The following is a 115343-nucleotide window of genomic DNA, read 5'->3' as shown; positions in this document are numbered from 1 at the left end:
ACGCTGCTTTAAATTTTATTTAAGAAATTTTGAAAGTATTATACTTTCATGATTTCAGCTTCTTTTTTAGCTAATTCTTCTTCTAATTTCTTAGAGAATTTATCAGTTAAACCTTGAACACGAGTTTCATAATCTTTAACTAAATCTTCACCAACATCTTTTAAAGCTTTTAAAGCTTTATTAGCATCTTGACGTGCATTACGAATAGAAACTTTTGCATTTTCCATATCCGCTTTTGCCATTTTAACTAACTCTTTACGACGCTCTTCAGTTACTGGAGGAATACTAATAATAATAGAATCTCCATTGTTTGAAGGTGCGAAACCTAAATTACCGTTAATAATCGCTTTTTCAATCTCGTTAATTAAGTTTCTTTCCCATGGTTGGATGCTTAAAGTCATCGCGTCTGGAGTTGTTACATTAGCTACTTGGCTTAACGGAGTTAAACTTCCATAGTAATCAACACGAACAGAACTTAACATAGCAGGCGTAGCTTTACCAGCTCTTAATTTATCAAATGCAACACCTAAATGTTCCACAGTTCCTTGCATTTGCTCTTTTGCAGTTTCTAAAATTAGATCTAACTCTTCCATTTTGGATTTAATTATTTGTTACAAGAGTACCAACGTTCCCTTCTTCGATTAATGCTTTTAAGTTACCTTTAGTATTCATATCAAACACAATGATAGGTAAATTATTTTCTTCACTTAAAGTAAAGGCAGTCATGTCCATTACTTTTAAATTTTTATCGTAAACTTCTTGATAAGTTATTGTATTAAATTTCTCTGCAGTAGCATCTTTTTCTGGATCTGCAGTGTAAATACCATCTACACGAGTACCTTTTAAAATAACATCTGCATTAATTTCAATTGCACGTAAAACAGCCGCTGTATCTGTTGTAAAGTATGGATTACCTGTACCAGCACCAAAAATTACAACACGACCTTTTTCTAAATGACGAGTTGCTTTACGTTTGATAAATGGTTCAGCAATTTGCTCCATACGAATTGCAGTTTGTAAACGTGTAATTAAACCAGCGTCTTCCAAAGCACCTTGTAATGCCATACTGTTAATTACAGTTGCTAACATTCCCATATAATCACCTTGAACGCGATCCATACCCGATGCAACACCTTGTACACCTCTGAAAATATTACCACCACCAATTACGATTGCCACTTCACATCCTAAATCAATAACTTCTTTGATTTGATCCGCGTATTGTTTTAACATATTTGGGTCGATTCCGTATTGTAAATCTCCCATTAGTGCCTCTCCACTTAATTTAAGTAGTACTCTTTTGTATTTCATTATTTCAAAGGTTTTCTTTTGCAAATATAATTTATCTCTTACTATTCTACTAACGTTCGAATATATCTAATGCATTTTTTGTTGTAATTTCTGCGATTTCATTCGGTGTCAATTGATAAATATCAACTAACTTTTCAGAAATGTACTTTAAATAACTAGATTCATTACGTTTTCCACGGTACGGAATAGGTGCTAAATAAGGCGAATCTGTTTCTAATACAATGTGTTTGATATCAAAATCATTCAAAAATTTATCAATTTGTCCATTTTTGAAAGTAACGACACCTCCGATTCCTAATTTTAAATTAAAATCTATCGCGCGTTGAGCATCTTCTTTGGTTCCAGAGAAACAGTGAAAAATACCAAATAACTTATCGTCTTTCACATCTTCTAAAACTTCAAAAACTTCGTTAAAAGCATCACGACAGTGAATCACAATTGGCAAATCTTTTTCTTTTGCCCATTCAATTTGCGTTTTAAAAGCATCTTGTTGCTCTTTTAAAAACGCTTTTTCCCAATATAAATCAATCCCGATTTCGCCAATGGCTTTAAAATCTCTTTTATCAATCCATTCACGCACATGAGCCATTTCTGACTCTAATGTATCTGGATGAACCGAACATGGATGTAAGCCCATCATCGCAAACATTTCATTTGGATATTGTGCTTCTAAATTTAACATCTTTTCTGTGTACGATTGATCTATTGCTGGTAAATAAAATCGTTTTACACCATTTTCTTTCGCACGAGCAATAACTTCTGTAATATCGTCAGCAAATTGCTCAGAGTAAAGGTGTGTATGTGTATCAATTAACATGATTTAATCTTTGTACTTAAATATTGTTTTTCTTGCTCAAAATCGATTGAATTGCCTTTGTCTAATTCATTGATCATCTGTAAAGTTTTTGACAAAAACTTTTGATGACTTTCTGATTCTTCATAAAAAGGACGATGATTTAAAGCATTTTTAATTTTATTAATCTTCTGAATAATAGTTTGAGTAGATTCATCAAAATATTTTTCACCGAATTTCTCCCAAATGTATTCTATTGCTTGATTTGTTGGATGAATTAAATCTTCTTTGTAAAAACGATAATCTCTTAAATCATCCAAAACCAACTCATAAGAAGGAAAATATTCAACTTGCTCGTATTTTAAATCCAATTGATACAATGCGTCTATTAATCTGGCTTTACTTACATTGTTTTCAACCATTCCATCTTTTATATGACGAACAGGACTAACCGTCGTAATAATTTTAATGTTTGGATTAATTTTCGTGACTTGGAAAGCGATTAAATCTAAAGATTTAAAATTTTCTTCTGTGGTAAGTAAAACTTTTTTGAATTGTTTCGCATCAATTTTATGGCAATTCGCAACAATTTCTGATGTATCATTTCTTTCATAAACCCAAGAAGTTCCAAGTGTTATCATAAAAACATCACAATTATGAATTTGATTATGAACACGATCTACAGTTGAATTTAGATTTAGTAAAATTTCTTCACTTGAAAGTGCATTAAATGAAGAATGTACATCAAAACAGAAAAATTGTTCTCCATTTTGATGTACATCATCTATTGTAAAATATCTTTTTTGAATACTTCTTTCAATTAAATTTTGAATGGAATAAGCATTAAAAATTATTCCATACGGATTAATTAATCCATCAAATTTTAGTTCAACTAATCGATTTCCCATTTCATCAGAAAAACACGAACCTATTGTCAGTATTTTATGCTGATGATTAATCTTAAAAGTAGATTGTGGAAGCTGAAAAGTTGTTCTGAATTTCATTTGCTTACCCTTGACGGTCAATTAAAAGTTCGCTTAATTCTCGTAAATAAACCTTTTTATCGTCGGCAACATTAATCTTATCTAAAAATTGATGAGCTTTATTTGTGTATTCGCGTATTAAAGTTGAAAGCTTCTTATTTACATTTAGTTTTCTGAAAATTTTCTCCACCGCGTAAACTTTATCAATATTATCTGTATTCATATTATACCAGAATAATAATTCGTCACGCTCCTCTTTATTTGCAGCTTCTAATGCAGAAATGTAAAGAATCGTTTTCTTGTTTTCGTAGATATCGCCGGCATGTTTTTTACCTAAATGTTCTAAATTTCCGAAAACATCTAAATAATCATCTTTTAATTGATACGCAATTCCCAAATTAAGACCATATTGATAAATTAATTCAGCATCTTCATCGTTTGCTCCAGCAATTAAAGCACCTATTTGTAAAGACGCACCAACTAAAACACCAGTTTTGAAAGAAATCATTTTAATGTAATCTTCATAAGATACATTGGTTTGAGTTTCAAAATTTATGTCCCATTGTTGACCTTCGCATAATTCTTTTGCAGTTTTCGTAAATAATTTAGTCACCTTTTTAAATAATTCAGGTTCTAAATCTTCTAACATTTCATACGATTTAATCAATAATGCATCACCAGAAAGGATCGCAGTATTAACACCATATTGCTCGTGAACTGTAGTTTTACCACGACGTAAAGGAGCATCGTCCATAATATCGTCATGCATTAATGTAAAATTATGGAAAAACTCGACAGCTAAGGAAGGCTTAATAACTTGTTGTAAATCTCCATCAAATAAATCTGCACCTAATAAAACAATCACCGGACGAATACGTTTACCACCGATATTTAGGATATAATCCATTGGTTCGTACAATTCTTTTGGTGAATTGATTAAAGAATTTTCTTGTAATCCTTGTGCAACTAAATTGTGAAATTTATCTAATGAACTCATAGTTTAATTTGTGTAAAAATTAAGTTTTGGCAAATATAATTAAGAATGATTGATTTCTACTTTTTTTATCTTTTTTTTGATTAGGTTATAAAATTCATTTCCTATAACCATATAAACAACAAACTGAGCAATTAGTGCAAGGATAAAAAATATGTGGCCCTTCTCAAGAATTAGAAAAATACTATCTAAAGTTGGAATGCTCCATACATATGTTGTAACAATTATTAAAATTATACTATTGATATAGAATAGTAATTTTACATTTTTCTTATAAATACCGAAATGCACAAAGGTTGCAAAAAGATAAATATAACCTAAGATTTTAAAAAATTCATTCAGACTAAATTGAAGAGAAAATTCATTAAAATAATCTTTGAACGAAGAAAATAGATAGAATTGATTGTACAAAAAATCCAATTGAATTGAAACAAAGATTATTAGCAAATTAAGAATTATAACCAACGTAAATTGATCTTTAAACTCTTCAAAAAGCATTAAAAAATAATCAAATTTTGAAAATGATTTTCTCTTTTTCATTATTTAAACAATTCACTAATAATTTGATAAGACTTACGCTTCGCTTTTTGATTATAGATATTTGTATTCACAATAATTTCATCAACTTCTGTATTCTTTACAAAATCCGAGAATTGAGCATGCAACGTAGAACGAGAACCAATAAATGATAAAGCGGTCATCCCTTTTAATATATGTTTTTGATGATCTGTGCAATCTTGTAAATTCGTTTCTTCTGGTGGAACAATCGGTTGTCTACGATCTGAAATAATATTAAGGAAACTTTGATACATTGTCATCGATAAATAATGCGCTTCCTGATCTGAGTAAGCTGCAATGGCATTTACACAAACCATAATATAAGGTTTTGAAAGAAACTTAGAAGGTTTAAAATGACTTTTGTAAATTGCTATTGCATCATAAAATTGTTGTGGAGCAAAATGTCCCGCAAAAGCATAAGGCAAACCTAAATTAGCGGCCAAATAAGCGCTATCTGTACTTGAACCTAAAATATATAAATCAACATGAGCACCTTCGCCCGGAATAGCTCTGACTTTATTATTGCAATTATCTGTTGAAAAATATCGTTGAAGTTCTTTTATTTCTAATTCGAAATTATACTGATGAAAACCTTCCCCACGACGAAGGATTGAGGCTGTTAATTGATCCGTTCCTGGAGCACGCCCAAGACCTAAATCAATTCGATTTGGATATAAGGCATCTAAAGTTCCAAATTGTTCAGCAATATTTAAAGCCGTATGATTCGGTAACATTATTCCACCAGAACCAACACGAATCGTTGTCGTTCCACCTGCAACATATCCAATTAAAATAGATGTTGCAGAACTCGCAACATTTTCCATGTTATGATGTTCAGATAGCCAATACCTTGTATATCCTAAGTCTTCTGCAACTTTAGCACATTCTAACGTATGCTGAAAAGTTTCATTTAAAGAATCACCTTGTCTTATAACTGCTAAATCTAAAACTGAATATTTTATATTTTTAAGTTTCTCCATCCATCCTCATTTAAAGGACTAAATTAAGAAGTTTTTAGCTGGTAATAATAAAAAAATTCCCTTGTTGTGACAAGGGAATTCTAGGTTTAAGTTATTAGTTAGTAAATTAGAATTACTAAAAGTTAGTTTTAAGAATAGTTAGTTAGATTGTAATTAATAAATATTTAAACTATTTATAAGTGCTCATTAATTACTTCACAAATATATAATACAGTCAAAAAAAATAAATTATTTAAGGGGTGGACATTAGGGTGGACATCAAAAAAAACTGATTTTCAATTGTTTAAATGACTATTATTTGTAATTTAACACATTAATAAAAAATAATTTATTTACTGAATTTATAAAACTCAAAATATTGATTTTTATAAACTTAAGTTAAATTAATATAAAAAAATGCTAACAAAGTTTAAATATATATTTTACATTTTACTCTTCATATTATTATCATGTACGAAAGAGAATTACGAAGAAGAAAAGAAATATTATGAAAATATAATTTCTGATAACCAAAATATATCAGATTCAGTTCAGTTACGAGAAAATTTCACACTTTTAAAAAACAATTTCCATTTTAAAAATGTAGAAAAGGTTGATATAATTTATAAAGTATTATTAGCAAATCTAAATTCAAGATTAAATGATAATATCAATCCGACTTCAAATTTATTATTTGAAGATGCTCTAAAGTCATCAAAAAAGTTAAATGAAAATGATATAATTGCGTGGGTAAATACTCAATACGGATTTTACTACTACACTTACAGTGAATACACAAAAGCATTTCCGTATTTTATTGAATCTTCAAGAATTTTGGATGCCACTGAAGATCAAAATATTTTCCTGGCTAATGATATATTAAAAAGAAATGGGTTCTATTTTGGAGCTGTAAATGATAAACAAAAAGAGATAGATTATTTAAACAGAGCATTAAATAATACATCGAATACTTCTAAAGAATACGCCAATATTTTAAATGCAATTGGTCATCATTATTTAAATACAGGTAATCTTGAAAAAGCGAAAGATTATTTCCTTAAAACAATGATCTATTCGAAAAAAAATATTGATGAAATAAGATACGCAAAGTCATTAGGAGATTTAGCAAATATTTATAAAATTCAGAAAAAATATCCGGAAGCTATAAAATTCTTAAAGGAAGATATTAAAATTTCTAAAAGAAATAATGACGAGAGAAATACGATGTATGCTGAAATTTTACTTGGAAAAGTTTATATGGATCAAGAAAATTATAGCGATGCTTATGAAATTTTGTATCAAGCCCATGTATATGCTTCAAAAAAAGATTATTTAAAAAGCTACGAACTTGAAATTAATGAACTTTTACTTTTAATAGCGATAAAAAATAATGACACAAATAAGGAACTAGAGCTTAGGAGAGAATTAAGTAATTTAAAAGATGAATTATCCAATTATAATGGTATTGACGTGATTAGTACGATCAATTGGCAAGTGCAAAAAGAAAATATTAATTACAAATTAGAAGCTGAAATTGCGAAATCTGAAAAAGAATCTTTAGCGAATAAAACTTTACTTTTAATTTCAATAATATTAATACTTACAATATTATTTATCATTTTTAATTATAGAAAAAGATTAAAAAGACAAAGGTCAGAATACGAAAATACGGTTTTAAAACTTCAAGTTGAAAAACTAAAATCTGAGAAAAAATTAGGCCAAACACACAAAACTTTAAATTCTTACAAAACGTATTTATCAGAAAAAAATAATCAGATTGATGATTTAAAATATGAAATTAATAATATTAGAGATTCCAAAATTTCTTATTTAGAAGAGAAACAAGGGGAGCTGAATAAGTTATTAAACTCACATTTAATGACAGAAGAAAACTGGTTAGCTTTTAAACAAACTTTTATCAATGAAAAGTATGATTATTATGAATTTCTAATGGAAAATTATCCTAATTTGACAGATTCTAACCTTCGAATTATTTTTCTACAAAAATTAGGTTTAAGTAATTCAGAAACTGCTCAATTATTAGGTGTTACAATAGATGCAATAAAGAAAGCCAAACAAAGGTTACGAAAAAAATTTCCAGAATCTTATGATTATCTGTTTAAATATGAGGATTAAAAAAAACCAATCAAATGATTGGTTTTTCTTTTAATATTTAGAATGATAGAATTCATTTTCTAACTCTTCTTTGTTATGTTTGGCTAAAGCTTCGTTAGCACGAAGTTCTACTCTTCTTATTTTACCTGATATAGTTTTTGGCAATGTTTCCACAAATTGTATAATTCTTGGAATTTTATAGCGTGCCAAATTATCTTCACTAAATCTAAACAATTCTTCTGCTAATTCCTTTGAAGGTGTATAATCTTTACTAAGGATAACAAATGCTTTAACGGCAGCACTTCTAGTTGTATGTGGACTTGCAACTACGGCAGCTTCTACAATTGCATTATGTTCTAATAAAACACTTTCAACTTCAAAGGGTCCAACTCTAAAATCTGAAGCTTTTATTACATCATCATCACGTCCCACAAACCATACATATCCGTCTTCGTCTTTGTAAGCTTTATCTCCTGTATAATATAAACCGTGTTTAAAAACTTTTTTCATCTTATCTAACTGAATCAAATACGTTTTAAAAACACCATTAATTACATTTTCATCATATTTTATACAAATATTTCCTTCTTCATTTACAGAAACTTCATTCCCTTCATCATCAGCTATAACTACATGATAAAGAAATGTTGGTTTACCCATAGAACCATATTTTACATCATCATTAGGTAAATTTACGATTGATGCTGTTGTTTCTGTTTGTCCATATCCATCACGAATTGTAATTCCTGTCGCTTCTTTCCATACTTCAATAATTTCTGGATTTAAGGGTTCTCCTGCCGCAACACATTGTCTTAAATTAAAATTATATTGTGATAAATCTTCTAAGATAAGTGATCGTAAAGCTGTTGGCGGAGCACAAAATGTATTTACTTTATAATCTTCTAAAGCTTGTAATTGATCTTTTGCGACAAAACGATCTGAATGAAATCCTAAAATTGTCGCTCCCATATTCCATGGTGCAAAAAATGAACTCCAAAAGAATTTCGCCCAACCTGGTTGCGATATATTATAATGAACATCACCTTTTTTCATTCCAACCCAAGACGATGTTGTGAATGAGCCAAATGGGTAAGAATAATGCGTATGAACAACAACTTTTGGCATTCCCGTAGTTCCAGAAGTAAAAAAATAAAATAAATTATCATCCGCTTTTGTATTTGCTGCTTCCGCTGATGTATCTCCTACAAATACATCTTCAAGGGAAACCCATCCATCCCTTGTACCTTCAGAAATTATTTTGATTTTTATTTTATCTTCGAAATATGATTCTGCTTTATCAATTTTCTCAGCATTTGCTTGATCAGCTAATGCTACCTTTGGAAAAGCAGACTCAAAACGGAATTTTAAATCTCGTTCTTCTAATGTAACTGCTGCTGGTATAATTATTAATCCTCCTTTAATAGATGCTAAATAACTAATCCATGAGCATGGCAACAATGGAATTTGAGAAATCATTTTATCACCTTCCCCTACTCCATTTTTTCTTAAATAATTTAAAAATTGATTACTTAGATTTGATAATTCTTTAAATGTAAATTTCTCTTCTAAATTATTATACCTCCAAATTAATCCAATTTGATTACCTAATTGCTGAACATTATAAGGTTCAAAAACATCTCTAACCCAATTAAAATATTTAGGTTTAGAAAGTGGAATATTGTGCAGATCCTTATAATCCTCACTATCTATTTTGTCCCTAATAGTTGTAAATAATTGTAATTCTATCATTTATTTTGCGATTTTGAATAATAAATATAATAATTATTCTTTATCACAACATATTATAATAAAAAAAGATGGCTTTATTAATAAAGCCATCTTTAATAAATTTATATAATTAGAGATTAATCTCTATTACGTCCTCCACGGAAACCTCCTTCACGGCGTTCACCTCCACGAGATCCTCCATCACGAGAACCACGGAATCCTCCATCGCGAGATCCACCTTCACGGCGTTCACCTCCACGAGATCCTCCATCACGAGAACCACGGAATCCTCCATCGCGAGATCCACCTTCACGGCGTTCACCTCCACGAGATCCTCCATCACGAGATCCACGGAATCCTCCATCACGAGATCCTCCGCGACGATCACCATCACGAGATCCTCCACGACGATCACCACCACGGAAACCTCCGCCTCCACGACGATCACCTCCACGAGATCCTCCGTCACGACCTGGCTCTGGTTTAGAAATTTGAACATCTAAATCAACACCATCACGTTGAGAATTAGCAAATGATTCCATTACTAATGATTCGAATTGTGTATCAACTTCGAAGAAAGAGAAATTACGTAAGATTTCAATTTTTCCGATTTCGATGTTACGGTTACGTGTTTGTTCGTTAATTAAACCAATTAAGTTAGGAACACGTAAGTTTTGTTTTTGTCCAATGTTAATAAAGAAACGTGTGAAATCTCTTCCTCCACGACGACGATCTGTACGATCACCTCTTTCTCTATCATTAGAATCTGTATTGATGTCTTTAGAATCCTTGTAGTATTCTAAGAATGAATTAAATTCTACAGTAACGAAACGCTTTAATAAATCATCACGATCTAAATCTGCTAATTTTTCATTAACTGTTGCCATGTAAGGCTCAATTTGCTCTTCGTTTACTTCAATATTTTGGATTTTCTCCATTAAGTTGAATAAACGTTTTTCACAAATTTCTTGTCCTGAAGGAACATTTTTTTGCTCGATTTTAGAAGAGATAATTCTTTCTAATTCTTTAATCTTACGTCCTTCACGGTTGTTAGAGATAATGATAGAAATCCCTTTGTTACCAGCACGTCCTGTACGACCTGAACGGTGAACATAAACTTCTGGATCATCTGGTAAGTTGTAGTTAATTACGTGAGTTAATTCGTTTACGTCAATACCACGAGCAGCAACGTCAGTCGCAACTAAGATTTGGATATTTTGGTTACGGAATTTCTCCATTACGTGATCACGTTGAGATTGCGATAAATCTCCGTGTAATGCATCTGCATTATAACCATCTTGCATTAATTTGTCTGCAACTTCTTTCGCTTCGCGACGAGTTCTACAGAAAACAATACCGTAAATATTTGGGTAATAATCTGCTAAACGTTTTAAAGCTAAGTAACGATCTGAAGCACGAACTAAGAAAACTTGGTGTTCGATGTTTTTAGATGCTGTGTTAACTTTAGAAACTGCGATTTCAATCGGGTTGTGCATGTATTCTGATGCAATACGACGAACTTCGCTTGGCATTGTAGCAGAAAATAATAAAGTTTGTTTTTCTTCTGGTGTAGTCTCTAAAATAGAATCGATTTCATCACGGAATCCCATGTTTAACATTTCGTCAGCTTCATCTAAAACTGTCCATGTGATATCGTGAATTTTTAAAGCCTTACGTTTAATTAAATCCATTGTACGTCCAGGTGTACCAACAACGATTTGTGGATTATCTTTTAAACCTTTAATTTGTTTAGAGATATCAGCACCTCCATAAACTGCTTGGATACGTACCCCTTTCATGTTTGCAGAAAAAGATTCTAACTCTTTTGCAATTTGTAAACATAACTCACGAGTAGGACATAATACGATAGCTTGAACTGATTGAGATGAACTGTCTAAGTTGTTTAAGATTGGTAATCCAAACGCAGCAGTTTTTCCTGTACCTGTTTGTGCTAAAGCAATAACGTCTTGATCAGAAGTTAAAATTTGTGGAATTGCTTTTTCTTGAATTGGAGATGGAGTAACGAATCCCATCGCCTCAATTGCAGTTAAAATGTTTTCTTGAAGACCTAATTCTTTGAATGTAATCATGTTAGATAATTGACCGAGCATGAAAATTCATTTATGTTTTTCATATCTCGGTTTATTTTAATATTATATTATAACCAACAGATATGAAAGAATAAAATTAAATGGCTGAGCAGCCGAAAAATCCCTAAATGAATTCTTTTACATCCGTACTTTACCCTTATGTAAAGCTGTGCAAAGTTAAGGAATATATTTGAATTAAAAAACTATTTTCTATATTCCCTAACTTTATATGATTTCTGAGCAAAAATTAACAATCTGCAATATTTACTGCAACTGCTAAACCTCCTTCAGAAGTTTCTTTGTATTTATTATTCATATCCTTCGCTGTTTCCCACATTGTATTTACAACTTTATCTAATGGTACTTTTGCATTTAAAGGATCTGTATCAAGAGCAAGTTCAGCCGCATTAATCGCTTTAATAGCTCCCATTGTGTTACGTTCTATACAAGGAATTTGAACCAAACCACCAATCGGATCACACGTTAATCCTAAATGGTGTTCCATTGCAATTTCTGCTGCCATAGTAACCTGCGCAGGTGTTCCACCCATCAATTCACATAAAGCTGCTGCTGCCATTGCAGAAGATACTCCAATTTCTGCTTGACAACCTCCCATCGCTGCTGAGATTGTTGCTCCTTTTTTGAAAATTGAACCTATAACACCAGCAGTCGTTAGAAATTGTTTAATTTCCTTCTCACCTGCTTTGTGATTTTCAATTACTAAATAATACATCAAAACAGCAGGTATAACTCCTGAACTTCCGTTTGTAGGTGCTGTAACAACACGACCTAATGAAGCATTTACTTCATTAACGGCTAATGCAAAGCAAGAAACCCATTTAAGGATTTGGCGGAAATACACTTTTGTTTTACGAATAGTTTGTAACCATTCCTGTGGCGTTTCGTAAGGTAATGCACCTTTTAAATTTAGATGCATATCATAAGCACGACGTTTTACATTCAAACCTCCAGGTAAAATCCCTTCTGTATGGCAACCAATGTACATACATTCTAACATCGTGTTCCAAATGCGCATTAATTCACGATCAATTTCTTCTTCAGTTCTTAATGATTTTTCATTTTCAAACATGATTTCAGAAATAGATTTGTTTTGTTGATTACAAAACTCTAATAACTCATTTGAATTATTGAATAAGTATGGGAATGTTCCTTGGTCTGATGTAATATTATTATCATCTTCTTCCTTTGTAACAAAACCACCCCCAATTGAATAAAATACAGATTCTATAACTTGATCATCTGTAAATGCAGTAAATTTTAAACCATTTGCATGAAACGGTAAAAAATTTCTATTAAATACAATATCGGTTTCTGGATTGAAACTAATATCTATTTCATTTCCAAATTTTAATAAATTTGTTATTTTAATTTGATCTATAACATTAGATATATCCTCTACAGGAATATACTCAGGATCAGCGCCTGACAAGCCTAACATGACTGCAAAATCTGTTGCGTGACCTTTACCAGTTAATGATAATGAACCGTATAGGTCAACTTTTATTTTATTGACATTATTAAAAATATTTGCAGCTTTTATTTCTTTTATAAAACGTTCAGCAGCACGCCATGGACCTAAAGTATGTGAACTTGATGGGCCAATACCAATCTTTAGCATATCGAAAACCGAGATACACTCCATAATTCTGTTTGTTTTATATTTTTTCCTTTAACAAAGATAATTGGATTTTCAACATAGAAAATATCTAGGTAAAATTTTTAATTAAAATGAAAAAATAATTAAGAATTATTATTAAATAAAAAAAACACCTTTCGTTTGAAAGGTGTTTTTCTTTTGAAAATATATTTCTATTTAAATTTATGCCAATAAGGATAAATTACTGCTAAACCGTATCCAATGAATACGAATAACGCAAACAATGTATATAAGGTTCCGTCTGCCATAAATTCTGGCTGAACTGTTGCAGAAATAAATAAAGTTGCTACAACTAAGATTGGACCTATTTTTTTGAACGCATACGTTAAAAACAATCCAACCAATGCTAAAATTGATAAAACCAACGTTGTAATTGGATACCACTGAGGCATTTCTGGCGCATCTTCATTTAAAAACGAGCGGAATAAATAATCATTCGTTGAGTATAAAACATATCCACGATAAATTAAACTTCCTACTACAAATAACATGAAGTAAAACATTAATTTAAACCAAAGAGATTTCCCGTTACCTTCATGAATGGCGTGACTAGATTCTCTTGATTGGTTAATTAAATTACTTCTGTCAAAAATATCGTCTCTTTCGATTTCTTGATTTTGACTTTCTTTATGTGTCATATTTCTTACTGTTAGAAAAGGAAATCGTAACCTTTTAAACTTAATTTTTCATACTTCTCTTCATCGAAACGGTATAATTTAGACACTTTACGGTGAAGTTTTGGATCAGTTGTATTACCCGTTTCTATAATTAAGTTTGAATTGAAAATCTTTTTACGAAAATTTCGTTTATCTAATTCTCTATTCAAAGCTTTTTCATAAAGACTTTGTAATTGAGCGATCGTAAATTCTTCTGGTAAAAGGTTAAATCCTACTGGACGACGTTTTACTCTACGTTTAACACGTTCTTTAGCGTATTGAATAATTTCGTTATGATCAAATGCAAGATCAGGAACTCTGTCGTAAGGGAACCATTCACCACCTTGATTTTTAACTTTTTCCTCAATTTCTGGAGTTAATTTTACCAAAGCATAATAAGCAACATTTACAACACGCCCCATAGGATTACGGAAAACTTTTGTAAAAGCTTTTAACTGCTCGATATAAGTTTCGTGTTCGTTGTATGCAATTTTTTCTGTAAGTAATTCGTGAATTGCCTGATCGTTACTAACATCTGGTGCAATATACTTTCCTGGTAAAACTAAAGCACCTTTAAAAGGTTCACTAGCCTTTTTATACACTAAAACTTTAAGTTCATCACCGTCAAATCCAAATAAAACAAGACTTGAACAAAGTGCAACTTGAAAGAATATATCTTTTTCTTCTGCTGTCATTTGTGGATTAGGTTAAATACGATTCCTTAAAATTTTACTGAAAAATTGAATGCATCAATCTATTTTTGTCATTAAATGACTCTTCTAAAGAGATCATAGATTCTGTTCTTAAAACATCATCAATTTGATCAATTCTATAGATAACTTCTTTTGCATCACCAGTATCTTTTGCACGAATTTTACAAAAAATATTATATTTTCCTGAAACAACGTGAACAACTGTTACGTTAGGGATTTTGTATAACTCATCAATCACTCGTTGAGTTTTGCTTGTCTTCGTTAAAAGTAAACCAACATAAGCAACGAACTGGTATCCCATTTTATCATAATCAGTAATTAGTGTAGTTCCTTTAATAATACCTGCTTCTTCTAATTTTTTTACACGAACGTGAATAGTTCCTGCCGAAACATTCATTTTTTTCGCTATTTCTGTAAAAGGCATTCTTGTATTATCAATTAAATACATTAAAATCTTCTTATCAACTTCATCAATTACGTAATTCATTTTCCTTGTTTTTGCCTATTATTATTATTTTAACAAAAAATCAGTTTAATTTTTAGCAAAAATATAAATAATACTCACAAGGGACAAAATTATTTTTAATGATTTATTTAATATATTTAGATTTGTTGAATTGAAGTTCTAATTTATTAAGAACTAATCACTTTTGTTTGTTTGCGCGAGTTTATTGTCTAACCAACAATAAACTCTTTTTTTTTATCGCATTCTAACGAGTCCTCTTCCGGCCTTTTTAGGTTTTTCTTCGTTGAGATTAGATTCTTTGTTTTTAGAAACTGGATGTCCAGATAAAGAATCATTTAAAGAAACAGGTTTGTTCTCTTTTATAGTATCTTTTTTTACAGGAGTAACTTCTTCAGCATTTGCTTTAATGATAGCTTTAGCTTCTTTTTTCTGATGTTTTTCACCGATAAATTCTCTGAAATTATCAAACGAAGCATTGTACGTAATACCTGCACCATAACTTTGGTTCATCATCGAATTACCGGTGAATTGCTGAATCCCAAAAGTAGTTGGCTTTGTAAAAGCATTTAAAACTAAAGAACCATTATTAGCTTTTGAAACATCGTAAGTTAAGTCAAGATTACCATCAAAATTTTCTACATACTGATTTCTAACAGCCATCCCGTAAGCTCCACGAATACGTAATCGTTCGTTAATCTGATAACTTAAAGAATATCTTAACTTGTCATTAGTACCAGATTGCTGACTTCCACCAACGTATTCTAAATCGATATTTACTCCATTAATAATAGATGAAAGCATACCTGCAATAGTTGACAAACCAATATCGGCAGCCGTACTTGTAACTCCTGAAGTAATATCTAAAGCATCTCCAAACTTACCAGTAAGTAAGATATATGAGAATTGCATCATTTGCTCTTCTTGATTTGAACGAAACTTTGATTGCAACTGAGAATTAATATCTGATCCTGCATTTGGTAACGTAAGTCCGAAATCAATTTGTGGTTTAGCTAAAGTTTCTGTAATATCTATTGATAATTCAGTATCATAAATTTGCGAAAATCCAATTCCTAAATAATCCCCAACATTTGAAACACTACGTTCGTAAATTGCATGAATTTGAAGTGTAGCATCCATCGGATTTCCAGAAAACTGAACTGCAGAACCTTTTGCAACTTTAAAATCTTTTGGAATTAAAGGTATTTGACGGAATTCATAAATTCCGCTTTCAATATTATAAACTCCAGTTAAACTTAGACCCGTATTATTCATCAAGAATCTAAGATTTTCGGCTGTTCCACGAGCTGAAGCCTTATCGTTTGTAGCCGCATCAAATACTAAATTAACTTGCGCATTAGGATATGCATTAATCGACAAATCTATCGTCATACCTTTGATACGATTTTCAATTTTATCAGCAACTAAAACCGTTTGATCAGGAACGAAACGAACTAAATTACTTTCGCTTTCGATGGTTGTACTACCTGTATTAATCGTTAATTCGGAATTTCCTACAATTGTTGCATTACCGTAGATTCCTAATTGATCTACCGGCCCCATCATTAACACATCCCCTTGTGCAAATATTTTACCATAAAACAACTCATTATCCTTGATTGTTGTGTTCATGACCAATAGATTATCAGCGTCAAATTGTAAGTTTAAACCCCATTCGCTAATATTACGGAAAAGCAACGCACCATTGACAACACCAGTCGTATTAAATGCTGTATCTTTCACTTTTACATCATCTAACATGATAATACCTTGTCTATTACCTTCTTTGGAAACGAACAAACTATTTTCTCCTTCAAATAAATAATCCACACCAAGGAAATTCACTTTCATACCTAAATCCTTTGCAACTAAATCACCATTTAAATTTGGCAAAGTTAATGGACCATCGATATGAACATCTCCTGACATTTTTCCACGCATATTAGAGAAAACTGAACCTAAGAAACCTTCTAAGAAATCAACGTGAAAGTCATCTAAATTTGCATAAATATCAAGTTCAGGACCAGATGGTTTATTGATTATATCTCCGTTAGCTTTAACAGATTCAATATTTTCACGAAGTAAACTTAAATCAAAGTTGAAACGATTATCTTCTATATTATACCCCCCATTTAAAGATAAATCTCCAAGTAAAAAGTTATTCAATTCTAAACCTGAAACAGTAGTTTGTAAGGTCGGTTCTAATTTTTCTTTTGTGCGAACAACATTAACTTGACCATTAGCAATACCTTCTAATTCTAGTTTTCCTAAAAGTGCTTTAGGTATAATTTTATCTAAATGTAACTGGTTAAAGTTTGCATTAAAGTTGAAATTTTCTTTTTCATAGAAAACTCCTGTAATATCTAAATGCTGATCATCCGATTCTAAAACCAAATCCTGAACCATGAATGATTTTTTCACAGGATTTAAAATCATACGGTTTGACTGACGATCATTTTTCGGATTGATACTCCATTTTGTCGAATCAATCGTAATTGTTGACGGTGAAAAACCAAAAATGTAATATTCTCTTTTATCCGAAACGGTATGATAAAGATTTAAATTAAAATCAACTGGATTTAAATCACCAATCTTAAAATCAGTTTCAACTAATAATGTATCATTTTTAGGAATTGAACGAATGTCAATATCCTTAATCGTAATTCCACTAACTTTTAAACTATCTATTTTTGCGTTTAAATTATTTGTCTCTTCTAATGTATTCAGATTAACTTTTGACTGAAACAGTTCGATTCCAGCATAAGAAATCCCAGGCGTATCTAACTTAACATCTAGTTTATTTTGATCCGAATCAATAAAACCTTGAATACGTGTTTCAGGTTCAATTTTAATGGACTCATCAAAATAACTTAATAAATTTTGTTCAACGTAAACATCAAAATTAAATTGTTGACCTGGACTAACCTTTTTCTGTTTAAACGATGGAACTAACGGAACCAATGAATTATTAATCACATTAACAACTTCCGTTACCTTAAATTTCCCATCGATTGTGGCATTCATGTAATTTGGTACATTTAGATCCATAATTTTACGATTCCCATCAACGACAGAATTTAATGTAATATGATCGAAACTAATGGTGTCTTTTTTTGATCTGAAATAAACATTTCGTAAATCAATATTTCCACGTAAATCATTCAGGTTAGTTAACGAAAAATCTCCAGTAACGTCACCACGAACAACCGCTTTCATGTTTTTAGTTATACCTAAGAAATCAAGATTAATTTCTCTAATTTTTGAAGTAAAATCAAAATCATACGGTTTACCACTAAAGTTTATTCTACCATTTAATTGAGCGTTAAGATTTGGATCTTTAATATCAAAAAGACCGTTAAACGAGTTATTTTTTATCTCACCATCAACCGTAATATTATTGTAACGTTTCCCCATTAAATCTATGTAGCGTAAGCCACCATCAAGATCTAATTTCATTTTAGCAATGTCTGTTCCTGCTCCGTTAAATTTAAATTTACCACTTACATATCCTAAATCTTTTACATCTGCAATTTGCTGAATGTTTAGATTTTTAGCATCGATTGTACCAGAATACAACATCGATTTTGGATTTTTATAATTGATTAATTCCGCCTTAACATCTGCATCTCCCAAAGCCGTAATCGCGTAACCATCAATAGAAATCGTAGAAGGATTTAACATTAAATCTCCACGATAATTCATGTTTCCGAAACGTTGAATAAAAACTGGAATTTTTGTAGAAACAAAAGTCGGTAATAACGAAGTTAATTTTTGATAAGATGTATTCGCTTTAAGATTATTAGTTTTTATTTTCAGCAATGAACCATTCATCATATCAGTCAAATTCAAATGATTTGCACCAATATAATTATCGCCACCTTTCAGTTCAAAATTCTTAAAATTTAGATTATTTAAAGTTCCATCCACTTTACCATAAACCTCAACTGAATTATTTTTGTCAAATAAATTTGTAAAATATCGTATATCCTTGAAATTTATAACCGAACCACGATCAAAGAAAACATCCCAGAAAACTTTATTATTAAAATCTGACATGTCGGAAGGTTGTTTATAGCTCATTAATAAATGACCATGTAAAACAGATTCTGCTGTTCGCATGTTCAAATTATCAACACGAATTTCTTTATCCGAATAATGAACTTTTCCGGTAAAATTTTTCACGCTATACTTCTCTCCATTTCGTTCTGCTTCAAAACAAAAATTAGCTAATTCACCGGTAATATCACCTCCAACTAATTTAAAATCTAAAATATGCAACTGAAGATTATGAGATTTAAGCCAAACATTTCCTGAATTTTGATTGATGATAGAAACCTTACCATTTTTAATAAAAAAATCACCATCTAACTTAAAAATTCGTGTTGGATCTTTTGGTTTATCAGAACTAAAACCATTTACAAATTTGATAAAATTACTAACCGAATCACCTTTGTATGTGATAACCTGTATATTAGGCTCTACTAATTTAACCTCTTTAAGATTTATATAATCAGGGTTTGATATAATAGACCAAACACTTAATGAAGTTTGTAATTGACGTCCTGTGATAAAATCTAAATCACGATCATCTTTAATAGAAATATCATTTAAATATATTTTACCAAAAAAATCTATATCAACCGAATCAACATACATTCGAGTATTAAGAGATTTATTTAGTTTTTCCATTGCAAATTTTGCAACTTTTGATTGAACTGCAGGGACCTGAATCGCAATAGAAGCACACAATAAAAGTGTCAGTATGAATATGATACATACTAAAATTACTCTTCCTAATCTTCTGACTATTTTCAATGGTTTAATTTTACGATATTTGCAGTGTAAAAATAAGTATAAATTTTATTCTACAAGGGTTTATGAGCGATAAAAACTACATTTTAGCCATAGAATCTTCTTGCGATGATACAGGAGCAGCAGTCATACTAGATAACAAAATATTATCAAATGTTGTTGCAAGTCAAAAAGTGCACGAAGAATATGGTGGCGTAGTCCCAGAATTAGCATCCAGAGCACATCAACAAAATATAGTTCCTGTAGTGGATCAAGCCTTAAAACAGGCAAATATTTCTAAGGAAGATTTAAAAGCAATTTCTTACACCAGAGGTCCAGGATTAATGGGTTCTTTGTTAGTTGGAGGAAGTTTTGCAAAATCTTTTTCTCAAAGTTTAGACATTCCATTAATTGAAGTTAATCATATGCAAGGACATATTTTAGCTAATTTTATAGAGGATGCAAATGATGTAAAACCAACTTTTCCATTTTTATGTTTAACAGTTAGTGGTGGACACACACAGATTGTAAAAATTAACGATTATTTAGACATGGAAATTTTAGGTGAAACGATTGATGATGCTGCCGGCGAAGCTTTTGATAAAGCAGGTAAAATTTTAAATTTACCTTATCCAGCGGGTCCAATTATCGATAAAAAATCTAAAATTGGTGATCCAACAAAATTCAAATTTGCTAAACCTAAAATTGATGGTTTAAATTTTAGTTTTTCTGGATTTAAAACGTCTATTTTATACTTTATACAAAAAGAAGTAAAAGGAAATCCAAATTTTATTGAAGAAAATCTTGATGATTTATGTGCTTCAATTCAACGTTCGATTGTAGATATTTTAATGGCAAAAATCAAACAAGCTTCAGACGAAACTGGTATCAAACAAATTGCAATTGCTGGTGGAGTTTCTGCAAATTCAGAAATTAGAGCTCGTTTAAAAGAAGGTGAGGAAAAATTTGGTTGGAAAACTTTTATTCCAAAATTTGAATATACTACTGACAATGCAGCTATGATTGCGATTGTAGGACAATTAAAATTTGAACGTAACTTATTTACAGATCGTACAGCAAAATCTGTAGCTAAATACCATATTTAAGATGAAGTTATTTTTTGGAACATTTCAAGGTAATCATGCTTTTTTAAGTGAAGAAGAAAGCAATCATTTCGCAAAAGTTTTACGAGGAAATGAAGGCGATATTATACATGTAACTGATGGGAATGGAAATTTAGCAAAGTGTGAAGTTACACAAGTAACTAAAAAATCTGTTGAAGCCAATGTTATAGAATTACAAGAAAATTTCGAGCAAAAAAAATACTATCTTCATGTTGCCATCGCTCCTACTAAAACAATGGAACGTATTGAATTTTTCTTAGAAAAAGCAACCGAAATTGGTATAGATGAAATTACGTTTTTACAAACTTTTCATTCAGAGCGAAAAAACATTAAAATTGAACGTTTAGAAAAAATTGTACAATCAGCTACGAAACAATCGTTAAAGGCTTATTTACCTAAAATGAACGATTTAACTAAGTTTAATGATTTCATCAAGCAAGATTTTAAAGACTATAAAAAATGTATTGCTCATTGTGAGAATGATATTGAAAGAACTCCTTACAACCAAATTTTAAGTGAACAACCTGAAAAGGTTTTAATTATGATTGGACCTGAAGGAGATTTTTCTCGCGACGAAATTAAGACTGCTTACGAAAAAGGCTTTAATGGAATTTCATTAGGTTCGCAACGTTTCAGAACTGAAACTGCCGCATTACAAGCTGTTTTTGCAACAGATTGGGCATATAATCATAAATAAAAAAACCGGATTAATCATCCGGTTTTTTTTATCTTATTTGTGTGTCTTTAGAAACAATTTCACTTTTTATATTCTGTTAGAATTACTTAAATCTATTGACTTTTTCCCTAATAAATTCATTTACAACAACGCTTAATCTCTTAGATTGCATATCTTTAGAAAAACGTTTTGGTGGCGCAACACGTTCGGCACAATTCTCCATTCCACAGTTTTCGCATGTAACCGCAACTTCTTTTATAGGAATTTCTGGATCATTTAAAAACTTTACTTTTCTTTGCGCACTTTTATGCAACAATCCAATTGTAACGCTTCGTAAATAATCAGGATTAAAAGGATCTTTCGTCGCTGAAGAAACCACGTAATATTTTTGATTATTATTAAAAGGATAAATCGAAACTTGGGAAGAAATTACATGTTCAGGATCTTCTGGAGTTGAATTTTCTAATTTTTTTAAAACATTTAAAGACACCCAACGTCTACAATAATGCTCATCAGTTTCGTTAGCTTGTGGAGATTGTTGCTGATTTAGATGTAATTCTTTTGTTAACTTATATTTTCCTGTTCCTATCTTCGTTGTTAAACGTAAAAAGAATAAATCACGAATATTAAAATGTTTAGGCAATAAATTAGTCATGCGCTGATAAACCGTTTCTGGGGACTCGGTATAACTTCCGAAAAGACGTAAGAAATTCTTAATATCGTGCTTGTCTTCACCAAATAATTGAGTCATTTTGTATACTAATTCATCTTCAGGCAATAATAATGCTCCAGCAAAATAAGATGCATAAAAATTATTCAATAATTGATCAAAATTCTCGAAAGAAACCCACGAATATGTGTTTAAACGTTCTTTATAACCTAAATAATTATATCCTAACTCTTTTGCTAAAATGAATCTTTTTTGATCTAAATCTGAATCAATATTGATGTATAAATGCTTCTTTTCTTCTATATAAATCGATCGCAGCTTACCTAATTCAGGACGTTTGTGCGATTTAAAATCTTCATAAAAAACTTCGATTCCGTACTCTTCTTTCAAGATTTCCGTCATCAAATCGTCAGTAATCGTTTCACCTTCTTGGTAAGTAGAATATTGTTTCAAGAAATTTTTGGCGGCAATTTCTAATTCTGGGAAATAATTATCGTTCGCTTCTTGGAAAGATCGTAAGGATGCTAAATAAAAACTTTCTTTCGTTAAATTGTAATTGTTTCCAATTTCGATTAATGTGGAAATAAAAGCATTTACTTTCATCGGAGCATTGGAAATTATCTCAATTAAATCTCTTTCTTCAATCCCGAAAAGCTCTAAAGGTATCTCCTGCAAAAGATTAGATTGTAAGATTTCTGCTACTGGTGCTAAATTTTTATCTAACTTTAAAGAAACTAAATCGTCATAAGGCACATCAAAAGCTTCTGCTAATAAAATAATTTTATCCGTTTTTGGATATTTTTTGCCTTTTTCAATCTCGTTTAAATATGATTTTGAAAGCCCAGTTATTTTAGATAATTTAAACAGAGACAAGTCTTTAGCTGTTCTTATCTGTTTAATTTTTAATCCGAAAATAAGTTTTATATAATCTTCTTGCATTTTTTTATAAAAATATTTGGTGAATGTAAACGAATTTTCATAATTTAGCGAACGTTCGCTGATTGAATTAAATCTGCTTACAAACAAAATCAAAACTACACAAAAAAACACAATAAATGAGTTCAGTTATAAATGAATTTAATTTAGTTTTTGATTGAGAGATTGAATCATCTTAAAATCAAGTTGATTGAAATTATAATTTAGACTCATTGCTTTACACGAGAAGTTCAATTCAAGTTTACTTGAATTATTGACAAAGCGAAAGCTAAGTCATACGTTTTTTTGTAAATCGCACGAAACGTAAAAGACAATTTAAACAAACATGTTGTTGTTTTTTATTACATAAATAAAAAGCAAATCACAATATAAAGAGGAAATATCAGGCTCACTTCTTGACTTTGGTTTATATTTTTTCCATAATGCACACACGTTACTTTCCAATCAAAGTGGGCCTTATTTCTAACTTATATTATAATCATAACATTGTATTGAATCTTAAAAAGAGTTTCTTTTCAAGAACATAAACATGTTTTACAATCCAATGGTTTTAATGTTAAAACCGAATTAGATTTTGTACAAAACACAGTGAAAAAACGTTTATTCTACGAAAGCAAATGCTGGAAGTTTTAAAAATGTCAAAGTTTCACTTAATCATAATGCATACTTTTCAATTAAAAAGACCGAGCTGCAACTTCGGTCTTTTTTTATTCTTTAAAATCGGATTTTACAATTCTAATCTACTTTATTAATCTGAAATGTTTTCCCATTCATTTGGAATGTATCGTTAACTGATTTACCCAAAAAAACTTTTGCTAACGGCGTTTGATTTGATAAAACAAAAATCTTTTTATCGTCGAATTTTATTTCACCTAAACTACAACCGATAAGAAAATTTCCCATCGAAGTTTCGACATAAGATCCGTTTATAATAATCTTACTTTCCTTTACACCTAATTTCAAAAATTGATCTTGCTGAATTAACACTTCATTCAGTTGATTTTGAATTCGAGTAATTTCTTGTTGCATCATTTCCCTTGAAGTTTCGTACTTATCTCCCATACTACTTTTGGTATCGTTGTTTTGGGAACGTAAATCATCAATTAATGCGTTTAGATAATTAATTTTTTCATCAAATACATTTACAATTTTCTCGTATAATTCGTTTGTCATTTTTATTAAAAGTGTAAAAGCAAAAATACAAAAAGGTTCATGGTAAAAGGATGTTTAAACAATCTTATTGATAAAATCTAAATTTTGAATCCTATCTATTAAAAAATTACAACATAGAATACACAAAAACACTATATTTATTTGATTAAAACTTAAACCTAAATTTTATCAAACAATCCAATTTAAAATATATAATTACCACTATCATATTAATACTGAACATCAATTTACATGCTCAGGAACCATTTTTTTACCGTATAAATACAGCTGAAGGTTTAACAACTAATACTATATACGACATAAAGCAAGATAAAAAAGGATTTTTTTGGATTGCTAGTGAAAATGGTATGTTTAAATATGATGGAAACGTTCTTGAAAAAATTGATCAAATCCGAAAAAATGGTGTATTTAATATTCAATTAGATTCTTACAACAGAATTTGGTATCAAGATTTTAACGGAAAAATATATTACATCGAAAATAATGTGATTAAAACTTTACCCGAAACTACTTCCAAAGGTTTTATAGAATACATTATAAGTAACGATATTATTTATGTGATAGAACAAGATTTTATAAGTTATTTCTCGTTAAAGGATTTAAAAAAGAAATCAATTCTGAAAGAGCCAACAAATGGCGTTGTGGAAGTATTTGAATTTAATGGTCGATTTGGAATTATATTTAAAGAAGTTGTAAAACTTTTCGATAAGAATAATGTCAATATTATTAAGATTGATCCGCAGTTCAAAAAAAATATAGAAAACCCAATTACAACTACTTTAAAGGGTAAATTGTATTTATTTGATAAACATAATTCTAAAGTTTTTTACACGTTTGATGGTAAAAAATTAGTTCAACATAAAATTGATTTTCCTTTCGAATTTAAACAAAACATAACCAGTTTTGATAATGAAATTTGGTTAAGTACAACTTCTGGAATCGTTAAATATAATATCATTCGAAAGAATACGGAAGTTTATTTTCCTAAGAAAAATATCTCTCAAATTTTCAAGGATAAACACAATCATTATTGGATTTCTACTTTGAATGAAGGAATTCTGTTCGTTGAAAGTTTTAAAACCAAAGTATTTGATTTAAAGTCTATTCCTACACTTTTATCAAAAAATCGTGATAATTTAATCATTAGTACAGAAGACGAAAAAATATTTTCATCGGATAATGATCAGTACAAATTGATTCATAGTTTTACATCGAACCATGGTTTTTTAATGAACAAATTTGATGAAAGCGAAAATCGAATTTTAGCGACTTCATCAACTTTTAAATGGATTGATCCTGACGAAATTTATGAAAATTATATCGCTGTAAAAGACTTAACTAAAATCTCGAAAAATAATTATGCATTTGCAGGAAGTATTCGTTCGGGTTTAGTGACGAATGATCCAGAAATACATCGAAAGAATCAAGCGCAATACCCGAAAGCTGATGAGCTAATACAGAATGGATTATATTTTACTTACATTTTGTCAGAACTAAATTCGAGAAGTGTTTTATACCTTCCAAAATCCAACCTGTTGTATTTTGCCACGAATTACGGCTTAATAACAGTTAAAAACGACATTTATTCGGAAATTAAAGATTCCAATGGAAAATCAATATATCTTAAAGATTTATATGCTTTCCAAGATTTCATCATTGGATTAACTAATGATGATGTGATTGTTAAATTAAACGAAACAAATCAAATTTCTAATTTTGTTTTGCCTTCTTATATTAAAAATGCGACCGTTGAAAAAATTAAAGTTTTAGATAATCTGTTATTCATTTTCACATCAAATGCGGTTTATGAATACGATTTAATTCATAATTCGAGTTCGAAAATGATCAATTTGACTCCAACTTTCAAAGCAACAGATGTAGAAAGAATTGGATCGTACTTGTATTTTGCTACAACTTTAGGAATTTTAAAAAAGAATAAATACAATTTTACTTCGAACTTTCATCCTTGGTTAGATATTGATAAAATTATCATTAATTCTAAAGAAATTGATCTGCCGATTATTAAAGAATTACATCATAACGAAAATAATATAGACATTCATTTCAAGGTAATTAGTAAAACACCAAATGAGGTTTATAACATATATTACAAAATCAATAACTCTAATTGGATTAAGAAAGATCATAAATCAAGAATAATTAATCTTTCTTCGTTAGCACCAGGTAATTATAACGTTAAAATTTTAATTGAAGGAGATTATAAAAGTGTCATTTCAAAAGAAATTAATTTTACCATTGATAAACCTTTTTGGGTAAAATTTTGGTTTAATGCATTATTAATCAGTTCAATTATTGCTTTTATATTCTATTATACACGAATTAGAATCAAGAAAATTAAAGAAATTAATCAGTCAAATATTGATCAAATTAATTTAAAAAACGAACTGAATATTCAAAAATTAAAGTCAATTAAATCACAAATGAATCCGCATTTTTTCTTTAATGCGTTAAATACAATTCAGTCCTATATTTTAACAGAAGACAAAAAATTAGCTTTATTTTATTTATCAAAATTCTCAAAATTAACACGCAAAATTCTTAAACTAAGCGAAAAGGATTTTATTAGTTTGAAGGAAGAAATTGAAACAAATGAAATTTATTTAGATATTGAAAAAGCACGATTTGATGATAATTTTGAATATAAAATAGAAATTAAAAATGATGTAGAAACACACTTGTGGAAATTCCCATCACTTTTACTGCAACCAATTATTGAAAATGCTATAAAACATGGTCTTTTACATAAAAATGGAGATAAAAAAATTGAGATAATTATTGATCAAAACGAAACTCATTTAATCATTCATATAATTGATAATGGAGTTGGCCGAATTACAAGTGAAAAAATAAATAAATCAAGGCAAAACCACGAATCTTTTGCCACAAAAGCTATTGAAAACAGAGTAAATATTTTAAACCAATCTTATCATCTTGATTTAAGTATAACATATATTGATTTATACAATCAAAAGAACGAACCTTCTGGAACACAAGTTGATATAAAACTCTTAAAAATAACCTATGAAAGCGATAATAATTGATGATGAAAACCGAGCTAGAATTTCTTTAGAAATGATGCTGAAAGAATTTTGTCCTGAAGTGGAAATTATTTCATCTTGCGAGAATTTAAATGAAGGAATACAAGCTATAAATAAACAAAAACCGGATATTGTTTTTCTTGATATTGAAATGCCAAATTTTAGCGGTTTAGATATTGATAAATTCTTTGATATCAATAAAATTGATTTCTTTCTTGTGTTTACAACAGCGTATGAAGAATATGCCTTAAAAGCATTTAAATTAAACGCTTTTGATTATTTATTAAAGCCAATTAATCACGAAGATTTAATCAATACAGTTGAAAGGATTAAACTAAAACAAACCACACAAATAATTCCTCAAACCAACGCACCAATTGAAAAAATTGCTGTTCCTACGGCAAATAACTTGCTGTTTATAGAAACTAAAAACATCATTTATATTAAAGGAGAGGGCGCTTATTCTGACCTTATTTTAAAAGATAAAAAGAACATTTTGGTCAGTAAAAATTTAAAGAATTTTGAAGAAGTTTTAGGTTCAGATTCTCGCTTTATCAGAGTTCAAAAATCCTATATTGTCAATTTTGATTATATTGTTTCTGTAAGTAAAACAAACGGTGGAACGCTGCATTTAATTAATGACATACAAATACCAATTGCTACGGACAAAATCCAATCTATTTTAGATAAAATTATAATCCTTAAAAAATAAAAAAAGCCTCAACAAATGTTGAAGCTTTTCTTTTATAAATTTATTTAATTTTTAATTTCCACACGTATTCCTTCACTTTGCGCACTTAATTCTGGTGCATACATATTTTGCATTGAAGTAATACCGTTCGAAAAATTACCTGCATTATTTGCTTTTAAATCATATTCAAAAACATATGTTCCTTTGCGCATAAAATCGGCAAAGAAATTTGTAGAAGCATCTCTCGTGCTTTCATAATAACCAAATTCACCTTTCCATTTGTAACCAGATAAAACATTTACAGGTTCAAAACCACTCGCTCTCATATCTTTAATGTGAACAAATTCCATATTTCGATCAATTGAAATTTCTAAACGAACCGTCACAACATCACCTATTTTTATTGGAGTTTGAGATGTAATTTCTCGTAAAACTGGACCATTCGCAGAATTTGATTTTACATATAATTTTTTATTGAATTTGATTCCTGTTTCAGCAGATTTTATTTGATCTAAATCTTCAAAATATTGCCAATACATTGCTCCATAAGCTACACCTGGCGACGTTTTAGAAACCTCAACTTTACCTAATTCTGGTTTTATTTCGTCTGAATTCCAAATCGTTTTTACATAACCCGAACCTGCTTGTGAATTCTTTTCAATGTCGAAGTTTTCATTACCTATTTTAACATTTATTCCTTTTTCAGCATCTATCCACGATTTACCTGTATTCATTAATGCATAAACAGCTTTCGTTGTAGCTTTAGTCGAATTCCATTGGTTCGTTTGTTTATTTTTTATTAACCAAACTTTCATTTCTTCAACTGATTTTACGTCATTTAAAACCTCATCATACGCTTCAATCAACATTGCTTGTGTTTCCACAGGTGCGTTATACCAAAACCAACCTGGTTGATTATTTTTCCAATACATTCCCATTTCGTCCGAAAGAACTGCCGTTTCTCTTGTTGAAATTAGTACCTGTTTAGCAGCTGATTCCATTCCAAAACGTTTAAGAACCAATGCAGCAATTGCTTTTTGCTGTAATGATAAATCTAACTTTTTCTCATTCAGATTTTTTAACATCACATTTTTCATTTCTTCTAAATTTTTATCCATCGGAAATTGATCTAAGAAAAACGAACGAGCATATAAATAATGAATTCCGTCTGAATAAATAATATTCTTAAATGATTTTAAATCCTTTTTAAATTCGTTGTAGCGTTTCAAATTTTCTTGATCCATATACTGAATCGCATTTCCAACTAAATTAATTGGTTGAATACCCATCGAATTGAAATTCACATTCATTTTCTTCAAATTCCCAAATCCAGCAACAATATGAGTTGTAATATATTCATTAGGATTTCCACCTTCAAACCATGCAAAAGCACCATTTGCTTGTTGTTTAGCACTTAATTTTTCAAATGCCGATTTCATTTCGTTTTGCATTTGATTCATCTGAAATAAAGTCGCGATTTGTTTCATTTGCGTTTCTTCATTTTCAGCCGAACGAACCCAAGGTGTTTCTTCTAAAATGATATTTTTTAACTCTTCATTTACTTGAAGTTTTGATTTTAAATCACCTTTCGCATTCCATTGATCAAAAACTGCTTTAATTTTTGGATTCGAATTGATAATTTTTTCAGAAACCATATTTCCATACAGACGAGAGAAAACTTGTTCAGCACACTCATACGGATATTCTCGTAAATAAGGCAACGCGAAAATTGCATTCCAAATTGGGTTAACTGTCATTTCAAAAGTTAATTTAAAATGATCTAATGTTTCAGATTTATTTTGTTCTAAATTTTTAAAATTGAATGTTTTATTTTGATTTTCTTTGATATAAATCGGCATCGTTTCTGTAACCAACATACGATTCGTTAAAATCGGTAATGCAGATTCTTCACCATCAGAAAAATCTCCTGCAACTGCGACAACACGATAAACAACCGCTTGAATATTTTTAGGAACATCTAAAATCCAAGTTACTTGATCTGAATTTCCTTTGGCTACATTAAAATTCTGAGTTGGTTGATTTAGTTTGAATTTTGAATCTATTGGTTCATTTGTAAACGGATCAAACAACATTAATTTAGCCGAGCCATTTAAAACTTTATCTGATAAATTATTAATCTTAGTTGAAATTGCCACTTGATCTCCTTCTCTTAAAAAACGAGGAGCATTAGGTACAACCATTAATTCTTTTTGTGTTTTTACACGTTGTTCTAGATACCCAATTTTCAAATCTTTTGTATGCGCTAATGTCATAAATTTCCATTCCGTTAAAGATTCCGGAGCCGTAAATTCTATGATTACATTTCCATCTTTATCTGTCATTAAATTTGGATAGAAAAATGCAGTTTCATTTAAAACTTTACGCGCTTGAACTTGGTCTAACTTTGGTTCATCTACAACTGAAACTTCATTTAAAGTAATATCTTCTTTCTTTGCCTCAGCATAATCTTTTTGCCTTAAACTCTTCGCTTCAGGATAAACTTCAGCTTTATTCATAGCAACTCCAGCTGTGAGTACAGCGTCATGATAAACATTTTCTCTATTATAAGAAATATAGTTTCTGTTGAAACCAAAATTAAATACTTTAAAGTTTAATCCATGGGCATGATATAATCCACCAATTTCATTATCCCAAATACTATTAATCGAGTTAGAGAATGTAGAATTTATACCTGTATTCATTTGACTGAAATAGTTACTTACATAATTTGTTCGATAAATATTTGGATTAAAATTTAATGAATGCTTTACGAATTGGTCCAACGAAGCATCATACATAGCAGCTAAAACTTCAGACGAAAATTTGTCTTTTTGATCGCCAGTAATTTTAATTTGCCATTTTTCTAAAGAACCTGGAGTTAATTTATCACGAATAACAGAAGTTGTTATCTTTAAATCTTTCGATTCCATTGGGACAGCAACATCAACTTTATCAGTTTTAAAATCATTATTATTAACTACAAAATAACTTAAAGCAGTGCCTCCTAAATGCTCTTTAGAAACATTAAATTTTACTGTTTTAGCGTGTTTTAAATCTAAAACTCCTTCACGAATTGATTGATTATTTTCATTAATCGAATAAAATACAAATACATCTTTAATTGGAGATTGAAAAGTTATTTTCACTTCCTCTCCAACTTTATAACTCGATTTATCTGTACTTGCAGTGATCAAAGTATATTTATTTGGCTTTTTTGGATTAGCAATAAAAACGATTTGTTCATTTTCAACTTTATCGTTCCCATCCATTACAAAACCTTTGATTACATAGTAACCTTCCTCTAAATTTTTTAAATTATTAAAACTAACCTTAGACGAAATCGATGTATCGTAAGAGTGTTCAGCTATTTTTTCTCCGAGCTCCCAATTTTTAGGAATATCATTCGAAGCGTAAGAATAAGTTGGAAATAACTGATTGAATTGTTTTTCTGTATAGTAATTATAGCTCGTTTCCCAACTATTCGATTTTAAAACACGATCAGGCGATTTTAAACGATATACTTCAACTTTTCCTTTCCCTTCTTGCTTTACATCATTTACATTTTTAATCGAAATATTAAATGATTCTACATCTTTGATTGTAATTCGCTCATTCAAATCAAAAGAAAGAACTAGTCGCTTATCACCTACTTTTACATTTGATGTTGTTGATTGTGTTTCTCCATTAATATCTGTCACAGAAACCTCAATCGTATAGTTGTATAAACGATCAACATCTTTGCGCTGTTCTTTTGGTTTTGCAATAAAATTGAAATTGAATTTACCTTCAGCATCGGTTTTTATTTCGCCAAACGCCATTACTTCCTTGTAAGATCGTCCGTACGGAATACTTCTGTACCATGGCCAATAAGTAAATAATTCTTGACGTGTGATGTTATATTTAACAACTGCCTGATCGATAGAAGCTCCAGAAAATGCTTCTGCTTTTCCTGTTACTTCGATAAGATCATCTATTTTATAAATACCTTTTTGATCATCAACTTTAACTTCAAATTTTGGTCGCTTGTATTCTTCTACTCTAACCCATTGATTTCCTCTTATTGATTGGTCTGAGGAATAAACATAAATTTGAAAATTACCTGTTAAACCACTTGCCGGAATTTGGAAACTACCATTAAAAGAACCAAATTCGTTCGTTTGCCCTGTTGTTTTAGCGACTTCCTTCCCATTTACATCATTTAAAATGATCGTAATCGGTGTATTTGGAATAACTTCACTTTCTTTGTTAATGGTCTTATACAGAATTGATTTATAATAAATCGTTTGACTTGGTCGATAAATCGCACGATCTGTAAGAATTTTTGCAGTATTAACTGCTTGATCTCCTTTTATGTTATTACTGTTGTACAAGTAAAAATTGTAAATAAGATCATCGCCTTTAACCTTTACTTTTAAATTGTGATATTGATTATATCCATCAATTTTAACTCTTCCTAAATCATCTGTAATTATTTTATTTGGTTGATTTGATGAGTTATTCAAATTTACATATTCAATCTCTTGATTTTTTATAGGTTTTCCCGATTTTCTATCCAAGACATAAAACTTATTCTGAATAGAATTTATCATATAATTAGACGCTGACAGTAACATAAATTTTGTCTCATCCTTTTTATTGACATCAAATAATTTATCCGTAGAAATTAAAACAATATAATTTCCTGAAGCCAAAGGATTTAATTTATAAACCGAAGAGTGTGTTTGATAATCGTCAAAAGATTTAATATCAATTGTATATTCGTCTACAGGCGTTAAACCTTTTAGATATTTTTCTACATTTTTTAAAGTTGATGAATGATACGACTCAAGATGAATTGCATCTTTTTCATAAAAACTTGTTTTGTATTTATAAACTCGAACATAAAGTTGATCAACATTTTTATGAAAAATATTGACAGGAATATTTTCATTTGGAAGTAAATATTGCTCTGAATTAATTCTAAATTCTTTCGCTCTGATTTTATCGGCCTGTGCTAATACATATTTTGTTTGATCTGAATTTGGGTATAATTTTTTTAATTTTTGTTCAATCTCAAAAATCTTATTGTAACTACCTTTTTTTAGTTCGTCCTCGTGCATTAATCGCTCTACAATAGCAGAATAAATAACAGCACTATACCAAGCATCTTTTTCATAAATTGAAGCAAGTTGATTGATTTCTTTATTAAATTCCTCTTGAGTAATCGAGCTTTCTAATCTTACTAATTGCTCATGTTGATTATATAAGAAAGCGTTAAACTCGCCTTTCTGAATATTAAACTCAGCTAATTCTTGATTGTATTGATTGGCTTTTTTATCATTTTCATCAGAAATTGAAAAATTAAATCCATGATCTAAATACGAAATATACTCGTGCACAATTACATCATACAATGTAGGCGTTAAATCTCTTCCTTTCTCAAAAGAATTATTATCATCGATTAAAGGAGCCCAATTCGATAAGTTTTCTTGAATTAATTCTTTCTTTGGTTGAATTGCTTTTTGGTATAATTCTTCAATTCTTTTTTCAAACGCATTAAAATCCCAAAAACGAATATCTTCAGATGAAGCGTTCTCTAACGAAGTTCTACTATTTATTTTGTATTCGTTTTCCTGAAAATATAAAAAATACAATTTGGCCAAATACATTTGTACAACTGCATCTCTAATTTTTGATTTTCCGTTAATTTCCTTGGCAAATGTTTCAATCACAAAATTTACATCATCTGTATTTTCCATTGTAGCTATCTTAATTTTAGCTTCGTAAAATAATGCTTTGATGTAATTGGCATCGTCCTTTTGCGACTGTGCAAGAGATTTTATTTTAAGAACATTTGGTTCTAATGATTTGAATTGACCGTTGTTCATAGACTGGTCAACTTCTTTCCATAATTTATCTAATTGTTGGTTTTGGGCCATAGCAAAAAATGGGAATAATAGCGTTAAAAATATATAGTAGCTTCTCATAATCATGGATTTATATGCTAGATGCAAGTTAATTAAAAATGGTTGGTTATAAACATAAAAAAATCCGAATACTACTAAGTAACATTCGGATTTTTAAATATATAAAAGTAAATTTTATAAATCTTCTAAGTCAAGATCTTCATCGATTTGTAAGTCGTTTAATCCTGCATCTTCAGCAAAATCAATATCTTCATCACCTTCTAAATCGATAATATCAATTTCACGTTTAGGCGCTTTTAATGGCATAGACCCAAAACGGTAAACAGTTAAAGGATAATTTAAAACTGCTGGTTTATCTTCGATTGAAATTAATTCAGCAACAAAAGTCCACATTTCCATAAAATCGTAAACAAATTTGATACGATCTCCTTGTAATTTGAAAACCTCTTTAATGTAGAAATCTGCCATTGTTTCGTCAGTACCGTCATCAGACATGTCCTCTAATGGAATTTCTTTTAATTCTACACCATCTTCGTCAATTTCGTAAAAAGATGCTAACTCTTCACCTTGTAAACTAAAAGCACTAATAATACCTTTGTATAAAGTAAATAATGTTTGCTTTTCTTTAATTTCAATATCCCTGAAAACATCCTCCTTTGCATCAAGGAAAACACGAATTTTATATATCACTTTTTAACTATTTTTCAATTCCAAATTTAACTTTTTTCCTAAATCTACAACATAATTATATGCAGAATTATAATTATTTTCTACTTCACCTTCTAAGATAGCTTCTTTTATGGCGTTTTTAATTATTCCTACCTCTTTACAAGGCGTTAATCCAAACATTTCCATAATTTGCTCACCTGAAATTGGTGGTTGAAAATTACGAACACGATCACGTTCTTCGACGTCTTTTATCTTTTCTTCAACTAATTCAAAATTTTGTTTGAATCGTTTTTGTTTACGTTCGTTTTTCGTTGTAATATCTGCTTTACAAAGTTTGATTAAATCTTCAAAATCTTCTCCAGCGTCAAACAACAACCTTCTTAATGCAGAATCTGTAGCGTCTTCATCCACAACTGCAATTGGTCTTGAACTCATCATTACCAATTTCTGAACATATTTCATTTGTGGTCCTAATGGTAATTTTAGTCTTCTAAACAGTTTAACTACCATTTTTGAACCAACAAATTCGTGCGAATGGAATGTCCATCCAACTTTTTTATCGAATCTTTTAGTTACTGCTTTACCAATATCATGCAATAAAGCTGCCCAACGTAACCAAATGTTATCTGTATATAATGATATGTTATCTACCACTTCTAAGGTATGATAAAAATTATCTTTATGTCTTTGACCTTCAACTTCTTCAATTCCTTTTAAAGCAGTTAATTCAGGCAAAATATATTGTAATAAACCAGCTTTCTCTAATAAACTTAAACCGAAAGAAGGTTTATCAGTCATCATTATTTTTTGAAACTCGTCCATCACACGTTCAAAAGAAACAATTTCTAAACGAGATGCATTATCAATGATTGCTTGAAAAGATTTTTCTTCGATCACGAAATTTAATTGAGCCGCAAATCGAATTGCGCGCATCATACGTAATGGATCGTCAGAATATGTAATATTTGGATCTAATGGTGTACGAATAATTCCATTTCTTAAATCTTCTACTCCATTAAATGGATCAATTAAATCTCCAAATGTTTCTTTATTCATAGAAATAGCTAATGTATTGATGGTAAAATCACGACGTTTTTGGTCGTCTTCTAATGAACCATCTTCTACATGAGGCTTTCTACTATCTTCTGAATAACTTTCTTTTCTTGCACCAACAAATTCTAATTCTATATCATTATAACGAAACATTGCTGTTCCGAAACGTTTAAATACTGAAACTTGTGATGTATTACCTAAAGATTTTGATAATTCTTTGGCCAATAATATTCCATTACCAACCGTAACAAAATCAATATCCTTTTTTTGTTCCCTTCCTAATAAGTAATCGCGCACAAAACCACCTACAACATATGTTTCCTGATTTATTTGATCAGCAACTTCACATACGTTTTTAAATAATGGTAATGTTACAGCTTCTTGGATTTTCATTTTGCAAAAGTAAAAGATTTGACTAAAAAAACTACTCTCTTATTACTTTTACTTGATTATCTAACCCTAATTTTATTATGGTAGATGCAGTAAACTGAGGATCAAAGGTTTTGCATTCATTTAAAACGATATCAACTCCTTCTACAATTGCCGGATTCACTTCTGAAAATATTTTTGGCGAAGCTTCACCAGAAAGATTTGCTGAAGTAGAAACAATTGGCGCTTTTAATCGACCGATAATTTTTTTACATAACAAATCGTCTGTTAAACGAATTGCGATGGTATTATCTTCTGCAATTAAAGATTTAGGTAACCCTTTTGGGTTATCATATATTATTGTTATTGGTTTTTCATTAAAATCCATTAAATCCCAAGCTAATTCAGGAACCTCAACAATATCTTGTAACATTTTAGGAGAATCAACCAAAATGATTAATGACTTAGACGAAGGCCTATTTTTGATATCAAAAATCTTTTGAATTGCTTCTTCGTTTTTTGCACTACATCCAATACCTAAAATAGTATCAGTAGGATATAGCATTGTTTTTCCTTCGTTTAATTGTTCTACGATTTCGTGAATATTAGACATTGATTTTGATTTATTTGATGTGAATCTAATTTAATAGATATCTTTTTTGATTTGAGTGCAAATTTCAAAATTATATTCAAGTTTTATCTAAAACGTTATAATAATTTTCGATATTACAAGTAGTTCTTATTATAATAAACTATAAAAAAATTAAAGGTTTATTAAAAATATCATCATGAAACTTCTAAATGAAGTTTTAAGATTAGATTTCCTTTATTTTTTGCTTATGTTTTAGAGATAAAAACATTGGCATTCCTACTAACGTTGCTTTAAACAAAGGCCATTTTTTTGGACTAACTAAAGTTGAGAAAAAGTATTTAATACCGAAATAAATCAATAAAACTTTTGAAGCTAGCCAACCTTGATGCTTGTTTACGACATATATTAATGAAAGCTTTTGCTCTAATTTAATTGCTATGGATTTTTTTGTACTTAATCCATGGAAATGCTTGTATTGAATCGTTGGAATCAAAACTGTTTTTTTGCCAATAGCTTTTAGTCGGCGAGATAAATCTGTTTCTTCATAATACAAGAAAATATTTTGATCAAAGCCTCCGATTGTATCAAAATCTTCGCGGCGTAAAAACATAAACGAACCTGCAATAAAATCGGCTTCTATAGGTTTTGTGTAACTTTTTTTACGTTTTGGAAATCTTTTAGGATTTACAATTTCTAGAATTTTTCTGGTAAAAATTTCACGTTGCCAAGATGCAAAATGATCAATTGTAGGCACAAAATCTAATTGTTCATTCACTGATTGTGGAGAAACAACTCCAACATCAGGATTTTGATCTAAATATTGCTTTAAAACCGAAAAACAATCATCAATTAATTCAACATCATTATTTATAAAAGTAACATATTTACTTGGCGAAGTTTCGGCATATCCAATCATATTACCAGTCCCAAAGCCTGTGTTCAAATTACTACGAACTAATTTTAGATTCTCTAAATTTAGATTTTTGATTTCATTTTCTAAATTTAGATAATCATCTCTTTCAGAAGCATTATCAATAACTACAATTTCGTAATTAAGTAATGTTGTTTTTTCTATAATACTTTTTACGCAGGCAATTGTAGCGTTGCTTGTATTAAAATTTATCGTTACGATGCTTAAATCTAACATTAAATATATTGATTGATGCCTTTTTCGGCGAATTTTAATTTTTCGTTGATCGTTCGTAATTGTATTTTATCATTGCGATCCAAAAATGATTTACTTTGTTCGTGATGATAAATATGATACACAATTCCTGCAAATTTTAATCGCTTTGCTTCAATACCAGCATTATGCATGCGCAAAACTAATTCTGAATCCTCTCTTCCCCAGCCTGAAAATTCTTCATTATAGCCATTGACTTTTATAAAATCTTCTTTCCAAAAAGAAAAATTACAACCTCTCATTTTAGATGAATAATTTGGATGTTTTTTTTGATTTTTAGCTAAAAATGGAAGATGTAAAGTTCTACCACGTTTTTTGATTCCTTTCGAAAAAATATTAAAGTTGATATTTTTTGAAGTAAATAAATCTGATAATTTACTTTCTTTAATCGTTACACGAGAACCATACAGATAAACATTTTTTTCTACCAGCATTAAATGATCTGCCACAAAATTTGGATGCAAAATCACATCACCATCAATACTAATAATATAGTCTGAAGAAGCCTGAGCAATTGCTTTATTCATAATAATTGCCTTACGATTTCCATTATCTTCATGCCAAATATGCTTGATTGGTACAGGAAAATCCATTTTAATTGCATCAATCAATTTTTTGGTTTCCACTTTCGATCCATCATCGGCAATGAGAACCTCATCCGGTAAAGTCGTTTGGTTTGCTATACTTTTCAGAACCAGTTCTAAAGCTTCTGGCCAATTATAAGTCGATAAAACTAAGCTGGTATTAATCTTCATATCAACAAAAATAAACATATCTTTGGCATTGTAAAATAGAAAAAGAGATTAAAATTTATTCTCTTTGAAATTTGTAAAAAATGAGTCAAAAAATTGTAATAAATCCGAGCTATAATACAACTTCGCAAGAAATTAAACCTATTATTGATCAATATGATTCGATTACAGATTATGTAGCTAAAGGTGATCGTAATTCAATTAAAAAAATTACATTAAAAAACGATAAAATTGCGACAATTAAATCGTTTAAAATTCCAAATATCGTCAACAAATTTGTTTATCGTTTCTTTAGAGAATCTAAAGCGCAACGTTCTTACGAATATGCAAAAAAATTGATTGATTTAGGATTTCTTACACCATATCCAATAGCATATGTAGAAGAAAAAACGGCTTTACAATTTTTAAAAAGTTACTATTTATGCGAATTAGTATATGCTGATTTAACATATCGTGAAATGGTTCATGATTTTAATTGGCCAAATCGAACAGAGATCTTAAAACAATTTACTCATTTCACCTATCAATTACACGAAGCAGGGATTGAATTTTTAGATCATTCGCCAGGAAACACGCTGATAGAAAAAGTTTCTGAAAATAAATATAATTTTTATTTAGTTGATTTGAATCGAATGAATTTCCATGATTCGATGGATTTTGAAACTAGAATGAAGAATTTTTCGCGTTTAACACCTCATAAAGAAATGGTAGAAATTATGGCGACAGAATATGCGAAATTAATTAACAAACCTAGTGATGAAGTAATTGATGCCATGTGGAATGAAACAAAAGAATTTCAGTTTAAATTTCATCAAAAACAAGCTCGAAAAAAGAAATTAAAAGCAATGATTGGTAAAAAATAAAAAAAAGCACTTCGATTGAAGTGCTTTTTTTTATAATATCATATCAGAAAAAGGAATTATAACATTGTAACCTTTCTCTTTAAAATAAGTTTCCATTCCTTCTCGGTAAGTCACCAAAACAAAATCTCCGCCCCAAGCACCAAGACTTTTCACGCATCCTTCATAATCCTTAAAATACATTTCTTTTGGTTGTTGAAGTTGCATAAAAGCACCTAATTTATCTTGATAATCTGTTAAAATTAATTCAAAATCAGCTAATTCTTGAACGTTTGTTGCATCTAAAACTAATTGCGACAATTCATTAATTAAATCCCAATCTTTCAGTTTATTTTTATAATGATTTCCAACAACTGCCTGCGTATCTTGCTTTTGATTAAGATATACAAAAAACAATTGGTCTTTAAAATTCCAATTCAATTCCAATTCTTCCACATTAATTTGCGGATGATTCGAAAACAATATCGGCTTATTGTGATGTGCACAAGCAATATCGTATCCACTCGTGTTAAAAGTTAATTGATTTAATTCGAAAGGATTAATTTCAATCCATTGACTAATCAAATCAATTAAAGTCGAACTACTTCCTAATCCCCATTCTTGCGGATATTCTAACTTGGTTTCACAACTGAAACCTTGCTTTGAATTGAAAAAATCTGGATTTAATGATTTAGCTTGAATCAAAATATTTTGAAGAGATTTTGCTAATTTTTCATTAGAAGTAGCAATTATATCTAGCGAATCTAATTTAAATTGAACATCAAACCATAACGAATTATCAGCTTTATATGCACTCCAATTGATTTGATTTGAATATTCGGACGAATCTTTTACAAATAAACATTGCCCAAACTTAGTGGGCAATGCAAATGCTTTCGCTCCATCCATTACAATATATTCCCCGATAAGGAATAATTTTCCATTAGAACGGAATGTTTTCATCTTTTAGATTTGTGCTGAAGAAGTCGCAACATCACGACTAACTTTTTTTACTAAACCTTGTAGTGTATTACCTGGACCAACTTCGATAAACTCTGTTGCACCATCAGCAATCATATTTTGTACAGATTGTGTCCATTTTACTGGAGCTGTTAATTGTGCGATTAAATTCTTTTTAATTTCAGCCGGATCTGTAACTGCTGTTGTCGTTACATTTTGATAAACTGGACAAATAGGTGTATTAAAAGTTGTTTCTTCAATAGCTTTTGCTAATTCTTCTTCTGCTGGCTTCATTAAAGGCGAGTGAAAAGCTCCACCAACTGGTAAAACTAATGCACGTTTTGCACCTAATTCTTTTAATTTTTCGCAAGCAGCATTTACAGCCTCAATCTCTCCAGAAATCACTAATTGACCTGGACAGTTATAATTAGCCGCTACTACAACACCATCAATTTCTTCACAAGCTTTTTCTACGATTTCGTCTTCTAATCCTAAAATAGCAGCCATTGTTGATGGATTTGCTTCACATGCGTCTTGCATTGCTAATGCACGTTTGTAAACTAATTTTAATCCTGATTCAAAATCCAAAACTTCTGCAGCAACTAAAGCTGAAATTTCACCTAAAGAGTGTCCTGCAACCATTTCTGGTTTAAAATCCTCTAAAGTTTTAGCTAAAATAACTGAATGTAAAAATACAGCAGGTTGCGTAACTTTTGTTTGTTTTAAATCTTCAGCAGATCCTTCAAACATAATTTTAGTAATATCAAATCCTAAAACTTCGTTTGCTTTCTCAAATAATTCTTTTGCAATTGCTGAATTGTCATAAAGGTCCTTACCCATTCCTGTGAATTGAGCTCCTTGACCTGGAAAAACATAAGCTTTCATTATTGTGATTTATGCGTTTTTATTAATAAGTTGTGAAGCTTCAGCTTCGTAAATTTTATTCAAAAATACATATCTGTTTTTAACTGAATCAGCATGTAGTTTTGAAATAACATATCCTTCTTTTCCATCTAAAAATCCTAATCGTAGGATATAATGATTAAAGAATCTATAAGCTGGTTTGACTTGAAAATGAAAGAAATTTGGTTTCAAATTTTTCATCCTCAACTCTTGTGCTCTAAGTTTTGAATATGATGTTAATTTATTTCTATATTCTTCTGAAGATGAATAGGTATAATGATCTAATTTATTTCTCAGTTTTGAAACTACTCCATCACATTGAATTAGTTCATGCACTAATCTATTATTTTTGTATCTATTTTTAGATTTTTTAAAAACTCGAATAGCTTTATCATTCTGCATACCTGAATAATTCAAAACCTTATTCTTAAAATAAAATTTACGATAAACGTAGTATGCATCAGCAGAAGTGTTACTTTTTATAGTATTTAAAATTTCCTCTTTTAAACTTGCTGGAATATGTTCATCAGCATCAAAGAATGTAATCCATTCGTAAGAAGCTTGCTGAATCGCAAAGTTTTTTTGATCAGAAAAGTTTGTAAATTCTCTTTGAAATAATTTTACCTTCGGATAAGTTTTAGCAATTTCGATGGTACGATCTGTACTGTAAGAATCAACTAAAATAATCTCATCAGCATAATCAGCATCATCTAAGAAACGCTTAATATTTTTTTCCTCGTTGTAAGTAATCAGTAGTGCCGAGATCTTCTGCATTTAGATTGGTTTTGTTCATTTCGTATCTCAAATATATTATTTTAAAATACGATTAATTAATATTTAAACAGAAAAATAAACTATTTATTATATATGTTTTTTTAGGAATTGATCTAGCTTTGATGTAAACAACTCAAAATCAAATAAAGAGTAAAAAGAATTCACAACTTTTTTAATTTCACGATTACTTAAATCTTTAAACTTCTCTGGGAAATAATCCTTTAAATGTACACTTACATGATTAATTCCGTCTTCAAAAGTTGCCCAAACATTTTTATCAATCCAGGGCGAAAAAATAATAAATGATTTTTTCCCTACTGCTTTCGACATATTTATGGCGCCACCATCATTCCCTACAATAATATCACATTCATTTGCAATGGCAATAAAAGAACGTAAATCATCACCTAAAAGATCAAAATAAACCTTTGATTTTGTATGCTCAGATAATTGATTATAAACTTCTAATGCTTGATCTTTCTGATTTGGAAAATAATTGAATAAGATATTCACGTTGTAATTTTCTCCAATATGATTTACCAATTTTGCCATTTGGTTTAAAGGATAAGTTTTAGTTTCGTCTGATCCTAATAAACTTATCATTACAGTTTTGCGAGATGAGTCAACTTTATGTTTAATAAAAGTTTGTTTTGCTGCTTTAATCTCTTTCTCAGTCAGGTATAATTTTGGTTCTGTAGCTTCAGGATTTGTAATTCCAAAAGGTTCTAATAATGCTAAACGATGTTCGATAGATAAACCCAAATGTGTTTTCGCAACATTGTGTTTTTCTATATTATTAGTATAAAGAAATTCTCTTCCTGGTTTTTTATAAGAAATTTTAACTGGAGCTTTATTAATAAAAACGTTTACCCAACTTTGTAATTTAGAATATACATCTACAATCACGTCGTAATTATTTTTACTAACCTCGTTAGAAAACATTACTAATTTTAAAAATCCTTTTTGTTCCTTTTCATTAAATACAATAAGATTATCAATGTAAGGATTATTTTCTAAAACAGGTAACGTATTACTATTCACTAAATAATCAATCGTTGCATTTGGATAACTTTTCTTCAAGTTTTCGCAAAGCAAAGATGTGATTAAAACATCTCCAATCATTTTATGTTGGATAACTAAAATTCTTTTCATTTCGTAAGCTACATGAAAACCTTTTTTGATAAAAAGGCAAATACAAAAGTATCTATTTTATAGCTTATTTACAAGATTTAACTCTTTACTTAAATTCTATTTGATATCAATCAATAAGCAACAAAAAAGGAGTTGAAAACTCAACTCCTATAATTCTTATTTATAAAGAAATAGATTAAACAGCAACATTATGTTCGCGTAACGCGTCGTTTAATGAAGTTTTTAAATCTGTACTTTCTTTTCTTTTACCAATAATTAATGCACATGGAACTTGGTATTCTCCAGCAGCGAATTTTTTAGTGTAAGAACCTGGAATTACAACTGAACGCTCAGGAACGTAACCTTTGATTTCTACTGGCTCATCACCTGTAACATCGATAATTTTAGTAGAAGCAGTTAAAACTACATTTGCACCTAATACAGCTTCTTTACCTACTCTTACACCTTCTACAACAATAGAACGTGATCCTAAGAAAGCATTATCTTCGATAATTACTGGAGCAGCTTGTAATGGCTCTAATACTCCACCAATACCTACACCTCCTGATAAGTGTACATTTTTACCAATTTGCGCACAAGAACCTACAGTAGCCCAAGTATCAACCATTGTACCTTCGTCTACATAAGCCCCAATATTTACATAAGAAGGCATTAAAATAACACCCGAAGAAATATATGCACCATAACGAGCAACAGCATTAGGAACAACACGAATACCTTTTTCTGCGTAGTTACGTTTTAATTCCATTTTATCATGGTACTCGAAAATACCAGCTTCTAATGTTTCCATTTTTTGAATCGGGAAGTACATAACAACAGCTTTCTTCACCCATTCATTCACTTGCCATCCACCATCAACTGGCTCAGCACAACGTAATTGTCCGTTATCTATTAATTCAATTACTTCACGAATAGCTGCTTGTGTAGCATCTTCTTGTAATAACTCACGGTTATCCCAAGCTTTTTCGATTATTTCTCTTAAATTTTCCATTTCTTCAACTAATGAGGTACAAATATAAAATATATCTGCGTTTAAATAAACCTTTTTATAAATTTGCAGAATGGCAAGAATCGTAGCAATAGATTTTGGAGGCAAAAGAACAGGAGTAGCAGCGACAGATGAATTACAAATCATCGCCTCTCCTATCGACACAATCGAGACAAGTAAATTAATGGATTTCTTTGAAAAATATTTATTTACCGAAAATGTTTCTGATTTAGTAGTTGGACTTCCAATGCGTTTTTCAGGTGAAGTAAATGACATAGAAATTGAGATAAAAAAATTTATAGAAAAATTTTCAGCTAAATTTCCTACTATTAAAATTCATCGCGAAAACGAGATGTTCACATCCAAAATGGCTTCTAGAGCAATGTTTGAAGGAGGGCTTAAAAAGAAAAAAAGACAAGAGAAGGGAATGGTAGATAAAGTAAGTGCTGTAATAATTTTACAATCATTTTTATCTCATAAACTATAACAAAATTGTATCTTTGCCCATTATTTAATAAAAAATAAAATTAAATGGTATTACCAGTTGTAGCTTACGGAGATCCTGTACTTCGTAAAGTTTCACAAGATATAGATCAGGATTACAAAAACTTAAAAGAGTTAATCGACAATATGTTCGAGACAATGTACGACTCTAATGGTGTTGGAATTGCTGCTCCACAAATCGGTCGCGACATTCGTTTATTTATTGTAGATTGTAGTCCATTCGCTGATGACGAAGATTATGAAGATATTGAGAAGGAATTAGAATCTTTCAAAAAAGTTTTCATCAATCCTAAAAAAATCAGTGAATCTGAAGGTGATGAATGGAAATTCTCAGAAGGATGTTTAAGTATTCCACACATTCACGAAGAGGTTTCTAGACCAGCTTCTATCACATTAGAATATTACGACGAAAATTGGAATAAACATACCGAAACTTTTTCGGATATTCGCGCTCGAGTTATTCAACACGAATTTGATCATTTGGAAGGTAAACTTTTTATTGATTATATTTCGAGCTTCAAAAAGAAATTAATAAGTAATAAATTAAAAAACATAACAAAAGGGAACGTGAAAACATCTTACAAGATGAAATTCCCTATATAGTCCCTTAAACATAAATTAGAATATGGATTTATCAAGAGTTATCGCAATTTCAGGAAAACCAGGTTTATACCGTTTAGTTTCTCAAACTAGAAACGGTTTCGTAGTTGAAGATTTAGACAAAGGAAAAAAAGTTTCAATCGCTGCTAACTACAACGTAAGTTTATTAGACAATGTTGCTATTTACGGTGTAGCTCAAGAATACCCTTTAGCTGAAGTTTTCTTTAGAATTTATAAAAAAGAGAACGGTGGTGCTTCTATCGACCACAAATCATCTGGAACTGAATTACGTGCATATATGGAGCAAGTTTTACCAGAATATGACGATTCAAGAGTTTATGATTCTGATTTAAAAAAGTTATTCCAATGGTATAACATTTTACAATCTAAAGGATTATTAAACATTGATTTAGCTGCTGTAGAAGCTGCTATGGCTGCTCAACAAGCAGATGTAGAAGCTGCTCAAGCAGAAGAAGTTGTTGAAGAAAAACCTAAGAAAAAAGCAGCTCCTAAAAAAGCAAAAGCAACTGAAGCAGACGCTGAAGAAAAACCAGCTAAGAAAACTGCTGCTAAAAAAACTACAAAGAAAAAAACTGAAGAATAATCTTTTGATATGAATACACGTAAAAATCAATTAGAAGCCTTCAATCGTTTGTTGGATATAATGGATGAGTTACGTGAAAAGTGTCCTTGGGATCGTAAACAAACTAATGAAACGTTACGAACGTTAAGCATTGAGGAAATCTACGAACTATCGGACGCAATTATCGAAAATGATTCAGATGAAATAAAAAAAGAACTAGGTGATGTTTTTCTTCACCTAGTTTTTTATTCTAAAATAGCATCAGAAAAAGGTCAATTCGACGTTGCTGATGTACTGAATTCTATTTGTGATAAATTAATTCACAGACATCCTCATATTTATGGTAACACCGTCGCAGACACCGAAGAAAAAGTACTTCAAAATTGGGAAAAATTAAAACTGAAAGAAGGTAATCAATCTGTTCTTTCTGGTGTTCCCACTTCCCTACCAGCAATGGTCAAAGCCTATCGTATACAAGACAAAGTAAAAGGTGTTGGATTCGAATTTGAAAATGCTGAGCAAGTTTTCGAAAAAATCCAAGAAGAGATTATTGAATTTAAAAATGAAACAAATCCTACTGATCGTGAAATGGAATTTGGTGATATTTTGTTTTCATTAATTAATTATGGACGATTTGTTGGTATAAATTCTGAAGATGCTTTAGAAAGATCTAACAAGAAATTCATTTCAAGATTTCAAATTTTAGAAGAATTAGCTAAAGAAAAAGGGTTGATTTTAGGCGAAATGACACTTTCAGAATTAGAAGAACTTTGGAATTTAGCGAAAATTCGCTAGTGTAAAACAAACACTATAACTCAATATTCATCAACACTATAATACTGATTATTAATATGTTACAAACTATATAAATAGTTTTTATATACACCGATTAAAGAAAGTATAAGAAAACATTGCGCTCGCTAAAAAAACAGGCCTATATTTGCAATGGTTATAGCGGGCAATAGCTTGTAATAATGGAAGGAAGTTTGTTTACTATGTAAACAGTTTTCTCATTTTTTTGTGGTTTTGATGAAAAGGTGACTTATGTCGCCTTTTTATTTTTTTATCTACTTCATACTTTATTTTTTTCCTATACTATTTCGTAAATTTGCTGTTATGCAATTTCAAATTAATTCAGAATTTGATCCTACAGGAGATCAACCAAAAGCTATCGAACAATTAGCTAAAGGAATCTTAGACGGAGATAAATACCAAACACTTTTAGGTGTTACTGGTTCAGGTAAGACTTTTACTATTGCAAATGTAGTACAAGAGGTACAACGACCAACTCTTGTTTTGGCACACAACAAAACATTAGCTGCACAATTATTTATGGAGTTTAAAGAATTTTTCCCAAATAATGCAGTCGAATACTTCGTGTCATACTACGACTATTATCAGCCAGAAGCTTATATCCCTTCATCTGGTGTTTATATCGAAAAGGATTTATCTATTAACGAAGAAATTGAGAAACTTCGTTTAAGCACCACATCTTCCCTTTTATCAGGTCGAAGAGATATTCTTGTTGTTGCATCTGTTTCTTGTTTATACGGAATTGGAAATCCAGCTGAATTTCATAAAAATTTAATACAAGTTGAAACAGGACAAATCATTTCTCGAACTAAATTTCTTCATCAACTTGTTCAAGCATTATATTCAAGAACAGAAGGTGCTTTTCAGCGTGGAAATTTCAGAATTAAAGGAGATACCTTAGATATTTTTCCAGCTTATGCTGATGATGGAATTAGAGTTAGTTTTTTTGGTGATGAAATTGAAGAAATCACTATTTTTAATACAGAAACTGGAGAAACCACTTCTCGACTAGATAAAATCAATATTTATCCTGCCAATTTATTTGTTACTTCGAAAGATACTTTAAATGGCGCTATAAAAGATATTCAAATCGATTTAGGAAAACAAGAATCTTATTTTCATGATATTGGAAAATTTCTTGAAGCAAAACGTTTAAAAGAGCGTACCGAATTTGATTTAGAAATGATTAAAGAACTAGGTTATTGTTCTGGAATCGAAAATTATTCTCGTTATTTAGATGGTCGCGAACCAGGTACACGTCCTTTCTGTCTGTTAGATTATTTTCCTGAAGATTATTTAATGGTCATAGATGAATCTCACGTTACTGTTTCTCAGGTTCATGCCATGTATGGTGGCGATCGTTCTCGTAAAGAGAATTTAGTTGAATACGGTTTCCGTTTACCTGCAGCAATGGACAATCGACCATTAAAATTTGAAGAGTTTGAGGCATTACAGAACCAAGTGATACACGTTTCTGCTACACCTGCGAATTACGAACTTGAAAAATCTGAAGGTATCGTTGTTGAACAAGTCATTAGACCTACTGGATTATTAGACCCAATCATAGAAGTTCGTCCTACACAAAATCAAGTCGATGATTTGATGGAAGAAATTAATAAACGTGTAGAAGTTGATGAACGTGTTTTAGTTACGACGTTAACAAAACGTATGGCTGAAGAATTGACCAAATATTTAACTAAATATGGCGTTCGCTGTCGTTATATACATTCTGATGTAGATACATTAGAGCGTGTACAGATTATGGCTGATTTACGTGCTGGATTATTTGATGTTTTAGTTGGTGTTAATCTTCTTCGTGAAGGTTTAGATTTACCTGAAGTTTCTTTGGTCGCAATTTTAGATGCTGATAAAGAAGGTTTCTTACGAAGCAATCGCTCCCTTACGCAAACTGTTGGTCGTGCTGCGCGAAATATTAACGGATTAGCAATTATGTATGCCGATAAAATTACAGACAGTATGCGCCAAACGATTGATGAAACAGAACGTCGTCGTGAAATACAAATAAAATACAATGAAGATCACGGGAAAGTTCCTCAAGCTTTAAATAAAAAAATCACAAAACTAAGTTTAGCCGCAGCTGATTTTGAAAACAATCCATACGAACAAAAAACTTTGGTTGCAGTTGCAGCTGAAGAAAAAGTAAATTATTCGGAAGATGAAAAGGAAAAATTAATCGAAAAATTACAAAAAGAGATGGAAAATGCTGCAAAAAATCTTGATTTTATAAAAGCAGCTGAATTTCGAGATAAAATAAATGCATTAAAAGAATAATATTTTATTTTAGTGATTCTTTACAAATGAACAAAGCAATAATGAAAATTTTCAATTACATTATACTTATGTTTCCATTTTTACTTGGAAGTTGTAACGTATATATTTCTGATAACGATGTAATCGAAACCCAAAATTTAGGTACAATTGAAGTTTCTAATCTTGTAAATGAACCTAAACGTACATTAACAACAAAATTTAATACTCCAAGTGGATTTACTAGAGTTAATCCCACTACTCCATTTGCGGTTTATTTGAATCACATACCACTAAAAGGTCAAAACGGAACTGTTAAACTGTATGATGGAACTGATAAATTAAACCGTAATTCCTATGTAGGTGTATTAGATTTGCAACCGTTTACAAATAATGTACAATTTCATACCAATGCAATTTTTCGTTTAAGAGCAGAATTTTTGTATCATAATAAAAGATACGATGAAATTGATTTTAAAATCTCGAATAAATTATCTTATGTATCTTACTCGAAATATGCCAATGGAGACTTTTCTTATGCCAAGCTTTTAGAGTACATGGATAAATTTCTTACAGCCACTTCAACGAATAGTTTAAGTCATATAACATCACCTATAAAATTAAAAGATATAACTATTGGAGATGTTTTCATGCAAAAATCTTCAACAAAAAGTCATGCAGTTATAGTGATGGATATGGCAGTAAATAATAAAGGAGAAAAAATCATGTTATTAGCTCAAAGCTACTATCCAGGTCAAGACATACAAATTTTAGCTAATCCATCCGATGAAAATCTTTCTCCTTGGTACAAAGTAAAAGAAGGGAATCTTTTAACACCTGAATGGCGTTTTATTTCCTCTGATTTAGTTCGCTTTAATTAGAATTTATTGAATAAATCTATTTGAATTATTACATTTGTATAGAATAAAATATAAAACAAACACGGACATCCTACTGATAGGGAAAAATTAACAACATGCAAAGAGTTTATTTAGATAATGCAGCTACAACAGCAATTCATCCACAAGTAATTGAAGAGATGATAAAAGTGATGAAAAATTGCTATGGTAATCCTTCTTCTACACATATTTTTGGTAGAGAAGCTAAAGCATTATTAGAATTTGCGAGGAAAAAAATTGCTCAACAACTGAATGCTACACCTGCAGAAATTTACTTTACTTCTTGTGGTACTGAATCAAACAACACAATTATACGTTCTTGTGTAAACGATTTAGGTGTAACGCGAATCATTACAACTTACATGGAACACAAATGTGTAATGGAAAGTGTTAGTGACTTAGAAAATAGAGAAAAAGTTGAAGTTATTCGACTAAATATATTAAAAGACGGATCTATTGATTACGATCAATTTGAAGAATTAATCAAAGATCAATCTAAGAAAACATTAGTTTCGTTAATGCACGCTAACAACGAAATTGGAAATTTGTTAGACGTAAAAAGAATTTCTGCTTTAACTAAAGCTAACAATGCATTATTTCATACAGATACAGTTCAGACTGTAGGACATTACCCAATTGATGTTGAAGATTTAGGAATCGATTTCGCTTCATGTTCAGCACATAAAATTCATGGACCAAAAGGAGCTGGATTTTTATACGCACGTAAATCAACACACATCAAACCATTAATTGCTGGTGGTGGACAAGAAAGAGGTTTACGATCAGGAACTGAAAATGTATATGGAATTGTTGGTTTATCTAAAGCATTGGATATTTCTTTAGAAGAATTAGAAAATCATACAAAGCATATTAAAGAATTAAAAAAATATGCAATTGACGAATTAACTTCAAAAATTCCAGGTGTTGGATTTAATGGTTTAAGCAGTGATTTTGACAAAAGTTTATACACTGTTTTAAGTATCAAATTACCTTTCCATGACACTTTAATTGGTTTCGAATTAGAACTAGCTGGGATTGCAGTTTCTCAAGGTTCTGCTTGTAGTTCTGGCGCGGCTAAAGTTTCTAAAGTAATTGAAACTTTATATTCTGAAGAAGAAATTAATAAAATGACGCCGTTACGTGTTTCATTTAGTTACATGAATACTAAAGAAGATATTGATGCGTTAGTTTCGACTTTAGAAAAAATTGCAAGTAAACATTTAGCTATTAACGCTTAATCATATAAACCTCCTAATAAGGAGGTTTTTTTATGCTTTTTTTTATGACACCTACAATTCTCATTCGTTTCAAAAATTAATGTATTTAGATATATTTGCATCTTTAATATTATAATTTGGATCAAGCATCAACATTTAATAGTTTAGATATTTTAATCGCAATTGCTCTTGCATTTGGGATTATAAATGGGTTATTTAAAGGTTTTATTTCACAATTAATTGGATTATTTGGATTTTTTATTGCGATTTGGATCAGTTTTAAATTCTATCAACTTGTCAGCATTTTCGTAGGAAGTCAAAACATTGTTGCAGATGGTTTTGTATCTATTGTTTCTCTGATTTTAACCTTTGCAATTGCATTTTTCTCAATCAAATTATTATCATCTCTGACCGAAAAAACCGTTCAAATGATTGGACTTGGTTTCGTCAATCGAATAGCAGGAGCCACATTAGGTTTGATTATTTTATTACTTTTAGTGTCATCAGTTCTTTTCTACATAGATCCTATCTTGGAAATTGGTTTTAAAGAAACCAAAGAAAATAGTATTTTATATCCTTATTTGATTGATTCTGCTGAATTTGTAAAAAACTTATTGTACGAAACCAAAGATGCATTAAGAGAACAAGATCAAATTAAATCAGAAAATTATTTATAAAATATAATTTGTTTAAATTTAACACATGAATACATATACAGAGAGTCAAAGAATGTTTGATTCAACTTTCAACAAAATTATTATTTTATTAGTTGTCATATTATTAGGAAAAATTTTATACACTAATATTACAGAAGGTTTTCAAACTTCATCCATTTTGTCCTTTATATTATTACCACTTTGTATTATATTATTTGTTTTGTTTAAGGTTAAAACTAAAATCACAAAAGAAAGTATAAATGTCAAAATAGTTCCATTCAATTTAACAAATCAAACTATTTTATGGAGTGATACCAAAAAGGTTGAAGTTGTACAGTATTCTGCTATTAAAGAATATGGCGGTTGGGGATACCGAAGAAGTAAAACTGGTAAAGCAATTAATCCTTCAGGAAAATTCGGACTTAAAATTTATTTTAAAGATGGTACACACCTTTTAATCGGAACTAGACGACCAGACGAATTATCTGAATTTATTAAGAATATAAAGAAATAAAAATAAGGGCTCTTGATTGTAGCCCTTTTATATTGACAAAAATTTATATTTAAACATATTATAAAACGCCATAAATTGTCGCACAAAATACTTTCTTTTGTAAAACAATAGCAATTTTAAACACTATGACAACGATTTTAGTAGCAATAGTATTTTTTGTATTAGGAGGTGTAATCGCTCATTTATTTACTAAGAGCAAATTATCTTCTGAACAAATTTCTAATCAAATTCGATTTGAAGAATTAGAAAAATCAAACATAGCATTACGTTCTGAATTATCTGAAGCGAAAGACAATGCGAATGAATTACAGTTTGAGTGGTTCAAAGAAAAAGAACGTAATACTGAACTGAATACAAAATACCAAGAAGTTTTAAAATCTGCTGAAGAACAGAAAAATTTCCTTGCGGAAACAAATGAAAGATTAAAAGAACAATTTGAAGCTTTATCTTCTAAAGTTTTACAAAATAACAACCAACAATTCTTAGATTTAGCCAAAACAGCTTTAGATAATCACATCAACGAGTCTAAAAATGATTTAGAAAAAAGACAACAAGCAATAGATTCGATCGTAAAACCTTTGAGTGAAAGCTTATCTAAATTTGATGGTAAAATTCAAGAAATTGAAAAAGCTCGTGAAGGTGCTTATTCTGAAATTAAAGTATTCCTTGATGCCATGAAAGGAACAACAGATAAATTGCAAAAAGAAACAAACACGTTAGTTTCTGCTTTAAAAACTTCGCACACTCGTGGTAAATACGGTGAAATTGGGTTAAAACGTGTGGTTGAATTTGCTGGAATGTCTTCATTTTGTGATTTTGAAGAACAAACTTCTGTACAATCTGAAAATGGATTACTTCGTCCAGATTTAATTGTAAATCTTCCAGGCGGTAGAAAAGTTATTATTGATTCAAAAGTTCCTCTGAACCAATATATGCAAGCTTTTGAAACAGAAGATGAAGACTTAAGAAAACATCATTTAATCAATCATGCAAAAGCTGTAAGAGAACATTTGAAAAATTTAAGTTCAAAAGCTTATTGGAATCAATACAATGATGCACCGGATTATGTTGTGATGTATTTACAAATTGAAAGTTCATTCGGTTCTGCGTTAGAATTGGACCGAACTTTGATTGAAGATGCATTAAACAATAGAATTATTATAGCAACTCCTACTACATTAATTACAATGCTTAGAACGATTGCTTTTAGCTGGCAACAAATTCATGTCGCTGATAATATTTATCAAATGCGTGATGCCGGAATAGAATTATACAATCGTGTAAATGTACTAATACAGCATTTTTCAAGTGTAGGACACAATTTAAATCAAGCAACACAAAGTTATAATAAGGCAATTGGTTCATTAGAAAGTCGCTTCATTCCTCAAGTTAAAAAACTGAAAGAAATTGGCGGAACTTTAATGGAAAAAGAAATAAATGAAACTAAACCAATAGACACAATGATTCGTGCAATAAATCAGACAGATTATCAATAAACGTCCTATATTTGCACAATCTTTTATTAAGAATGAGAAATATTTTACTTTTTGTAACCACTATCTTTTGCTCTAATGTTTTTGGACAGATAGATTACGAAAATAACGCTGTGCAAGTTAAGCCTAATTGGGAGCTTAAGAAGATTTATCAATACGATTTTGCTGATCAGAATATATCTATTTCTGTCAATGATACGACAATGAATGTTATTAATTATTCACAAAAATCATTGAATGTTTTAGATAAAAACAATTTTGCGTATAAATTGGAATTGATTAATGGTAAAAATACTTCAAACGATCCAGATGAATTTTATAGAGATTTCATCAACAATTCGAGTGGAATAAAATATCAATTCACAACAAATCTTTCTGGCGAATTTTTAGAGTTACTGAATATTGATGATATTCGTAAAAGTTTCTTAAACGTAACGAAAGATTTAGGTAATATAAAAAGAAAATCAAAGGATTACAAGAATAATATTGCAGAATTAGAAAATATGATTAATTCTGATGGATACATTCCTTATGTTTTCGACCAAGAAATTCAAGTATTAAATTTTTTCAACGGATATTACCTTAAATTGGGTGAACAATATGTTGGAAAAACTGTGCAAGACAATATTTTTGGTTTCCCTATTTCATCTACAACTACAACTTATTTAAAAGAAATTGATAAAACGAATGAAACTTTTACAGTTGCTTCAGATCAAAATTTAAGTAAGGATGATTTTGAAAAACTTTGGGAAGAAATGGCTTATTATATGCTGAATGACAAGAATTTACAATTAAGCCAAGATCAAATAAAAAAGGAAATTAAAAAATATTCGGAAACTGTTGAACTTAAAGTTGGATACGTTTCTAAATATGATAAAAACGCTATTTTATTAGAATCTGACTATCGTTTTGTCATGAATATTGGCTCTAAAAAAACTATCAATCATTTAAATATTAAGCGTACGAATTAATTTTATTTTCTTTGATTAAAATCTCAATTACGATTAGTTTTTAATAATTTTCTTACTTTTGATTCAATATTACAGTTTCAAGTTAATGAAAAACATTTTTACATACTTATTTTTATTTTTTACTAGTGTTTTGTCTTTCGGTCAAATAATCGAAGGTGATTCTATTGTAAATCCGAAAATATTTTGGAATGTAAATGATGTAAAAAACTATATTTTCAAAACTAAAGAAACTAAAAAAACTGCCGAAACTTTTCAGCAAGAAGAAATATCTTACAATGTAAGAATTAATATTTTAGATGTTTTTGGTGACGAAACTACAGTTTTATGGACATATGAAAACGTAAAATTTGATTCAAATAATTTCGTTAATAATCCTTTATATTTAGTTGACAAAGTTACCATTAAGTACGTGATTGACGCGCAGGGTAGATTTTTACGTTTTGAAAATATTCCTCAAACTATTACTGATTATTTAGCTTCTGCTGAAGTGATTAAAAATGAATACTTCAATCAAACTGAAATACAATCTAAAATCCAAGATTTAATTAACATCTATTCAACTCCAGAAAATATTACGCGTATTTTCGAGAAAGATATTCGCCAATTCCATTTGTTTTTTGGTAAAGGAAAATTTGATACAAAAGGAAGTACGATTGAATTTAATTCGTACATGGATAATTTATTTAGCACATCTCCTACTCCAGCTAAAACTTCAATGAAATTGAATGAGATTGCTTACACAGGAACAAATTATACCATTAATGCTTTACAAATGGCAGATAAAGAATGGTTGGCTAATTCTTGGTTCAACTACCTAAAGCAATTATCAGAAGAGTTAGAAACTGAAAAACCAGATGATAGCCGTTTACAAGACGAAATTATTTACAATGTAAATACAACTTCTAGAATTAAAGACAACGGTTGGATTACATACAGTTCCGAAATAAAAACTGTCAACTTTCAGGATACAAACTACACACTTGTAAGGAGAATTGAAATGGATTAGTCCAATATCATTCAAAACCCTTATTTAATCATATTTATTAGCGATAATTTACTTCGGAAATCCGAATTAAATTTCTTAATTTTGCAGTCTATTTAAAAAAAATCATAACAATCATGCAATTGTCTGAACAAGAAATTATTCGTAGAGAAAAATTACAGCAATTAAGAGATTTAGGTATCGAGCCTTATCCTGCTGAAGAATTTGTAGTAACTTCTAATTCGAAAGAAATAAAGGAAAAATACGAAGAAGGTAAGATTGTAAAGCTTGCAGGTCGTATGATGAGCGTTCGTGTAATGGGTAAAGCATCTTTTGCTGAATTACAAGACACGGAAGGAAGAATCCAAATCTACGTTGCTCGTGAAGATATCTCTTCAACTGAGGAAGCTGTAGAATACAACACTGTTTTCAAAAAATTATTAGATATTGGTGATTTCATCGGTATTGAAGGTTATTTATTCAAAACTAAAGTTGGTGAAATTTCTGTACACGTTACAAAATTAACTGTTTTAGCTAAAACGTTACGTCCTTTACCTATCGTTAAAACTGACGACGAAGGTAAAGTTTATGATGCTTTTGTTGATCCAGAGTTACGTTACCGTATGCGTTATGTGGATTTAGTTGTTAATCCTCAAGTGAAAGAAATTTTCATCAAAAGAACTAAGTTATTTACTGCAATGCGTAACTTCTTCAACGACCGTGGTTACATGGAAGTTGAGACACCTGTATTACAGTCAATTCCTGGTGGAGCGTCTGCACGCCCATTCATCACGCATCATAATGCTTTAGATATTCCATTATATTTACGTATCGCGAACGAATTATACTTAAAAAGATTAATCGTTGGTGGTTTTGAAGGGGTTTATGAATTCTCTAAAAACTTCCGTAACGAAGGAATGGACCGTACGCATAATCCTGAATTTACAGCGATGGAAATTTATGTAGCTTACAAAGACTACAACTGGATGATGGATTTCACAGAGCAATTATTAGAGCACTGTGCAATTGCTGTAAACGGAACTTCTGAAGCTCAGTTTGGTGAACATAAAATTAACTTTAAAGCACCTTACAAACGTGTAACAATGCGTCAATCGATCATTGATTTCACTGGTTTTGATATCGAAGGTAAATCTGAAGCAGAATTATACGAAGCTGCTAAAGGAATGGGTATCGAAGTGGATGAAACTATGGGTAAAGGAAAGTTAATTGACGAAATTTTTGGTGAAAAATGTGAAGGAAATTACATCCAACCAACTTTCATTACTGATTATCCAAAAGAAATGTCTCCTTTAACTAAAGAACATCGTGATAATCCAAATTTAACTGAGCGTTTCGAGTTAATGGTTTGTGGAAAGGAAATTGCAAACTCTTATTCTGAGTTAAATGATCCAATTGACCAACGTGAGCGTTTTGAAGAACAATTAAAATTATCTGAAAAAGGTGATGATGAAGCAATGTTCATCGATCAAGATTTCTTACGTGCATTAGAATACGGAATGCCTCCAACAGGTGGTTTAGGTATTGGAATGGATCGTTTAATCATGTATTTAACAAATAATCCTTCAATTCAAGAAGTTTTATTCTTCCCACAAATGCGTCCAGAAAAGGCTGCTCCTTCTTACGAATTAACAGAAGAAGAAAATGCAATTATTGATTTATTAAAAGCTAATAATAATATTGAATTAGCTGACTTAAAAAACCAATCAGGTTTAAGTGGTAAGAAATGGGATAAATCAATGAAAAACTTAGGAAAATATAACTTAACTAAAGTAAATGTAAACGGTGATTCTAAAACTGTTGAATACTTAGGAGAGTAATTAAAATACAACCCTTTCATCTATTTAGATGATACTTTAGAAGCTATTTCTTTTCGAGAAATAGCTTCTTTTTTTATTAAAAAAAATCCAAAATTTTTAAAATTTTGGACTTTACTTTTATTTACTCAAAGATTTTTTAAATCTAACATTGTAAATACTAACTAAAATTAATCTACTTTATTATGATCTAAAACTTTATGATCAATTGCTATTGTATCAACTTCTATTATGGAATAACTTGCTTTAGCTTCCTTGTATTTACAACTAATAAGTAAAAAAAATACGAGGCAGACAAACAATTTTTTCATTTTAATAATTTATATTAAATCATAAATCAAATTATATACCAATAAACTTATTTAACTTGAACTTTTTTGTTAAAAGAATAAATTAAATAAAATAAGAATGGCAAAATAATGATACTACCTAATAATAATGCCCAACCCAATACTTGTATTGTTTTTACAGAGTAATTTGATTCTAATAAAGAATATGATGTTCCGTCTTTGAATGTTATCAAATTTGGAAAATGAGAATAGGATACAGCAAACAAAATCATCAAAACAATGCAACCTGCAATGACACGACTTAAAATGTCTTGATGTTGTTTTAATGAAAAATTTAATGCAATAATAGATAGTGTAGCTAATCCTACGGCTAAATACCCTCTCCAATCATAATATATCCATTGCGTTAATGGAATTTCTTTCCAAAAAGAAACTAAAAAAACTAATCCACCAGTAAGAAAAATTGCAATAGAATATCTTTTCGCTATATTTCTCAAAGCTTGTTTGTCGGCAAGATCATCAATAGAATGAATAGAAAATATGGAAGCTAAAAATCCACAAATAGAAACCGTAAAGATTCCGACCGAAATATTAAACCAAGTCAACCAAGAATATACGTAAGCCGAAAGGAAATCTGTAGCCTTATGATCAATAGATCCTGAAACCGTAGAAGCTGCAATAATGCCTAAAAATAATGGTGTAATTAAACTAGAAATCGTAAAAATAACAGCGTATAATTTGTGCCATTCATCTTTTATCACATCATAATTACGAAAAGTAAACGAAGTTCCTCGCGCTATAATACCAAGTAACATTATAACTAATGGAATATGTAAGAAATTAGATAAATCTGCATAAATCTTAGGAAATCCAACAAATAATATCACAATAGAAATAATTAACCACATGTGATTTGCTTCCCAAATTGGACCAATAGAATTATACATAATTCGCTGTGTTTTCTCTTTAAAATCTTTGGTCGAAAATAATTCAACAATACCTGCTCCAAAATCTGCTCCTCCAAATATGACATACATTCCTAATGCAGTCCATAAAAATGCGATAACAACATAAATCATGCTTAATGTTTTTCAGGATTATAATTAGGATCATTCGGATCGTATAATTTTGCAACCATTTGGATTTGTCTGTTCATCAAAAACGCTAAAATTATTGATAACGAAACAAATACTGCAGTAAATATGTAAAATGAATACTGTATTCCAGGCATTGGCGTAACTGCATCTACAGTTCGCATTATTCCGTAAATTATCCACGGTTGACGTCCAACTTCAGTTACAGTCCATCCCGCTTCTAAAGCAATGTATCCAAATGGAGTCGCAATCATAAAAATTTTATACATCCATCTGGTATTTAACCATTTTTTCTTGAAAAATTTTGAAAATAAATAAATCATTGCAATTAACATCATCAGCATGCCGAATGTAATCATTATCTGAAAAGCATAATGCGTAATTGCCACAGGAGGCCATTCATCTTTCGGAAATTCATTTAAACCTTTAACCGGAGTTTCAAAATCAGAATGTACCAAGAAACTTAATACGCCAGGAAGTTTAATTGCGTAATTTATCTGTTCATTTTCTTCATCAACAACTCCTCCTAAAACAAAAGGTGCACTTTTTTCCGTATGAAAATGTGCTTCCATGGCCGCAAGTTTTATCGGTTGTCTATCTGCAACATCTTTCGCAGAAATATCACCACTTAATGGCGCTAACATTGCCGCAATAACTGCAATCATTGCACTAATATTAAAAGCCTTTTGATGAAAAATAACGTTTTTACACTTCAGAATCAAATATGCATGTAACCCCGCAACAGCAAAACCAGTTGCACAAAATGCAGCTACTGTCATATGCAAAGCCTGTGAAAACCAAGCGTCATTAAACATCGCTTGTATAGGATCAATATTTAAATAATCTCCATTAACATATTCAAATCCCCTTGGCGAATTCATCCAAGCATTTGCAGCAACAACTAATATTCCTGATGAAAGTCCACTAATCCCAACAATTACACCACATATCCAATGAAACCATTTATTGAATCGGTTCCAACCGTAAAGAAAAAATCCTAAGGCAATGGCTTCTATAAAGAACGCGGTTCCTTCTAATGAAAAAGGCATTCCGAAAATTGGACCTGCATGTTCCATAAATTTAGGAAAAAGTAATCCTAATTCGAACGAAAGCATCGTCCCAGAAACTGCTCCGGTAGCAAATAAAATAGCAACGCCTTTGCTCCATGCTTTTGTAAGTCCTTTATAAATTTCCTTTTCAGTTTTTAAATATTTATAATGAGCTATTGCCATCATAAAAGGCATTACCATTCCGATACAGGAAAATACGATGTGAAATGCTAGTGATAATGCCATCTGACTTCTTGCTGCGATAAAATCATCCATTGGGAAAATGTTTTGTTTGTTATGTTTTGTTTGTTTAAATTCTTTAAAATTAGAAATTAAAAAAAGGCATTTCGATTGACGAAATACCTTTTTTTATGATATTAATTATTATTTACCAGTGGCTGGAATTAACCATTTAAATTCTGGAGCATCTTCTGGAATTACAATTCGTTGTGAAATTCTTTCCATACGGTCTGGGAATTTCATGATGTAATCACGTGCTTTTTCAGCTTCATCATTTAAACCTGTAACTTTATCTAGTTCCCAAATTGAAATTAATTTTCTCATGATGTCCACATAATCTTGTGCTGTATAAACACCAATACGTTGAGCAGCATCTGAAAATGGTTCAAATAAATTTCCTTTTTCTTGACCTGATTCACGTAAAAAGTGAGCTGGCATCACAATTTTAAGTTTAAACATGTATTGTACCGCTTTCATCATTTCTGATGGATCAACTTCAAAAATACGTCTAACAAATTCTGAATAAGCTAAATGGTGACGCATTTCATCTCCTGCGATAATTTTACACATACGAGATAATTTTTTTGCACCGTAATCTTTAGCAATTCTTGATACATTATTGTGAGAAATATAAGTTGCTAACTCTTGGAAACTCGTATAAACGAAGTTTCTGTAAGGATCGTGAGATGTACCAATATCAAAACCATCGTTAATTAAATGTTGTGTAGAAATTTCTACTTCACGCATATTAATACGACCTGATAAGTATAAAAATTTATTTAACACATCACCATGGCGATTTTCTTCACCTGTCCAATGTCTGATCCATTTTGCCCATCCATTTTCTAAATACTTCCCTTCTTCATCTACAATACCTTGCATTTGTAATAACCAAGATTCGTAAGTTGGTAAAGCTTCTTCTGTAATTGTGTCACCAATTAAAGTAACCCAAAAATCGTCTGGTAATTCTTTTGATATTTCTTGTAATTCTTTAATCTCGTCATAAAATGTATCTGACTGAGAATTTGGTAAAAAGTCTGTTGGTTGCCAAATTTTTTCAACTGGAACTAAAAATTTCTCCATGAAAGAATCAACATCCTTTTCAAGAAGCTGCATTACTTCCAATCTAACGTTGTGTATTGACATAATATTTTCTTAATAAATTATTTTAGATTTTACTACTTGTTCTGTTTTTTCGAAAAGTTCATCAAATTTGTAATCACTTACTTTAATTGGATCGTGATATTCAATTGTAACTTTCGAACCTAAATTTAAAGGAAATTTTCCCCATTTAGTAATTTGCCAAGTATTATTTATAGTTATCGGTACAACATAAGCACTTTTCGCATACTTTGTTAGCACCTTTAAACCACTTTCTTTAAACCCTCTCGGGGTACCATCTTTACTCCTTGTTCCCTCTGGGAAGATGATTGCTGAGTAATTATTTTCTTGGATGTAAATCGCTAATTTTTTAATTGCATCAATGGCTTGTTTACCATTTTTACGATCAATTAAAGCTGAACCTCCTTTTTGTAAATTATAAGAAACGCTTGGGATTCCTTTTCCTAATTCAATTTTAGAAATAAATTTTGGATTGAATTCAGATAAATCATACTCTAAAGGAGATACATCATACATACTTTGATGATTAGCTACAAATATAACCGGAACACCTTTAGGAATTTTTTCTTTTCCTGAATATTTATAAGTTGTAAATAAAACTTTTGTAGAAGCTACCAATAACCCATTCAATACTTTAACAGACTGATGATGTGCTTGATAACCACCTAAATTATACGCCAACCATTGCACTACATGCATAATAACTAGCGTTAAACCATACAAAAGATAAAAAATAATTGTAAATGGAATAGCAAGTAATTTTTTCAATGTTAAATTTTTTCCAAAGTTAATTAAAATAAAATCTTTACAAGGAATGATTAATAGAAGGATTTGCTAATTTTTATTCAAAATCAATAATTCTTCTTGATTTTCATTCAAAAATACAATTTGTTTATTCGTTCTATTTTTAATAAGTATGGTTTCTTTCAAAATTTGGTCTAAATCCATCCCTTGAACTTCACAAGTTTTTTGTGTTGATGTGATATTTGAAAATAAAATAGCAGGCTCAAAGCGATTATAATTTGCTGATACAACCTGACAACCATTAGATAATACAACTTTATTTAATTCTTCTTCAAAATAAACTTTCACATTCATGTTAGTTTCCTTCCACTTCCCTGCTAATAAAACTTTAGTGTCAGCTGTAGATGCTGTTTGTATAGGCAATTTTGATGTAGAACAACTTGTGATTAATGTAAATAAAATGATAATAAAACTAAAAAATTTCATTGTGGTTAATATTGTTAAATTTTAAACGAATGTAGGAATTCTATCTTTAAATATTATCACTTATTTTTGCAGAAATTCATTTACAATGGCAAATACAAGAAAAGCGGAAGTCTTTACAGATGCAAATGGTAATAAAAAAGTAAAATTAGAGCGTAAGCCTACTTTTTATAAAATTTATGATTTAATAAAAGAAGATTGGTTTGTAGAAGATGGATTATATGAGTTAGATTTTTTTGTAACGCCAAGTGTTGAAATTGAATTAGACAAACCAATTATTAATTACAAACAATTAAGCGAAAAAGGCCGAACAGCATTACAATAGAAACATCCTAATAAGGGTGTTTTTTTTATTTTTAATCTTTCCTTTATATAAAACTCATATTTTGATTCATATAGCTAAGCACTATAGTTTTAAATTTAAAACATTAACTTTAATAATATAAATAACTTTATTTATAAAGCCTTATTTTATACATCTATTAATCATTAATAATTACTTAAAAATAAAATATGAATTTTAAAAAAAATGAAGCTAAAGTCTTAATCAATGAAAAAGGTATCAAACAAATACAATTATGGGAATCTAACCCTGTCGAGCATATAAAAACATACAATTTATTAAAAAATCATTCTGATAAAATTCCAACTGGAATTTATCCAAGTTTTTTATTTACTAAAGAAGATATAGTTTCAATGGCTAATTTTGTAAAAATTGATGGTAATTATGATGTAAGTAAAGAAGGGAGACAATTATCTGAAAAAGGGTTGATTTTTTTCAATATAAAATAGTTTTACTTTCAAGATATTTCAAGAATATATCCAATATAAAACAAAAAACCCACACTTTTGCAAGTGTGGATTAATTAAAGATCAGTGATCCAGTCAGGATTCGAACCTGAGACCTACTGCTTAGAAGGCAGTTGCTCTATCCAGCTGAGCTACTGGACCGATCCAAAATTTTCTATTACTAGAAATTTTGTCGGGGTGGCAGGATTCGAACCTGCGACCTCCTGCTCCCAAAGCAGGCGCGATGACCGGGCTACGCTACACCCCGAGGTGTAATTCAAAATTCAAAAAAAGCGGAGAGACAGGGACTCGAACCCTGGCATCGGTTTCCCGATGACAGATTAGCAATCTGCTCCATTACCGCTCTGGCACCTCTCCTAAACTCTTTCGAATTATCTTATTATCTACTTTAGATTTGTGATCCAGTCAGGATTCGAACCTGAGACCTACTGCTTAGAAGGCAGTTGCTCTATCCAGCTGAGCTACTGGACCAATCCAAAATTCTATTGCTAAAATTCGTCGGGGTGGCAGGATTCGAACCTGCGACCTCCTGCTCCCAAAGCAGGCGCGATGACCGGGCTACGCTACACCCCGAATTTAAGGTAGTAATAAGATTATAATTTTAATGAACTACTGCGGAGAGACAGGGACTCGAACCCTGGCATCGGTTTCCCGATGACAGATTAGCAATCTGCTCCATTACCGCTCTGGCACCTCTCCTAACTTATCTACAAATAACATACATTACTTGTTCTAAGCGGTTGCAAATATAGAACGGGATTTCAGTTTACGCAAGTCTTTTTGAAAAAAAAATTAAAAAATTTGGCTTAATTTTGGTGCTACATTAGCTAAATTACAAGTAAAAGAATGAATGTTAAAGGATTAGTGTTTTTAGGAATTTTATCAATATTTTCACTTTCGAGCTGTTCAAGTTCAAAAAATATTCCTCAAAAGGTCATAACTAAAATTATTCGCGATACAATTATCGTAAATTCGAAGACAGACCAATACGAAATGACGCGTGCTGCTAAATTAGAAGATTACAAAATTAACGCGATAAACTACCCTGCTGTTGGGCAAGATGAACGTGTTCGCTTCTTAGTTTTGCATTATACTGCTTTAAACAACGAGAAATCGATGCAAGTTTTAACGCAACAAGAAGTAAGTTCGCATTATTTAATAAATGATTTAGATGATAATGATATCCATTTATTGGTCGATGAAACGAAAAGAGCGTGGCATGCTGGTGCAAGTAAATGGAAAAATTTAGATAATTTAAATTTCACTTCCATCGGGATAGAAATTGTAAATCTTGGTTATACTACCAATAATGGTCTTATGACACATTATCCTTATCCTGAATATCAATTTAAAAAAATTGGAAGTTTAACAAAGGATATCGTAAATCGCTATAATATTTCACCTGTTAATGTTATTGCACATTCCGATATTGCTCCAGGACGTAAACACGATCCAGGACCTTTATTTCCATGGAAAAGATTATATTACGAATATGGAGTTGGTGCATGGTATGATGAAGCAGATAAGCAAATGTTTATTTCTACCGCTCCGTTTATTTTTGACGGCGAAGTTGTGATAAAAGAGTTCCAAAAAGAATTAAAAAAATACGGTTATGATATAACCGAAACTGGAATTTGGGATGATAAAACAAAGAAAACAACACAAGCTTTTCAGTATCATTTTAATCCTACAAAATACGACGGAAACTTAGATGTTGAAACTTGGGCTATTATAAAAGCTTTAAACAAAAAATATAATCCGTAAATTTGAGCTCCTACTTTTAGGAGCTTTTTTTATACAAACAACACAACAACAAAAATGTCAAGTTACATTTACATTAAAAATTATTTTCTTGAAGAGTTACAAAACCTTGTTCAAGAATATTTTAACAATAATTACACGGAAGAATCTACATTAGAGGTTAATATTCTAATGAAAAATTCTCGAACGTATTTTGTTCAATTTAATGAAGAACTAGCTATTGAAGAATTGTTAGATTGGATTAATAATATTAATTTAAATAAACCATCAACCGAGCGTAAAACGATTATAGAGGGCTATCAAACTATTAATTCTGTTGATTATAAATTCTATTTTATAAATGATGACATTTTTGCAATTAACTCTAAAAATGAAACTTATAAAATTGAAGATTTAGAAGAATTAGTTCCTATAACAATCTCGAATTCTTTATTTTCGAAAACTGAAATTCCAACAAAAAACATACATTCTATGGCTACTATCAAATTCTTTGTGCCTAAGAAAAAATGGTGGAAAATTTGGTAAATAATTAAATAACTGCTGAATGAGAAAATATATACTACTTATTTTATTTGCGTTACAATCAAGTTTTATATTTGCACAAATACAATCCAATTCATTTAAAAATGATGAATTAAATTTGAAATTAGAATTATCTAATAATCACTTTTTTTATTTTCAGAATTTAAATGGATTAATCAAAGAATATGTTCGTGGAGAATGGAAAATTGATGGTAATAAATTAATCCTAACCGAATCGTCACATAGCGAAAAAGCAGAAAATAAACACAGTATTCGAAAAGCGCCGAAATTTGATTATACTACTGCAAAACGAGAAACTATTTATACGATTTCAGGGGATAATTTAATTTTTTTCTCACAAAAAACAGAACCCGTACAAGCCAAATTTGAGTATCAGCTATTTGGTAATTTTAAATCAGAAAAATAAATCAATATGAAATTAAAAAGCTTAACTCCAATTATTTGGACAAAAGATATACAATCTACTACAACTTTTTATAAAAAGTTAGGATTCAAAATCAACGAAGAAAACGAGGATTTAGTTTGGACATGCATGCAAAATGGCGATATTGAAATCAACATTGCTAATCCGGAAGCAAATCCTGATTTTAAACAACCTCAATTCACAGGAACATTATACTTTAATGTAGAAAATGCGGATGAAGCGTGGGAAGAATTAAAACACAACAAAGTGGTTTACGAAATCGAAACGTTTGATTGGGGAATGCGCGAGTTTGCAATCGAAGATAACAACGGATACATTTTACAATTCGGTGAAGCCATCGAATTTGATTACGGAGACGAAGATTAATCCAAGATTTAAAATTAAATTCATCGTATTCTTTCTTACATTTGGAGCGAATACGATTTTTTTATGCATAAGAATTACACAGCCGATCAACGTTTTGATAAAATAGATTTCACAACTTCTCCTCTATCTTTCGGGGATTATGAACAATGTCAATTTGTTCAATGCAATTTTAACGGAGTTGATTTAAATGATTTTAATTTTATCAACTGCGAATTTATAGAGTGTAATTTGAGCTTAGCGCAAATCAACGGAACCACGTTTCAAGATGTCAGTTTTACGAATTGTAAAATGATTGGTTTTAATTTGGAAACCAGTAATAAATTTGGATTAAAAATTAAGTTTAATAATTGTATTCTGAATGATTCTTCTTTTTATGAAGTTCAACTTTCTAAATCTCATTTCAAAGATTGTACATTAGAAAATGTAGATTTCGCTTACGCTGATTTATCGCAAACTTATTTTGAAAATTGTAACTTAATGAATGCAATTTTTGATCAAACTAATATAGAGAAAGCGAATCTAACCTCATCGTATAACATTTCTATTAATCCGACACAAAACAAAGTTAAAAACGCTAAATTTTCAAAAGAAAATTGCATTGGATTATTGGACAATTTCCAAATCAAAATCGAATAATTTTCTTGTTTATAAGTCTTTTCATTTTAACGCTTTCTAGGTTTTAAAAAACAATTTTAAAAACTTAAATTGCCCGTCTATCCTCTATTTTAGCTCGTTTTAGTTAAGATTTTAATTATTAATCATTTATATGTTAGACGGTTCAAAAATTTCATCCATTTTACAACGTTCACCCAGCGTGGATTTGCTAAAAATGCGAAATAGAGAATTGATTTTGGTCTTTTTGGCTGATCAATTCGCAGAGAAACATCGCATTTTATCTTCAGAGATTATACATTCTCGTTTAACGGATTATTTGGAATATCGTCAAGTAGAAAATGACGAAGAAACAGACATTCAGGTTTTTGATTCGTACGAATTAAAAGCTAAAAAATACATTACCGATTGGACCAATCGTGGCTTTTTATCCAACTTTCAGACCGAAAATGGAGAAGTTTTTTACGAACTTTCTTCTCACACGAGTAAAACATTGGATTGGATCAACAGTTTAGACAAAGACGAATATGTCGGAACGGAATCGAAATTCAAAACCATTGTTACTCAATTGAAAGAATTAGTCGAATATTCGAACGATAACAAAGAACAACGTTTGGCAATTTTGGAAGAACGTAAAAAAGAAATTGAACACGAAATGACTCATTTACGTTTAGGTGAATCTTTAAAAGTGTACGAAGATTTTGAAATTATTCCACGAGTTAATCAAATTACCCAAGCGGCAAAGGAATTACTTTCTGACTTTAAGGAAGTAGAAGATAATTTCAAAACCATAACGAAAGAAATTTACCAACGTCATAACGAAGGAACCTTATCTAAATCAGAGATTTTAGATTTTACTTTTAATTCGTTGGATAGCTTAAAAGAAAGTCCACAAGGAAAAAGCTTTTATGCGTTCTGGAATTTCTTGTTGAATCCTTCGCTTCAAACCGAATGGGATAAATTAACGCAAGAATTGTACGCTACCCTATCGCAAAAAGAAATTGAGATTCAAGATGCTTATCTAAAAAATATGAAAAAGCATCTGCACGCGGCTGGGCAAAAAGTGTACAAAGCCAACGATAAAATGGCGGATAAACTGAGTAAAGTGATTCGTGAAACTCAAGTGTCAAATGCAAAAGCCACGAAGAAAACGATTCAGGATATCAAAAAATCATTGATTAAAATTAGTCAACAAAAAGAATCGCCGGATATTTCGTTAATGGTGGATGACGGAATTAATATCCATTTACCTTTTGACCGAAAATTAACGATGGAACAAGCCCAAGAAGTAATTTATGATGCGCGTCCAAAAGTTGCTGAATCTGATATTTCAAAATCTGAACATTTAGAAAAGATTTTCAATAAATACGCGATTGATAAACAAGTGATACGAGATCGTATCAACGAACAATTAGCGACAAATTCTGAATTAGATTTGAATCAAATCATCGAAAATTCGGGTGGTTTACAAAAAGGTTTACCCGAACTTTTTGCTTTTATCGCGTTAAGTAACGAGTACAATCACGACAAAAACGATGCAGAATTACAAGAAATTGTATTCAACAAAGCAGAACAAAAATCAATACAAATTCCTACAATTACCTTAAAGTATGAGTAATTTAGAACAACATATCAAACCCTATTCTAAAGCGATTGTAAAGCTTTTAAAACAACCGATTGAGAATCATCAATCCCTTTGGCAAGATGTTTTAAACTACCAAGTGGAAATTCAGAATTATTTGAATTTAATTGGATTAGAATTAGTGGTAAAAAAAGACGAAGGATTTGCTTATTTACGCGAATTAGAAGACCGTGAAGGAAATACAATTGGATTAGTTTCTAAACGTAAAATTGGATTCGAAGCTTCGATTATTTTGGTGGTTTTACGCCAAAGTTTAGAAGAATTCGACCAAAATCCTACGCAATTTGATGTAAGTGAAAAATTCATCACCTATCAAGAAATCAAAGAAGAAGTCGAATTATTCTTACCCGAAACATATAACAAAGTCAAACTTTTAAAAGACTTAGATCTTAACATTCGCCGAATTGTGGATTTAGGTTATTTAAAAGAAATTGATAAAAATGAGTTTGAAACCAAATATCAAATTCATCGTATCATCAAAGAAAAAGTGACGTTGGATCAATTACAAGAATTTAAAAACAAATTAGAGGAATATGTTGAATCTATTTAGTACAACATCCGAAGAATCGGGATACAGACTGCAATATATGGAAGTTTTCAACTGGGGAACTTTTACAGATCGCATTTTCCGTATTCAGCCCGAAGGGAATAATTCGTTGTTAACGGGAGCGAATGCTTCTGGGAAAAGTACGTTTATCGATGCACTTTTAACCTTGTTGGTTCCGGCAAAAAAAGACCGTTTTTACAACCAATCTTCTGGTGTCGATAAAAAAGGTGACCGTACGGAAGAAACTTATGTTTTAGGAAATTATGCCCACATTCAGCGTGAAGGTGATTTGGGTACGATGACAAAATCATTGCGAGATAAAAATACATATTCGATTATTTTAGCGCATTTTGATAACAAAGACGGAAAGAAAATCACGATTTTCCAAGTTCGATGGTTTTCGGGTGATGAATTAAAACGTACGTTTGGAATTGCGCACGTTCCTTTATTAATAGAAACCGACTTTTCTCATTTCGATCAAAAAGGAAATTGGAAAAAGACTTTAGATAAAAAATACAATTCGAATTCGACGAAAAAGAAAATCGAATTCATGGACGGTCCGATTGCTTATGGTGATCGAATCTCGGATTTATTCGGAATGAAATCTTCCAAATCATTGACGCTTTTCAACCAAGTGGTTGGAGTAAAAGTTTTAGAAGATTTAGACGAATTTATTCGTACCAATATGCTGGAAGAATGGAACGCTGAAGCCGAATTCTTACAGCTGAAAGAAAGTTTCAACACGTTGATGGAAGCGAAAATCAATATTGAAAAGGTCAAAGACCAAATCAAATATTTGGAGCCGATTAACGAACACGCCAACAAAATCATTGATTTAAACGGAAAGCTTGAAACCTTAAATCATTCCAAAGAAACTGCCGTTTATTGGTTTGCTCAAAAAGGGTTACACTTAGCGCAAGAAGAATTAACGAAAGCCAATACTACTTTCCAAGGTTTCCAGCAAGAATTGGAAAAATTAAAGGAAAAAGAAGCGTCGTTAAAAAATCAAGAAACAAATTTAACGGTTCAGATTAAGTCAGATGATATTGGGAAACAGTTGGAACAAATTAAAATTGATTTGGCTCAATTGGAAAAATCAAAAGCTGCAATTGAAGAAAAACGTCAATCGTATAATGCATTGATTCAGATTTTAGGTTTAATTGAAAATCCAACAACTGAAGAATTTAATCAAAACATCACGCGAATTGCAGAAATTAAAAATGAAAGCAATACGAATGTTGAGGTATTACACGAAGAAATTCGCCAATTAAAAAATCAAGCAGATCAAATCAAAGCGGAGATTACGCAAGCACAAGAAACGATTGATTTTTTAACGAAACATCAAAATAATATAACAGGAACAATTGCAACGGTTCGTGATGAGATTGTACAACTTACAAATGCTACACAAGCCGAAATTCCTTTTGTTGCTGAATTGATTAAAGTTAAAAATCCAACTTGGGAAACAGCAATTGAACAAATATTAAATCAATTTTCGCATCAAATTGTAGTTCCTGAAAAATATTTAACAGAGGTCGAAAAATACGTTCAATCCAATCAATTAGAAGCTTTATTACAAATTTTAGCCTACAAAGGATTTACTTCGATGGAAGGATTAAAACCTGCGGTTTCAGAAAATCATTTGGTGAATCAACTAAAATTCAAAACGGAAAGTATTTACGCGAAATGGATCAAAGAAACGATTGAAGAACAATTTAATTTTGTTTGTTCTGATGAAATCATTGCCAATGTTAATACCATTTTATCGGACGGAACGATAGTTTTTGCGAATGGAAATATCCAAAAAGATGGAAGAACTGAAACTAAACGAAAAGAAAACTTTGTTTTAGGTTGGGAAAATACTTCTAAAATTCAAGCGATTTATCAAGATTTAAAAGAGTTTGAGGCAGAATTTGAAGCGAATGAATTGTTGATTAATGAAACACAAAAGAAGATTCAATTCATTGAGAAAATCAAAGAAACGATTTCGAAAGTAGAAAATACTTATACTTCTTTCTCGATTATCGAAACCAAAGAAATCGAAGAAGAAATTGCTCAAAAACAACATTTAATTGATGTTTTAAATTCAGGTTCCAATCGTACGGAAGGTTTACAAAACGAATTAGAGAAAGTTCAGGCAACGTTGAAATTATTGTCTGAAAAAGAAATTCATAATTTAAACCGTGAAACCTTTAAAGTTGAAACACAAATTCAACAGATTCAAAAAGAAATCAAGCGTAACGAAGATATTTTAAAAGCGTTGGATGTAGTTTCAATTGAAGAATTTGAAGAAAAACACCAAGATTTATTGGCGATTGATTATTTTTCAATTAAGCTGAAACAAACGGAATTCCAGAAAGAATTAGAAACGCAAATCAAAAGTTTTGAATATTCGAAACGATTAGTGGAAGATAAAATCAAGCAAAAAATCAACGAATTTAAAAATCCAAAAGAAGATATTATCTTAAAATACAAGGATTGGCGTTCGGATGCTTCTGCTCTACCCGATTCAACTCATTTGGAATTGGTTTCTGAATATCAAGAGTTCTATCAGCGTTTAAGCGAAGATAATTTACCACGTTTTGAAACGAAATTTGAATCGTATTTACAAGAAACCATCATCAATAAAATTGGAGATTTCCGAATGTTCTTCGAGAATTGGTCAGAAAATATCCAAGAAAACATTGGTTTATTAAACGAATCGCTTGCAGAAATTGATTACAATACCAAAGAATACACAACCTTTATTCAATTGGTTGCGAATCCGCATTATGTAGCCGAGATTCAGGATTTCAAAGCATTATTGAATCGTGCGATTGCCAATGGAAATGATGCGTTGATGTTATTTGAGGAAAAACGTGACCATTTTAATGATCATATTGCGCCATTAATCAAGAAATTGAATAAAGAAGAATGGCGATCGAAAGTTATGGATGTTCGTTATTGGTTCAATTACAAAGCCGAAGAATTCCGTCGTGATACGAACAAAAAAGTGAAAACCCACGAACATATGGGAGCGCTTTCTGGTGGAGAAAAAGCCCAATTAACCTATACGATTTTAGGTTCGGCTATTGCGTATCAATTTGGGTTGATGCGAAAAGACAAAGCTAATACGTTCCGTTTTATTGCGATTGATGAGGCTTTTAAAGCGCAAGATGAAGATAAAGCGAAGTATTTATTGCGACTTTGTGAGCAATTGAACCTACAATTATTGGTGGTTACACCTGCAGATAACATCCATATTGTAGAAGATCATATTTCGTTTGTGCATTATGTAGAGCGAAAAGAAGAAAAATATTCGTGGTTATACGATATGCCAATAACGCAATATAAGGCTCAAAAAGAGTTATTTGAAATATAAACTTGATAAAATAAAGAGTTGGATAGCTATTCAGCTCTTTTTTTATGTTTGTTATTTTACAATTAGTTTATCAAAAAATCTTATTTTTACAAAACTCAACAACACTTTAAAATAACACGTAATACATGAATGCACAAAATCTAATTAACAATTATAGCAATTTAATAAATAGCTATAGTAAAGCCTCTACTACTAATAAAATACAAATTAAAAATCAATTATTAAGTATTTTTAATGAAGCAAATCACGTAGATTTTAATAATCTAAATGTTTCTATTAAAGGTTATTTCTATTTATTTTTAGGATTGGATGTAAATAATAAATTACATGCCATCTTAGTACACAATTCCACTACTCCAGATATTACCCAAATCGACAAATATTCGCCAATTGTATTAGAATTTAAATCTAATAAGTTTGTAGTAAATGAATTATTAAAAACAAAATTAACTGCTGATAATACTGAAATTACATTTGACGAATACAAGAAACGTGTTAAGAAATGGGAAAACCAAAAGGAAAGTTGGTTACAAGATGCTTTGGACAGAAATATTATGATTCAGTATTTTATAATAGATCAAGCAAATTTAAAAAACAACATGAATAATTATACAGTTTTTGGACTTTTCGAAAATTCAACTGCTCAAAAAGGACAAAGTATAACTATTGATATGATTACAGCAAATGATGCTTACATGGATCGTGTAAGACCTGTTCCACCATTTAGACCATAAAATTGAATACAGATTTTATTTATCATACCATTGATGCCTTTAGCTATATCACTCCGATAATTTTAATTATTGGCATCTTTGTTTATTTTAAAAATAAATCTTACAAAACAAGTTTTAAATTGTTTATCATATTTTTGGGTTTAAGTTTAATGAATGATTTGATGAGCCGGGTTGTATCTCATCTTATTCAAAACAACTTATTATTCATCAATACATACAATATTATTGAGGTCGTCTGTCTGTTTGCCATCATAAAAGCAAATAGTATAAAATTCAATCAATATATAAAATATTTACTACTGCCAATATTGTTATATAATTTTTATGAATTGATTTTTACAGACTATATTGATTATACAAATTATCAAAATTACTCTAATAGTATTAATTGTATTTTTTTACTTATTATCTGTTTTTCACAACTTGTAAAACATATCAAATCAGAAAAATATGGTATAACATATCAACTATACATATTTTTAATTATCTATCTTACTTTCAGCACTTTTCTTAATCTACCAATGAATTTTTTTGTTACCTATAGTAATGATATTATATATGTTATATGGTTAACAAACATCATTAATGTAAGTGCATTTTACTCTTATATTGTTTATTTATTATGGAAAAATGGCAAGACCCAAACGTCATCATCTTATGGATTGTTATAACACTAATACTCTTAGTTGTATTGATATTATTTATCAGTTATTTAATTAAGATTAGTTATAAAAAAGATATAGAAAAACGTGAATTGGTTTTTAATGAAAAATTAAAATCTGAACGCGAGATGAAAAAGGCAATTATTACGACACAAGAAAATGAGCGTAAAGTAATTGCTTCTGAATTGCATGACCAAATTAGTAACAAACTAAATTTAGTTGTGCTAAAATTAAATGCTTTAGATGCCAACTCATTCAATAATGAAATTGCAGTTATAAAGGATGACATCAAAACTTTAATCAAAAAGAACAGAGATATTACGCACTATTTATTCCCTGTTGAGATTGACAATTTAGGTTTATTTCTTTGTATCAAAGAATTGTGTTATTCGAGTAAAGATTTTTCTATTGATTTATATGCAGAAGAAAATATTGATTTCGGAACTAAATTAGTTGAACATCAACTTTATCGCGTTATACAAGAATTCATCACAAACTCTATCAAATATTCAGGAGGGAATCAAATCAACATTCATATTAAAAAGATAAAAGATAATGTAACTATTCTTCTTTCTGATAATGGTGTTGGAATTGATTTAGACAATATCAATAAAGGATTAGGAATAAATAACACAGAAACAAGACTTAGTGCAATTAATGCAATATTTAAATATAAATCAAGCAAAAATAAAGGCACGCGTTTAATCATCAAATTATGTCCGGGAAAATAAGAATAGGAATTTTAGACGATGAAATGTTATTAGTTGAAGCATTTAGCAATTTGATTTCAACTAATGAGAATTTTGAAGTTTGTATTAAAAATACAAATCCAGTTAAATATCTTGAAGAGCTTGAACAATTAGAGCAATTACCTGATGTAATGCTTTTAGATTTGAACATGGAACCAATGAATGGTTTAGAAGTTTTAGATCAATTTCATCAAAAAAACATAGATATTAAAGTTTTAGTATTATCATCTTTATACAATCCTTCGATGTATGGTTACATGATCAAGTATGGAATATCTGGATTTTTACCAAAATATACTGACAAAGAAGAATTATTTGAAGCCATTGAGAAAATACATAAAGACCGTTTTTACTTTAACGAAGGAAATCAAAAGTTAATTAACGATTTCGTACAACAGAAAAATAAAAACACAAATCCATGGAATATGATTTCTCTAAGCGAAAGAGAAATTGAAATTTTAATCTTAATTTGTAAAGAACATTCGACCAAAGAAATTGCTGATATACTTTTTATAAGTACTAAAACTGTTGAAGCACATCGATCGAAAATTATGGAAAAGATTGGTTGTAAAAACGTTGTGGGGATGGTTACTTACGCAATTTTAAACGGAATTTATGTTTTAACATAAATTATAAAAATAAGATAGAATATTTGAATAGGGGTTTTCCCTATTTTTTTTTTGGTTGTTTTCCCTACTATTATATAAAGTAAGATAGTATAATTTTACATCAGTTAAGAAAAGAAAAACTATAACTAACTAACTAACTAACTAACTAACTAACTAACTAACTAACTAACTAACTAACTAACTTAAACCTAAAAAAAGCTTATAAGATTTAATTTACTTCCAGAGTAAATATTGAGAGTATAAGAATTAACCTCCCTTATACTTCTTCTAACCTAACTAACAAACTAAAACACAAAAAACCACTCTATTAAGTGGTTTTTTGTCTTTTATACCTTTAGTTTTTATTTCTTCAATGCAGAATCAATCTTTGCTTTCAAATCTTTGAAATGCTGTGGTGCTTTAGCATCTTTTTCTAAAGCTGTGTTAATCCATTCTTGAGCTTTCTTTAAATCTAAATTATTTAAAAAGTAATAATTTGCTGCTCCATAAAAATCGCGTGCAGAAGAATCAGCCTTTAAACCTTTTGAAATATTTTCTTGTGCAATTTTCTTAGTAGGCGCTTCAACTTTTACATTTACTTTTACATTGTCCCAAGTAATAACTAAATCTCCTTGATTAACATTTACATTATCAAAATTGATTGTAAAAGTTTCAACCTTATTCGTTAAAGTTTGAACAGGAACATTTACTTTTAAAGCAATTTGAGATTCATCCCATTGTTTTGGATTACCCCAATTTTCTGTCGTTTTGTAAAAAATAATATCCCAATTTGTTTTTCCTGGAATAGTATACAAAGAGTATTTACCTTTAGCTAATTGCTTACCTCCTACCAAAACATCTGTAGAAAAATCAATTGTTGTATTATTGTTTGCTCCAGTACGCCAAACTTCTCCGTAAGGTACAAGTCCACCAAAAGCAGCACGATTATTCAAATTCGGACGGAAATAATCAATTTCAATATCCGTATAACCAATTGTTTGTTCTACCTCAGCTTTCGAACTTGCTTGTGGAAATTGAATTTGTGCATACGAAAAACCTGCTACTAATAATGCTAAAATTGTTGTTTTAAATTTCATTTATTTTCTTTTTTCTTTTTTATTAATCCTGTCTTTTTATCAAATCCATAAGGACAATGCTTGCATCCACTTTTACAGCAATATCCTCGTCTTTTAAGGTATTGCTCGGTAAAAATTTTAAACCCTTCTGGCGATAAATAGTAATCACCTTCCTGAAACCTACTCACATTTTTTACTTTATTTTTCTAATTTACAAATTCTATTCTTACCTAACAAAATCAAAATTTATTTAATATTTAATCAAATACATAAAGTTTTAAATCAATAATATTAATTTTGTGGACAAATTATAATTCATGTTCGTAGTTGCCTTAAGCTGGTTATTTCGCAAAAACTTTGTGGGTATGGCTATATTTCCATTTATTTTATTGCGTAATAAAGAAGATAAAAATGATAAACATTTAGTTCATCACGAAAGGATTCATATTATTCAACAAATAGAATTATTAGTTGTACCATTTTTCATTTGGTATTTAACTGAATATGGATTGCGAATGATTCAATACAAATTTGATGCACACAAAGCTTACAGAAATATTAGTTTTGAGCGTGAAGCTTATGAAAATGAAAAGGATTTAGATTATTTAAAAAAGCGAAAATTTTACTCGTTTATAAAATATCTTTAATGAATTGGGATAATTATAAAAGTATCATACAAGAAGTTGATTTACCGATTTTAAAACAGAAAAACATTAAGCTTTCTGTTTTAAGAGAAGATTTAATTCATCCAAAAATTTCTGGTAATAAATTCAGAAAATTAAAATACAACTTTGCTGAGGCTGAACGATTAGGCTACAAAAAGGTAATCACATTTGGAGGTGCTTTTTCTAATCATATTGCAGCAACGGCGGCGGCGGCTAAACTAAATAATTTTGAAGCTATTGGATTTATTCGTGGCGAAGAGATTGAAGCTTTAATAGAGCAAAACCCAACATTAAAATTTGCTCAAGAAGAAGGAATGAAATTCAATTTCATTTCAAGAGAAGATTATCGACTAAAAGATTCAGAAAAATTTCTAAATCAATTAAAAATAGAATTTCCAGATCATTACATTATTCCAGAAGGTGGAACTAATGATTTAGCAATAAAGGGTTGTGAAGAAATTTTAAACGACAGTTGTTTTGAATATGACTTTATAACAACTGCAATTGGAACAGCCGGAACAATTACAGGAATTATAAATTCTACATCAAAAAATCAACATGTATTAGGTTTTCCTGCTCTAAAAAGTAAGCATTTTGATGAAGAAATTCGTAAATTAGCAAAAAAAATAAACTATACAATAATAGATAATTACCATTTTGGTGGTTATGCTAAGGTTTCAGAAGAATTGATTAATTTTATCAATTCATTTAAAGAAACTACATCTATTCCATTAGATCCTATATATACGGCAAAAATGATGTTCGGAATTTTAGATTTAATCCAAAAAGATTATTTTAAACCAAACATTTCAATTTTAGCGGTACACACTGGTGGTTTACAGGGAATAGATGGAATGAATAAATTATTAAACAAGAAAAATAAAACTTTAATACAATGAGATTATTGTTATACATCTTTGGTCTTTTAACGACTATAACATTACAAGCTCAGGAAAGTAGAGATATCACATACATCCGAAAACATGCAATTTTAGCTGTAGAAGAAATGCATTTATACAAAGTTCCAGCAAGTATTACTCTTGCACAGGGTTTATTGGAAACTGGTGGCGGACAAAGTAGATTAGCTGAACAAGCAAACAATCATTTCGGAATTAAATGTAAATCTGAAAAAGAATGGCCTTCACACAAAGGTCGCATTTATCATGATGATGATGCAAAAGGAGAATGTTTCAGAAGTTACAACTCAGTCGGAGAAAGTTACAGAGATCATTCTGAATTTTTAGCTTTAAGACCTTATTACAAAGCCTTATTCAATTTATCTACAACAGATTATAAAGGTTGGGCACATGGATTAAAAAAGGCAGGTTACGCAACGGATCCTAGCTATGCATCAAAATTAATTTCAAGAATTGAAAAATATAATCTTGATCAATTTGATAAAATATCGAATGATGAGGTTTTTGCTAAATTATATTTACTATATGGAAACGAAGAAGATAAATATTTAGCAAATAATAAAACTACAAAAACGATTGAAAGAACTAAAGATAAAACTACAATAACAAACACGACTGTAAAACACACAGCTGATGAAGATTATGTAGAAACTAAAACGACAACTATTGCTAAAACGTCTAACGAAACTAGACCTTCTATTACGATAGAAACACGTAAGAAGAATCCAACTTCTAGAATTAAACGTCATCCAAATAATATTGCATATATCATTGTAGAAGCTGGCGAAACGTTAGGTACAATTGGAAAATTATACAAAAAAGCGCCATCTGAATTAGCTAAATACAACGAAATAAAACTGGGTACGAAACTGAGAGAAGGACAAATAGTTTTCTTTGATATGAAGAAATCAAAAGGTTCGCAAACAAGTTACAAAGTAAAACCAGGAGATGATATGTATACGATTTCTCAAAAATTTGGAGTAAAATTGACGAGTTTATATAAATTTAATAAGATGGAACCAGGCGATCAGCCAACTGAAGGACAAAACATCTTTTTAAAATCGAAGAAAAAATCATAATATATTTGAAGCCATCTTATTAGATGGCTTTTTTTATTATATTTAATCAACTAAAACTACACAATGAAAAGATATACTATTGATCAATTAAGCCATTTATCTGGACTACCCGATACTACTATTCTATTTTGGCATAAAAAATATAATGTCTTTCCTGATATAATCCCTACAAAAGATAGAGATTTTAAATACAATACAAATCACTTAAATAGATTATTGAATATTACTACACTATTCCATTTAGATAAAAAATATTCTTTAGAAAAATTAAGTATTTTAGAAAGCTGTGATTTAGAGCTGAAAGTAGAAATTGAACTTTTAACTAATTTAATCAAGAATAAGTTAAATGATGATATTATCAATCAATTACTTGTTTCCACACTTACTTACGATAGCTCAAGATTTAATTTGATTATTGACACGGGTTTAAAAAAACTATCGACTGAAGATTTCTATAATTACATCATGTATCCATTTTTAGTTAGGATTTTTGAAACTTTTCATAACGCCAAAGAAATTCCTGTTCAATTTTATTACATGATAAATATTTTAGAAAGAAAATTACATCATTTAATACATACCACTGGTTCTGTCTGCGATAAGGATGAAGTTGTTTTGTTATATCTTCCTGAAAATGAGTTTTATGAAATTGGATTACTTTTCACAAATTTATTGTTAAAACAACGTGGCTATAAGACATATTATATAGGATCAAATCAAAAACCGATTGCAATAAAGCAATTTATTGAAGATATAAATCCAGATATAATTTTATCGTTTGATGCAAATAGCGCGAATTATAAATCTTACAATAAAGTTTTCGAAAGTTTCCCAGATCATATCGATAAATTCTATTTACTTGGAAGGCAAATTACTATTGAAAAATATAAAATTCCTCGAAAGCAGAAATTTTACGATTTAAAAGAATTCGAGAATTTTTTAGAAGAATTAGCACATAAAAAAAGCGAATTAAAATAATTCGCTTTTTTGTTTATGAAATTTGAACAATATTTTTTTCGTAAATAAAATCGTCCATTACGTATCCATTTCCTATATCGAAAGTTTCGGATTTAACTTGTTTAAAGTTATTTTTCTCGTAGAAACGAATCGCTTTAGCATTGTTTTTATTTACCGTTAAGTATATCGATTTATAATTATTGTCAATAGCAAATTTGATAACTTCGTTCAATAAAGATTGTCCTAAACCTTTATATTTTTCCTCTTGCAATAAATAAATTTTTGATAAGAAAATTTTATTTTCTTCTTCTTTAAAGTGGATATAACCTACTGGTTCGTTATCAGCTTTCAAGATTTTCCAATGATCTCCTTCCGTAATATTCTCGTTAATTTTATCGGTACTATACATCATATCCAACATATAATCAATCTGTTCTTGCGATATGATACCTTTATAACATTCATTCCAAATTTTAGTTGCCAATTCAGGTACTAAATGGATATTCTTTTCATTCACATCATGAAAATGTAAATAATAATTCGTTTTTACAGGAACTAATTGCTGTATTTTAGATGCTTGTTCTTTAATTTCTTGGATAAATGACTGATTTTCAACAATAACTTCTTTCATCCATTTATTTTTCAAATAATTATAATAAATCATTCCGACCAAAATGAATAAAACAACTTCTGTAATGATAGGAATATGACGATCTACAAGATATTGGTTTAATGAGCGAGAGAATTCATTAATATTTTCTGGCTTAATCTGAGTAAAATCAAACCCAATATTAATAATATTAAAAGTTAATAAAGTAAACAATCCTATTCCGAAGATAAAATTCCCTAAAAAATATAATCCCAAAGCACTAAAAATTGCTTTAAGTTTATTTTTCTTAAAAACTTTTGCTAAAAAAAAATACTGAAATGAAAATATTATTATTAAAAACACTAATTCTTTTATTTTTATGAACTACAAAGTTAAGCAAAAACTAAGCTAAACTATTATATTTGTAGTAAACAAAAGTGATTTTTTATGTATAGCAATAAATTTCAAGATTATTTACAAACTCAACTGAATGATTTAGAAGAACAAGGATTGTTCAAAAAAGAAAGAATCATCGCTTCTCCACAAAGTACAGAAATAACATTAGATAACGGTAAAACTTTATTAAATTTTTGTGCGAATAACTATTTAGGTTTATCTGATAATGCCGAAATTATCGCAGCTTCTCAGAAAATGTTAGACGACCGTGGATACGGAATGTCTTCTGTACGTTTTATTTGTGGTACTCAAGATATACACAAACAATTAGAAAAGAAAATTGCTGACTTTCTTGGTATGGAAGATACAATTTTATACGCGGCTGCATTTGACGCAAATGGTGGTGTTTTCGAACCTTTATTTACAGAAGAAGATGCAATCATTTCTGACGAATTAAACCACGCTTCTATCATTGACGGTGTACGTTTATGTAAAGCAGCTCGTTACCGTTACAAAAACAATAATATGGCTGACTTAGAAGCGCAATTAATCGCTGCTTCAGAAAAAGGTCACCGTTTCAAAATCATTGTAACTGATGGTGTTTTCTCTATGGACGGTATTGTTGCAGACCTTAAAGGTGTTTGTGATTTAGCTGATAAATATGATGCATTAGTGATGGTTGATGATTCTCACGCCACTGGTTTTATTGGTAAAAGCGGACGCGGAACTCACGAACACAATGATGTGATGGGACGCGTTGATATTATTACATCAACATTAGGAAAAGCTTTAGGTGGTGCAATGGGTGGATTTACTTCTGGTAAAAAAGAAGTGATCGAAATGTTACGTCAAAAATCACGTCCATATTTATTTTCTAACTCTTTAGCTCCTGGAATTGTTGGTGCAGCTTTACAAGTTTTAGAAATGTTAGAAAAAGACACAACTTTACGTGATAAAGTAATGTGGAATGCAGAATATTTCCGTAAAGGAATGGTTGAAGCTGGTTTCGATATTCCTGATGGTGATGCTGCTATTGTACCTGTTATGTTATACGACGCAAAATTATCGCAAGAAATGGCGAATAAATTGGTGGATGAAGGGGTTTATGTTATCGGATTCTTCTTCCCTGTTGTTCCTCGTGACAAAGCTCGTATTCGTGTACAACTTTCAGCTGCACATACAAAAGAACAATTAGACCATACAATTGCTGCTTTCACAAAAGTAGGTAAAGAATTAGGTGTTATTAAATAAGAAATTATTTTTCAATAATATATTGTAGCGACTAAGAAATTAGTCGCTTTTTTTTATATTTATAAAATGCTTTTGAAACCTCAATATTATCAATTAGAAACAAATTATTCGCAAGAAGAAGTTTTTAAAATATTATTCGAAAATACAATTGAAAAGAAATTTAGATTATTTACACCTAATAAAATTTTTGAAGGAAAAGTTTTCAAAGATTCATTTATAATTGAAAAAGTGACTTCAGGAAACAAATCCTATATTCCAATAATACATGGAGATTTTCAAATTTCTTCAAACAATTCAACTATCATTACATTTCACTTAAAACAAAAATCTTTTGTAAAAATATTTATTCCAATTTGGTTCACTATAATTAGCATAATTCTCTTATTTTCAATTTATACATTATCAATTATAGGTATTGGATTTTCAATTCTATTATTGTTTTTTGGATTAATGTTTTATTTTGTAAATACAGAAATTACTAGAACAAAAATTATGGAATCGTTCGAGAATTTATTTCAAACTAAAATCACACAAATCAAATCATGAGAAATTATATCACAATAATAATTTTTATACTAATAGGAAATATAGTTAAAGCACAAACGCATTACGAAGAAGTTTTACGTTTTAACAATGGCCGAATTAAATCTATCGTTACTTATAATGCTCAAAATATAAAAGATGGTGAAACAATTAATTATCATCTAGACGGCGCTGTACAAAGTATCGTACCTTATATTAATGGAGCCATAAATGGTATAATTGAAACGTATCATCCTAATACAAGACTAGAAAGTAAAGGAATGATGGTTAATGATTTACAGGAAGGTGTTTTTGAATATTTTTATAAAAATGGTAATCCAAAAGCTCGTATTTTGTACATAAATGGTAAACCAAATAAAATAGCAAATTGTTACGATAGAAAAGGTAATATTTTGTACTGTGGCCCTTTTAACATGGGAAATGGAGAAATTTACATTTATACTGAAGAAGGCAAATTATTTCAAAAAGATTATTTTAAAAATGGTGAATTAATAAAATCTGAAACTGTAAATTAAACGACATCTTTTGTCATTATAAATACTAATTTTACAACATATTTCAAGCCTAAAATCATGTCACAATTTATTGAAAATGTAGTTGCTGATTTATTAAATCAAAAAACTGATTTCTTAAACACAACCCTAGTTTTACCAGGTAAACGCCCAATGTTATTCTTTCGACAAGAGTTTCAGAAACAAGCGCATACCTTGATTTTACCTAAAATGATTAGTGTCGAAGATTTTATGGCAGAAATAGCACAATTAGAAATTATTTCTGGAATTAATCTTTGGTTTAAAGCCTATCAATCCTATAAAAAAGTAGTTGAAAAACCTGATACATTTGAAGATTTCATTAAATGGGGACCTACAATTTTAAAAGATTTTGATGATATTGATTCTTCTCTCGTTGATCCTGCAAAAATTTTAGATTATTTGGTTTCTATTGAACGTATTGAAAAATGGGGAAAAGATGAAATCTTTGTCAATAAGAACGAAGTCATGCAAAAACACATTTTGTTTTGGCAAGTTGTTACTAAATTTTATTTTCAATTGCGTGAAGATTTAACTGCGAATAGCCAAGGTTATGCTGGTTTAGTTTTCCGTTTAGCGGCTGATAAAGTAGAAGAAATTATCGCTGCACAAAAAGATCAATTTGTTTTTGCTGGTTTTAATGCCTTAACTGAGGCTGAACAAAAGATTTTATTCAGTTTTGATAAACATCATATTGCAAAAATATATTGGGATGCAGACAAATACTATTTAGAAAATCCGAATCAAGAAGCTGGTGCATTTATGCGCCGTTACAAGCAAAAAGTACAAGATTGGAAATGGACTTTTGACGAATTTTCTAAAGAAAAAAATATACACGTAACAGGTGTTGCTAAACAAGTTGGACAAGCAAAATACATTTCGGATATTCTTGCAAAAATGGATGAGGATGAAATCAAAAAAACAGCATTGATTTTAGCAGATGAATCTATTTTACCAGCAATCTTAAATTCATTACCTGAAAATATTACATATTTAAATATTTCGATGGGAATTCCGTTGAAATCAGTTCCGTTAGCTCAGTTTTTCAAATCTGTATTTGAATTACAAATGAATCGTGAAAAGTTAGGAAAAGGAAAAACTTTCTATTTCAAAAATGTTTTACAAATTTTAGAAAATAGAACTTTATCTAAATTTTCTACTTCATCATCAAGAGAAACATCCAATACTATTCGTAAAAACAATCGAATTTTTAACGCAGAAAAAACGTTACAAGGAAGTTTACAAGATAATATTTTCAAATCTTTATTTGTCATTCCACAATCTTTGCCTGATTTTGTGAATCACTTAAAAAATTGGACAGAAGACATTATTCAACATACATATTTAAACGATGGTTCTGATTTTAAGTACCTGTTATTAAAAGAATATCTTTTCTACTTTAAAAAAGTATTTGTTCAATTAGCGGATAATTTAAAAGAGGTGACAGATGTAAAAGATTATCGAACTTTGTATTTATTATACAATAAAATTGTTCAATCAGAATCTATCGCCTTTATCGGTGAACCTTTAAAAGGTTTACAGCTGATGGGATTATTAGAAACCCGATTGATTAATTTTGACAATATCATCATGACATCTGTAAACGATGAAATTTTACCATTAGGACGACAAAATAACACGTTTGTTCCTTATGATATTCGCAAGGAAATGGGACTAAATACTTTTACAGAAAATGATGCAATTTATGCTTATCACTTCTATCGTTTAATTCAACGCGGAAAAAATATTCATTTAGTTTATAATACCGAAGCTGATGGAATGGGTTCTGGAGAAAAATCTCGATTCATTTCTCAAATCAAATTTGAAAGTAATCATCAAATCAAAGAATCATTTGCAGCTCCAAGTTTTGTTACGAAACCTTTAAGGGAAATTGTAATAGAAAAAACGCCACATACCATGGAAAAATTAAATATTTGGGCGAACGAAAAAGGGATTTCACCTTCTTCGTTGTCTTCATATTTAAGAAATCAATTGGATTTTTACGAACAACGTGTTTTCGGAGTTCAGGAAGTTGAAGAAGCTGAAGAAATGGTTTCTGCTAAGACTTTGGGAAATATTGTACATGAAACTTTAGAGGAATTATATACGCCTTTTATAAATAAGATAATGATTAAAGAAGATTTTGTGATGATTGATAAGATTAAAGATCAATCGCTTCAAAAATTCTTTAAAGAGCAATATAAAGATGGACACACAGATCAAGGTCCAAATTATTTGGTTTATAAAATCGCAGAAAGAATTGTAAATGGAGTTTTAGAAAAAGACCGAAATACAGCTAAAAATTCTGAATTCATAATCAAACAGTTAGAGCAAAAGTATTATATAGATTTCGAACTTTCTAGTGGAAGAAAAATAAAATTACAAGGTGTAATTGACAGAATTGATCAAGTTGATGGACAAATTCGTATCATCGATTATAAAACTGGATTTGCAAAAGATGTAAAAATTGACTCAGAAAAAGTGAATGTTATTTTTGAAGACAGCGACAAAGCCAAAGAATTACAATTAGCTTTTTACGCACATTTATTTTACTCAAATCCTGAAAATTTTAATAAAACAATTGAGCTTTGTATTTATCCAATTAAATTTCCTAAGAAAGAATTATTCAAATTAAAATTGGATAAATCTACCATTATCGATCAATCTATTATTGAATTAACAAAAGAGCCGTTAAGTTTATTAATCGAAGAAATACTAAATCCATCGATTCCTTTTCAAAATAACAAAGAATAAAAGATTACGATAATCCGTTTTAGACTAATTTATTCTTAATTATTCAATTAGGAAAACCAATATCCTAATTCGATTTAATTGTATCTAATTATTGTTAAGATTTTGTAAAAAAACATTAGTTTTGGTACAAATAAAATTAATAATGAAAAACAATAAACTTTTCATCGCAATTATTGTTGCGCTTGTATTAGGAGTTGTTCTAGGGGGATTTGTCCACTACAATACTTCGCCAGAATTTATTGCTTCGTTCTCTGCGAACATTAAAATCTTAGGTACGATTTTTATTCGATTAATTCAGATGATTATTGCACCTTTAGTCTTCTCAACTTTAGTTGTTGGTATTGCCAAAATGGGTGATATGAAGATGGTTGGTCGCGTTGGTGGTCGTGCTATGGGATGGTTCATTACCGCATCGTTAATCTCTTTAATGATTGGATTAATCGTAGTAAATATTACACAACCAGGTGTAGGTTTAGATTTAACACCAGACAGCAGTTCCGCTGAAGATTTACTTAAAGCAAAATCAAACTTATCACTACAACACTTTGTAGAACACATGATTCCGAAATCTGTTTTCGAAGCATTTTCTACAAATGAAATCTTACAAATTGTTGTTTTCTCTATCTTTTTTGGTGTCGCATTAGCAGCATTCGGAAAAGAAGGAGAACCTTTAGTTAAAGCTTTTGACAAGATTTCTCACGTAGTATTAATCATGGTTGGATATGTAATGTGGACTGCACCATTAGGTGTTTTAGGTACAATTGCAGCAGCTGTTGCTAATTACGGATTCGGTATTTTCGCTTTATACCTAAAATATTTAGCCGCATTCTCTTTAGGAATTATCCTATTATGGATTGTATTATTAGCCGTTGGTTATTTAATAATCGGTAAACGATTAATTGATTTATTACGTCATATTAAAGCTCCTTTACTAATTGCTTTCTCTACAACTTCATCAGAAGCTGTATTCCCAAAATTAGTGGAAGAATTAGAGAAATTTGGTGCACAAAAGAAGATTGTATCCTTTACATTACCTCTTGGATATTCATTCAACTTAGATGGATCAATGATGTATATGACGTTCGCATCTATATTTATTGCACAAGTGTATGGAATTGATATGCCATTAGAAAAACAATTACTAATGCTTTTAGTATTAATGTTAACTTCTAAAGGTGTTGCAGGAGTTCCACGAGCATCATTAATCGTTGTAGTTGCCACGTGTTCTATGTTCGGAATTCCACCAGAAGGAATTGCTTTAATTTTACCAATTGACCACTTCTGTGATATGGCTCGTTCTATGACTAATGTTTTAGGTAACGCCTTATCTACGGTAGCTGTTGACAAATGGGAAGGTCATGTAGCAGTTGAGCAAGAATTTACTCAAGATGATAAAGCTTAATTAAAAAGTATATAACAATTAAAAAAAGGTCTGATTTAAAATAAATCAGACCTTTTTTTATGCTTAATGTTATAATTCATCATATTTTACAAAAGTAGGATCCACTACTCTTTTCCATTCTGGATGTCTTTAAATATATGCATAAACGTACGGACAAAACGGATAAAGCTTATAGTTATTAGTTTCAATATAAACCAAAGTCTTTTCAACTAAAGCAGCTGCTACACCTCTACCACCTAATTCTTCTGGAACTTCGGTATGAATTAATTTGATTAATTGATCAACTTGTTTAAAATCAATAAAGGCGATAAATCCATCAACAGTCAATTCAAAACGATTTGTTTCATCATTCTTTACCACTTCTATATTTTGTAATTCTTCATTCATAGTTGTATAATTTATTATCTAAATTTAGCATTTATATCTATGATTATTATTAACGTAGATCAATAAAAAAAGCAATCCAATAGGATTGCTTCATTTAATTATAGAGATTGTAATTCGAGAACCGTAATTTCTGGCCAAACACCAACACGTCCAGGATAAAAATGGTATCCAAAACCACGATTTACATTTATCCATTTATCTTCTTGCTGATATAAACCAGCCCATTGCGGATAAATATATTGTGATGGACTCCATTTTAACCCAATACTTGGAACTTCAATTCCTAATTGCATCCCATGTGTATGACCTGATAACGTTAAATCGTAAATACGTTGATCATCCTTCACTTCTAAATTCCAATGCGATGGATCGTGAGTCATCAAAATCTTAAAAATTGATTGATCTAAACCTTTAGATGCTAAATTTAAATCTCCTGCTTTTTTAAATCGTGCTCCCCAATTTTCTACACCAATTAACGCAATTTTTTCACCATCTTTTTCAATGATTTTATTTTCATTTAAAAGTAATTCAAAACCGATTTGAGGAAATATACCTTTAATTTTTTCAAAATTTTCTTGTTTCGCTTCTTCAGTTTTCCAATCAGAATATTCACCATAATCATGATTTCCTAACACTGCAAAATTTCCATAAGGAGCTTTTTTTATCTTTTTGAAAACAGGTATCCATTTATCCATTTCCCAATGAAAATTATTCACAATATCACCGGTAAAAAGCAAAATATCAAACTCTTGCTCATTAATCATTTGAATCGCTTCCTCAATTTTTTCTTTATTATCAATACTTCCCGAATGAATATCTGTGATATGCAGAATTTTAAACCCGTCGAAGGCCTTTGGTAATCGTTTATAGCCTAATTTTTCACGAATAACTTTGTAATTATATTTTCCTAAAGTCATTCCATGTACCAAACTAGAGAATAAAACAGTTGCAATTCCTGCAGCAGTTACATAGATAAATTTGCGTCTGGCAGGCAAATATTGTTTAGGTTTTACAGGAGTTTTAAGTAATCGATTTTTAATCCATCCTATTATACGAATCAAATCATCTATTAAAAAGAAAATTAAAAATATAGCTCTCGGAAAAGCAATTAGCATAAATAATCCTACACTCCACATAAACATTGGAGTTTGACCTATATTTCTATCAAAAAAAAGAAAGTTGTATGCCATAAATGACATCACGAAAACAGTTGATAAAATACAACCAAATAAAATAATTTTATTTTTAATAAAGGATTTAAATGCACAGTATAAGTAGATCTCTACAAAAAACATTAGGATTAATAATCCTATTAAACTTTCTTGAAACACAATTTAATGATTTTGAACAAAAATAAACGTTTTAAATAATCAACCTAATATTTGCGTAAACACTTAACAGTATTTTAGCAAATTTATCCATACAATTCAATTCAACTTGGCTCAATTATCTGTAAGTTTGTATGATTTATTCATTAAGAAATTATGCAAACTAAATTACCAGTAACGGTACTTTCGGGATTTTTAGGAAGTGGAAAAACAACGTTACTTAACCATATTTTACACAACAAGAAAGGTTTAAAAGTAGCTGTAATCGTTAACGATATGGGCGAAGTAAACATCGATGCACAAATGATTGCTCGTGACAACAATTTTATTCAATCAGACGAAAAATTGGTCGAATTAAGCAATGGATGTGTTTGTTGTGAAATTCGTGAAGATTTAATAGAAAACATCCACGAATTAGCGCAATCCGGAAAATACAATTATTTAGTAATTGAAAGTTCAGGTATTTCTGATCCAGGACCAATTGCACAAACGTTAGATTTTGTTTCTCCTGACGGAAAAATTGATATTCCAAAACACGCTCGCTTAGATACTTTAGTTAATGTAGTTGATGCATTAAATTTCTTTAGAAATTTTGGTACAGACGAAAACGTTTTTACTCGTGGTTATACTGAAAATAACGATGACGATCGCCCGATTGTAGATTTATTAATCAATCAAATTGAATTTGCGAACGTAATTCTTTTAAATAAAATTGATGCAATCGATGCTGAAACACAGCAAAATATTACTTCATTTATACATAAATTAAACCCAACGGCGAAAATTATCCCGACAACATTCTCTGAAGTTGAATTGGATGAAATCTTAAATACTAATTTATTCGATTTCGAAAAAGTTCAGGATATGGATGCTTGGGTAAAAATGCTGGAGGAAGAAGAACATTCACATAATCATCATGAACATGATCATACTTGTGGACCAAATTGTTCGCACGATCATCACCATCACGTGGAAGAAAAATATGGAATGACTTCTTTTGTTTATCGTCAAAAAATACCTTTTCACGCTGAGCGTTTTTTATCTTACTTAAATGATAATTTCCCACCTTCAGTTTACCGTTCTAAAGGTTTATTTTGGATGGCAAATCGTCCTGATGATGCAATTTTCTTAAGTCAAGCTGGTGGAAGTATCAGAATTGATCCTGCTGGCGCTTGGTGGTGTGCTATTCCAAAGCAAGAGCGTGAAATGTACGCAGCTTACCAAATGAATAAAGAAACGATTGACGCTAAATGGTCGAAATTTTGGGGAGATCGTGTGATAGAAATTGTATTTATTGGTCAAGGAATTGATAAAGATCAAATTACAAAAGAATTAAATTCTTGTTTATTGAACGAACAAGAAATTATCGAATGGCAAGCCAAAAATAATTCATAAATACATACAAAACATAAAGACAAATGGACAGAAGGAAGTTCTTTAAAAAAGGGACATTATTAGCAGCTGGAGGAGCTTTATTTGGTAATCCTATTAGTGGTTTAGCGACGACTATGGATTATGATATTTCTGTGAAAGGAAAACGAGCTAAAAATATCATTTTTATGGTTTCGGACGGAATGAGTTCTGGAACGTTAGCTTTATCTGATCACTTTCAGAATAGAATTTTAGGGCATCGTTCGGTTTGGATGAGCGCTTATATGGATAATAAAGTTACAAGAGGTTTAATGGAAACTTCTTCTGCTTCTGCTATTGTCACAGATAGTTCGGCCGGAAGTTCAGCTTTTGGAGGAGGTGTTCGTGTTGCCAATGGTTCGTTAAACGTTGGTGCCAATGGTGAGCAATATCTACCGATTTGGCAAAAAATGAAACGTAAAGGGAAAAAAATTGGTGTGGTAACTACGGTAACTGCTACGCATGCAACGCCTGCTGGTTTCAATGTGAATAATAATTCTCGTTACTCAGAGCCACAAATTGCTATCGACTATCTTAACCTTGGTGTAGATGTCGTAATGGGTGGTGGTGATGAATTTTTTAATGAAGATAAACGTGAAGATAAACGCGATTTATACGAAGATTACGAAGACAAAGGTTATGCTGTTGTAAAGACTTTGAACGAGTTAAAACAAACGGGAAAAAACAAACCTATTTTGGGAATTTTTAATGAAGGTGCACTTCCATATCAATTGGATCGTAAAAATACACCTGAGTTAGAAAAAACAATTCCGTCTTTGGCTGATATGACTAAAAAAGCTATTGAACATTTAAATACTTCTAAAAATGGTTTTGCATTACAAATTGAGTCTGGTAAAGTGGATTGGGCTGCACACGCAAATGATTTAGGTGGTTTATTATTTGAACAAATTCAGTTTGATGAAGCTTTAAAAGTCGCTTTAGAATTTGCTGAAAAAGACGGTGAAACTTTAGTTATTTTTACTACCGATCATGGAAATGCAAATCCAGGATTAATTTATGGAAAAACTGCTGATAAAGATTTTGAAACCGTAGCAAAATATAAATACACGAATGAGTGGATTTTAAACCAAATTGACAACAGTTATTCTCCAAACAAAGTGAGAGAATTAGTTGATGAATATTTAGGTTTTGAAATTACATCTTCTGAAGCACATCATATTTTAGGATATTATAGCAATATTGAGAAAGAAGAACAAGGTTTATACAATTACAAACACTTACCGTACGAAGGTTTTGCGAATATGCAGAAAAAACATAGTTCTGTGGGTTGGATTTCGATGGATCACTCGAGTGATCATGTAGAAGTTGCTGCTTTTGGTCCTGGTAAAGAGTTGTTAAAACCTTTCGTTAAAAATACAGATTTACATTACTTGATGTTGCAAGCAGCACAAATTGAAAATAAATTTTAATTTTAGAATTAATATAATAATAAAAAAGGAATGAAAATTAAATTTCATTCCTTTTTTTTATTCAATTTCAATAAGTTAATTTAGATAAAATATTTGATAATAATATGAATTCATTAACTATACTATTTCTATTCATTTCAATAACTCTTCAAGCACAAAATCCTGATATACCAAAATACATAGGTTGTGATAATCCAAAAGGAAAGAAAATGAAAAATTTATGTAATTCTTCTATTCAAGAAAGTATTCTTGATTATGCAGCTGATAAAATAAAAAATTATGGAGATCGTGTTCCATAGGGAAAAACCTATTTAACCCTTTCCGTTTCTAAAACAGGAGAAATACACAAAATTACTTACTCGGATTTCAACAATGAAAAATTCGCTAAATTTTGCGCGTTGATATTAAATGAAATAAAAAATGATTTCAATAAGTATCAGATTAAACTATACCCTAAAAAAGATAAACTTTCGAATGAACCTATTGATTTTGAATTAAAATTCCCTATTCAAATAATATTTGAATAAAATATCGTACAATTAGTACAACAAGCGACTTTCAAAAGAAGTCGCTTTTTTATTGTTCTATAAAAAAATCTTCATCAAGATGTTTTACCTCATAAACTTGTTTGATTTGAACACCAACATTATACTCGTGCATTAAATCAACCAATTTATTTCCATCAATTAAAATAATTTTATGATGCGCATTTTTAGCTTTTTCGATTGCTCCAATATCAAATAATGATGTTGTAACAAAAACACCTTTGTTCGTATCGCCACTCATCGCTCCAATAAAATTTCGAATATCTTTTTCCCTAACTTTATTCTCGTTAAATCGTTTCGCCTGAATATAGATTTTATCTAATCCTAGTTTATCTTCATTTATAATACCATCTATCCCTCCATCTCCAGATTTAGGAGTTTCCTTAAATTCTCCATAACCCATTTTCTTTAAAAGCTTCAAAACTACTTTTTCAAAATAATAAGGATCAATGTTTTTCAATCTTTCTAATAATTCATTTTTAACCTCTTTTTCAATTTGGTCAAATCCTTCATCAATTAAATCTTGTGGTGAAGCATTATAGATTGGATTTGAAATTTGAATTGTACTATTCTTTTCATTTTCAGTTTGATAAAAATCAAACATTGAACTTTCATTTTCTAATTCTTTTAAGTTTAAAATTGATTTTTGGTTGATGCCCTTTTCAGTGATTTGGACGTGTCCTCTTGTTGGATAATGAATATAACCTCCTTTTTTTAAATATGATTTACCCCAAGCAATTCTATTATTTATTAATATTTCACCAGACTTTGTTTTTTCTTCTAATACTTCTATTGGAAAATGAGAATAATATTTTTCAATTACTCTTTTTTGCATTTCTCTTGTATGAATTATTTCTTTATCAGATAATATATCTAAAATAGGATTAAAAGTTTCGTGAAATTTAGGTAATTCGATATTCATAGGTTGTTATATATATACAATAAATATAATTAGAAATTTCTAGATACAAAAAAAGTCCACGTTTACACGTGGACTTTGAGATTATTTAAAAGCTAAAAATTAAGCTTCTGGTTTATCTTGAGATTTCTCCTCTTTTTTAGGAGCTTCTTTTCTTTCAGGTTTAGGTAATAAAGCCTTACGAGATAATTTCATTTTCTTTTTATCATCGTACCCTAAGAATTTAACGTCAATTTTATCTCCGATGTTTAATGCATCTTCAACTTTCTCTAAACGTTTGTGCTCAATTTCAGAGATGTGTACTAATCCTTCAACTCCTTTAGAGATTTCTACGAAAGCTCCGAATGGTTTAATTGATTTTACAACAGCGTGATAAACACCATCAATTTCTGGAACGAAAGCAATTTGCTTGATACGCTCTACTACTCTATCGATGTTTTCTTGGATTACACCATTGATTTCTACACGTCCGTAAGTTTCTTCTTCAGTAATTGCAATAACTGTTTCAGTTTCTTTTTGCATTTCTTGAATCACTTTTCCTCCAGGACCGATAACTGCTCCGATGAATTCTTTAGGAATTTCAACTACAACAACTTTAGGTGCATTTGGTTTTAATTGTGGACGAGGTGCATCAATCGTTTCTAAGATTTTTCCTAAGATATGCTCACGACCTTCTTTCGCTTGTAATAAGGCAGTTTCCATAATCTCCATAGATAATCCTTGTACTTTGATGTCCATCTGACAAGCAGTGATTCCATCAGCTGTACCTGTAACTTTGAAGTCCATGTCTCCTAAGTGATCTTCATCCCCTAAGATATCAGATAATACAGTGAATTTACCAGATTTAGGATCTGTAATTAATCCCATCGCAATACCAGAAACTGGTTTTTTGATTGGTAAACCTGAATCCATTAACGCTAATGTACCTGCACAAACTGTTGCCATAGAAGAAGAACCGTTAGATTCTAAAACTTCAGAAACAATACGTACTGTGTAAGGACAATCGTCTGGTAAAATTTGTGCTAATGCTCTTTGAGCTAAGTTTCCGTGTCCAATTTCACGACGAGAAGTTCCTCTTAATGGACGAGCTTCACCAGTTGAGAATGGAGGGAAATTATAATGTAAAAAGAATTTTTCGTCGAAGTTTGTAACTACACCATCAACCATGTTTGCATCTTTAGAAGAACCTAAAGTTACAGTAGCTAATGCTTGAGTTTCCCCACGTGTGAAAATTGCTGAACCATGAGTAGATGGTAAGTAATCGATTTCTGACCAAATTGGACGAATCGTTTTTGGATCACGACCGTCTAAACGAATTCCTTCATTTAAAATTAATTGACGTACGGCTTCTTTTTGTACATCGTGGAAGTAAATATGAGCAAATGGTTTAACACGTGCTAATTCTTCTTCATCCTCAGCATATTGAGCTAAGAATTCTTCTTCTACTGCTGCAAATTTTTCACCTCTTTCGTTTTTATCAGAAGGTGTTTTTGCAATTTCGTAATATTTATCGTAAGCATATGCCCAAACTTTTTCACGAATTTCTTCGTCATGAGTTTCGTGGCAGTATTCACGTTTAGGGAAAGCTTTACCAACTTTTTCTGCTAAACGCTCTTGTGCTTCAATTTGTTTTTTGATTTCTTCATGAGCAAACATGATCGCATCTAACATTTCGCGCTCAGAAATTTCACTCATTTCACCTTCTACCATTACAACAGAATCTTTAGAAGCTCCTACCATAATATCGATATCAGCTCTATCTAATTGTTCTTTAGAAGGGTTAACCATTAATTTTCCATCTAAACGGATTACACGTGCTTCGGAAATTAATGTAAAAGGAATATCAGTAATTGCAATTGCTGCAGAAGCTGCTAAACCTGCTAATGCTTCTGGCATTACATTTTTATCGTAAGACATTAAAGAGATCATTACCTGAACCTCTGCGTGAAAATCTTCTGGGAACATCGGACGTAAAACACGGTCTACTAAACGCATTGTTAATACTTCGTCGTCTGATGGTTTTGCTTCTCTTCTAAAGAAGTTCCCTGGTATACGTCCTCCTGCATAGAATTTTTCTCTATAATCTACCGTTAAAGGTAAAAAATCTACACCTGGATTTGCATCTTTGTTTGCTACTACTGTAGCTAATAACATGGTGTCACCCATGCGTACAACCACAGATCCGTTTGCTTGTTTAGCTAACTTCCCTGTTTCGATTGTAATTTCTCTTCCGTCCGAAAGAGACACTTTTTCTGTGATCGCCTGTGGAATCATTCGTCTTCTTATCTATTTAATTCGTCTATAATTGGAGCCGTTTGCTCCAATATTTTATAAATGTAGTTTATTTATAATTATTTTGGAAAAAAAAAAAGGCAATTATTTTCAATTGCCCTTTCTTTTATAATTTAAAATTACTTACGTAATCCTAATTCAGCGATAATTGCACGGTAACGTGTAATATCTTTTTTCTTTAAGTAGTCTAATAAAGACTTACGCTTACCTACTAAAAGAACTAAAGATCTTTCTGTGTTAAAATCTTTTCTGTTTTTCTTTAAGTGACCAGTTAAATGGTTGATACGGTAAGTGAATAAAGCGATTTGTCCTTCAGCAGATCCTGTATCTTGTGCTGATTTCCCGTGCTTAGCGAAAATTTCGCTTTTTACTTCTGATGTTAAGTACATGCAAATATTATTTAATAATTATTATGTAATGAGCTGCAAATTTACAATAATTATCCAATTCTACAACGATAATTATAAACTTTATTTTAAAGGAATAATTTAAATCAAATAAAAAAAGCAAGTATTAAAAACACTTGCCTTTTAAATATAAATTCTGTAATAATTAAGATCCTAATATGTCTAAAACATCTTGGTATCCTCCTCCATTATATACATCTTCTAAACCTTGAGATTGTAAAAATATCGCAGCATTTCCTGAACGATTTCCACTTCTACAAAAAACAATAATTGGTTGTTCCATTGCTTTAATCTCTTCTACTCTATGAGGAACATCACCTAATGGAATATTGATTGCATTAGGAACAAATCCGTCCATATCTAATTCGTGTGGTTCACGTACATCGATTAACGTACCGTTTCCACTTTTAATAGCTTCTACTGTTGTCATACTAATTACTCTATTTCGATTTAAAAACCAAGCTTTGATTTTCTTAAACATAATTCTTACCAAATTTTGATACGATCCTTTTTCGGAACGTATAATTTATCTCCTTCTTTCACACCAAATGCATCATAAAACGCATCAATATTAATTAATGGTCCGAAAGAACGGTAATAACCAGGAGAATGAGGATCAGTTTTCACTTGGTTCTCTAACGCTGCTGGCGTAGCTTTTGTTCTCCAAATTGTTGCCCAAGATAAGAAGAATCTTTGTTGTGGAGTAAATCCGTCGATATTTCCATAAGTACCTTTATCTTTTAAATACATTTGTAAACCGTCAAATGCAACAGAAGCACCACCTAAATCACCGATATTTTCTCCTAATGTAAATTTACCATTTACAAAAACTCCAGGAACTGGTTCGTATTTATCGTATTGAGAAGCTAATGCCTGTGAAGCTGCTTTAAATTTAGATTCATCTTCAGCTGTCCACCAGTTTACTAAATTACCATCACCATCGTATTTTGCACCAGAATCATCAAATCCGTGTGAAATTTCATGTCCAATTACTGCTCCAATTCCACCAAAGTTAACTGCAGCGTCTGCACGGTAATCGTAGAAAGGCGCTTGTAAAATTGCTGCTGGGAATACAATTTCATTTGCTGAAGGGCGGAAATATGCATTAACAGTTTGTGGAGACATTCCCCAACGAGATTTATCTACTGGTTTACCTAAATCTTTCATCATTTCGTTGAAAGAGAATTTACGTAATTCTAAACTATTTTCTAATAAAGAACCACCATTTACAGGCGATTTAACAACTAACTCAGAATAATCTTTCCATTGATCTGGGTAACCAATTTTAACTGAGAATTTATTTAATTTTTCAATCGCTTTTACTTTTGTATCAGCAGACATCCACTCTAACTCGTTAATGTGTTTGTCAAAAGATTTGAATAAATAATCAATTAATTCTTTTGCGTTAGCTTTAGCTTCTGGTGGGAAATTATCTTTTACATATTCCTTACCTACTAATTCACCAACTACACCATTAACAAAACCTAAACCACGTTTGTCTAAACTACGTTGAACTTGTTGACCACCTAATTTTTTACCGAAAAATTCAAAATTCATGTCTTCTAATTCACGTGTAGATGAACCAGCAACACTATTTACAAATTGGTATTTTAAGTAATCTTTAATGATAGGTAAATTCTCTTGCGTTAAGATTTGATCTAAATTTTGAAAATATTTTAATTCTCCAATAATTACTTGATCAACATTTACATTAAATTTTGCTAAGTAAGCTTGTAAATCAACATTCTTAACTAAAGAATTTAATTCATTTACCTTGATAGGATTGTAACGTTTTTCTGGATCGCGGCTTTCTACATTATTTTTTAAATAAGAAGCAATTTGTTTTTCGAAAGCAACAACTCCTGGACCTTTTAAATCACGTGTTTTTTGACCTGCATAAGCAGAAACTTGAGAAACGTAATCTGTATAATCTAATAATGTTTTACGATTTTTTTCGTCATCTACTTGGTAGTAAGTACGACCTAAACCTAAAGAACCTCCTCCTAAATATACAGCATTAGCATTAGAATCTTTCATATCAGAAGAGATATAGAAAGAGTAAAATGGATTACGTCCAATTGGTGTAACCTCAACTAAATATGCTTGTAAATCATTTAAATTTTGAATTGCATCAATTTGATTTAAATACTTTTGGATTGGTGATAATCCTGTTGCATTACGTGCATCATAATTTACGTAAGAACGGTATAAATCTGTAATTTTTTGATTATCAGAACCTTCTTTGTAGTATTCTTTTAATAAACCTTTTACTAAATCTAAAGTTACTTTATCAGTATTCTCACGCAACTCATCAAAACTTCCCCATCTTGAACGGTCTGAAGGAATAACTGCTGTTTTCATCCAGTTTCCGTTTACATAACTATAAAAGTCATCCTGTGGACGAACAGAAGTATCCATATAATCTAAGTTGATCGCTTGGTACTTTTCTTGAGCGTTTACAAGCATTGATGTACATGCAAATGCAGCAACAAGTAAGTGTTTTTTCATGTTATATTACTTTAATTCTTTTACTATCGTAGTCTTACAAATTTAATTAGATATTTCAATTCGGCTTAATACTTCTACATAAAATAAATTTTATCGACTAATTTTTAAAAAATTCTAAAAAAATCTAATGAACATTTATCAAAATAACCATTAGATGCGCGATACAAAATATTATTGTTAATAATTAAACCTTCATTTCATTATTGAATCTACAAAAACTTATTATCTTTGAATAGCAAACAAATTAATAATTTTTGAATGGAAACCGAAACGATTTTAATTACAGGTGCATTAGGACAAATTGGTTCTGAATTGGCCGAAAAATTAAAAACTATACACGGAAAAGAGAATGTTATTATCTCTGACATCCGTGATCCTAAAGACGTTAACTATGATGGGATTTATGAAGTGATTGATGTTTTAGACACAAATCGTATCAAAGAAGTTATCTCAAAACATAATGTAAAAACTGTTTATCATTTAGCTGCTTTGCTTTCAGGAACTGCTGAAAAAAATCCAATGTTCGGATGGAAATTAAATATGGACACTTTATTAACGTTTTTAGAATTAGCGAAAGATAAAGTCATCGATAAAATTTTCTGGCCTTCATCTATCGGAGTTTTCGGTCCTGATACCCCAAAAGATAATACGCCTCAAAATACAGTTCAAACTCCTTCTACGGTATATGGAATATCAAAATTAGCTGGTGAATATTGGTGTAAATGGTACCAACAAAATCATGGTGTTGATGTGCGTTCTGTACGTTTCCCTGGATTAATTTCTTGGAAAACTCCTGCTGGTGGTGGAACTACTGATTATGCTGTTGATATCTATTACAAAGCTATCGAGGAAGGAAAATACACATCTTTCTTACAAGAAGGTACATATTTACCAATGTTATATATGGATGATGCTATTGATGCAATCATTCAATTAATGACAACTGATGCTGAAAAATTAGTAGAATTTAAATCTTATAACTTAGGAGGATTAAGTTTTGCTCCTGAGCATTTAGCAGAAGAAATTAAAAAACATATTCCAAGTTTTGAAATTTCTTATGAACCCGATTTCCGTCAAGCAATTGCAGATTCTTGGCCATCATCAATCGATGATACAGTTGCAAAACAAGATTGGGGATATGCTCCTAAATTCTCTACAGAGAAAATGACTGAAACAATGTTAGATAATTTACGTGTAAAATTAGCAGTTTCTTAATTACATCACGTTTAAGCATAAAATCATGCTCTTTGGTTAGGTTTTTAAAAAATTCTAATCAAAGAGCATTTTTTATATCATCAAAAATCATGTGGATAATTAAATTATTACCTAATTTGATGTTAAATTTAAAGGAAATTATTTAGGATAATTTTAATATATTAAAACTAACAAAAACGTTAAAATATAGTACTTTTGCATCCTCATACCAATAAATAAAATTTTTAGATATACAAATCAACAAATTGATGTTCAATTAATTTGTTACAATTTCAAATGTGGTGTTTGAAATATAAAAAAGCCTTCTTTGCAGAGATGGCTTTTTATTTTCTATTTAATTTCATTTTTATGAATTGAAGATTCGATGTAAATTGCAGAAAATTGTAATAATGGATTCGAAAATCATCGATTTTTTAAAACAAAACTATTCTCAAGAAGCCATCAACACCATAACTCTTTTACCTGGTGGAGGTTCTGAGAGAAAATATTATCGATTTTGGGATCAAAACCAATCCTATATTTTAGCTCAAAGCAATAATGTTGACGAAAACAAAACTTTTTTAGCTTACTCAAAACAGCTTTTTCAAATCACACCTTTCATTCCGCAAATCTTTTTTGTAAGTGATGATTTTACTTTATATACTCAAACTGATTTAGGCGATAAAACGTTATTGAATTACATTTCAACTGATTTAGAATCAGCGAAAAAATATTTTTATCCTATTTTAGATCAATTAGCAGAAATACAATTTAAAGCGAAAAATACAATTAATTTTAAGGAAAGTTTTTCCTATCCAAAACTAGATAAAACATTAATTTTAAGAGATTTATTTCAATTTAAATTTTACTTTTTAAACACCATCGGAATCAATTTTAATCAAGGAAAATTAATTAAAGATTTCGATTTATTCGCCTCACAATTTGATCAATTAGCACCAAAAGGATTTGTCTTTAGAGATTTTCAGTCCAGAAATATTATGATAAAGGATAACCAACCCTATTTTATTGATTATCAAGGTGGTTTATACGGTCCTATTTTCTACGATTTTGTCTCGCTTATTTGGCAGGCAAAGGCTAATTTACCAATAGAATTTAAGAAAGAATTATACAATTATTATTTCGAAAAAGTAAAGAAATTAGATCCTAATGCAATCACAATTGACTCTAGAACGTCGTACGAATATTGTGTTGTTGCACGATTATTACAAGTTTTAGGAGCTTATGGATTAAGAGGTTTAATTGAAAGAAAACCTCATTTTATCGAAAGTATTTCTTATGGTTTAGATAATTTAAAATCAATTATCGATTATCCTATTTTACAAAATTATCCAGAATTAAAACATATTATTAAAGTTCTAATGCAACCTGAAACGTTGGAACGAGTAAATCAAAAAATAAATGGCTAAATTAAACATTAACGTACGTAGTTTTTCGTATAAAAATGGAGGAATTCCGACTGATCCAACTGGAAATGGTGGTGGATTTGTATTTGATTGTCGTGGAGTTTTAAACCCAGGTCGTATTCAAGAATATAAGACACGAACTGGTCGTGATGAAGGCGTGAAAAATTACTTAGAAACTGAAACTAAAATTCAAGAATTTTTAAATGGAGTTTTCCAAGTGATTGATATTTCTATTGAAGATTATTTGAATCGCGGATTCGAAAATTTAGAAATCAATTTTGGATGTACAGGAGGGCAACATCGTTCGGTATATTCGGCTGATGCAACTGCAAAACATATCGAAGAAAAATTCCCTGATGCACAAGTTACAGTTCAGCACGTTGTGCAAGAGTCGAAAAACTGGATTAACGAAGCGTATTAAGAAATGAAAGCGATGCTTTTTGCGGCCGGATTAGGTACGCGTTTAAAACCATTTACAGAAAATCATCCAAAAGCGTTGGCTCCTGTTAATGGGAAACCTTTGTTACAACGAAACATTGAATATTTAAAAAGCTTTGGTATTAATGAAATCGTGGTAAATGTTTTTCATTTTGCCGATCAAATAATAGATTTTTTAAACCAAAATGATAATTTCGGAATTACCATTCACATTTCTGATGAGCGTCCAGAAGTTTTAGAAACTGGCGGTGGTTTAGTGAATGCTAAACATTTTTTTGATGAAGATTTTTTAGTCATGAATGTGGATATTTTAACTGATTTAAATACCACAGAATTCATTACAGCTCATCAAGAAAATAACGCTTTAGTTACATTGGCAGTTTCTGACAGAAACTCATCAAGAAAATTATTCTTTGATGAAACAAATGCTTTAAAAGGTTGGAAAAACTTAAATTCTGACGAAGAAATTAAATGCATTGAAACTTTAGATCATTGTAAAGAATTGGCTTTTAGCGGGATTCATTTAATCAATCCAAAAGTATTTGAAATGATTTCAGAAACTGGAAAATTCTCAATCATGAAAGTTTACATGGAATTAATGAAAACAGAAACAATCTTAGGATTTGATCATTCGGGTGGAATATTAATCGACGTTGGTCGACCATCAAGTGTTTTAGAAGCAGAAAAAATTTTTAAATAAAAAAAGCCGGAATTATTTTCCGGCTTTTTTGTATATTCAAAAGATGAAAAAAAGAAATCCTATATTTTTAATTCTTGGTTTAGTATTCTTTATTTTAGCTATTACAACTAAAAATTATTTTTACATTGTTCCAGCAATTCTATTTATGATTGCAGGATTATTGCAAAATAAAAAAGGTAATACTAACTCTTAATTAAAGATCAAATTTACCATCAACATAATACCATTTTCCGGCTTCTTTTTGGAATCCAGATAATTCTTCATGTTCATAAAAATCTCCAAAATTATCTTGATAATAAGCTTTGAAATGAACATAATTATCCCACGCTTTTACCACTTCTAATTTCAACCAAATATTTTGTTTAGACCAATCATCAATTTCTTTTTTTGAATGATAAGGTCTTTTACTTGGATGCGTCGTTTCAACTAAATAATCAGTCAAATTCATCGCAAATGCGGTATAACGCGAACGCATTAACAATTCTGGTGTTTGTGGCAAAACCTCATCTTTATGAAAAGGTTCACAACAGTCTTTATAATCTTTTCCTGAACAACAAGGACATTCCATAACTATACTTCTTATATCCCTCAAAGGTAAGAATTACTTGTTTCGGTGAAAATGATAATGATCTTGAATTACAGTTTTTATAAAATCAATAAATCCTAAACCATCAGATTTTACATCCATAATTCCTTCTAATTTACGCGTTAAGGCTTCTAAAATTTCATAATTATCTGATTTTAAAGCTCTCTGAAAATTATCATTAACAATATTAATATCACGATCTGATAATTTAGATACTTCTGGAAAACGAATGACGTAGTTATCATCCAAATCTTTAAAAATTGTTTGATGTAGATCTAATTTTGATTTTAAACTAATCAAAACCGTATTTGCAGCAATATCGCCTAAACGTTGACCTTTTTTATTAAGAATAATTGTAAAAAAAGCAACCGAACAAAAAGTGAATGTGATTTCGAAAATACCTATTAACCAACGTGTAAAATAATTATAAAAAGATGCTGCCTGCCCATCCATTTGTACTACACGAATTTGAGTAACCCACTTCCCTATCGTTTGTCCATTCATGATGGTTTCTAACAATACAGGATAGATTAATGATGGCAAAAGTAATAAACTATATGTGCCCATTTCTAGCCAATCATCTTCAAAACGAACATTTTCAAGTATCTCAAAAATAAGATACATATAAGCAAATCTAAGAATCACATCAATAATAAAAGCTAAAATTCGAGGACCTAATACTGCAATATTATATTCGATTTGTACGTTTTGAGGTGTATTGACTAAAAGTTTATTCATATATTTGGATTAACTGAACTATCTACTAAATATTATGCGTGAAGCTCATTTTATTGATAAAAATAAATCGAAATGGGTGAATATCGAACACAACTTAAAAAATAAGAGCGATATTCATCCTGATGTACTTTCTAATAATTATATCGAAATTACTAACGATTTAGCTTATGCCCAAACATATTACCCAAAAAGTAAAACTAAAGATTATCTGAATGAGTTAGCACTTTTTGCACACCAAACGTTATACAGAGACAAAAAAATCGATCAAAATCAATTGATTGATTTCTTCCTGAATAAAGCTCCGAAAGCTATTTTTCATAATAGAAAAATGCTTTTATTTTCTTTCCTTATTTTTTCTTTTTTTACCGTTATCGGGATTTTATCTTCCGCGTACGATGTTGATTTTATCCGACAAATTTTAGGTAACGAATACGTTGACATGAGTTTGAAGAATATAGCAAAAGGAGATCCTGCAGCGGTTTATAAAGGTGGAAGCGACATCGGTTCTTCAATCGGAATTACAATAAATAATATTCGCGTTGCCTTTTTAGCTTTTGCATTAGGAATTTTCTTCAGTCTTGGAACCGGATATATTTTAATGCAAAACGGAATTATGTTGGGTGCTTTCCATTATATGTTTTACCAAGAAGGTGTTTTAGGAAAAGCGATGAGCGGAATTTGGATACACGGTACAATCGAAATTTCAGTTATTATAATTGCAGGTGCTTGTGGTTTAATGCTTGGAAATAGTTTTATGTTTCCTGGAACGTTAAAACGTGTTGAAAATTTAAAAATCAAAACAAAAGAAGCAATTACAATTCTTATCACGACAATCCCATTGTTTATAGTAGCTGGATTTTTAGAAGGCTACGTTTCACGTCTGTATGATTTAAACATATATTTTAGTCTTTCTATTATATTGATTTCGTTATTCCTTATCATCTATTATTACATCATTTTCCCATATTTACAAGCCAAAAAATACCAATGGACTACAAGAGCATATTAATTGAACCAAAAAATATATCGAAATTAATCAAGACGTATTTTATTCTATTTTTTCAAAATTATAAGACATTAATTCCATTTAACATCATTGTGTTAATTGGCTTTTACTTTATTATTGGGAAAGTAGAAAGTGAAATTTATTCAGAAAACTATATCTTCGATTACATCACAAAATCAATCTATTATGTATTGTTTTTTACATTACCCGTCAGTTTTATTTCTACGTTTTATTTGACTTTATTAGAAAATAGAAAACCTACAATAAGTAATATTACAGATGTATTTTTAAATCATTATTCGAAGTTATTAACCGCTAATGCAGGCTTAACACTTGTCGTTTTTCTACTCAATTTTTCGGTTAAAAATACTTTGTTGATGTATCAATATTACGATCCTTTTATTTTCTTCTTTATAGAATTTGTAAATGCAATCATCTATTTTATAGCAATATTAATCATCTATCAATTAAATCCTTACAAGAGTAAGCTTCTGAGTTATCTCAATAACAAATTAATTAAATACACACTTACACTATTCATTTTAATGCTGATTTCTATCTTATTATATAGAATTACATTTAATGTTTTTGTTATAACTGTGAATGTATTTGAAGATTTATTAGGCACATCAACTGCTGAATATTTATATCATTACGGATCAATCATCGTAGAATATATCAATACAATAGCCGTTTTTACCATATTTATTTTCATTTATTATTGTTTTACTGCAGAGGTTAAAAACACTCATATTCTAAATGAAATCAACGAAATAAACTTAGGATTAAATGATGAAGAAGATGATGAAATATAAGTTGAATTATTTGTTGGTTTTCTTACTTTCTTCGGTGTTTTCCTATGCACAAAATACCGCTAAAGAGTATGAAAATTTTAAAGCAAAATATAATACAAAAGAATTTGAATATATTGTTGAGAAGGAAAAAGTAAAAAAAGAAGATGAACCAATGAATATGGATTGGTTAAACTCTTTACTTTCTTATTTAGAAAATCTTCAATGGTCATATATTTTGTATTCTATTCTGGGATTATCTTTGCTTTTAATTTTATATAAATTGTATCAAAATGGAATGATTTTCCAATTCAAATCCGAAAATAAAACTGGCGAATACGACGAGCATTTTGATTATATCGAAAATAATCTTTTAACGATAGATCTTGTTGATTTAATCAACAAGGCTAAAAATGATAAAGATTTTCGTTTAGCAATCCGTTATTATCACTATCAAAACACTCAAAATTTAGCGCAAAAAGAATATTTGATTTGGGATCCGAAAAAGACCAATCAACAATTAATTAAACAAATCAAAAAAGAAGATATCAGAAATTTATTTGATAATAACACACAAATATTTAATCAAGTTTGGTTTGGTAATTTCGAATTAAACGAGGATAACTTCACGACATTTGAGGCAAATTTTAACTATTTAAACAAAATCGTATGAATGGAAAATTAATCAAAATTTTGGTAGGATTTTTCATTTTGTCTATTGGATGTTTAATCTTATTAGCCATATTTAGTACACCTAAAACAAATTGGGAAATCAAATTTAAGAAAGAATCCAAATCACCTTTTGGTTTATACATCTTATACAACGATTTGCAACATTTAACGGGTGCTAAGAAAGTAATCGAAGTAAAGAATTTAGAAGATTTAAAAGATCTTAATCCAAAAACTGATGTGATCTTTTATATTGATACCAATAATAAGTCTTCTTTTCAAGTATTAAAAGAAATCAATGATTTAAATAAGAGAGAATTTAAATTGTTTTATGCCGATAGTCAAAATTATAATTCTAAAATAATTGAAGAATCAACTAAAACTAAAATCAATACAATTGAATTAGAAATCTATCAAAATCGTTATACAAACGAAGCAAAATATTTCAATAGTTTAAAAAATGTAGAAACCATTGGAACCGTTACTATTCGAGATTCTGTTTTCACAAACTTTATGATCGAAAAGAACAATAAAATGGTTAGATATACGCATGCTGATCCTTTATTATTTTCAAACTTTTATTTATTAAACCCTGAAGGATACGCCTACGCGAAAGAATCATTAAAACCTTTGAATAATAAAAATGTGTATTGGATAAATCCGGATAGAAGTTATGCAACAAATGACAATAACCTATCGCCACTTTCATTCATCTTATCTCAACCAGAATTAAAAGCTGCGTGGTATGTGTTATTGGCTGCTATATTCTTATATCTAATTTTCAAATCAAAAAGAGAACAAAAGATTATTCCTATTGTAAATCCAGAGAAAAATTTATCACTTGAATACTCCAATGTTATTGCATCGATGTATTACGAAAGTGGTAAACCACAAGATATTATAAAGAAAAAAATTGACTATTTCTATTATACACTTCGTAAACAATTTAACATTGCAACTGATAATGTTTTTGATGAACATTTTATCTATGTTTTGGCTCAAAAAGCACAAATTACTGAAGCTGAAGTAGTAGAATTTATTACAGAATTGGATAATTTATATCAAAATCCAAAAACACAATTAAAAGACGTTAACCGAACGTATCATATTATTGAAAACTATAAAACGAAAGCCCATATCATATGAGTACACCAGATAAATTTATGCCATTTGAAAACAGAATTGATGTTTCAGATATCCAAGCAAAAGTTGTAGAAATAAAGAAAGAATTAAGAAAAGTAATCGTAGGACAAGAAGATGTAATTAATCAATTAGTTATTGCTTTATTATCTAACGGACACTCATTAATAGAAGGTTTACCAGGTGTTGCCAAAACAATGATGGCTAAATTACTTGCTAAAACTATTCAATCAGATTTTTCAAGAATTCAATTTACACCAGATTTAATGCCATCTGATGTTACAGGTTCATCCATATTAAATATGCAAACCAATGAATTTGAATTCAAAAAAGGCCCTATTTTCTCAAATATTATCTTAATTGATGAAATAAATCGATCGCCAGCAAAAACACAAGCTGCTTTATTTGAATGTATGTCCGAAAATCAAGTTACAGTAGATGGAACAACTTACAAGTTAAATCCTCCTTTTTTAGTTTTCGCTACGCAAAACCCGATTGAGCAAGAAGGAACTTATCGTTTACCTGAGGCACAATTAGACCGTTTTATGTTCAAGATTAATGTTGGTTATCCTGAATTAGAAGATGAAATTACACTGCTGACAGAACAACAAGATCGTAAAAATATTGATAAAGAAACCTTAATAAATACTGTTATTTCAGGACAAAAAATTACTGAATTTCAAGATCGAATCAAGTCAATATTTGTGCATGCTGATATTATTAAATTCATCGCAACATTAGTTTTCCAAACACGTACAGATCAAAATCTTTATATAGGAGCTTCTCCTCGTGCAAGTATTGCATTATTAGACGCTGCAAAAACTGCTGCCGCAATTGATGGTCGAGATTTCGTAATTCCAGAAGATGTTAAAAACGTAGCTTACGCAATTTTAGGACATCGTGTAGTTTTAATGCCAGAGAAGGAAATGGAAGGATATTCGACAGAAAATATTATCCAACAAATTATAGATCGTGTTGAAATTCCACGCTAATGAAATGGTTTAAAAACATTTATCTAAAAAATCAATTCTTTTACGCACTTATTGGATTAGCTGCGGCATTTGTCGTTTCTTTCTTTTTTAAGAGTCTTTTTCCTATCATTAAATTTGGATTGATTCTTTTGCTTTTAATTCTGATTATAGATTTTATCGTTCTTTTTTTTACGAATAAAACGGTTTATACAGAACGTATTTATCCTGAACGTTTTTCTAATGGAGATTTTAATGATTTAAAAATTAAGATACAAAATCAATATAAATTAAATCTGAATTTTAGATTGATTGAAGAACTTCCAATTCAGTTCCAAAAAAGAGATTTTGAAAAGCATGTACGATTAAAAAAAGGCGAAAATAAAACAATTAGTTATCGCCTACGCCCTACTCAACGTGGCGAATATACATTTGGGAATCTTAATGTTTTTGTATCATTTTTAGGATTTTTTGAAAGAAAAATTATTCAACAAGAGCATCTAAACATCAAAACATATCCTTCCTATTTACAAATGCGTCAATATACACTTTTGGCAACTACAAATCAGTTGCATCAAATAGGTATAAAACGAATTAGAAGGATTGGTTCTAACACAGAATTTGAAAATATCAAACCTTATTCTCGTGGAGATGAATACCGTTTAATCAATTGGAAAGCGACTGGAAAAGCGCACAAATTGATGGTTAATCAATACCAAGAAGAAAAATCTCAACCAGTTTATAATATAATTGATTTAGGACGTTCGATGCGAATGCCTTTTAACGAATTAACTTTATTGGATTATGCTATAAATTCAAGTTTAGTTTTATCTAACGTAACTTTAGTTAAAGACGAAAAGGCGGGATTAATTACGTTTAATAAAAAAGTTGAAAATCATATATTGGCTGACAAGAAAAATCATCAAATGCAAGTGATTTTAGAAGCTTTATATGCTACAAAAACGGATTTTAAAGAGACTGATTTTGGAAGATTATACAGCTATACTAAAAAGAAATTACCGCAACGATCTTTGCTTTTTCTTTACACAAATTTTGAATCTTTAGATGCTTTAGAAAGACAAATTCAGTATTTAAAATTAATTAAAAAGAGTCATGTTTTAGTCGTTATTATGTTTAAAAACACTGAACTAAATACTTATGCCCAAAGTAAACCTGATAATGTGATGGATATTTACCGACAAACAATTGCAGAAAAAATTAATTTCGAGAAAGAATTAATTATTAATAAACTGCATCGTTACGGAATTCATACTATTTATACTGAGCCAAGTGAATTGACGGTGAATTCTATTAACAAATATTTAGAACTTAAAGCAAGAGGTTTATTTTAAAGTTAAACGTTTGTTAATCTATCTCTTAAAAAAATACTATTCATTTATTCGCGTAGTTATCTTTTTAAACAAAACATTTATGAAATTAAAATTAAGTTTATTCGCAGCCTTTTTCTTTTTGATTTTTTCTTCGTTAACATTTGCTAACGACGATCCTAAAAAGATTACGATTGTTTTAGACGCTGGTCATGGCGGAAATGATTTTGGAGCAAAAAATTCATTTTTCATCGAAAAAGATTACACGTTGGAAATTGTAAAAGCTGTAAAAGAAAGAAATAAAAACGCAAATATCGAAATTGTTTTAACGAGAGATTCAGATCAATTTTTAGAGTTAAACGAACGTGCTGCATTCATCAATAAAATAAAGCCAAACTATTTTATATCTGTGCATCTAAATAGCGCAACAAGTAATGTTAAAAATGGATATGAAGTTTTTCATGCTCCTACTAATTCTAATGCTAAAATATTAGCAGAAAATTTTATTCAACATGTAAATTACCCATTACAAAATCTTGGCGTTAAAACTGCTAATTTTCTTATACTTAGAGAAACTCAAGTTCCCGGAATTCTTTTCGAAGTTGGTTTTATATCAAATCAAAATGACGCATCCTATATAACGAGCGAAGAAGGAAAGGAAAAAATAATTTCTGAAATTTTAAATTTTATCCAAAAATAGAACGATTATTGCATTTTATTATTCGCACTTAATATCCCTTGAATATAAAATGAGAAAAATTGTTTTTTTGTTCACGCTATTTTTAGCGTCAACTCTTTTCGCAAATGATAATAATGACGGTAAAAGAGTTATTGTATTAGACCCTGGTCACGGAGGTGTAGATACTGGAGTTAAAAGTGAGGAGTTCCAAGAAAAGGAAATTGTATTAAAAATTGCGAAATTAATAAAGGAACGCAATAAATTTCAAGATACAGAATTCATTATCTTAAGGACAGAAGACGAACAGATGAGTAATGAAAATAGAGCGAAATTAATTAGTAATTTCAACCCTGATTTAGTTCTTTCCTTGCATGTTCATTCCAATGTTAAATCTTCGGTAAAAGGTTTAGAAGCGCACATTTCACCAATGAATAATTGTTTTGACGATTCTAAACAATATGCCGAAAAGATTAATAATAAATTAATGGATTTAGGATTTGAGAATATTGGAATTAAAGAAAACAATACAAAAATTCTTCGCGATCCTTTAGCTCCAACTGTAATGCTGCATATCGGTCATCTAACAAATCAAGAAGATAAAGCCATCGTTACAAACGAAAATAATTACATCTTAATTGCTGATAAAATTTTAGAAGCATTAGAATAAAATAAAAAAGCGAACCTTTCGGTTCGCTTTTCATTTATTATATAATTTCTTAACAATTATTTCCATCAACATCACAAGCTGTACCATCATTTGCCGAAGCATCAAAATGATCTTTTTCGTAAGCTTGAGTTAAAGCTGAAACAAAATACTCAACAGGTTGCGCACCAGATAAAGCGTATTTTCTATCAATCACAAAAAATGGAACGCCAGTTACTCCAATATTACGAGCGTCTAAAACATCAGATGCAACTTCAAATACAAACGCATCAGAATTTAGCATTTCTAAAGTTTCAGTCTTATTTAAACCAATTTCAGAACCAATTTCTGCTAAGGTTTCGTAATCCGCTACATTTTTATTCTCTGTAAAATAAGCTTTAAATAAACCTTCTTCTGCTTCTGAAGCTAAACCCTTAGATTGTGCAAATTGGATTAATCGATGTGCATCACCAGTGTTTATCATAATATTTCCTTCATTAAAAGAAATACCATAAGCCTCTCCCATTTCATTCAAACGAGATTTAGACGCTTCAACTTGTTCTAAACTATAACCTCTTTTTTCAAAATAATCTTTCGCTTCAGTAGGTTCAGTTTTACTTAAATCAGCATCTAATTGATAACTTTTCCAAAAAACTTGGATTTTGTCTTTATATGGAATTTGTGCTAATGCAGTTTCGAAGTTTTTTTTTCCGATGTAACAAAATGGGCACATTACATCTGACCAAATTTCTATTTTCATATTGAAAAATTTTAGGTGTAAAAGTTTGTAAAATTAAGCTTTTATTTTAACCTAACACGGTTATTTTTCGTCTTTTTGTTGATTAACTTTTGAATCTCAAACAACTAAAAATTTATCAACAAAATTTAATAAGTTTTTAATGAAAAAAGGCTTTAAAATTTGTTTAAATTTAGGTTTAAATTACCTTTGTATCGAACCAAGAATTACGAAATAATCATTTTTATTTTCTTAAATTCAAACAATAACAAACAAAACAAATATGTCAACACACGTAGTTGTCGGTCTTCAATGGGGCGACGAAGGAAAAGGAAAAATTACTGATGTTTTAGCAGAAAAATCAGATTACGTCGTACGTTATCAAGGTGGTAATAATGCTGGACACACAGTATATGTAGGAGACGACAAATTCGTTTTACATTTATTACCTTCTGGTGTTTTACAATGTAAAGGTAAATGTATTATTGCAAACGGAGTTGTTGTAAATCCTGAAGCTTTCTTTAACGAAATCGAAAAATTAGAAGCAAGAGGATTATCTACAGATCATGTTTTCATCAGTAGAAGAGCGCATATTATTATGCCTTACCATATTTTATTAGATGAATATCGTGAAGAATTTGCAGGAAAAGATTCTCAAATTGGAACAACAAAACGTGGTATTGGTCCATGTTACGAAGATAAAGTTGCTCGTGTTGGTATCCGTGCAATCGATTTATTAAATCCTGAGATTTTAAAAGAAAAAATCAAAGAAAATTTAATCGTTAAAAATGCTTTATTCGAAAAATTATTCGAAAAAGATCCTTTAACTTTAGAAGAAATCTACGATAAATATGTTGCTTACGGTGAGCGTTTAAAAGACCGTATTATTGATACTGAATTAGAAATTAACGAAGCGATTGACCAAGGTAAAAATGTATTATTTGAAGGTGCACAAGCTTTAATGTTAGACATTGATTTTGGTACTTATCCATTCGTAACTTCTTCATCTCCTACAACTGGTGGAGTTTGTGTTGGAGCTGGTGTTCCACCCACAAAATTACAAAACTTAATTGGTGTATCTAAAGCATATTGTACGCGTGTTGGTAATGGTCCATTCCCAACAGAATTAGATAACGAATTAGGTGAACATATCCGTCAAGTTGGTCACGAATTTGGAGCTTCTACAGGTCGTCCACGTCGTACAGGTTGGTTAGATTTAGTAGCTTTAAAGCATGCTTGTATGATTAACGGAATTACACATTTAGTCATTACAAAATTAGATGTTTTAACAGGTTTAGATACAATCAAAGCATGTACTGCATACAAAACTGAAGATGGTAATGTTATAAATTACTTCACTTCTTCTACAAATAAATTAGATTCTTATGAATCAATTTACGAAGAAATGCCAGGTTGGTCTGAAGATATTACATCTGTAAAATCTTTTGACGAATTACCTCAATCAGCACAAGATTACATCCATTTCATTGAGAATTACTTAGGTATCGATGTATATTTAGTTTCTGTTGGTCCTGAAAGATCACAGAACATCATTAGAACAAATTTATTCTAATAGCTATATAACTTAGCCCAACATTGTTGGGCTTTTTTTAATTACTATTTTAATTATATTGAAATCATTTTTATGAATGAAATTTTAGAGCGACTTAAAACCTTAAACTTACAAATTGAAAATGTTTACCCTGTTAAAGGTGGTAATTTAAATGATACATATAGAATTGAATCATTTTCTAAAAAATATTTCTTAAAGTTAAACACCGCTCAAAATTTCCCTCACCTTTTCGAGAAAGAAGCAAAAGGTTTAAAAGCACTTGCTGAAACCGAATTATTTGATATTCCCGAAATTATTACAAACGGTGAAACAGATAATGACTTCCAATATCTGATTTTAGATTGGATAGAAAAAGGTGATGCAACAATAGAAAATTGGGAGAAATTTGGTCATAATATGGCTAAATTCCATCAAAATACAAATGAACAATTCGGTTGGTCTGAAGATAATTATATTGCGATTATGGTTCAGCCAAATAGCTACAAATCAACTTGGGTAGATTTTTATTCGAACAATAGAATTTTACCAATGATTAAACTTTTGGCAGATAAAAAAGTATTAAAACCGAAAGAAATTAGAGCAGCTAATCGTTTATGTACCGAATTAATAAATATTTTTCCGGAAGAAAAGCCAGCTTTACTTCATGGTGATTTATGGAATGGTAACATTTTAACTCGTGAAAATGGAGATATTACGCTAATTGATCCAGCTATTTATTATGGTCATCGCGAAATGGATATTGCCTTAGCTGATTTATTTGGAGGTTTTGATGATGCTTTTTTCAAGACCTATAACGAAGTATTTCCATTACAAGGAAATTTTGAAGATCGAAAACAAATTGCTCAATTGTATCCTTTATTGATTCATGCATTCCTTTTCGAAGGTTATTACATCAAAGATGTACAAGCAATTCTTAAAAAGTTTCAATATTAATTTCATAACAAAACAAACATACACAATGAACAAATATCAAAATCCTTTAGAATCTAGATACTGTAGCGACGAAATGTTATATAACTTTTCTCCAGAAAAAAAGTTTACAACATGGCGTCAATTATGGATTGCATTAGCTGAAATTGAAAAAGATTTAGGTCTTGACATTACAGATGAACAAATTCAAGATTTAAAAGATAATGTAAACAATATCGATTACGTTAAAGCGGCAGAATACGAAAAGAAATTCCGCCACGATGTAATGGCTCACGTACACGCTTACGGTGATGTTGCGCCGAGCGCTAAAGCCATTATTCACTTAGGAGCAACTTCGGCTTTTGTTGGCGATAACACAGATTTAATTCAGATTCGTGATGGATTCGAATTAATCAAAAAACAAATTGTAAACGTTATTAATGGGTTAGGTAAATTTGCTAAAGAATACAAAAGTTTACCAACATTAGGTTTCACACACTTTCAACCAGCTCAATTAACAACGGTTGGTAAACGTGCTACATTATGGTTACAATCTGTATTATTAGATCTAGAAGAATTAGAATTCAGAATTGAAACTTTACGTTTCCGTGGAGTAAAAGGTACTACTGGTACTGCTGCTTCTTTTAGCGAATTATTTGATGGCGATTATGACAAAGTGAAGGAATTAGACCGTCGTTTATCAGAGCGTTTTGGTTTCAAAAATGTATTTGCTGTTTCAGGACAAACTTACGATCGTAAAATTGATGCACAAGCTTTAAATATTTTAAGCAATATTGCTCAATCAGCACATAAATTCACGAATGATTTAAGATTATTACAAAATTTAAAAGAAATTGAAGAACCTTTCGAGAAAAATCAAATCGGATCTTCAGCAATGGCGTACAAACGTAACCCAATGCGTTCGGAAAGAATTTCTTCTTTAGCAAAATTTGTTATAT

The 115343-nt window shown here is 30.1% G+C and carries 106 protein-coding genes, 6 tRNA genes and 1 pseudogene (1 of these 113 running past the window's edge); 62 read left to right on the top strand and 51 right to left on the bottom strand.

Going from position 1 to position 115343, the window contains the following annotated elements; all coding sequences use genetic code 11:
* Positions 1 to 38: 38 nt before the first annotated feature.
* Genes frr through J9309_RS10600 form a run of 7 tightly spaced genes read right to left on the bottom strand, consistent with a single transcriptional unit; the run spans position 39 to position 5619 of the window.
* On the bottom strand, positions 39 to 593 hold the full coding sequence (frr, locus tag J9309_RS10630; RefSeq protein WP_230475857.1) for a ribosome recycling factor: 555 nt from the start codon (positions 591 to 593) through the stop codon (positions 39 to 41).
* A gap of 7 nt (positions 594 to 600) precedes the next feature.
* A complete protein-coding gene (pyrH, locus tag J9309_RS10625; RefSeq protein ID WP_230475856.1) occupies positions 601 to 1311 on the bottom strand; it encodes a UMP kinase in 711 nt (236 codons plus the stop codon).
* Between the two features lie 49 nt (positions 1312 to 1360).
* Positions 1361 to 2128 carry a TatD family hydrolase gene (locus tag J9309_RS10620; RefSeq protein WP_230475855.1) on the bottom strand — a complete coding sequence of 256 codons (768 nt, stop codon included), beginning with the start codon at positions 2126 to 2128 and terminating at the stop codon, positions 1361 to 1363.
* Positions 2122 to 3108: a GSCFA domain-containing protein gene (locus tag J9309_RS10615; protein ID WP_230475854.1), complete on the bottom strand. Its 987-nt coding sequence runs from the start codon at positions 3106 to 3108 to the stop codon at positions 2122 to 2124. Before J9309_RS10615 ends, J9309_RS10620 begins: the two co-directional genes overlap by 7 nt.
* A 4-nt stretch (positions 3109 to 3112) precedes the next feature.
* The gene (locus J9309_RS10610; RefSeq protein WP_230475853.1) at positions 3113 to 4084 is read right to left on the bottom strand and encodes a polyprenyl synthetase family protein; all 972 of its coding nucleotides are present in this window, start codon (positions 4082 to 4084) and stop codon (positions 3113 to 3115) included.
* Positions 4085 to 4123: 39 nt separating this feature from the next.
* Entirely contained in the window at positions 4124 to 4621 is a 498-nt protein-coding gene (locus tag J9309_RS10605; RefSeq protein ID WP_230475852.1) for a hypothetical protein, read from the bottom strand.
* Positions 4621 to 5619, bottom strand: a complete 999-nt coding sequence (locus J9309_RS10600; protein ID WP_230475851.1) for an LLM class flavin-dependent oxidoreductase — start codon at positions 5617 to 5619, stop codon at positions 4621 to 4623. Before J9309_RS10600 ends, J9309_RS10605 begins: the two co-directional genes overlap by 1 nt.
* Positions 5620 to 6015: 396 nt before the next feature.
* On the opposite strand from J9309_RS10600, the gene J9309_RS10595 reads away from it, so the two are divergent.
* Complete coding sequence (locus J9309_RS10595) at positions 6016 to 7734, top strand: tetratricopeptide repeat protein (protein ID WP_230475850.1); 1719 nt, start codon at positions 6016 to 6018, stop codon at positions 7732 to 7734.
* Between the two features lie 30 nt (positions 7735 to 7764).
* Here J9309_RS10595 and J9309_RS10590 read toward each other — a convergent pair whose 3' ends face one another.
* From J9309_RS10590 to J9309_RS10560, 7 genes are all read right to left on the bottom strand, one after another.
* Positions 7765 to 9462 (bottom strand): AMP-binding protein, encoded by a 1698-nt coding sequence (locus tag J9309_RS10590; protein WP_230475849.1) that lies wholly within the window; start codon positions 9460 to 9462, stop codon positions 7765 to 7767.
* A 116-nt stretch (positions 9463 to 9578) separates the two neighbouring features.
* On the bottom strand, positions 9579 to 11531 hold the full coding sequence (locus J9309_RS10585) for a DEAD/DEAH box helicase (protein WP_394369301.1): 1953 nt from the start codon (positions 11529 to 11531) through the stop codon (positions 9579 to 9581).
* 247 nt (positions 11532 to 11778) lie between these two features.
* Positions 11779 to 13194: an L-serine ammonia-lyase gene (locus J9309_RS10580; protein ID WP_230475847.1), complete on the bottom strand. Its 1416-nt coding sequence runs from the start codon at positions 13192 to 13194 to the stop codon at positions 11779 to 11781.
* 167 nt (positions 13195 to 13361) lie between these two features.
* A complete protein-coding gene (locus tag J9309_RS10575; protein WP_230475846.1) occupies positions 13362 to 13847 on the bottom strand; it encodes a hypothetical protein in 486 nt (161 codons plus the stop codon).
* A gap of 11 nt (positions 13848 to 13858) precedes the next feature.
* The gene (locus J9309_RS10570) at positions 13859 to 14560 is read right to left on the bottom strand and encodes an NUDIX hydrolase (protein ID WP_230475845.1); all 702 of its coding nucleotides are present in this window, start codon (positions 14558 to 14560) and stop codon (positions 13859 to 13861) included.
* 34 nt (positions 14561 to 14594) lie between these two features.
* Entirely contained in the window at positions 14595 to 15065 is a 471-nt protein-coding gene (locus tag J9309_RS10565) for an Lrp/AsnC family transcriptional regulator (RefSeq protein ID WP_230475844.1), read from the bottom strand.
* A gap of 213 nt (positions 15066 to 15278) precedes the next feature.
* Positions 15279 to 19730, bottom strand: coding sequence for a translocation/assembly module TamB domain-containing protein (locus J9309_RS10560; RefSeq protein WP_230475843.1), 4452 nt, complete (start codon positions 19728 to 19730; stop codon positions 15279 to 15281).
* 188 nt (positions 19731 to 19918) lie between these two features.
* On the opposite strand from J9309_RS10560, the gene tsaD reads away from it, so the two are divergent.
* Together tsaD and J9309_RS10550 are read left to right on the top strand one after the other, a co-directional pair.
* Complete coding sequence (gene tsaD, locus J9309_RS10555; RefSeq protein ID WP_230475842.1) at positions 19919 to 20938, top strand: tRNA (adenosine(37)-N6)-threonylcarbamoyltransferase complex transferase subunit TsaD; 1020 nt, start codon at positions 19919 to 19921, stop codon at positions 20936 to 20938.
* Position 20939: 1 nt separating this feature from the next.
* Positions 20940 to 21653, top strand: a complete 714-nt coding sequence (locus tag J9309_RS10550; protein WP_230475841.1) for a 16S rRNA (uracil(1498)-N(3))-methyltransferase — start codon at positions 20940 to 20942, stop codon at positions 21651 to 21653.
* 82 nt (positions 21654 to 21735) lie between these two features.
* Here the strand turns inward: J9309_RS10550 and J9309_RS10545 are convergent, their stop codons facing one another.
* Positions 21736 to 23241, bottom strand: a complete 1506-nt coding sequence (locus tag J9309_RS10545) for a helix-turn-helix domain-containing protein (RefSeq protein ID WP_230475840.1) — start codon at positions 23239 to 23241, stop codon at positions 21736 to 21738.
* 346 nt (positions 23242 to 23587) lie between these two features.
* On the opposite strand from J9309_RS10545, the gene J9309_RS13650 reads away from it, so the two are divergent.
* On the top strand, positions 23588 to 23704 hold the full coding sequence (locus J9309_RS13650; RefSeq protein ID WP_394369300.1) for a hypothetical protein: 117 nt from the start codon (positions 23588 to 23590) through the stop codon (positions 23702 to 23704).
* A gap of 269 nt (positions 23705 to 23973) precedes the next feature.
* Here J9309_RS13650 and J9309_RS10535 read toward each other — a convergent pair whose 3' ends face one another.
* On the bottom strand, positions 23974 to 24411 hold the full coding sequence (locus J9309_RS10535) for a hypothetical protein (RefSeq protein WP_230475839.1): 438 nt from the start codon (positions 24409 to 24411) through the stop codon (positions 23974 to 23976).
* Positions 24412 to 24578: 167 nt separating this feature from the next.
* Here J9309_RS10535 and J9309_RS13645 point away from each other — a divergent pair.
* The 3 genes and pseudogenes from J9309_RS13645 to J9309_RS10525 form a co-directional block, all read left to right on the top strand.
* Positions 24579 to 24746 (top strand): annotated as a pseudogene (locus J9309_RS13645) (hypothetical protein); the annotation flags it as partial.
* Between the two features lie 12 nt (positions 24747 to 24758).
* A complete protein-coding gene (locus J9309_RS10530) occupies positions 24759 to 27473 on the top strand; it encodes a sensor histidine kinase (RefSeq protein WP_230475838.1) in 2715 nt (904 codons plus the stop codon).
* Positions 27454 to 28182, top strand: a complete 729-nt coding sequence (locus J9309_RS10525) for a LytR/AlgR family response regulator transcription factor (protein WP_230475837.1) — start codon at positions 27454 to 27456, stop codon at positions 28180 to 28182. Before J9309_RS10530 ends, J9309_RS10525 begins: the two co-directional genes overlap by 20 nt.
* Positions 28183 to 28226: 44 nt before the next feature.
* On the opposite strand, the gene J9309_RS10520 is transcribed toward J9309_RS10525, so the two are convergent.
* From J9309_RS10520 to J9309_RS10495, 6 genes are all read right to left on the bottom strand, one after another.
* A complete protein-coding gene (locus J9309_RS10520) occupies positions 28227 to 34127 on the bottom strand; it encodes an alpha-2-macroglobulin family protein (protein WP_230475836.1) in 5901 nt (1966 codons plus the stop codon).
* Positions 34128 to 34241: 114 nt separating this feature from the next.
* Positions 34242 to 34757: a plasmid pRiA4b ORF-3 family protein gene (locus J9309_RS10515; RefSeq protein WP_230475835.1), complete on the bottom strand. Its 516-nt coding sequence runs from the start codon at positions 34755 to 34757 to the stop codon at positions 34242 to 34244.
* Positions 34758 to 34760: 3 nt separating this feature from the next.
* The gene (locus J9309_RS10510) at positions 34761 to 36182 is read right to left on the bottom strand and encodes a CCA tRNA nucleotidyltransferase (protein ID WP_230475834.1); all 1422 of its coding nucleotides are present in this window, start codon (positions 36180 to 36182) and stop codon (positions 34761 to 34763) included.
* A 31-nt stretch (positions 36183 to 36213) separates the two neighbouring features.
* Positions 36214 to 36771 (bottom strand): L-threonylcarbamoyladenylate synthase, encoded by a 558-nt coding sequence (locus J9309_RS10505; protein ID WP_262897267.1) that lies wholly within the window; start codon positions 36769 to 36771, stop codon positions 36214 to 36216.
* Between the two features lie 202 nt (positions 36772 to 36973).
* On the bottom strand, positions 36974 to 37897 hold the full coding sequence (locus tag J9309_RS10500) for a glycosyltransferase family 2 protein (protein WP_230475833.1): 924 nt from the start codon (positions 37895 to 37897) through the stop codon (positions 36974 to 36976).
* Positions 37897 to 38706, bottom strand: a complete 810-nt coding sequence (locus J9309_RS10495) for a glycosyltransferase family 2 protein (protein ID WP_230475832.1) — start codon at positions 38704 to 38706, stop codon at positions 37897 to 37899. The genes J9309_RS10500 and J9309_RS10495 overlap by 1 nt, the downstream gene beginning before the upstream one ends.
* A 62-nt stretch (positions 38707 to 38768) precedes the next feature.
* Between J9309_RS10495 and J9309_RS10490 the strand changes: the two genes are divergently transcribed.
* Positions 38769 to 39548, top strand: coding sequence for a lipopolysaccharide kinase InaA family protein (locus J9309_RS10490; RefSeq protein ID WP_230475831.1), 780 nt, complete (start codon positions 38769 to 38771; stop codon positions 39546 to 39548).
* A 30-nt stretch (positions 39549 to 39578) separates the two neighbouring features.
* On the opposite strand, the gene J9309_RS10485 is transcribed toward J9309_RS10490, so the two are convergent.
* From J9309_RS10485 to J9309_RS10465, 5 genes are all read right to left on the bottom strand, one after another.
* Positions 39579 to 40487, bottom strand: a complete 909-nt coding sequence (locus J9309_RS10485; protein ID WP_230475830.1) for a GYDIA family GHMP kinase — start codon at positions 40485 to 40487, stop codon at positions 39579 to 39581.
* 3 nt (positions 40488 to 40490) lie between these two features.
* Positions 40491 to 41369: an ACP S-malonyltransferase gene (gene fabD / locus J9309_RS10480; RefSeq protein WP_230475829.1), complete on the bottom strand. Its 879-nt coding sequence runs from the start codon at positions 41367 to 41369 to the stop codon at positions 40491 to 40493.
* Positions 41370 to 41378: 9 nt separating this feature from the next.
* Complete coding sequence (locus J9309_RS10475) at positions 41379 to 42161, bottom strand: glycosyltransferase family 2 protein (protein ID WP_230475828.1); 783 nt, start codon at positions 42159 to 42161, stop codon at positions 41379 to 41381.
* An 87-nt stretch (positions 42162 to 42248) separates the two neighbouring features.
* The gene (locus J9309_RS10470; protein ID WP_230475827.1) at positions 42249 to 43313 is read right to left on the bottom strand and encodes a glycosyltransferase family 9 protein; all 1065 of its coding nucleotides are present in this window, start codon (positions 43311 to 43313) and stop codon (positions 42249 to 42251) included.
* Positions 43314 to 43488: 175 nt separating this feature from the next.
* Entirely contained in the window at positions 43489 to 44304 is an 816-nt protein-coding gene (locus J9309_RS10465) for a 2,3,4,5-tetrahydropyridine-2,6-dicarboxylate N-succinyltransferase (protein WP_230475826.1), read from the bottom strand.
* 70 nt (positions 44305 to 44374) lie between these two features.
* Between J9309_RS10465 and ruvX the strand changes: the two genes are divergently transcribed.
* The 13 genes from ruvX (at position 44375) to lysS (ending at position 57639) form a co-directional block, all read left to right on the top strand.
* Entirely contained in the window at positions 44375 to 44788 is a 414-nt protein-coding gene (ruvX, locus tag J9309_RS10460; RefSeq protein ID WP_230475825.1) for a Holliday junction resolvase RuvX, read from the top strand.
* Positions 44789 to 44832: 44 nt separating this feature from the next.
* A complete protein-coding gene (gene def / locus J9309_RS10455) occupies positions 44833 to 45408 on the top strand; it encodes a peptide deformylase (RefSeq protein ID WP_230475824.1) in 576 nt (191 codons plus the stop codon).
* Between the two features lie 22 nt (positions 45409 to 45430).
* Positions 45431 to 46009, top strand: a complete 579-nt coding sequence (locus J9309_RS10450; RefSeq protein WP_230475823.1) for a DUF5606 family protein — start codon at positions 45431 to 45433, stop codon at positions 46007 to 46009.
* Between the two features lie 9 nt (positions 46010 to 46018).
* Positions 46019 to 46783 carry a nucleoside triphosphate pyrophosphohydrolase gene (mazG, locus tag J9309_RS10445; protein WP_230475822.1) on the top strand — a complete coding sequence of 255 codons (765 nt, stop codon included), beginning with the start codon at positions 46019 to 46021 and terminating at the stop codon, positions 46781 to 46783.
* Between the two features lie 321 nt (positions 46784 to 47104).
* On the top strand, positions 47105 to 49093 hold the full coding sequence (uvrB, locus tag J9309_RS10440) for an excinuclease ABC subunit UvrB (RefSeq protein WP_230475821.1): 1989 nt from the start codon (positions 47105 to 47107) through the stop codon (positions 49091 to 49093).
* A gap of 41 nt (positions 49094 to 49134) precedes the next feature.
* Positions 49135 to 49950 carry a DUF4846 domain-containing protein gene (locus J9309_RS10435; RefSeq protein WP_230475820.1) on the top strand — a complete coding sequence of 272 codons (816 nt, stop codon included), beginning with the start codon at positions 49135 to 49137 and terminating at the stop codon, positions 49948 to 49950.
* A 95-nt stretch (positions 49951 to 50045) separates the two neighbouring features.
* Positions 50046 to 51206, top strand: a complete 1161-nt coding sequence (locus tag J9309_RS10430; RefSeq protein ID WP_230475819.1) for a cysteine desulfurase family protein — start codon at positions 50046 to 50048, stop codon at positions 51204 to 51206.
* 116 nt (positions 51207 to 51322) lie between these two features.
* On the top strand, positions 51323 to 51862 hold the full coding sequence (locus J9309_RS10425; protein WP_230475818.1) for a CvpA family protein: 540 nt from the start codon (positions 51323 to 51325) through the stop codon (positions 51860 to 51862).
* A 25-nt stretch (positions 51863 to 51887) separates the two neighbouring features.
* Positions 51888 to 52355: a hypothetical protein gene (locus tag J9309_RS10420; protein WP_230475817.1), complete on the top strand. Its 468-nt coding sequence runs from the start codon at positions 51888 to 51890 to the stop codon at positions 52353 to 52355.
* Between the two features lie 125 nt (positions 52356 to 52480).
* Positions 52481 to 53851, top strand: coding sequence for a DNA recombination protein RmuC (rmuC, locus tag J9309_RS10415; RefSeq protein WP_230475816.1), 1371 nt, complete (start codon positions 52481 to 52483; stop codon positions 53849 to 53851).
* A gap of 32 nt (positions 53852 to 53883) precedes the next feature.
* On the top strand, positions 53884 to 54819 hold the full coding sequence (locus tag J9309_RS10410; RefSeq protein WP_230475815.1) for a hypothetical protein: 936 nt from the start codon (positions 53884 to 53886) through the stop codon (positions 54817 to 54819).
* 85 nt (positions 54820 to 54904) lie between these two features.
* Complete coding sequence (locus J9309_RS10405; RefSeq protein WP_230475814.1) at positions 54905 to 55825, top strand: hypothetical protein; 921 nt, start codon at positions 54905 to 54907, stop codon at positions 55823 to 55825.
* 113 nt (positions 55826 to 55938) lie between these two features.
* Positions 55939 to 57639 (top strand): lysine--tRNA ligase, encoded by a 1701-nt coding sequence (lysS, locus tag J9309_RS10400; protein ID WP_230475813.1) that lies wholly within the window; start codon positions 55939 to 55941, stop codon positions 57637 to 57639.
* Positions 57640 to 57994: 355 nt separating this feature from the next.
* Here lysS and J9309_RS10395 read toward each other — a convergent pair whose 3' ends face one another.
* The 5 genes from J9309_RS10395 to J9309_RS10375 all read right to left on the bottom strand — a co-directional run bounded on the left by J9309_RS10395 (position 57995) and on the right by J9309_RS10375 (position 62661).
* Positions 57995 to 59005, bottom strand: coding sequence for a cytochrome d ubiquinol oxidase subunit II (locus J9309_RS10395; protein ID WP_230475812.1), 1011 nt, complete (start codon positions 59003 to 59005; stop codon positions 57995 to 57997).
* Between the two features lie 2 nt (positions 59006 to 59007).
* A complete protein-coding gene (locus J9309_RS10390) occupies positions 59008 to 60345 on the bottom strand; it encodes a cytochrome ubiquinol oxidase subunit I (protein WP_230475811.1) in 1338 nt (445 codons plus the stop codon).
* Positions 60346 to 60453: 108 nt separating this feature from the next.
* Positions 60454 to 61455, bottom strand: coding sequence for an acyl-ACP desaturase (locus tag J9309_RS10385; RefSeq protein ID WP_230475810.1), 1002 nt, complete (start codon positions 61453 to 61455; stop codon positions 60454 to 60456).
* Positions 61456 to 61464: 9 nt separating this feature from the next.
* A complete protein-coding gene (locus tag J9309_RS10380) occupies positions 61465 to 62199 on the bottom strand; it encodes a lysophospholipid acyltransferase family protein (RefSeq protein ID WP_230475809.1) in 735 nt (244 codons plus the stop codon).
* A 66-nt stretch (positions 62200 to 62265) separates the two neighbouring features.
* Positions 62266 to 62661 (bottom strand): META domain-containing protein, encoded by a 396-nt coding sequence (locus J9309_RS10375; protein ID WP_230475808.1) that lies wholly within the window; start codon positions 62659 to 62661, stop codon positions 62266 to 62268.
* A gap of 85 nt (positions 62662 to 62746) precedes the next feature.
* Between J9309_RS10375 and J9309_RS10370 the strand changes: the two genes are divergently transcribed.
* Both J9309_RS10370 and J9309_RS10365 read left to right on the top strand, forming a co-directional pair.
* Positions 62747 to 62983, top strand: a complete 237-nt coding sequence (locus J9309_RS10370; RefSeq protein ID WP_230475807.1) for a hypothetical protein — start codon at positions 62747 to 62749, stop codon at positions 62981 to 62983.
* Between the two features lie 188 nt (positions 62984 to 63171).
* On the top strand, positions 63172 to 63450 hold the full coding sequence (locus J9309_RS10365) for a hypothetical protein (protein WP_230475806.1): 279 nt from the start codon (positions 63172 to 63174) through the stop codon (positions 63448 to 63450).
* 85 nt (positions 63451 to 63535) lie between these two features.
* Here J9309_RS10365 and J9309_RS10360 read toward each other — a convergent pair.
* The 6 genes from J9309_RS10360 to J9309_RS10335 form a co-directional block, all read right to left on the bottom strand.
* Positions 63536 to 63609: transfer RNA gene (locus J9309_RS10360), tRNA-Arg, on the bottom strand.
* A 31-nt stretch (positions 63610 to 63640) separates the two neighbouring features.
* Positions 63641 to 63715: transfer RNA gene (locus tag J9309_RS10355), tRNA-Pro, on the bottom strand.
* Positions 63716 to 63741: 26 nt separating this feature from the next.
* Positions 63742 to 63825, bottom strand: a tRNA-Ser gene (locus tag J9309_RS10350).
* Between the two features lie 40 nt (positions 63826 to 63865).
* Positions 63866 to 63939 (bottom strand) — tRNA-Arg (locus J9309_RS10345).
* A gap of 27 nt (positions 63940 to 63966) precedes the next feature.
* Positions 63967 to 64041: transfer RNA gene (locus J9309_RS10340), tRNA-Pro, on the bottom strand.
* A 42-nt stretch (positions 64042 to 64083) separates the two neighbouring features.
* A tRNA-Ser gene (locus J9309_RS10335) sits at positions 64084 to 64167 on the bottom strand.
* A gap of 147 nt (positions 64168 to 64314) precedes the next feature.
* Here J9309_RS10335 and J9309_RS10330 point away from each other — a divergent pair.
* From J9309_RS10330 to J9309_RS10280, 11 genes are all read left to right on the top strand, one after another.
* A complete protein-coding gene (locus J9309_RS10330; protein WP_230475805.1) occupies positions 64315 to 65232 on the top strand; it encodes an N-acetylmuramoyl-L-alanine amidase in 918 nt (305 codons plus the stop codon).
* Positions 65233 to 65286: 54 nt separating this feature from the next.
* Positions 65287 to 65754 (top strand): hypothetical protein, encoded by a 468-nt coding sequence (locus tag J9309_RS10325; RefSeq protein WP_230475804.1) that lies wholly within the window; start codon positions 65287 to 65289, stop codon positions 65752 to 65754.
* A gap of 19 nt (positions 65755 to 65773) precedes the next feature.
* A complete protein-coding gene (locus tag J9309_RS10320; RefSeq protein WP_230475803.1) occupies positions 65774 to 66178 on the top strand; it encodes a hypothetical protein in 405 nt (134 codons plus the stop codon).
* A 6-nt stretch (positions 66179 to 66184) separates the two neighbouring features.
* The gene (locus J9309_RS10315; RefSeq protein ID WP_230475802.1) at positions 66185 to 66562 is read left to right on the top strand and encodes a VOC family protein; all 378 of its coding nucleotides are present in this window, start codon (positions 66185 to 66187) and stop codon (positions 66560 to 66562) included.
* Between the two features lie 63 nt (positions 66563 to 66625).
* A complete protein-coding gene (locus tag J9309_RS10310) occupies positions 66626 to 67198 on the top strand; it encodes a pentapeptide repeat-containing protein (RefSeq protein ID WP_230475801.1) in 573 nt (190 codons plus the stop codon).
* Positions 67199 to 67328: 130 nt separating this feature from the next.
* Positions 67329 to 68792 carry a DUF3375 domain-containing protein gene (locus J9309_RS10305; protein WP_262897266.1) on the top strand — a complete coding sequence of 488 codons (1464 nt, stop codon included), beginning with the start codon at positions 67329 to 67331 and terminating at the stop codon, positions 68790 to 68792.
* Positions 68785 to 69366 carry a DUF4194 domain-containing protein gene (locus J9309_RS10300; RefSeq protein WP_230475799.1) on the top strand — a complete coding sequence of 194 codons (582 nt, stop codon included), beginning with the start codon at positions 68785 to 68787 and terminating at the stop codon, positions 69364 to 69366. Before J9309_RS10305 ends, J9309_RS10300 begins: the two co-directional genes overlap by 8 nt.
* The gene (locus tag J9309_RS10295) at positions 69350 to 72724 is read left to right on the top strand and encodes an ATP-binding protein (protein ID WP_230475798.1); all 3375 of its coding nucleotides are present in this window, start codon (positions 69350 to 69352) and stop codon (positions 72722 to 72724) included. The genes J9309_RS10300 and J9309_RS10295 overlap by 17 nt, the downstream gene beginning before the upstream one ends.
* Positions 72725 to 72849: 125 nt before the next feature.
* Complete coding sequence (locus tag J9309_RS10290; protein WP_230475797.1) at positions 72850 to 73458, top strand: hypothetical protein; 609 nt, start codon at positions 72850 to 72852, stop codon at positions 73456 to 73458.
* Between the two features lie 622 nt (positions 73459 to 74080).
* Positions 74081 to 74851: a sensor histidine kinase gene (locus J9309_RS10285; protein WP_230475796.1), complete on the top strand. Its 771-nt coding sequence runs from the start codon at positions 74081 to 74083 to the stop codon at positions 74849 to 74851.
* Positions 74836 to 75498: a response regulator transcription factor gene (locus J9309_RS10280; RefSeq protein WP_230475795.1), complete on the top strand. Its 663-nt coding sequence runs from the start codon at positions 74836 to 74838 to the stop codon at positions 75496 to 75498. The genes J9309_RS10285 and J9309_RS10280 overlap by 16 nt, the downstream gene beginning before the upstream one ends.
* 341 nt (positions 75499 to 75839) lie before the next feature.
* Here J9309_RS10280 and J9309_RS10275 read toward each other — a convergent pair whose 3' ends face one another.
* Both J9309_RS10275 and J9309_RS10270 read right to left on the bottom strand, forming a co-directional pair.
* A complete protein-coding gene (locus J9309_RS10275; RefSeq protein ID WP_230475794.1) occupies positions 75840 to 76574 on the bottom strand; it encodes a DUF2911 domain-containing protein in 735 nt (244 codons plus the stop codon).
* Positions 76571 to 76741 carry a DUF5522 domain-containing protein gene (locus tag J9309_RS10270; protein WP_230475793.1) on the bottom strand — a complete coding sequence of 57 codons (171 nt, stop codon included), beginning with the start codon at positions 76739 to 76741 and terminating at the stop codon, positions 76571 to 76573. The genes J9309_RS10275 and J9309_RS10270 overlap by 4 nt, the downstream gene beginning before the upstream one ends.
* 177 nt (positions 76742 to 76918) lie before the next feature.
* Between J9309_RS10270 and J9309_RS10265 the strand changes: the two genes are divergently transcribed.
* From J9309_RS10265 to J9309_RS10250, 4 genes are all read left to right on the top strand, one after another.
* Positions 76919 to 77200 (top strand): hypothetical protein, encoded by a 282-nt coding sequence (locus J9309_RS10265; protein ID WP_317192133.1) that lies wholly within the window; start codon positions 76919 to 76921, stop codon positions 77198 to 77200.
* Complete coding sequence (locus J9309_RS10260) at positions 77200 to 78117, top strand: 1-aminocyclopropane-1-carboxylate deaminase/D-cysteine desulfhydrase (RefSeq protein ID WP_230475791.1); 918 nt, start codon at positions 77200 to 77202, stop codon at positions 78115 to 78117. Before J9309_RS10265 ends, J9309_RS10260 begins: the two co-directional genes overlap by 1 nt.
* Positions 78114 to 79214 carry a glucosaminidase domain-containing protein gene (locus J9309_RS10255; RefSeq protein ID WP_230475790.1) on the top strand — a complete coding sequence of 367 codons (1101 nt, stop codon included), beginning with the start codon at positions 78114 to 78116 and terminating at the stop codon, positions 79212 to 79214. The genes J9309_RS10260 and J9309_RS10255 overlap by 4 nt, the downstream gene beginning before the upstream one ends.
* 63 nt (positions 79215 to 79277) lie before the next feature.
* Positions 79278 to 80192, top strand: coding sequence for a MerR family transcriptional regulator (locus J9309_RS10250; protein ID WP_230475789.1), 915 nt, complete (start codon positions 79278 to 79280; stop codon positions 80190 to 80192).
* A gap of 13 nt (positions 80193 to 80205) precedes the next feature.
* Here J9309_RS10250 and J9309_RS10245 read toward each other — a convergent pair whose 3' ends face one another.
* Entirely contained in the window at positions 80206 to 81036 is an 831-nt protein-coding gene (locus J9309_RS10245) for a GNAT family N-acetyltransferase (RefSeq protein ID WP_230475788.1), read from the bottom strand.
* A 171-nt stretch (positions 81037 to 81207) separates the two neighbouring features.
* Between J9309_RS10245 and J9309_RS10240 the strand changes: the two genes are divergently transcribed.
* The 5 genes from J9309_RS10240 to J9309_RS10220 all read left to right on the top strand — a co-directional run bounded on the left by J9309_RS10240 (position 81208) and on the right by J9309_RS10220 (position 87636).
* Positions 81208 to 82407 (top strand): glycine C-acetyltransferase, encoded by a 1200-nt coding sequence (locus J9309_RS10240; protein WP_230475787.1) that lies wholly within the window; start codon positions 81208 to 81210, stop codon positions 82405 to 82407.
* A 66-nt stretch (positions 82408 to 82473) separates the two neighbouring features.
* On the top strand, positions 82474 to 82953 hold the full coding sequence (locus J9309_RS10235; protein WP_230475786.1) for a hypothetical protein: 480 nt from the start codon (positions 82474 to 82476) through the stop codon (positions 82951 to 82953).
* Positions 82950 to 83465, top strand: a complete 516-nt coding sequence (locus tag J9309_RS10230; protein WP_230475785.1) for a toxin-antitoxin system YwqK family antitoxin — start codon at positions 82950 to 82952, stop codon at positions 83463 to 83465. The genes J9309_RS10235 and J9309_RS10230 overlap by 4 nt, the downstream gene beginning before the upstream one ends.
* Before the next feature lie 57 nt (positions 83466 to 83522).
* Positions 83523 to 86234, top strand: a complete 2712-nt coding sequence (locus J9309_RS10225) for a PD-(D/E)XK nuclease family protein (protein WP_230475784.1) — start codon at positions 83523 to 83525, stop codon at positions 86232 to 86234.
* 142 nt (positions 86235 to 86376) lie between these two features.
* Positions 86377 to 87636: a dicarboxylate/amino acid:cation symporter gene (locus J9309_RS10220; RefSeq protein ID WP_230475783.1), complete on the top strand. Its 1260-nt coding sequence runs from the start codon at positions 86377 to 86379 to the stop codon at positions 87634 to 87636.
* Between the two features lie 129 nt (positions 87637 to 87765).
* Here J9309_RS10220 and J9309_RS10215 read toward each other — a convergent pair whose 3' ends face one another.
* Positions 87766 to 88023 carry a GNAT family N-acetyltransferase gene (locus J9309_RS10215; RefSeq protein ID WP_230475782.1) on the bottom strand — a complete coding sequence of 86 codons (258 nt, stop codon included), beginning with the start codon at positions 88021 to 88023 and terminating at the stop codon, positions 87766 to 87768.
* 98 nt (positions 88024 to 88121) lie between these two features.
* A complete protein-coding gene (locus tag J9309_RS10210; RefSeq protein WP_230475781.1) occupies positions 88122 to 89354 on the bottom strand; it encodes a metallophosphoesterase in 1233 nt (410 codons plus the stop codon).
* A gap of 153 nt (positions 89355 to 89507) precedes the next feature.
* Here J9309_RS10210 and J9309_RS10205 point away from each other — a divergent pair, with 153 nt between their 5' ends.
* The 3 genes from J9309_RS10205 to J9309_RS10195 all read left to right on the top strand — a co-directional run bounded on the left by J9309_RS10205 (position 89508) and on the right by J9309_RS10195 (position 92490).
* Positions 89508 to 90746, top strand: a complete 1239-nt coding sequence (locus J9309_RS10205; protein WP_230475780.1) for a CobW family GTP-binding protein — start codon at positions 89508 to 89510, stop codon at positions 90744 to 90746.
* A 23-nt stretch (positions 90747 to 90769) separates the two neighbouring features.
* The gene (locus tag J9309_RS10200; RefSeq protein WP_230475779.1) at positions 90770 to 92191 is read left to right on the top strand and encodes an alkaline phosphatase; all 1422 of its coding nucleotides are present in this window, start codon (positions 90770 to 90772) and stop codon (positions 92189 to 92191) included.
* 104 nt (positions 92192 to 92295) lie between these two features.
* Positions 92296 to 92490 (top strand): hypothetical protein, encoded by a 195-nt coding sequence (locus tag J9309_RS10195; RefSeq protein ID WP_230475778.1) that lies wholly within the window; start codon positions 92296 to 92298, stop codon positions 92488 to 92490.
* A 277-nt stretch (positions 92491 to 92767) separates the two neighbouring features.
* On the opposite strand, the gene J9309_RS10190 is transcribed toward J9309_RS10195, so the two are convergent.
* The 5 genes from J9309_RS10190 to J9309_RS10170 all read right to left on the bottom strand — a co-directional run bounded on the left by J9309_RS10190 (position 92768) and on the right by J9309_RS10170 (position 98862).
* Entirely contained in the window at positions 92768 to 93658 is an 891-nt protein-coding gene (locus J9309_RS10190) for a restriction endonuclease (protein WP_230475777.1), read from the bottom strand.
* Between the two features lie 99 nt (positions 93659 to 93757).
* Positions 93758 to 95929, bottom strand: a complete 2172-nt coding sequence (locus J9309_RS10185; protein ID WP_230475776.1) for a polyribonucleotide nucleotidyltransferase — start codon at positions 95927 to 95929, stop codon at positions 93758 to 93760.
* Between the two features lie 137 nt (positions 95930 to 96066).
* Positions 96067 to 96336 (bottom strand): 30S ribosomal protein S15, encoded by a 270-nt coding sequence (rpsO, locus tag J9309_RS10180; protein ID WP_230475775.1) that lies wholly within the window; start codon positions 96334 to 96336, stop codon positions 96067 to 96069.
* A 163-nt stretch (positions 96337 to 96499) separates the two neighbouring features.
* Entirely contained in the window at positions 96500 to 96784 is a 285-nt protein-coding gene (locus J9309_RS10175; RefSeq protein WP_230477865.1) for a rhodanese-like domain-containing protein, read from the bottom strand.
* Positions 96785 to 96840: 56 nt separating this feature from the next.
* Positions 96841 to 98862 carry a M13 family metallopeptidase gene (locus tag J9309_RS10170; RefSeq protein ID WP_230475774.1) on the bottom strand — a complete coding sequence of 674 codons (2022 nt, stop codon included), beginning with the start codon at positions 98860 to 98862 and terminating at the stop codon, positions 96841 to 96843.
* A 258-nt stretch (positions 98863 to 99120) separates the two neighbouring features.
* On the opposite strand from J9309_RS10170, the gene J9309_RS10165 reads away from it, so the two are divergent.
* From J9309_RS10165 to J9309_RS10145, 5 genes are all read left to right on the top strand, one after another.
* Positions 99121 to 100077 (top strand): NAD-dependent epimerase/dehydratase family protein, encoded by a 957-nt coding sequence (locus J9309_RS10165; RefSeq protein WP_230475773.1) that lies wholly within the window; start codon positions 99121 to 99123, stop codon positions 100075 to 100077.
* A 389-nt stretch (positions 100078 to 100466) separates the two neighbouring features.
* Positions 100467 to 101483, top strand: a complete 1017-nt coding sequence (locus tag J9309_RS10160; protein ID WP_230475772.1) for an aminoglycoside phosphotransferase family protein — start codon at positions 100467 to 100469, stop codon at positions 101481 to 101483.
* A complete protein-coding gene (locus tag J9309_RS10155; protein WP_230475771.1) occupies positions 101476 to 101901 on the top strand; it encodes a RapZ C-terminal domain-containing protein in 426 nt (141 codons plus the stop codon). Before J9309_RS10160 ends, J9309_RS10155 begins: the two co-directional genes overlap by 8 nt.
* Before the next feature lie 3 nt (positions 101902 to 101904).
* Positions 101905 to 102618, top strand: coding sequence for a nucleotidyltransferase family protein (locus J9309_RS10150; RefSeq protein WP_230475770.1), 714 nt, complete (start codon positions 101905 to 101907; stop codon positions 102616 to 102618).
* Positions 102619 to 102661: 43 nt separating this feature from the next.
* Positions 102662 to 102811 carry a hypothetical protein gene (locus tag J9309_RS10145; protein ID WP_230475769.1) on the top strand — a complete coding sequence of 50 codons (150 nt, stop codon included), beginning with the start codon at positions 102662 to 102664 and terminating at the stop codon, positions 102809 to 102811.
* Here J9309_RS10145 and J9309_RS10140 read toward each other — a convergent pair whose 3' ends face one another.
* Both J9309_RS10140 and J9309_RS10135 read right to left on the bottom strand, forming a co-directional pair.
* Entirely contained in the window at positions 102812 to 103186 is a 375-nt protein-coding gene (locus tag J9309_RS10140) for a YchJ family protein (RefSeq protein WP_230475768.1), read from the bottom strand.
* A gap of 33 nt (positions 103187 to 103219) precedes the next feature.
* Complete coding sequence (locus tag J9309_RS10135) at positions 103220 to 103942, bottom strand: RDD family protein (RefSeq protein WP_230475767.1); 723 nt, start codon at positions 103940 to 103942, stop codon at positions 103220 to 103222.
* Positions 103943 to 103976: 34 nt separating this feature from the next.
* Between J9309_RS10135 and J9309_RS10130 the strand changes: the two genes are divergently transcribed.
* The 8 genes from J9309_RS10130 to J9309_RS10095 all read left to right on the top strand — a co-directional run bounded on the left by J9309_RS10130 (position 103977) and on the right by J9309_RS10095 (position 111190).
* Complete coding sequence (locus J9309_RS10130; protein WP_230475766.1) at positions 103977 to 104951, top strand: stage II sporulation protein M; 975 nt, start codon at positions 103977 to 103979, stop codon at positions 104949 to 104951.
* Positions 104930 to 105763: a hypothetical protein gene (locus J9309_RS10125; RefSeq protein ID WP_230475765.1), complete on the top strand. Its 834-nt coding sequence runs from the start codon at positions 104930 to 104932 to the stop codon at positions 105761 to 105763. Before J9309_RS10130 ends, J9309_RS10125 begins: the two co-directional genes overlap by 22 nt.
* Positions 105750 to 106412 (top strand): hypothetical protein, encoded by a 663-nt coding sequence (locus J9309_RS10120; RefSeq protein WP_230475764.1) that lies wholly within the window; start codon positions 105750 to 105752, stop codon positions 106410 to 106412. Before J9309_RS10125 ends, J9309_RS10120 begins: the two co-directional genes overlap by 14 nt.
* Positions 106409 to 107554, top strand: a complete 1146-nt coding sequence (locus J9309_RS10115; RefSeq protein WP_230475763.1) for a hypothetical protein — start codon at positions 106409 to 106411, stop codon at positions 107552 to 107554. Before J9309_RS10120 ends, J9309_RS10115 begins: the two co-directional genes overlap by 4 nt.
* Positions 107551 to 108540, top strand: a complete 990-nt coding sequence (locus J9309_RS10110) for an AAA family ATPase (RefSeq protein WP_230475762.1) — start codon at positions 107551 to 107553, stop codon at positions 108538 to 108540. Before J9309_RS10115 ends, J9309_RS10110 begins: the two co-directional genes overlap by 4 nt.
* Positions 108540 to 109868 carry a DUF58 domain-containing protein gene (locus J9309_RS10105; RefSeq protein ID WP_230475761.1) on the top strand — a complete coding sequence of 443 codons (1329 nt, stop codon included), beginning with the start codon at positions 108540 to 108542 and terminating at the stop codon, positions 109866 to 109868. The genes J9309_RS10110 and J9309_RS10105 overlap by 1 nt, the downstream gene beginning before the upstream one ends.
* 79 nt (positions 109869 to 109947) lie before the next feature.
* Positions 109948 to 110544: an N-acetylmuramoyl-L-alanine amidase gene (locus tag J9309_RS10100; protein ID WP_230475760.1), complete on the top strand. Its 597-nt coding sequence runs from the start codon at positions 109948 to 109950 to the stop codon at positions 110542 to 110544.
* 49 nt (positions 110545 to 110593) lie between these two features.
* Positions 110594 to 111190 (top strand): N-acetylmuramoyl-L-alanine amidase family protein, encoded by a 597-nt coding sequence (locus J9309_RS10095; protein ID WP_230475759.1) that lies wholly within the window; start codon positions 110594 to 110596, stop codon positions 111188 to 111190.
* Between the two features lie 49 nt (positions 111191 to 111239).
* Here J9309_RS10095 and J9309_RS10090 read toward each other — a convergent pair whose 3' ends face one another.
* Complete coding sequence (locus tag J9309_RS10090) at positions 111240 to 111926, bottom strand: DsbA family oxidoreductase (protein ID WP_230475758.1); 687 nt, start codon at positions 111924 to 111926, stop codon at positions 111240 to 111242.
* Positions 111927 to 112185: 259 nt separating this feature from the next.
* On the opposite strand from J9309_RS10090, the gene J9309_RS10085 reads away from it, so the two are divergent.
* The 3 genes from J9309_RS10085 to purB all read left to right on the top strand — a co-directional run.
* On the top strand, positions 112186 to 113475 hold the full coding sequence (locus J9309_RS10085; protein WP_230475757.1) for an adenylosuccinate synthase: 1290 nt from the start codon (positions 112186 to 112188) through the stop codon (positions 113473 to 113475).
* Between the two features lie 72 nt (positions 113476 to 113547).
* Complete coding sequence (locus J9309_RS10080) at positions 113548 to 114408, top strand: fructosamine kinase family protein (RefSeq protein ID WP_230475756.1); 861 nt, start codon at positions 113548 to 113550, stop codon at positions 114406 to 114408.
* Positions 114409 to 114433: 25 nt separating this feature from the next.
* Positions 114434 to 115343, top strand: partial view of an adenylosuccinate lyase gene (purB, locus tag J9309_RS10075; protein WP_230475755.1) — the 5' portion only. It continues 518 nt past the right edge of the window; 910 of the gene's 1428 nt are visible here — the first part of the coding sequence; it begins with the start codon at positions 114434 to 114436; its stop codon lies beyond the right edge, outside the window.

The sequence above is a fragment of the Faecalibacter bovis genome (genome assembly GCF_017948305.1).
GTDB lineage: Bacteria > Bacteroidota > Bacteroidia > Flavobacteriales > Weeksellaceae > Empedobacter > Empedobacter bovis.
Note: the sequence above shows the minus strand (reverse complement) of the source record. Positions and strands in the feature narration are given on the sequence as shown.

Bases quoted from the DNA above. Each gene is read 5' to 3' on its own strand.
- J9309_RS10135 (WP_230475767.1), bottom strand. From the start codon at position 103,942: ATGAATAAACTTTTAGTCAATACACCTCAAAACGTACAAATCGAATAT.
- J9309_RS10595 (WP_230475850.1), top strand. From the start codon at position 6,016: ATGCTAACAAAGTTTAAATATATATTTTACATTTTACTCTTCATATTA.
- J9309_RS10085 (WP_230475757.1), top strand. From the start codon at position 112,186: ATGTCAACACACGTAGTTGTCGGTCTTCAATGGGGCGACGAAGGAAAA.
- J9309_RS10220 (WP_230475783.1), top strand. From the start codon at position 86,377: ATGAAAAACAATAAACTTTTCATCGCAATTATTGTTGCGCTTGTATTA.
- J9309_RS10550 (WP_230475841.1), top strand. From the start codon at position 20,940: ATGAAGTTATTTTTTGGAACATTTCAAGGTAATCATGCTTTTTTAAGT.
- J9309_RS10235 (WP_230475786.1), top strand. From the start codon at position 82,474: ATGCTTTTGAAACCTCAATATTATCAATTAGAAACAAATTATTCGCAA.
- J9309_RS10260 (WP_230475791.1), top strand. From the start codon at position 77,200: ATGAATTGGGATAATTATAAAAGTATCATACAAGAAGTTGATTTACCG.
- J9309_RS10545 (WP_230475840.1), bottom strand. From the start codon at position 23,241: ATGCAAGAAGATTATATAAAACTTATTTTCGGATTAAAAATTAAACAG.
- J9309_RS10110 (WP_230475762.1), top strand. From the start codon at position 107,551: ATGAGTACACCAGATAAATTTATGCCATTTGAAAACAGAATTGATGTT.
- J9309_RS10125 (WP_230475765.1), top strand. From the start codon at position 104,930: ATGGACTACAAGAGCATATTAATTGAACCAAAAAATATATCGAAATTA.
- J9309_RS10090 (WP_230475758.1), bottom strand. From the start codon at position 111,926: ATGAAAATAGAAATTTGGTCAGATGTAATGTGCCCATTTTGTTACATC.
- J9309_RS10100 (WP_230475760.1), top strand. From the start codon at position 109,948: ATGAAATTAAAATTAAGTTTATTCGCAGCCTTTTTCTTTTTGATTTTT.
- J9309_RS10150 (WP_230475770.1), top strand. From the start codon at position 101,905: ATGAAAGCGATGCTTTTTGCGGCCGGATTAGGTACGCGTTTAAAACCA.
- J9309_RS10395 (WP_230475812.1), bottom strand. From the start codon at position 59,005: ATGATTTATGTTGTTATCGCATTTTTATGGACTGCATTAGGAATGTAT.
- J9309_RS10505 (WP_262897267.1), bottom strand. From the start codon at position 36,771: ATGTCTAATATTCACGAAATCGTAGAACAATTAAACGAAGGAAAAACA.
- J9309_RS10430 (WP_230475819.1), top strand. From the start codon at position 50,046: ATGCAAAGAGTTTATTTAGATAATGCAGCTACAACAGCAATTCATCCA.
- J9309_RS10370 (WP_230475807.1), top strand. From the start codon at position 62,747: ATGGCAAATACAAGAAAAGCGGAAGTCTTTACAGATGCAAATGGTAAT.
- J9309_RS10325 (WP_230475804.1), top strand. From the start codon at position 65,287: ATGTCAAGTTACATTTACATTAAAAATTATTTTCTTGAAGAGTTACAA.
- J9309_RS10185 (WP_230475776.1), bottom strand. From the start codon at position 95,929: ATGATTCCACAGGCGATCACAGAAAAAGTGTCTCTTTCGGACGGAAGA.
- J9309_RS10375 (WP_230475808.1), bottom strand. From the start codon at position 62,661: ATGAAATTTTTTAGTTTTATTATCATTTTATTTACATTAATCACAAGT.
- J9309_RS10475 (WP_230475828.1), bottom strand. From the start codon at position 42,161: ATGCAGAAGATCTCGGCACTACTGATTACTTACAACGAGGAAAAAAAT.
- J9309_RS10230 (WP_230475785.1), top strand. From the start codon at position 82,950: ATGAGAAATTATATCACAATAATAATTTTTATACTAATAGGAAATATA.
- J9309_RS10580 (WP_230475847.1), bottom strand. From the start codon at position 13,194: ATGGAGTGTATCTCGGTTTTCGATATGCTAAAGATTGGTATTGGCCCA.
- J9309_RS10145 (WP_230475769.1), top strand. From the start codon at position 102,662: ATGAAAAAAAGAAATCCTATATTTTTAATTCTTGGTTTAGTATTCTTT.
- fabD (WP_230475829.1), bottom strand. From the start codon at position 41,369: ATGAAAGCTTATGTTTTTCCAGGTCAAGGAGCTCAATTCACAGGAATG.
- J9309_RS10525 (WP_230475837.1), top strand. From the start codon at position 27,454: ATGAAAGCGATAATAATTGATGATGAAAACCGAGCTAGAATTTCTTTA.
- ruvX (WP_230475825.1), top strand. From the start codon at position 44,375: ATGGCAAGAATCGTAGCAATAGATTTTGGAGGCAAAAGAACAGGAGTA.
- J9309_RS10200 (WP_230475779.1), top strand. From the start codon at position 90,770: ATGGACAGAAGGAAGTTCTTTAAAAAAGGGACATTATTAGCAGCTGGA.
- J9309_RS10450 (WP_230475823.1), top strand. From the start codon at position 45,431: ATGGATTTATCAAGAGTTATCGCAATTTCAGGAAAACCAGGTTTATAC.
- J9309_RS10310 (WP_230475801.1), top strand. From the start codon at position 66,626: ATGCATAAGAATTACACAGCCGATCAACGTTTTGATAAAATAGATTTC.
- J9309_RS10615 (WP_230475854.1), bottom strand. From the start codon at position 3,108: ATGAAATTCAGAACAACTTTTCAGCTTCCACAATCTACTTTTAAGATT.
- J9309_RS10495 (WP_230475832.1), bottom strand. From the start codon at position 38,706: ATGTTTATTTTTGTTGATATGAAGATTAATACCAGCTTAGTTTTATCG.
- J9309_RS10510 (WP_230475834.1), bottom strand. From the start codon at position 36,182: ATGAAAATCCAAGAAGCTGTAACATTACCATTATTTAAAAACGTATGT.
- J9309_RS10175 (WP_230477865.1), bottom strand. From the start codon at position 96,784: ATGACAACAGTAGAAGCTATTAAAAGTGGAAACGGTACGTTAATCGAT.
- J9309_RS10605 (WP_230475852.1), bottom strand. From the start codon at position 4,621: ATGAAAAAGAGAAAATCATTTTCAAAATTTGATTATTTTTTAATGCTT.
- J9309_RS10240 (WP_230475787.1), top strand. From the start codon at position 81,208: ATGTATAGCAATAAATTTCAAGATTATTTACAAACTCAACTGAATGAT.
- J9309_RS10095 (WP_230475759.1), top strand. From the start codon at position 110,594: ATGAGAAAAATTGTTTTTTTGTTCACGCTATTTTTAGCGTCAACTCTT.
- rmuC (WP_230475816.1), top strand. From the start codon at position 52,481: ATGACAACGATTTTAGTAGCAATAGTATTTTTTGTATTAGGAGGTGTA.
- J9309_RS10420 (WP_230475817.1), top strand. From the start codon at position 51,888: ATGAATACATATACAGAGAGTCAAAGAATGTTTGATTCAACTTTCAAC.
- J9309_RS10265 (WP_317192133.1), top strand. From the start codon at position 76,919: ATGGCTATATTTCCATTTATTTTATTGCGTAATAAAGAAGATAAAAAT.
- J9309_RS10300 (WP_230475799.1), top strand. From the start codon at position 68,785: ATGAGTAATTTAGAACAACATATCAAACCCTATTCTAAAGCGATTGTA.
- J9309_RS10560 (WP_230475843.1), bottom strand. From the start codon at position 19,730: ATGGAAAAACTAAATAAATCTCTTAATACTCGAATGTATGTTGATTCG.
- J9309_RS10225 (WP_230475784.1), top strand. From the start codon at position 83,523: ATGTCACAATTTATTGAAAATGTAGTTGCTGATTTATTAAATCAAAAA.
- J9309_RS10565 (WP_230475844.1), bottom strand. From the start codon at position 15,065: ATGAATTACGTAATTGATGAAGTTGATAAGAAGATTTTAATGTATTTA.
- mazG (WP_230475822.1), top strand. From the start codon at position 46,019: ATGAATACACGTAAAAATCAATTAGAAGCCTTCAATCGTTTGTTGGAT.
- uvrB (WP_230475821.1), top strand. From the start codon at position 47,105: ATGCAATTTCAAATTAATTCAGAATTTGATCCTACAGGAGATCAACCA.
- J9309_RS10205 (WP_230475780.1), top strand. From the start codon at position 89,508: ATGCAAACTAAATTACCAGTAACGGTACTTTCGGGATTTTTAGGAAGT.
- J9309_RS10295 (WP_230475798.1), top strand. From the start codon at position 69,350: ATGTTGAATCTATTTAGTACAACATCCGAAGAATCGGGATACAGACTG.
- def (WP_230475824.1), top strand. From the start codon at position 44,833: ATGGTATTACCAGTTGTAGCTTACGGAGATCCTGTACTTCGTAAAGTT.
- pyrH (WP_230475856.1), bottom strand. From the start codon at position 1,311: ATGAAATACAAAAGAGTACTACTTAAATTAAGTGGAGAGGCACTAATG.
- J9309_RS10570 (WP_230475845.1), bottom strand. From the start codon at position 14,560: ATGACAGCAGAAGAAAAAGATATATTCTTTCAAGTTGCACTTTGTTCA.
- J9309_RS10405 (WP_230475814.1), top strand. From the start codon at position 54,905: ATGAAAAACATTTTTACATACTTATTTTTATTTTTTACTAGTGTTTTG.
- J9309_RS10320 (WP_230475803.1), top strand. From the start codon at position 65,774: ATGAGAAAATATATACTACTTATTTTATTTGCGTTACAATCAAGTTTT.
- J9309_RS10275 (WP_230475794.1), bottom strand. From the start codon at position 76,574: ATGAAATTTAAAACAACAATTTTAGCATTATTAGTAGCAGGTTTTTCG.
- J9309_RS10170 (WP_230475774.1), bottom strand. From the start codon at position 98,862: ATGAAAAAACACTTACTTGTTGCTGCATTTGCATGTACATCAATGCTT.
- J9309_RS10610 (WP_230475853.1), bottom strand. From the start codon at position 4,084: ATGAGTTCATTAGATAAATTTCACAATTTAGTTGCACAAGGATTACAA.
- J9309_RS10385 (WP_230475810.1), bottom strand. From the start codon at position 61,455: ATGTCAATACACAACGTTAGATTGGAAGTAATGCAGCTTCTTGAAAAG.
- J9309_RS10120 (WP_230475764.1), top strand. From the start codon at position 105,750: ATGATGAAATATAAGTTGAATTATTTGTTGGTTTTCTTACTTTCTTCG.
- J9309_RS10465 (WP_230475826.1), bottom strand. From the start codon at position 44,304: ATGGAAAATTTAAGAGAAATAATCGAAAAAGCTTGGGATAACCGTGAG.
- J9309_RS10330 (WP_230475805.1), top strand. From the start codon at position 64,315: ATGAATGTTAAAGGATTAGTGTTTTTAGGAATTTTATCAATATTTTCA.
- J9309_RS10160 (WP_230475772.1), top strand. From the start codon at position 100,467: ATGGATTCGAAAATCATCGATTTTTTAAAACAAAACTATTCTCAAGAA.
- J9309_RS10365 (WP_230475806.1), top strand. From the start codon at position 63,172: ATGAATTTTAAAAAAAATGAAGCTAAAGTCTTAATCAATGAAAAAGGT.
- J9309_RS10585 (WP_394369301.1), bottom strand. From the start codon at position 11,531: ATGATTACATTCAAAGAATTAGGTCTTCAAGAAAACATTTTAACTGCA.
- J9309_RS10285 (WP_230475796.1), top strand. From the start codon at position 74,081: ATGGAAAAATGGCAAGACCCAAACGTCATCATCTTATGGATTGTTATA.
- J9309_RS10590 (WP_230475849.1), bottom strand. From the start codon at position 9,462: ATGATAGAATTACAATTATTTACAACTATTAGGGACAAAATAGATAGT.
- J9309_RS10290 (WP_230475797.1), top strand. From the start codon at position 72,850: ATGAATGCACAAAATCTAATTAACAATTATAGCAATTTAATAAATAGC.
- J9309_RS10195 (WP_230475778.1), top strand. From the start codon at position 92,296: ATGAATTCATTAACTATACTATTTCTATTCATTTCAATAACTCTTCAA.
- J9309_RS10600 (WP_230475851.1), bottom strand. From the start codon at position 5,619: ATGGAGAAACTTAAAAATATAAAATATTCAGTTTTAGATTTAGCAGTT.
- J9309_RS10140 (WP_230475768.1), bottom strand. From the start codon at position 103,186: ATGGAATGTCCTTGTTGTTCAGGAAAAGATTATAAAGACTGTTGTGAA.
- J9309_RS10390 (WP_230475811.1), bottom strand. From the start codon at position 60,345: ATGGATGATTTTATCGCAGCAAGAAGTCAGATGGCATTATCACTAGCA.
- J9309_RS10165 (WP_230475773.1), top strand. From the start codon at position 99,121: ATGGAAACCGAAACGATTTTAATTACAGGTGCATTAGGACAAATTGGT.
- J9309_RS10520 (WP_230475836.1), bottom strand. From the start codon at position 34,127: ATGAGAAGCTACTATATATTTTTAACGCTATTATTCCCATTTTTTGCT.
- J9309_RS10315 (WP_230475802.1), top strand. From the start codon at position 66,185: ATGAAATTAAAAAGCTTAACTCCAATTATTTGGACAAAAGATATACAA.
- J9309_RS10155 (WP_230475771.1), top strand. From the start codon at position 101,476: ATGGCTAAATTAAACATTAACGTACGTAGTTTTTCGTATAAAAATGGA.
- frr (WP_230475857.1), bottom strand. From the start codon at position 593: ATGGAAGAGTTAGATCTAATTTTAGAAACTGCAAAAGAGCAAATGCAA.
- lysS (WP_230475813.1), top strand. From the start codon at position 55,939: ATGCAATTGTCTGAACAAGAAATTATTCGTAGAGAAAAATTACAGCAA.
- J9309_RS10280 (WP_230475795.1), top strand. From the start codon at position 74,836: ATGTCCGGGAAAATAAGAATAGGAATTTTAGACGATGAAATGTTATTA.
- J9309_RS10305 (WP_262897266.1), top strand. From the start codon at position 67,329: ATGTTAGACGGTTCAAAAATTTCATCCATTTTACAACGTTCACCCAGC.
- J9309_RS10190 (WP_230475777.1), bottom strand. From the start codon at position 93,658: ATGAATATCGAATTACCTAAATTTCACGAAACTTTTAATCCTATTTTA.
- J9309_RS10485 (WP_230475830.1), bottom strand. From the start codon at position 40,487: ATGAAAACATTCCGTTCTAATGGAAAATTATTCCTTATCGGGGAATAT.
- J9309_RS10490 (WP_230475831.1), top strand. From the start codon at position 38,769: ATGAGTCAAAAAATTGTAATAAATCCGAGCTATAATACAACTTCGCAA.
- J9309_RS10435 (WP_230475820.1), top strand. From the start codon at position 49,135: ATGAAAATTTTCAATTACATTATACTTATGTTTCCATTTTTACTTGGA.
- J9309_RS10575 (WP_230475846.1), bottom strand. From the start codon at position 13,847: ATGACACATAAAGAAAGTCAAAATCAAGAAATCGAAAGAGACGATATT.
- J9309_RS10530 (WP_230475838.1), top strand. From the start codon at position 24,759: ATGTTTAAATATGATGGAAACGTTCTTGAAAAAATTGATCAAATCCGA.
- rpsO (WP_230475775.1), bottom strand. From the start codon at position 96,336: ATGTACTTAACATCAGAAGTAAAAAGCGAAATTTTCGCTAAGCACGGG.
- J9309_RS10130 (WP_230475766.1), top strand. From the start codon at position 103,977: ATGCGTGAAGCTCATTTTATTGATAAAAATAAATCGAAATGGGTGAAT.
- J9309_RS10620 (WP_230475855.1), bottom strand. From the start codon at position 2,128: ATGTTAATTGATACACATACACACCTTTACTCTGAGCAATTTGCTGAC.
- J9309_RS10535 (WP_230475839.1), bottom strand. From the start codon at position 24,411: ATGACAAACGAATTATACGAGAAAATTGTAAATGTATTTGATGAAAAA.
- J9309_RS10105 (WP_230475761.1), top strand. From the start codon at position 108,540: ATGAAATGGTTTAAAAACATTTATCTAAAAAATCAATTCTTTTACGCA.
- J9309_RS10470 (WP_230475827.1), bottom strand. From the start codon at position 43,313: ATGAAAAGAATTTTAGTTATCCAACATAAAATGATTGGAGATGTTTTA.
- J9309_RS10500 (WP_230475833.1), bottom strand. From the start codon at position 37,897: ATGTTAGATTTAAGCATCGTAACGATAAATTTTAATACAAGCAACGCT.
- J9309_RS10255 (WP_230475790.1), top strand. From the start codon at position 78,114: ATGAGATTATTGTTATACATCTTTGGTCTTTTAACGACTATAACATTA.
- J9309_RS10215 (WP_230475782.1), bottom strand. From the start codon at position 88,023: ATGAATGAAGAATTACAAAATATAGAAGTGGTAAAGAATGATGAAACA.
- J9309_RS10250 (WP_230475789.1), top strand. From the start codon at position 79,278: ATGAAAAGATATACTATTGATCAATTAAGCCATTTATCTGGACTACCC.
- tsaD (WP_230475842.1), top strand. From the start codon at position 19,919: ATGAGCGATAAAAACTACATTTTAGCCATAGAATCTTCTTGCGATGAT.
- J9309_RS10115 (WP_230475763.1), top strand. From the start codon at position 106,409: ATGAATGGAAAATTAATCAAAATTTTGGTAGGATTTTTCATTTTGTCT.
- J9309_RS10080 (WP_230475756.1), top strand. From the start codon at position 113,548: ATGAATGAAATTTTAGAGCGACTTAAAACCTTAAACTTACAAATTGAA.
- J9309_RS10410 (WP_230475815.1), top strand. From the start codon at position 53,884: ATGAGAAATATTTTACTTTTTGTAACCACTATCTTTTGCTCTAATGTT.